The organism is Microbacterium sp. STF-2, assembly GCF_034650155.1.
Classification (GTDB): Bacteria; Actinomycetota; Actinomycetes; order Actinomycetales; family Microbacteriaceae; genus Microbacterium; species Microbacterium maritypicum_A.
In genome coordinates this window covers 1,985,682-2,096,955 of sequence record NZ_JARKMW010000001.1, presented here as the reverse complement: position 1 = coordinate 2,096,955, position 111,274 = coordinate 1,985,682, and the positions used below count along the sequence as shown (strand labels likewise).

The following is a 111,274-nucleotide window of genomic DNA, read 5'->3' as shown; positions in this document are numbered from 1 at the left end:
CGATCGCGTTGCGGTTCGCTGAGGTGCCGGGCCAGCAGCAGCCGTTGCTTCTCGCCGCCGGAGAGGGTGTCGAGCGAGCGTCCGACCGGGATGTAGCTCAGGCCGGTGCGCTGCACCCAGTCCAGCGCGTCGACCACGTCCGGGTGGTCGGAGAAGAGCGCGCTGACGTCGGCCGGCGTCGACGCCAGCACGTCGGCGATCGAGGAGCCGTCGACCTGCACGCCGAGCGCGGTCTCATTGAAACGCAGCCCTCCGCAGGCATCGCACGGGAGGGAGACGTCGTCGAGGAATGCGAGCTCGGTCGTGATGTGTCCACGGCCGCGGCAGGTGGGGCACGCCCCACGGGAGTTGAAGCTGAACCAGGAGGCATCGAGCCCTGAAGCGTGCGCGAACACCTCGCGCACGGTATCGGCGATACGCAGCATGCTCAGCGTCGTCGACCGCGCTCCGCCCCGCAGCGGGTCCTGCCCGACGACCGTGAACTCCGGGTGCTGGCGCGGCAGCTCGGCGGTCGCAAAGGAGCTCTTGCCCGACCCCGCGACCCCCGTGACGGCGGTGAGCACGCCGAGCGGGATGTCGACGTCGAACCCGCGGAGGTTGTGCGCGCGCGCATTCCGCACGGTGACGCGGCCCGAGGGAGTCCGCGTCGTCGCACGGATCGTCAGCGGCTCGGCGAGCACACGCCCCGTGAGGGTGTCGGCGGCGCGGAGCGCTGCGGGGGTGCCCTCGAACTGCACGATGCCGCCGGCGGAGCCCGCCCCCGGCCCGAGGTCGACGACGTGATCGGCGACCGCGATCACCTGCGGATGATGCTCGACGACGAGGATGGTGTTGCCGGCGTCGCGCAGCCGCTGCAGCAGGGCGACCAGCCGCTGGATGTCGGCGGGGTGCAATCCGGTGCTGGGCTCGTCGAACACGTAGGTGACGTCGGTGAGGGCGCTGCCGAGGTGGCGCACGATCTTGACGCGCTGAGCCTCGCCGCCGGACAGCGTGGCCGATTCGCGGTCGAGTGTGAGATAGCCGAGGCCGACCGAGAGCAGGGCATCGAGCACGTGGCGGACACCGTCGACGGCCGGGGCGACGCGGGGATCGTCGAACTCGTCGAGCAGAGCATGCAGGTCGGACACCGGCATCTTCATCCAGTCCACGATCGAGCGTCCGTCGATCAGGCTCTCCCGCGCTGCCGCGTTCACCCGCGCACCGTGGCAGTCCGGGCATGTGTGATGTGTCACGAGCCGGTCGAGCTCCTCGCGCACCGAGGCCGACATCTTCACCGGGCGCTGCTTCAGGAACACATCGCGCATGCGCGTGATCACCCCGTCGAACCGGGCGCTCTGCGGGAACCGCGGATCGGGGTCGTCGAGCTTGAGCTTGTCGGCGTAGAGGAACTGGTCCATCTCCTCGGCCGTGTAGTCCTTGAGCGGCTTCTGGCGGTCGAACAGTCCGCAGTACGCGAAGCGCTTCCACCGGTACACCCCGGGGCGGAACAGGCTGAACCGGACCGGTCCCTCGTCGATGTTCTTCTCGGGGTCGATCAGCGCGTCGATGTCGATGTCGTACACCGTGCCGAGGCCTTCGCAGGTCGGGCACATGCCGGACGGGTCGTTGAACGAGTAGGCGGGGGAGTAGCCGGCGGAGGGCTCGCCGACGCGTGAGAAGACCAGGCGCACCAGCGATGCCAGGTCGGTCGCGGTCGCCACGGTCGAGCGCGCGTTGCCCGTGAACCGGCGCTGGTCGATCAGGACCGTGAAGGTCAGCCCGTCCATGGCCTGCACGTCGGGTGCGGGCATCTGCGGCAGCCGGGCACGGATGAAGGTCGAATAGGAGTCGTTGACGAGTCGCTGCGCCTCGGCGGCGATCGTGTCGAGCACGAGGGACGACTTGCCCGAACCCGAGACGCCGGTGAAGACGGTCAGCAGCTTCTTGGGAACGTCGACGGAGACGTCGCGGAGATTGTTCGTCCGCGCGCCGGTGATGCGGAGGAGGTCCATCCGCACACGCTAACGGGGCCCCCGGACAATCCGGAGGCCCCGTCGGTGCAGAGGTGTCGAGAGCGCGGAGGTCAGGCGCTGAGGATGACCGTCTCGGCGATCGGGCGACGTACGCGCGGAGCGACCTCGCGCTCCTGCAGCACCTCGGGCAGAGCCTCGATGTCGCCGAACTCGCCGACGGCGAAGACCGTGAAGGGCACGAAGCGCTCCTCGAGGTCGGCGAACTCGCGGACGACCTCGGGATCGAAGCCGCTCATCTGGTGCACGACCAGGCCGTCGTGGTGGGCCTGCACCGAGAAGTGCGCGACCGCCTGGCCGAGGTCGTAGAGGGCATGCGTGATCGGGGTGCCGTCGGCCGTGGCCGTCTCGGCGATCGCGACGACGAGCACGGCCGCGTTGCCCGCCCAGGCCTGGTTGAAGCCCATCAGGGCGTCGACGACCTGCGCGTGCAGCGCGGTGCCGCGACGGGCGACGATGAAGCGCCAGGGCTGCGTGTTGTTGGCGGACGGCGTCCAGCGGGCGGCCTCGAGAGCGGTGGCGAGCTTGGCCTCGTCGATCGAGCTCTGCGCGTCGAAGGCGCGGGGGCTCCAGCGGCCGGCGAGGACGTCGAGGACGGGGTGCTCGGTCGGTGCGGTGCGGTCGATGACGGGAGTGCTCACAGAAGTGCCTTTCGGAAGGAGGGGATCGGACTCCTTCGTCCGGGTACACGGGTGCCAACAGATGCATGTGCATGCATATTCCCGGGGATTCCTCCGTGTCGGCGCCGGACGGCGTCCGGTCGGACAGGGAGGTCGTGCATTCAGACCGGGAGATTGTGCGACGCCGCGTCGGCCAGCGCACTGCGCACCGCGCGGATCGAGGGGGCATCGGCCGACACCCGCCGTGCCGAGGAGAAGATCTCGCGCCGCGGTTCGTGGGGGAGGGGTGCCAGATCGACGGTCGGGGTGTCGCCCGCCCAGACGAGCTCCGGCAGCAATCCGACCGCGAGCCCGGCATGGATCAGCCGCACGTGCGCGGTGAGGTCGGCGATCTCGAAGCGCACGTCGGGCTCGAACCCCGCGGTGCGGCAGAGCTGCTCGGCCCAGGCGCGGGAGGCGGTGCCGGCGGGTTCGAGCACCCAGGGCTCCTCGCGCGTCGACCAGAGCTCGGCGAGCGCATCCGCATGCCGTGGTGCTCCGGGCCGTCGGGCGAGCGCGATCGCATCGTGCGCGAGCATCACCCGGTCGAGGTCGGCGTGGATCGGTCGGGTGTGCCCCGGGTACTGCTCGGCGAGGATCAGGTCGAAGTCGCGGCTGGACACCCCGACCAGCCCGGTCTCCGGATCGCACTCGGTGACCTCGACGCGCAGGGCCGGATGTCGGTCCTTGAGAGCCTCGAGAGCCCGCGGGAGCAGGGAGTGCGCCGTCGACTGGAACACCGCGATGCCCACGGTCCCGGTCACCTCGGTGAGCGATTCGGCCACGGCGACCTCGGCGTGCTCGAGCTGATCGAGGATGCCGATGGCCTCGGCGACGAGCACGTTCCCCTGGGGCGTGAACTGCACTCCACGCCCCACGCGTCGCAGCAGCGGCACACCCACATCCCGCTCCAGGGCGCTCAGCTGCTGCGACACCGAGGCCTTGCTGTACGAGAGGGCGTCGGCCACTGCCGACAGCGTTCCGCGGCGCGAGAGCTCCACGAGCATCCGCAGTCTGTTGACGTCCAGCACAGTGGTCCCTTGCTCTGCGGATATTGTTCAGCTTGAGTGAACAGAATCCACGCAAATCGGTTGATAGACGGAGCCTACCGAGCGGCAGGACAATGAACCAGCCCGCACACGAAATCCCGGTGTGCGCTCTCTTGGAAGGTCCCACCGATGCCTGTCGCCGCCGACACCACCACCCCCCGCACCGAAGACGTCGCCGCCCTGGTGAAGCGCTGGCTCGTCGAGAGCGAGACCCACCCCGTCGAGCCCGCCGCCCAGCGCCTGTCCGAAGTGCTCAAGGACCCGAACGGACTGGCGTTCACGGTCGGCTTCGTCGACGGCGTGATGCGTCCGGAAGACCTGCGCGTCGCCGGCCGCAAGCTCGCCGAGCTGAGCGACATCACCCCGTCGCTGCTGCCCGGCTACCTGCGTGCCGCGATCAAGACGGGCGGCTTCTGGGCGCCGAAGCTCCCCGGCGTGGTCGTGCCGATCTCGCGTCGCGTGCTGCGCGCCATGGTCGGGCACCTCGTGCTCGACGCCACGCCCGCCAAGCTCGGCCCCGCGATCGCGAAGCTGCGCAAGAGCGGCAACCGGCTCAACCTCAACCTGCTCGGCGAGGCCGTGCTCGGCGAGCGCGAAGCGGGACACCGCTTGCAGGGCACCCGCGACTTCCTCGCCCGCGACGACGTCGACTACGTGTCGATCAAGGTCTCCAGCGTCGTGAGCCAGCTGTCGATGTGGTCGTTCGACGAGGCCGTGGCCGATGTCGTCGAGAAGCTGACCCCGCTCTACGAGCTCGCCGCGAAGGCCGAGGCGAAGGGCAAGGCCAAGTTCATCAACCTCGACATGGAGGAGTACCGCGACCTCGACCTGACGATCGCGGCCTTCACGAGCATCCTCGACCAGCCGGGGCTCGAGAACCTCGAAGCCGGCATCGTGCTGCAGGCTTACCTGCCCGACGCCCTCGGTGCCATGCAGCACCTGCAGGAGTGGGCCGCCGCCCGCCGTGCCAAGGGCGGAGCGCCGATCAAGGTGCGCGTCGTCAAGGGCGCGAACCTGGCGATGGAAGAGGTCGACGCGGCGATCCACGGCTGGCCGCTCGCCACCTACGGAACCAAGCAGGACTCCGACACCAACTACAAGCGGGTGCTCGACTGGGCCATGACCCCGGAGCGACTGGACGCCGTGCGCATCGGCATCGCCGGCCACAACCTGTTCGACATCGCCTACACCTGGCTGCTCGCCCAGGCGCGTGGGGTCGCCGACCCGTCCGGCGCCGATCCGCTCGTCGAGTACGAGATGCTGCTGGGCATGGCGACCGGCCAGGCCGAGGCCGTCCGCAAGGACGTCGGCCGCCTGCTGCTGTACACGCCGGTCGTGAACCCGGCCGAGTTCGACGTCGCGATCGCGTACCTGGTGCGCCGCCTCGAAGAGAACGCCAGCCCCGAGAACTTCATGTCGGCCGTGTTCGAGCTGGCCTCGAACCCGACGCTGCTCACCCGCGAGCGGGAGCGCTTCGAGCGCTCGCTGGCCGCGCTCGCGACCGATGAGGCGGGATTCGTCCCCGGTCCCCACCGCGTGCAGGACCGTACGGTTCTGGGTTCCGACGCCGAGGCGCCCTCCGGAATCACCACCGGCTTCGAGAACCAGGCCGACACCGATCCGGCCATCGCCGCGAACCGCGCATGGGGCCGCGAGATCCTGAGCCGCTCGGTGGGCTCGACGCTCGGCCTCGACACCATCGCGATCGCCAAGGTCGAGACGGATGCCGAGCTCGACGGCATCTTCTCCGCAGCGACCGCCGCCGCCGAGAAGTGGGCAGCGCTCCCTGCCGCCGATCGCGCCGCCGTGCTGCATCGCGCCGGAGACGAGCTCGCCGCGCGCCGTGGTCAGCTCATCGAGATCATGGCCCACGAGGCGGGCAAGACCATCGCCGAGGCCGACCCCGAGATCAGCGAGGCCATCGACTTCGCGCACTACTACGCCGAGCGCGCGAAGGACCTCGAGACCGTCTCTGGCGCCGACTTCGTGCCGTCGAAGGTCACCGTGGTCACCCCTCCGTGGAACTTCCCCGTCGCCATCCCCGCGGGTGGTGTGCTGGCGGGTCTGGCCTCGGGTTCGGCCGTCATCATCAAACCCGCGAAGCTCACGCAGCGCTGCGGCGCGGTGATGGTCGAGGCGCTGTGGGCCGCCGGTGTGCCGCGCGACCTGCTCGCGCTCGTCGACCTCGCTTCGCGCGACCTCGGTACGCGCCTCGTGGCCGGTCCTGCGGTGGATCGCGTGATCCTCACGGGGGCGTACGAGACCGCGCAGCTGTTCCGCTCGTTCCGCGCCGACCTGCCGCTGCTCGCCGAGACCAGCGGCAAGAACGCGATCATCGTGACGCCCTCGGCAGACCTCGACCTGGCGGCCGCCGACGTGGCTCGCAGCGCGTTCGGCCACGCGGGGCAGAAGTGCTCCGCAGCGTCGCTGGCGATCCTCGTCGGATCCGTCGCCGACTCGAAGCGATTCGAGCGTCAGCTGGTGGATGCCGTGACCTCGATGCGCGTCGGCCTGCCCGATGACCCCGCCACCCAGATGGGCCCGATCATCGAGCCGGCGAACGGCAAGCTGCTCACCGCGCTCACGAAGCTCGAGAAGGGCGAGCGCTGGCTGGTCGAGCCGCGCAAGCTCGACGACGAGGGAAAGCAGTGGACGCCCGGTGTGAAGACCGGCGTGCGCGAGGGCTCGTACTTCCACCTCACCGAGTTCTTCGGGCCGGTGCTCGGCATCATGCACGCGAAGGACCTGGACGAGGCGCTGCGCCTGCAGAACGCTGTCGACTACGGCCTGACCGCCGGCATCCACTCGCTCGACTCCGACGAGGTCGCCACCTGGCTCGACCGTGTCGAGGCGGGCAACCTGTACGTGAACCGCGGCATCACCGGCGCGATCGTGCAGCGTCAGCCGTTCGGTGGCTGGAAGCGCTCGGCCGTCGGAGCGGGCGCCAAGGCCGGAGGCCCGAACTACCTCTTCGGTCTCGGCGAGTGGACCCCGGCCGAGCTTCCGGCCGCCGCCCCGAGCGCGGCCGTCGTGCCCGCGGTCGGCGCACTGCTGGACGCGACGGCCTCCGAGGTCGACACGGCCGAGGCCGAGTGGCTGCACCGCGCCGCCGCATCCGACGAGCGCGCCTGGGTCGACGAGTTCGGCGCGGTGAGCGACAAGTCCGGGCTCGGGGTCGAGCGCAACCTCTTCCGCTACCGTCCGGTCGCGGTCGACGTGCGCATCGGCGAGAGCGCGCCGCTGGTCGACGGTGTCCGCGTGCTCGCGGCCGCCCTGCGCAGCGGCAGCCCGTTCACGGTGTCGGCACCGGCCCTGCCCGCACGCATCGAGAAGGCGCTGCGCGCGCACGGTGTGACCGTGAAGCACGAGTCGGACGCGGCGTGGACCAAGCGCTACGCCAAGGCGGCGAACTCGTGGCACCGCGTACGGCTGGTCGGCGGCGACGCCGCGGCCCTGCATGAGGCGCTCGACGGAAGCCCCGATGTGGCGGTCTGGTCGCACGCCGTGACCGGTGCCGGCCGAGTGGAGATGCTGCCGTTCCTGCACGAGCAGGCCGTATCGATCACGAACCACCGCTTCGGCAACCCGACCACCCTCGCCGACGGCGTGATCTGACCCGGGCTCGCTCCCGGAAGCGAAAACGGAGACGATCGATGCGGCCGTCCGCGTGTCATGTGCCGACACGCGGACGACGAGCATGATCGTCTCCGTTTTCGCACCCTTGCACGGGCGGGCGGGCGGCGGGCGGGTGGCTGGGTACGCAGCCTCAGCCGCGCAGCGCCTCGGAGAGCTTGACCCGGGAGCCCATGCGCAGCAGCGAGTTCTCGTAGATCTTGGCGCCGATGACGATGGCCGCGACGCAGCTGAGGAGCAGGATCACCAGGCTCAGCAGCGGCTCCCACCACTGGGCCTCGCCGACGAACAGGCGCATCGGCATGCCGACAGGCGCCGAGAACGGCACGTACGACATGATCGTCAGCACCAGCGGGTTGTCGTTGAAGACGATGACCAGGATGTACGGGGCCATGATCAGCATCGTGATCGGGGTGGTCGTCGAACCGATGTCCTCCTGGCGGGAGACCATCGAGGCCGCAGCCGCGAACATCGCCGCCAGCAGGATGAAGCCGAACAGGAAGAACACCGCGAACCAGATGATCGGCGCCCCGAGGGTCGTGAGCACCTCGCGCTGACCTGTGACGATCAACCCGATCGTGGCCACGGCCGCCAGGGCGAGGATCTGCCCCATCGCCAGCACCGTGTTGCCGATCACCTTGCCCGCGAGCAGTGTGCGCGCCGGGATGGCCGACAGCAGCACCTCGACCACGCGGGTCTGCTTCTCCTCGACGACGCTCTGTGCGATCGTGCCGCCGAACGTCGCTGCTGCCATCATGAACACCAGACCGAAGGCGATCGCGATGAAGTACCGCAGCAGCGGGTTGGTGGTCGCCGGTTCCAGGATCAGTTCCTCGGGAGTGATCGACAGGGCCGAGACGAGCGAGCCCGGCGCCTCCTGCAGCGCGACGATCGTGTAGCCCGAGGGGCCATCGCCCGGCAGCACCGCAGCGTCGACCTTGTCGTCGCGCACGAGCTGTTCGGCTGCAGCCTGGTCGGCGACCGTGGTGACCTCGACGTTCGGGATGGCGGAGACGGCGGAGGCGGTCTCCGCGGTCGCTGCGACCGGCATCGCATCGGTGTTCTTGCTCGCGAAACCACCGAGGATGATACCGGCGAGCGCGAGCACCAGCAGGATGCCGGTCGAGATCAGGAACGCCTTGCTGCGCAGCTTCGAGCCGATCTCGCGCTCGGCGACGAGCCAGATGCCGTTCGAGGCGCGGACAGGGGTGGGGGCGCTCACTGGATGACCTCCTTGAAGATCTGGGCGAGGGACGGATGCTTGGGGGCGAAGCTGGCGACGTCGCCACGCTGCACGGCCGACTGCAGCACGCGCTGCGCCGTTTCGGGGCCGTCCGCGTCGAACAGCGCGTACCCGCCCTCGAAGTCGACGACCGTGACACCGGGCTCGGTGCGCAGCCATCCGGCGTCGCCGGCCGAGACGAGCTCGTACCGGTCGCGGGCGTGCTCGGCGCGCAGCGTGTCTCGGGAACCGGCCGCGCGGATCGTGCCGCCGGCGAGGATGACGAGGTCGTCGCACAGGCGCTCGACCACGTCGAGCTGGTGGGAGGAGAACAAGATGGATGCGCCCTTGGCGGCACTGGCCTGCAGGACTCCCGCGACCACGTCGACCGCGAGCGGGTCGAGGCCCGAGAACGGCTCGTCGAGGATGAGAACCTCGGGGTCGTGCACGAGCGACGCGGCGATCTGCGCGCGCTGCTGGTTGCCGAGCGAGAGCGACTCGATGGTGTCGTTCAGCCGCTCGCCGAGCCCGAGCTCCGTGAGCAGGGCGGTCGCGCGCTCCGTGGCCTCCTGCTTGCCGAAGCCGTGCAGGCGGGCGAGGTAGACGATCTGCTCGAGCACCTTCATCTTCGGGTAGAGGCCGCGCTCCTCGGGCATGTAGCCGAAGCGGCGGCGGTCGGCGGTCGTCAGCGGAGCGCCATCCAGGTCGACACGGCCGCCGTCCGACGACAGCAGCCCCAGCACGATCCGCATGGTGGTGGTCTTGCCGGCGCCGTTGCCGCCGACGAAGCCCGTCAGCCGCCCGGGGGCGACCGTGAAGGACACGTCATCGAGCACGCGCCGAGAGCCGTAGCTCTTGGTGATGCCGGAGAGTTCGAGCATTCCTGTGGTCATGCCTTCACGTTACGGAGCGCGCCCGACTGCGGCATCCCCCGCACGGCGGACTCTGCGGGATCACCCGTGCAGGGGAGAGTGCACGGGATCTCGCCGAGTGCACGGGATCTCGCCGAGTGCACGGGATGGAGACGCGGACAAGTCGTGCACTCGACGAGAAGCGGTGCACTCGCGGTGAGGGGGGGGGGAGTATCAGGGGCGGGGGGTGTGGAGCACCGTGCGGACGAGGAGTCCGGCGAGGAGGGCCCAGAACGCGGCGCTGACCCCGAGCACGGCGATCCCGGATGCGGCCACCAAAAAGGTCACCACGGCGGGGATCCGTTCGCCCGGTTCGTCGATCGCCTGCTGCACCGACGAGCCGAACGCGGCGAACAGCGCCAGACCGGCGACGGCCGGGATCACGGCCGTCGGCGCGAGCACCACCAGAGCGGCGAAGGCGGCCGAGAAGACCGCGAGGACGAGGTATGAGGCCCCGGTCGAGACCCCGGCGACCCACCGCCTCTTCGGGTCGGGGTCGGCGTCCGGCGAGGCGGCGAGTGCGGCGCTGATGGCGGCGAGGTTGATGGCGTGCCCGCCCGCCGTCGCTCCCAGTGCCGTGCCGACCCCGGTGACCAGCATGGCGGGACGCCACGGCACCTCGTATCCGAAGCTGCGCATGATCGCGACGCCCGGCACGTTCTGCGACGCCATCGTCACGATGAACAGCGGCAGTGCGAGGCCGACCAGCGCGCCGACCGTGAACGTGGGTGCAGTGAACTCGAGGCGCGGGAGCAGCAGCGCGGGGTCGAAGGTCGCATGCTCCATCGTCAGCGAGACCGCGACCACGACGGCGGCGGCGACGAAGGCCAGTGGCACCGCCCAGCGCGGTGCGAGGCGTGCGAACAGCAGCCACGTGAGCACGACCGGCACCACGCCCCAGGGGTTCGCGACGATCCCGGTGATCGGGGCCAGGCACAGGGGCAGCAGCACGCCGGCGAGCATCGCCTGCGCGATCGACGGAGGGATGCGGGCGATCAGCGCGCCGAGGGCCGGCCACAGCGCGGTGAGCAGGATGAGTGCGGCGGTCACCAGGAAAGCGCCGACCGCTGCCGGCCATCCACCCTCGACGGTGCCCGTGGCGACGAGCAGGGCGGCTCCCGGAGTCGACCAGGCGACCGTGATCGGCATCCGATACCGCCATGCGAGCACCACGCAGGCCAGACCCATCGTGAGGCTGGCCGCGAGAAGCCCGCTCGCCGCCTGCGCCGCGTTCGCCCCGACCGCGTCGAGCCCGGTCAGCACCACCGCGAACGAGCTGGTGAATCCGACGAGTGCCGTCACCACCCCCGCCAGTATCGGGCGGGACAGGGGTGCGGCTTCGGGCATGGCTCCGAGGGTATCGCGGAGACGGAGGGGCGCCGCGGATCAGGGGGTGCCGCGCTAGGCGAGACCCATGCGGTGCGCGAGCACGACCGCCTGCACGCGATCGCGGGCGCCCAGCTTCTGGAGGATGCGCGAGACGTGTGTCTTCACAGTGGCCTCGCCGATGAACAGCGCCTGCGCGATCTCGGCGTTGCTCCGGGCATCGGCGAGCAGCGTCAGCACTTCGGCCTCGCGCTCGGTGAGGGGCTCGGCGAGCGTGACGTTCGACACGCCGCTGTTCGTGGTCGCGGCCGCCGCCGGAGCAGGCGTCGCGGCGAAACGTGCCAGCACGCGGCGGGTCACCTCGGGGGCGAGCATGCCGTCACCGGCGGCGAGCGCCCGGACGGCTGAGATCAGATCCTCCGCGCCGGCGTTCTTGAGCAGGAATCCACCGGCCCCGGCATCCAGAGCACGGTACAGGTAGTCGTCGCGATCGAAGGTCGTCACGATCGCGATGGCCGCGTCGACCTCCGGGTCGGCGACGATACGTCCGGTCGCCTCGATACCGTCCATGTCGGGCATCTGCACGTCCATCATGATGACGTCGGGACGGAGGGCAGATGCCTTGGCGACGGCCTCAGCACCCGATGATGCCTCGCCGACCACGGTGATGTCGGGCTGGGTGTCGAGGATCGTGCGGAAGCCGGCGCGCAGCAGGGCATGGTCGTCGACGAGCAGGACACGGATCGGATCGTTCATCGGTTCCTGCTCGATTCGCTCGCGACGGGAAAGGGCACGCGGGCGCGCACGCGCAGGCCGCCGAACGCCCGGGGGATCACCTCGAGCGTGCCTCCGGAGGCCGCGGCGCGTTCCCGCATCCCGAGCTGGCCGAGCCCGGGCCGAAGCTGGGCGACCGGGCGCCCCGTGTTCACGATCTCGATCTCGACGCCGTCGTCGTCGTAGCGCACGCGCACGTCGGCTGTCGCGTCGGGGCCGGCGTGACGGCGGGCGTTCGTGAGGGACTCCTGCGCTATGCGGTACAGGTTCACGGCGACGAGCGAAGGGACGGGCGCGGGGTCGCCGATGACCGTGTACGCGGTCGGCAGTCCCGCCTCGGTCGAGGCGTCGACGAGTTCGGCGATGTCGTCGAGGACGAGGGTGGAGGCGGCATCGGTGGTCTCCCCGCCGGGGGCCCGCAGAGTCTCGAGCAGCTGGCGCAGCTCGTGGATGGCGTCGCGTGCCGATCCCTCGATCCCGGTGAGGATGCGCGCGGACTCCGCGGGATCCCGTTCCAGCACCAGGCGGGCGGCTCCCGCCTGCACGCCCATGACCGACACGTGGTGGGCGACGACGTCGTGCAGCTCGCGCGCGATGCGCACCCGGTCGAGGGCGACGGCCTGAGCAGCGGTGACCTCCCGCTCGCGCTCCAGCTCGGCCGTGCGCTGCTCGAGAACCGCCAGTTGGCTGGCCGCAGCCCAGGAGCGCTCGCCGAAGTAGTACGCCCCACCGAAGTAGAGCACGTTCAGCAGCAGCTGGATGAGCATGAAGGCGACGTACGGCGACATGGCCCCGGCGATCACATCCGCCTTGTCGGCTTCGTTGATCGCATCGCGGTACATCGTGATCAGCAGCCACACGAACATGCTCACGATGATCCCGACGCGCACGATGATCGCGCGCCGGCGGTTGTTCATCCAGGCGCCTGCCGTGTAGATGGCGATGAACATCGCGATGTTGCCGACATAGATCTCAGGGATCCGGATCGTCACCGCGGTGAAGTAGGCGGCGACCACGATGACGGCGACCGTGCCGGGCCAGCGGCGGCGGACGGCCAGGGGAGCAGTGACGACCGCCGCGTACACGAGGGCCGTCCACAGCGGCGCCTGCTCATCGCCGTACATCTCGGCGATCGAGGAGAGTGCAGCGCTCAGCACGGCCCCGACGAACATGACGGCGGCGAGCAGGATGTCGCTGCGCCGCTCGCGCTCAGTCGGCGTGCGGAGGAACGGGGCTGCGGGCATCCCTCCACCGTAGGGCGGGGCTCGTTCGGGGCGCATCCCCCGCGTGGGGGATCGTCGCGCTACTTGCTATTGACAAGCGTGGTTGTTTTTTGCAAGCTAGTCCGAAAGGGCTCACCGACCGATGGGCTCGCATCTCCGGAGGAGTCATCATGACCAAGGTGTTCGTCAACCTGCCCACCAGCGACCTCGACCGTGCCAAGGCGTTCTACACCGCGCTCGGCTGCGAGATCAGCCCCCAGTTCACCGATGACAACGCCGCATGCATCGTGTGGAGTGAGGACATCTACTTCATGGTGCTCAAGCGCGAGTTCTTCGCCACGTTCACCGACAAGCCGATCGCCGACCCGAATGAGGTCGTGCAGGTCTCCGTGGCCTTCAGTCAGGACTCGCGTGACGAGGTCGACGCGATTCTCGAGAAGGGTCTGGCCGCCGGCGGCACCGAGCCCAAGCCCGTGCAGGACTACGGCTTCATGTACTCGCGCGACCTCGACGACCCGGACGGCAACTCGCTCGGCTTCCTGTACATGACGCCCGAGACCGTCGAGAACGGCCCGGACCACGTGGGCGACACCGCCGCGTCGGTCTGACATGGCGGCGCGCAGCTACGGCCAGTACTGCGGCGTGACGACGGCCGTCGAGCTGATCGGCGAGCGCTGGGCGCTGCTCATCGTCCGCGATCTGCTCGTGGGGCCGCGTCGGTACACCGACCTCAAGCAGGGCCTGCCGCGCATCCCCACCAACATCCTGTCCACCCGGTTGAAGGAGTTGCAGGAGGGTGGGGTCGTGCGACGGGTGCCGCTGCTGAACTGCGGCCTGGTGTACGAGCTCACCCCCTACGGCCGCTCGTTCGAGCCGATCATGCTCGCGCTCGGACGCTGGGGTTTCCAGGCGATGGGGGATCCCGCAGAGGGTGACGTCGTCACGCCCGACTCGCTCACGATGGCCTTGCGCACGGCGTTCCAGGCGGAATCCGCCGTGGATGCCGAGTACGAGCTGCATGTCGGCGACGTCGCCCTCCGTGCATCCGTGCACGACGGCGAGCTCCGCGTCGCGCAGATCACGCCGCCGGCGCCGCCGGTCGGCGGACGTCTTCCCGACGGCGCTCCGGACGCGGTGATCGTCGCCGGGCCCGGCATCCGTCGCCTCATCGGCGGCGATGTCACCCCGGCGGAGGCCCTCGCGCAGGACATCGTCGCGGTCGTCCGGGGCGACGAATCGCTGCTGGACTCGTTCGCCGACACCTTCCGCATCGCACGACTGACAATAGGGAGCACGACATGAACAGCCAATATCCCGATGAACAACAGGCATCCGGCCGCATCCTGATCGATCTCTTCACCTCTCTCGACGGCGTCGCCCAGGGCCCCGGCGGCACCGACGAGGACACCTCCGGCGGCTTCCGCTTCAGCGGCTGGCAGGCCGGGTATCCCTCCTCCGGGGTCGGTCCCGAGATCGAGAAGGGCATGCGCGGGCTCGACGCGCTGCTGCTCGGGCGCCGCACCTACGACATCTTCGCCTCGTACTGGCCACAGCACACCGAGGGGGAGTCGGGCGCCATCGGCACGCTCTTCAACCGGGTGCCGAAGTACGTGGCGACGCGGAATGCCGAACTCGCACTCGACTGGGAGGGCAGCACGCGCGTCGGTGCCGATCTGGCTGCCGAGGTGGCCTCGATGCGGGCGGCCCACCGCGAGGTGCACGTGATCGGCAGCATCGATTTCGTGCACACGCTGCTCGCCGAGGGTCTCTTCGACGAGCTGAATCTCTGGGTGTATCCGCTGCTGCTGGGCGCGGGCAAGAAGGTGTTCGACGACGACGCGATGCCGAGCGTGCTGCGGTTGCTGGATCCGCCGATCACCGACGAGGCGGGTGTGACCCTGCTCCGGTACGGGCGCACCGATCGGGTGCCGGAGGTCGGGACGTTCGAGTGATCACGAGGGGGTAACTCCCGTGTATCGACTATTCCCTTCCTATGTGCTGATCCTCTAGGTTCGAGAGGAAAGCTGCCGGCGATCGGCGGATGAATCGAGACTGTACGCGACGGTGGGATCACCGAGCGAACGGACTCCCTCGCAAGGTGAGAAGAATGACGCGACGACGCGGGATGCTGCGGGCTGTGCTGGGCGGAATGGCGGCGATCGCGATCGCCCTGGGAGGTGCGACAGCCGTCGTGGCGGCGGAAGATCCCGCGCCAACGGGTTCGATGTCCGGGACGGTGACGGCCGACGTCGGAGGAGCGGCGCTGGCGGGCATCCAGGTCTCCGCACAGCGAGATGGCGCGCTCGGCCGGTCCGACGCCGTCACCGATGCGACTGGCGGATATACGCTCACCGGCCTGGCCGACGGAACCTACCTGGTCCGCTTCTCTGCGCCGGACCGCAGCTTCGCCACGGAGTACTGGAACAACGCCAGCGACTCACTCGGCGCGCAGCGCGTCACGGTGACGAACGGGTCTGCGGCGACGGGCATCGACGCCGCGCTCGCCCCCGCGCCCTCGGCGTCTATCACCGGAACGGTCACCCGCGAGGACGACGGGACACCGGTTTCGGGCATCGCCGTCTCGGTGACCGGCCCCGGCACGGCCTGGGCATCGGGCTTCACCGATGCGTCCGGCACTTACACTCTCAACGCCCTCCCCGCCGGCTCGTACATCGTGAGGTTCCAGCCGGAGGGAACCGATCTGAAGCGCGAGTATTGGCAGAACGCCTTCGACTACTCCCAGGCGACCCCTGTCGTCCTCGCCGAGGGAGAAGCTGTCTCCGGCATCGATGCCTCCCTCGTGGCCGGGGGCGCGATCGCCGGCGTCGTCACGCGCGCCGATGACGGCGCGCCTCTCGCAAACGTCACGGTGAACGCGCTCGATGCGAACGGAGAGATCGTCGCCTTCGCGCGCACCAATCCTGCCGGCGCGTACGTTGTCGGCGGACTTCCTGCCGGTTCGTATCGCGTGCAGTTCGGCGCGCCCGCTCCCGGACTCGTCACGGAGTACTGGGAGAACGCGTACAGCTTCAACGCTGCGAAGGTCGTCGCCGTCGGTGAACTGCAGACGACCGCCGGGGTGAACGCGGCTCTTGACTCGGTCGGGTACATCAGCGGTTCGGTGACCAAGAGCGCAGACGGCTCTCGTGCACTCACCGCTATCACCGTCACCGATGTGGAGGACAGCAGTCACGCATACTTCCTCGGCGTCGCGAACGACGGCACCTATCAGGTGGCCGTCGCGCCTGGCACCTATCGCGTGCACTTCGCGCCGTATGAGCCCGGTCTGCGAGCCGAGTACTGGGCCGACGCCTACACGGCGGGGACCGCGAACCCTGTCACGGTGACGTCCGGTGCGAACGTCGTCGGAATCGACGCGGAACTCGACGCGGCTGCCCTCGTGACCGGCACGGTCTCTCTCGACAGCAGTGAGGGGAGAGAGGTCATCGTCGAGGCCTGGTCCGGAAACGAGATCGTCGGCACGACCTTCGCTGATCTTCAGACCGGCGCGTATTCGCTCGCCCTTCCTGAAGGGTCGTTCATCCTGAAGGCCTCGGCCAACTTCTACAACGACAGCACAACGACCGCGCAGCCTCAGTTCTACGACGGCGTCGCCACGGCGGCGCAGGCGACTCCCGTCGTCGTGACCGTGGGCGCTCCCGTGTCGGGGATCGACTTCACCCTCGTCGCGGTCGCGAATCCTGAGCCGCAGCCGGGGCCCGCCCTCGCGCTCGGCGCAGGATCGATCCGCGCCGGGAATGACATCACCATCTCGGGCACGGGGTTCACGCCGGGAGCGACGATCGCATTCGAGCTGCACTCCGACCCGATCGCGCTCGGGACGCTGACTGCCGACGCGGACGGTGCACTTCAGGGCACGTTGCGTATTCCTGCGAACGTACCGGCCGGTGCGCACACTTTGGTGGCGCTGTCAGGCACGACGGTGATCTCCCGCACGGCGCTGACCGTCACCGCGGCAGCGGGGACGGGTGGTCAGGCCGGAGGAGCCGCGGCGGCACCGGGCGCAGGACTGGCCACCACCGGTCTCCAGGCTCCGATCGCGATCGTGGTGATCGGCGTCGTCCTGGCCATGATGGGTGGGCTGCTCGTGCGGCGTCGCCGCGTCGAGAGCTGAGACTCAGCCGGGAACCGTCTCGATCACCGGTGATCCGAGAGCGGCACCACCGGCACTCGGACAGCGGGGAGGCGCGATGATTCGCGGGACGGGGCATTCCTTGTGAACGAGCAACGTGTGTCTGAATGGGTAGCACAAAGCGTGGCGAGGATCGACCCGGCGACACGTCTGTTCGTGGTCGACCACCTGGACGAGATCCTCGGCGAGACCCCCGATGGTGGGTTCGATATCCAAGCGAGCCTTGAGGTGTTGTCGTCGTGCGACCGGAGGCTGCCGTCGGGAATGGAAGCACGTCTCGCTCTTCCCTGGGGAGACAGCGTCACGCTGGAAACGGAGCTGCCGTCGCTGGACAGGGTTCCGGTTCTGGACCCGTACGAGCCGCCGTCCCTCTATGTCTTCTCCCGTGAATACTGGGCCATGCCGAACGACCGAGAAGAGCATCGGTGCCCGTATGACGGAAACCCGTGGGGAGATGCCTACGCGGTCGAGTATGTGTGCGGTCGTTCGCCTCGAGAGCGAGATCTCGATTGGGAGTTCACGAGAACGGTCTGGGTGCGCCCGAGAGAAACACACTGAGCCTCGAGATCGAGAAGTGATCCGTCGCCATGGATCTCGGCGGCCAGGCTCAGGCACGGACCCGAGGCGATGACCAGTCGGGCAACATCGCGTCAGTCGAGCAGCCGCTCGATCACTCGTGCCACACCGTCGTCGTCGTTCGAGGTGGTCGTCTCGTCGGCTGCGTCCTTCACCAGAGGTTCGGCGTCGGCCATCGCGAACCCGTGACCTGCCCAGCGGAGCATCTCGACGTCGTTGAGCGCATCGCCGAAGGCCACCACGTCGGCGCGGTCGATGCCGAGGTGGTCGCAGAGCCGGGCGAGGCCCGTCGCCTTGGTGACACCCTCCGCCATGACCTCGACGAAGGGGGCGCCGGAGAGTGTCGCCTCGAAGCCGGTGAGTCCGAGTGCGCGCACCGCGTCGAACAGCGCGTCGGGCGCGAGCTCGGGGTGCCGGATCACGAATTTCAGACTCGGCGCTGACAGTACCTGATCCAGCGGCACGCCGCCCATGGTCGCAGGGTCGCGTTTGTGGTCGGCGAGAGCGGCGATCGCGGCGTAGCCGTCTTGTGCCACGAACGTCTCGCCGGCGTCGCGCACGCTTGCGAACAGCAGGCCGGGGATGCTCGCGCGCAGAGCCTCGGCCAGCGTGCGGATCGTGTCAGCGGGAAGCTCTTCGGCGAACAGCATCCGCCCGTCGTCGAGGCGCACCGCGTAGGCGCCGTTGCTGCACAGCGCCCACCCGTCGAACCCGGCGTCGGCCGCGATCGCACGCAGACCGATCGGCTGGCGGGCTGTGACCGGGACGACGTGGATCCCACGGGCGCGGGCGGCGTCGAGAGCCGAGCGGGTGCGCGGGGTGACGGACGACGTCGAATCGAGAAGCGTGCCGTCGAGATCGGTGGCGATCAGACGCACACTCACGGGATCGGCATTCAGGAGAAGATCATCGGCATGTCGTCGTCGTCATCGGCGCCGCCGGTTCCGAGCCGTCGGCTGTCGAGATCGACGACCACAGGGACGTGATCGCTGGGCTGCTCGCCCTTGCGCTCGTCGCGGTGGATGGACGCGCCCTGCACGGCCTCGGCCAGCGTGCGCGAGCCGAGCACGAAGTCGATGCGCACGCCCTCGTTGCGCGGGAACTTCAGGCGCTGATAGTCCCAATAAGTGAAGCCTTCGGGGATCAGCGGGCGCACGACGTCGGTCACCCCGGCATCCTGGAACGCGAAGAACGCGTCGCGCTCCTGCGGAGAGACGTGGGTGGACCGGCCGATCACGATGTCGGGATCGCCGTTGTCGACGTCGAACGGGATGATGTTGAAGTCGCCGACCAGTGCCAGCGGCAGATCGGGGTTCGCCGACAGCTCGGCGGCCGTCGACTTCTTCAGCTGCTCCAACCAATGCAGCTTGTAGAGATAGTGCGGGTCTTCGAGGGAGCGGCCGTTGGGCACGTACAGGCTCCACACCCGAACCCCGTCGACCATCACGCCGAGCGCGCGGGCCTCGAGCGGAGCATCGGGCCCCTCATGCCCCTTGGCGAAGCCGGGCATCCCATCGAACGACGTGCGCACATCGGTGATCGGCAGGCGGCTCGCGATCGCGACACCGTTCCACTGATTCAGCCCGTGCACCTCGACGTGGTATCCGGCCTCTTCGAACGGCCCGTAGGGGAACTGCTCGGGCTTGCACTTGATCTCCTGCATCGCCAGCACGTCGATGTCTTCGCGGACGGCGAATTCGACGGTGCGGGTGACACGGGTGCGGATGGAGTTGACGTTCCAGGTGGCCAAGCGCATGCCTCCAGCCTAGTTGCGAGATCCGACACACGAGCCCGCGCTGGGTCCGTCGCCCGCGACCTGTATGGCGGTCACCTGCATGACCGCCGGACGGATGCATGAGCCGCAAGGCCGGGAGTTCATGCATCCGGTCAAGCCTCATGCCTCCGCGCAGTGCGTCCCAGGCTTCTACACTGGATGCCGTGACCGCACTCGACGCAGACCGCCAGACACTCCTCGACCTCATCAAGGACGAGGCGGTGTTCCATGGCGACTTCACCCTCTCCAGCGGCAAGAAGGCGACGTACTACGTCGACATGCGCAAGCTCACGCTGGACCACCGTGCCGCTCCCGCGATCGGCCGCATCATGCTCGACCTGATCGGCGACCTCGATGTCGTGGCCGTCGGCGGGCTCACACTCGGCGCCGACCCGATCGCCAACTCGGTGCTGCACGCCTCGGTCGCCGCCGGCACTCCGCTCGACGCGTTCGTCGTGCGCAAGGAGCCAAAGGACCACGGCCGCGGCCGCCAGATCGAAGGCGCCGATGTCAAGGGCAAGCGCGTCGTCGTGCTCGAAGACACTTCGACCACCGGGCAGTCGGCGCTCAAGGCCGTCGAAGCCCTGCGCAAGGAAGGCGCCGAGATCGTCGCCGTCGCCGTGATCGTCGACCGCAAGACCGGTGCGCAGGCGGCGATCGAAGCCGAGGGCCTCGAGTGGCGCGCGGCCTTCGACCTCGACGACCTCGGACTCGACCCGCAGTGACCCGCTACGCCCTGGCCGTCGACATCGGCGGCACCAAGATGGAGGCTGCGCTCGTCGCGGAGGACGGCGTGCTCGTCGAGGGCAGCCGGAGCCGGCAGGCGACCGGTCGCGAAGCGACACTCGCGTCGCTCGACGCCTCGGTGGTCGCGATCGTCGAACATGCTCTCGCGGCTCTGCCCTCGGACGGTGAGCTCGTCGGAGCGGGAGTCGGCAGCGCTGGCCCGATCGACCGCACCGCCGGCGCGATCATGCCCGTGAACATGCCTCTGGCGCATGGTTTCAGGCTCGAGGAGTCGGTCCGTGCGGCGGCATCCACGGTCATGGGGAGCGACGTGCGCACCGTGCTCGGTCACGACGGCGGTGCGCTCGCGCTCGCCGAGTCGTGGCTCGGGGCCACGCAGGGAGCTGGTGCCTCGCTGTCGATCGTCGTCTCGACGGGGGTCGGTGGGGGATTCGTTGCGAACGGCGCATATATTCCCGGCGCGACCGGCAATGCCGGCCACCTCGGTCAGGTGCGCCGCGAGGGCGGTCTGACGCTCGAGGAGATCGCCTCGGGGCCGGCGAGCGCAGCCTGGGCGCAGAAGCAGGGCTGGGCAGGTGCGACCGGCGAGGACCTCGCGCGGGACGCCGCCGCCGGAGACCCCATCGCGCGGGCGGCGATCGAACGTTCCGCACGCGAGGTGGGGGAGGCGCTCGCCGATGCCGCCACACTCGTCGACCTCGATGTCGTCGCCATCGGCGGCGGCTTCTCTCGGGTGTCCTCTGACTACATCGACCTCGTGCGGCAGGCTCTGACCGGCAGCGCGGCGCACGAGTACTCGCGCCGTACACGGGTCGTGCGCTCCGGGTTGGGTGACGAGGGCCCGCTCATCGGTGCCGCCGCCCTCGTGCTGCGCTAGGCAGGCCTGTCGGCACGCGCTGATCAGCCGCGCGCCGCGAGCAGGTGTCGCGGTGGTCCTTCGAGGCGGGCGACGGAGATCTTGAGGTCGGTGACGTCGGTGGCGACCGCGTCGATGCGCGCGCTGAGCTTCTCGTCGACGGCGTCGATGCGGCCGGTCAGCTTCTGTTCCACCGTGTCGAAGCGATCATCGATGCGGCGGATCATCCAGGCGCCGGCGGCGAAGAGGCTGGTGCCGAGGGTGAGCACGATGCCGATGGCGCTGAGGATGATCGTGAGGGTCTCGGTGGTCACGGTCTCAGCCTCTTCTCGTGGTGAGCAGATGTCGTGGGGGTCCTTCGAGGCGGGCGACGGAGATCTTGAGGTCGGTGACGTCGGAGGCGACCGCGTCGATGCGGGTGCTGAGCTTCTCGTCGACGGCGTCGATCCTGTCATCGATGCGGCGGATCATCCAGGCGCCGGCGGTGAAGAGGCCCGTGGTGATCGTCAACACGATGCCGATGGCGCTGAGGACGATCGCGAGGACCTCGGGGGACACGTGCGCTCTCCTCTCCTGCGGATGGGGTTGTTGCGGATGGGCGTGTCAGCGAGGTTACGCCGCGGTCAGCCCGGTGCGCGCCGGTATTCCGGCATCTGTGAAGAGGTTCCGAGAAGCGTGGGGTGTGCAGGAGGCGTCAGCTCGTCGCGGAGGCCCGTTGCCGCGACCGCCCGGCGATCAGCACCAGCACAGGCACGAGTGCGCACAGGGCGGCCGACACGAGGAACGTGGTGCTCGATGCCGGGTCCCGACCGATCAGGAGGATCAGCGCGGGCACGAAGGTGCCGCCAACGGCTCCGCACGCGACGAGGGCGCCTGTCACCGCGGCGCTGCGAGCGGGGTCGAGGTGGTCGAGCGCCAGGCCCAGGATGAGCCCGTAGCTCGGGGCGAGGAGCACGACCACCGCGCCCAGCGCGACGAGTGCCCCCACGGGAGCGGGCCCCACCAGCAGCCCCGCCGTGGCCATCAGGATCGCCGCCGTGCTCGTGGCGGTGATGAGGATCGCGATCGGCGACACGGAGAGACGGCGCAGGGCCGCCGCGCCGAAGCGACCGACGGCCATCAGCGTCCAGAACGCCGAGGTCCCCAGCGCGGCGAGGCCTGGGTCGACCCCGAGGATCCGCTCGGGGATCACGGCCGACCAGCCGGAGAGCACGGTCTCGACGCCGACGTAGAGGGGGAGGGCGACGGCGAACGGCAGGAGCACGAGCAGCCCGCGGACGTCGCGGCGCGCGGGAGCCGCGGTGCGGGCATCCGGTGACACCGACCCCGTGAGCATCGCGATCGTGAGCAGCGGAACGACCGCCAGGATGCCGAGCGTCGCACGCACACCCGAGCCGGCGGCGACGATCAGCGGGGTGACGGCGGCGCAGACGGCCACTGTGCCGAGCAGTGCGCTGAGCAGACCCGTCGCGCTGCCGACCGACAGGGACTTCGCGGCGGCCGACCCGGAGGCCTCGACCAACCCGAACCCGGACCCGGCGACGGCGGCTGCGGCGATGAACACGGCGGGTGTGCCGGCCAGGGCCACGGCGACGATCGCGGCGGCCTGGAGCGCGCTGCCGAGGATCAACGCGGTGCGCGGCGGCCGACGCATCAGGAGCGGCCCCGACATCAGCACCCCGACCAGGAGTCCGGCGAACAGAGCGGGCACGGCGGTGCTGAGGTCGCCGCCGATCGTGCGCTCTGCCGAGGGGAGGATGGCGGGAACGAAGGCGGCCGTGACCCCGAGACCCGCGAAGGCGGTGAACAGTCCCGTCCGCGCGCGTAGGATCCCGTCGGTCACGCCCCTGCCGTCCGCACGCGGTGCACGGCGGCGAACGTGTCGCGCAGCGCCTCCATCGAGCGGTCGTAGTTCGATTGGGCGACGCCGATGAAGATGCAGTCGACGACCATGAGCTGGGCGATGCGGCTGCCCAGGGCGCCGGAGCGGAAGCCGGTCTCGCGGGCGGCCGTCGTCAACACGATGTCGGCCTGATCGGCCAGCGGGGCGCCGGCATGGTTCGTGATCGCGATGGTGGTCGCCCCGGCCTGCCGGGCGAGCAGCAGGAACTCGATCGTGTCGGTGGTGGCGCCGGTGTGCGACACCGCGATCGCGACATTGCCGGGGCCGAGCGTCGCCGCCGAGGTCCATGCCGCGTGCGGGTCCGACCACTCCAGCGCCGTGCGTCCGATACGGGTGAGCTTGCGCTGCAGGTCGAGTCCGACGATGGAGCTCGCGCCCACACCGAAGATGTCGACCCTGGTCGACGAGGTGATGGCGTCGACCGAGGCCCGCAGCGAGTCGGTGTCGAGCACCTTGGCGGTGTCGGCGAGGGAGAGCGTCTCGGCGAGCGACACCTTCGCGACGATGTCGGTCAGGGTGTCGTTGCGGTCGATGTCGCCGGAGACGGCGGGGAGCGCGGCCGTGTCGAAGGTCTCGCGCTCGACGTCGCGCAGCACGTGGTTGCGCAGCTCGCGCACGTGCTCGTATCCGAGGCGTTTGCAGAAGCGCACGACCGAGGTGGTCGAGGTGTCGCAGCGCTGGGCGAGCTCGGCGACGGAGAGGCCGGCGGTGCCCGCAGGGTCGGCGAGGAACAGATCGGCGATGCGCTGTTCACTCGGACGCAGTTCGGGGCGGATCGCGCGCATGCGGACGAGGACGGGGTGTGCGCCGGCATCGTCGCGGGCGGCTTCATGAGGCATGGGGTCTCCGATCACTGTTCATAACAGTAGAGGAACTTCTGTTACATCTGTAGTGACCTTCGTGTACTTTTGGTACCAACCACGACCGACGACGTTCACGGGGCGGCAGGCAACAGCGCCTGACCCGACGCCACGGCGGCGCGTCACATTCAGGAGGATCCAGCAATGAGCACAGCACGCTGGGCGTCACTCGGCGCTCTCACGGCGACGGGCCTCGCCTTCGCCCTCGTCATCACCGGGTGTTCCGCACCCGCATCCGACCCGAAGCCCTCCGAGGGCGCGGCGGGCGGCGACCTCGTCATCGGCGTCACCAGCGACCCGGACACCCTGTTCCCCTGGAAGGCCACCCAGTTCCAGGCCGTCAATGTGCTGCAGAACCTGTACGGCACGCTGACCGAGTTCGACGAGGACCTCAACGTGGTCCCCGGCCTCGCCGAGTCGTGGGACGTCTCCGAAGACGGCCTCACCCTGACCTTCCACCTGCGCGAGGGCGTCACGTTCGCCGACGGGAGCACCTTCGGTTCGGAAGACGTCAAGTACTCGCTCGACGCGATCGCGGCCGAGGCCACGGCCGCCGTCGCGCGCAGCTCCCTCGCCTCGGTCACCGCGGTCGAGGCCACGGACGAGAAGACCGTCACCCTCACCCTCAGCGCTCCCGACGCCGCGCTCCCCGCGAACCTCGCCGTCATCAACATGGCGATGCTGTCCTCGGACGACACCGAAGAGGGGCTGAACACCACGCCGAACGGCACCGGCCCCTTCATCCTCGACGACCGCAAGGCGAGCCAGTCGATCACGCTCGCCAAGAACGAGGACTACTGGGGAGACACCGCGCTGCTCGACACGGTCGAGTTCCGCGTGATCCCCGACGAGTCGTCGATCGTCTCGGCGATGCAGTCCGGCAACGTGCAGCTGGCCGTGTTCGACGACCCGCTGGTCGCGCAGACCGCCGAGGGTGCCAATGTGGAGGTCGCCACGACCCCGCAGCTGAGCTACCACGCGCTGCAGCTGAACGCCACGCGCGGCGACCTCACCGACGTCAACGTGCGCCTCGCGATCCAGTGCGCGATCGACCGTCAGGAGGTGCTCGACACCGCTGCGCTCGGCGAGGGCGAGGTCACCGGCCCGATCACGTCGCCCGCGTACAAGTCCGACCCGGATGCCCGTCCGTGCCCCGAGCGCGACCTCGACAAGGCCGCCGAGTACCTGAAGAAGGCGGGCAAGGAAGACGGCGTCACCATCAAGACGATCGTCTCGCAGGGGGAGTACGCCACCTCGGTCAACGAGGCGCAGAACCTCAAGGCCCAGCTGGCGGACGCGAACATCACGCTCGACCTCGAGGTGCTCGAGTCCGGCGCGTTCGTCGACCGCTGGATCGCGGCCGACTTCGACGCGGCGGTCGCGCTCAACGGCGGTCGCCCCGACCCCGACGGCATGTACGGCCGGTACTTCACGAGCACCGGAAACCTGAACAAGGTCGCCGGCTACTCCTCGCCCGAGCTCGACGCACTGTTCGCCGAGGGCCGCCAGACGGCCGACCCGGACAAGCGGAAGGACATCTACGCGCAGGTCTCGGAGAACCTCGAGGACAACGCCGCGTGGATCTGGCTGTTCACGAGCTACACCTACACGGCGACCGCGTCGACCGTCGACGGCTTCGTCCCGATGGTGAACGGCTCGCTGCAGTACCTGCGGACCACCTCCATCAAGTAGCGGATCGAGGGGGCGCGGCCACCCCGCGCCCCCTCCCTCCCCGACGACAGGCACCCACACACGCGCATGTTCAGACAGCTCCTCCGCAACAGCGTGCTGCGACGCATCCTCGCAGCCCTCGGCACGCTCCTCGGCGTCGCCATCTTCGTCTTCCTGATGCTGCGCGCCATCCCCGGCGACCAGATCAGCTCCGGCCTCGGCACCGAGGCGGCCGCTCTCACGCCCTCGCAGCGCGCCGCCCTCGAGTCCTACTACGGCCTCGACCAGCCGCTCGTCGTGCAGTTCTTCTCGTGGCTGGGCAACATCTTCACCGGCAACCTCGGCTTCTCGTCCCGGGCGCAGACGAGCGTCCTCGACCTCACCGCCGCCGCCCTCCCCGTGACGTTCGAGCTGGCGATCTTCTCGATCGTGATCGCGCTGGCCATCGGCATCCCGCTCGGCATGCTCTCCGCCTCCAAGCCCGACTCGTTCCGCGACGGCGTCGGACAGGTCGTCGGCCTCGCCGGTCTCTCCATCCCCGCGTTCCTGCTCGGCACGGCACTCCTGGCGATCCTCGCCTCGTCGTTCGGCTTCAACCCGAACGGCCAGGCCTACGCCACGCTGTTCGAGGATCCGCTGCTGAACCTCCAGCAGATGCTGCTGCCCTCGATCGTGCTCGGCTTCGGCATCGCCGCACCGATCATGCGCACCACCCGCACGGCCGTGCTCGAGATCCGCTCCAACGACTTCATCCGCACCGCCAGGGCGAAGGGCGTCCCTCCGCGTCGCCTGCAGGTGCGCCACGTGCTCGGCAACGCTCTCGTGCCCATCGTCACGATGACCGGCCTACAGTTCGGCTACCTCCTCGGCGGTGCCGTCGTGGTCGAGCAGATCTTCTCGCTCCCCGGCATCGGACGCCAGGTGCTGCTCGGCATCCAGCAGAAGGAGTACGCGCTCGTGCAGAGCACCGTGCTCGTGATCGCGCTCGCCTTCGTCATCGTCAACCTGCTCACCGACCTGCTGTACCGGGTCATCGATCCTCGGGTGCGTGCCGCATGACCGACATCTCTCAGACCCCGGCCCTCGCCCCCGGCGGCGGGCGCACCATGGAGCGCGTGCGTCTCCTGCTGCGCAGCCGCAGCGGACTCACCGGCCTCATCATCGTGGTCCTGCTCGCCGTGCTCAGCCTCGTCTCGGCGTTCGGCCTGCTGCCCTTCGACCCGCTCGCGCAGGACCCGCCGTCCCGCCTGCAGCCGCCGTCGGCCGTGCACTGGTTCGGCACCGATCAGTTCGGGCGCGACGTGTTCTCCCGCGTCGCCGCCGGCGTCGCCAACTCGGCGTTGATCTCGGTCGTCGCCGTGGCCTTCGCGACCGTGGTCGGCACCGTCTGCGGACTCATCGCCGGGTTCTACCGCGGCTTCTCCGACGGGGCGATCACCGCGGTCACGAACGTGCTGTTCGCCTTCCCACCGCTGCTGCTCGCGCTCTCGCTGGCTTCGGTGTTCGAGCGCAACTGGTTCACCATCGCCGTGGCCATCGCGATCGTCTACGTGCCGATCTTCATCCGCGTCACCCGCGGGCCCGTGCTGTCGCTGCGCGAGGTCGAGTACGTCAAGGCCGCCAAGAGCACCGGCCAGAGCCGCATGGCGACCATGTTCCGCCACGTGCTGCCGAACATCACGTCGATCATCATCGTGCAGGTCACGCTCTCGCTCTCGTGGGCTGTGCTCACCGAGGCCTCGCTGAGCTTCCTCGGACTCGGCACGCCGCCGCCTGCACCCTCGCTCGGTTCGATGATCTTCGAGGCGCGCACGCTCGTCACGATCGCCCCGTGGACCATGATCGCGCCCGGCGTGATCGTGGTGCTGCTCGTCGTCGGACTGAACCTGCTCGGCGACGGGCTGCGCGACAGCCTCGATCCCCGGAACAGAGGAAAGCGATGACCATGGAGGATCTCGGCGGACTGGCCACGGAGGCCAGCGATCCCCGCTATGCGGAGCTCGACCTCATGAGCGTCGCCGAACTCGCGCAGACCATGAACGAGGCGGATGCCACGGTGCCCGCCGCGGTGCAGCGCGCCCTCCCGCAGATCGTGCCCGCGATCGAGGCGACGGCCGATCGCATGGCGCAGGGCGGACGCCTGGTCTACGTCGGCGCGGGCACCCCCGGCCGCATCGGCGTGCTCGACGCCTCGGAGTGCCCGCCCACCTTCAGCACTCCGCCCGAGCTGGTGTTCGCGATCATGGCCGGAGGGTCGGGCGCGATCGTGAACCCCGTCGAGGGAGCAGAGGACGACGCGGAAGCGGGCGCAGCGGCCATCGATGCCGCGGGCATCGGTCCGCTCGACACCGTGATCGGGATCGCCTCGAGCGGACGCACGCCCTACGTGATCGCCGCCGTCCGTCGGGCGCGCGAACGCGGTGCCCTCAGCATCGGTCTCTCCTGCAACGTCGGGACCGCCCTGAGCGCGGCGGCGGAGCACGGGATCGAGGTCGAGGTCGGCCCCGAGGTGCTCTCCGGCTCCACGCGGCTCAAGTCGGGTACGGCCCAGAAGCTCGTGCTCAACATGTTCTCGACCATCTCGATGGTGCGGAACGGCAAGGCCTACGGCAACCTGATGGTGGACGTGAAGGCCACCAACCACAAGCTCCGCGAGCGGGCGATCCGAATGGTGCAGACCATCGCGGATGTCGATCGGGGCGCGGCGAAGGCGGCACTGGAGGCGACCTCATACGACGTGAAGCTCGCGTCGATCATGATCCGCCGCGGCGAGGACCTCGCCGCGGCCACCGCACGACTGGACGCGGCCGACGGTCGGCTGCGCACCGCACTGGAGGAGAACTGATGCGCGTCCTCGGACTGATCTCCGGCACCTCGCACGACGGGATCGATGCCGCCGTCGTCGACTTCACGACCAGTGGCGGCTTCACCGCCCACGGCGTGGATCTGCACGGCACGGTGCTGGCGGCGACGAGCGTGCCCTACGCCCCCGAGCTGCGGGCGCGCCTGATCGCTGCGCTGCCACCGGCGCAGACCACGCTCGCCGAGGTGGCGGAGCTCGACACCCTCATCGGGCAGGCGTTCGCCGCGGTCGCGGCCGACATCGCGGCAGAGGTCGGCGGTGTCGATGCCGTGTGCTCGCACGGGCAGACCGTCTACCACTGGGTCGACGGCGCGCACGCGCTGGGCACCCTGCAGATCGGGCAGCCGGCCTGGATCGCCGAGAAGGTCGGTGCCCCCGTGGTCTCCGACATCCGCATCCGCGACATCACGGTCGGCGGCCACGGTGCCCCGCTGGTGTCGTTCCTCGACGAGCTGCTGCTGCGTTCGCGCGCCGGGGTCTCTGCAGCCCTCAACCTGGGCGGCATCTCGAACATGACCGTGGTGCGGCAGGACGGCCTGGTCGCGTACGACATCGGCCCCGCGAACGCACTGGTCGACGCGGTCATCGTCGAGCACGACCTCAACCCGCTCGGCTACGACGACGACGCCGCGATCGCCCGCACCGGTCAGGTCGACGAGGCGCTGCTGGCTGCTCTGCTCGACGACCCGTACTACGCTCTCACCCCGCCCAAGAGCACGGGCAAGGAGCACTTCCACCTCGGCTACGTGCACGAGCACCTCGCCGCGCAGAACCGGGAGATCCCGGTCGCCGATGTGGTGCGCACCCTGACCGAGCTCACGGTCCGCACGGTCGCGCGCGACGTGGAGGCCGCCGGCATCGGGTTCCTCGCCGTGTCGGGCGGCGGATGCCGCAACCCGCTGATCCTCGACGGACTGCGCGCCGCGCTGCCGGACACCGAGGTCGTGCTGGCCGACGAGCTGGGCGCCGCGGCCGACAGCAAGGAGGCGATCCTCCTCGCTCTCATCGGCTGGTCCACGATGCACGGCGTCCCCGCGATCGTCCCCGGCGGCACCGGAGCGCGCGAGCCGCGCATCCTCGGCACCATCACGCCCGGTGTCGGACCGCTGCAGATGCCCGAACCCGTCGCCTCCATCGACTCCCTCGTGCTCACGGAGGCCGCGGCATCGTGAGCCTCCAGGTGCGCCCCGCCACCCCGGACGACCTGTCCGGGGTGCTCGAGGTGTTCCTCGCGTGCTGGCGGGAGAGCTACCGGGGTGTTCTCCCCGACGCGGGGATCGACGCGATGACGGATGAGCGTGCCGAGGCCCTGTGGCGCCGGGTGCTCGCCGAACCGGTCGGCGTCGTGCTCGTGGCCGTGCGCGACGGCGGGATCGTCGGGATCACCCGGTACGCCGCGACCACTGCCGACGACGGGCGGATCGACGGGGCCGTGCACTCCCTGTACGTCTCGCCACGCGCCCATGGCGGTGGGATCGGCGGTGCGCTGCTGGCGCAGGCGACCGCAGACCTGCGGGACGCCGGCGCCGAGGCCGCAACGCTGTGGGTGTTCGCGGCGAACGCGCCGTCGATCGGCTTCTACGAGGCGAAGGGCTGGCACCCCGACGGCGCCACCCGCACGCAGCCGGAGTTCGGTGAGCCCGAACAGCGCATGCGCAAGGAGTGGGCATGAGCGGAGTCCTGAGATGAGCGCCGTGAAGCGCATCCGCGTGCTCCGCGTCCCCTCGCCCCTGGTGCGTCCGTTCGTCACGGCGGTGCGGCAGACGGAGCACCTCGACGTCGTGCTCGTCGAGGTGAGCGACGTCGACGGTCGTCGAGGATACGGCGAAGCCGCCGTGAGCTGGCGCGTGACGGGGGAGAGTCCGCCGAGCGTTGCCGCCGTGGTGGCAGGACCCCTCGCCGAGGTCGTGCTCGGACGGAACGTCGGTGATCCCGGGATCGCCGCCGACATCGCCCGTGCAGTGTGGGGCAATGCCGCGGCCCGCAGCGCGGTCGAGTGCGCCGTCGCCGACCTCGCCGCCCAGCAGCGCGGACTCCCGCTTGCGCAGAGCCTCACGAGCGCACCGGCGCCCGCGCGCATCCGCACCGACATGACCCTGTCCGCGGGCGAGCCGTCCGCGCTGGCAGCCGTTTCCGAGGAGCACGTCGCCGCGGGCTTCGGATGCCTCAAGATCAAGGCGTCCGCGGCGCACGACACGGTCGCCGGGCTCCGGGCCGTGCGTGCCGCGGTCGGGCCTGCCATCACGTTGCGCGTCGACGCCAACCAGGCCTGGGATGTCGAGACCGCGATCCGGGTGATCCGGGCCGCCGAAGACGAGGGGCTCGGGCTCGAACTCGTCGAGCAGCCGGTCGCGGCGCACGACCTCGACGCGCTCGCCGCGGTCACGGCCGCCGTCGGCACGCCGATCATGGCCGACGAGTCGGTGCGCACGGCGCGGGATGTCCGGGTCGTCGCCGACCGTGGTGCCGCAGACCTCGTGAACATCAAGCTCGCCAAGACCGGCGGCCTGGCCGAGGCCTTCGTTGCGGCAGAAGTCGCCCGCACAGCGGGTCTGGGCGTGGTGATCGGCTGCATGATGGAATCGCACGTCGGCGTGACGGCCGCCGCCCACCTGGCCGCCGCTGTCGCCCCCGACGTGGTGCACGACCTGGATGCCGCGTTGTGGCTGCGGAGCTCGCCCGTGGTGGGTGGCGTGGCGCTGTCCGGAGACATGCTGGAACCCGGATCGGGCACCGGACTGGGCATCACCACCCTCGCATCCGATACCCGGCCCGACACCCTCGTCGACCTCGTCGACCGCTCGGAGGTGCGCGCATGACCGCCGCCGTTGCCGTCACCGCTGTTCTGGCGACGGATGCCGCGCCGCGGGGCGCCGTCGCCGGTGTCGTGACCGATGCGGGCCGTGACGTCGCCGCGGGTGGTCTGGCTGACCTGTCCGGAACCCCGATGACCACCGCGACCGCCTTCGACATCGCCTCGGTGTCGAAGGTCGCCGCGACGACGACCGCGATCCTGCGACTGGTCAGCCGCGGTGACCTCGGCTTCGACGACCCGGTCGACCGTTTCGTGCCCGGCACCGCCTGCGCCCTGGGCGCGACCGTGCGCCATCTGCTCCAGCACCGTGCAGGACTCTGGGAGTGGCAGCCGCTCTACCTCGACCGCGAGCACGCCGGTGATGCCGCTGCGGCCGCCGACGCCCTCCCGCTGCGCTACGGCCTCGACGAAGGTCGTCATTACTCCGACCTCGGGTTCATGCTCCTCGGCCGCATCGTCGCGGCGGTCACCGGACTGCCCCTGGATGCCGCGGTGCGCGAACTGGTGACCGCGCCCCTCGGCCTCGATCACACCGGGTACGGACCCGTCGACCGCCCCGTCGCCTCGTCCGCCGTGGGCGACGCCGCCGAGCGTCGCATGGTCGCGACCGGAGAGCCGTATCCGATCCTCACCGCCGATAAGGACTTCGCCTGGCGTGAAGGCGAGATCGCCGGCGTCGCGAACGACGGCAACTGCTTCCATGCGTTCGGGGGCGTCTCCGGTCACGCCGGGCTGTTCAGCACCGTCGATGACCTGCTGACCCTGGGGGCGGCGCTCGCCGCTCCGGAGCGGCATCCGGAGCTGTGGGGGCCGGATGCGGTCGCCGAACTGTTCCGGGACGGACCGGATGCCGGGCAGGCGCTGGGCTGGCGCAGCGAGACGATCGCCGTCTCCGGGCGGCCGACCCGCATGGTCTGGCACCCGGGATTCACAGGCTGCGCCCTCGGGCTCGTTCCGGGAACGGGAGCAGCCGCCGTGCTGCTGACCAACCGCCTGTTCGCGGTCACACCCGCACCGACCGATCTGCTGTGGCGCGCCGCGCTTCCCGCACTCCTCGACGACCACGAACCTCTCCGCGAAAACGAAGGAACGAGAACACCATGAGCACCACCGAGCCCGTGCTGAGCATCAGCGGCCTCGCCGTCGCCTTCCGGACCGGTTCCGAGCTGGTCACCGCGATCAGCGACGTGAACATCGACATCGCCGCCGGTGAGACGGTCGCGATCGTGGGCGAGTCGGGGTCGGGCAAGTCGACCACCGCGGCTGCGGTCAACCGTCTGCTCCCCGAGAACGGGGTGATCACGGCCGGCAGCATCCGCTTCGACGGGCGCGAGCTGACCGACCTGCCCGAGAACGCGATGATCTCCCTGCGCGGCGCCGGGATCGGCCTCGTGCCGCAGGACCCGATGTCGAACCTCAATCCGCTCATGCGCGTGGGCGAGCAGATCGGCGAGGCGCTCGAGGTGCACGGCCACACACACGGCGATGCCACGAAAGCGCGGGTCGTCGAGCTGCTCGAGATGGTGGGGATCGCGGATGCCGCGCAGCGCGCCCACCAGTACCCGCACGAGTTCTCCGGCGGCATGCGCCAGCGCGTGCTGATCGCGATGGGTCTGGCCTGCAAGCCGCGCCTGCTGATCGCGGACGAGCCCACCTCCGCCCTCGATGTGACCGTGCAGCGACGCATCCTGGACCAGCTCGACACGCTCACCGACGAGCTCGGCACCGCGGTGTTCCTGATCACGCACGACCTGGCCCTCGCCGCCGAGCGCGCCGACCGCATCGTCGTGATGTTCCGCGGCCGCGTCGTCGAGGAGGGCACCTCGGCGCAGGTGCTCGGCGCCCCGCAGCACGAGTACACCCGGCAGCTGCTCGCCGCGGCCCCGAGCCTCGCCTCGCGCCGGGATGCGCTGCCGCAGCGCGAGGCCGCCACGGGTACGCCCTTCGTCGAGATCCGGAACCTCCGCAAGGAGTTCGCCCTCCGCGCGCCCAAGGCCGGGGAGCCGCAGACCTTCACGGCCGTCGACGGCGTCAGCTTCGAGATCCGCCGCGGCACCACGGTGTCGATCGTGGGAGAGTCGGGCTCCGGCAAGTCCACCACCGCGAACATGGTGCTCGGGCTCGAAGACGCCACGTCCGGCTCGATCCTGTTCGACGGGCTCGACCTCACCACGCTCCGCCGCAAGGAGCTGTTCGCCCTGCGTCGTCGTGTGCAACCGGTGTTCCAGAATCCCTATGCCTCGCTCGACCCGCGCTACACGATCGAGCAGTCGATCGCCGAGCCGCTGCGCGTGCACCGCATCGGCACCACGGCCTCGCGTCACGCGCGCGTGCTCGAGCTGTTGGAGCAGGTCGCGCTGCCGGCCGCCATGGCCGAGCGCCTGCCGCACGAGCTCTCGGGCGGACAGCGTCAGCGTGTGGCGATCGCCCGGGCCCTGGCGCTCGAACCCGAGCTCGTGGTGCTCGACGAGGCGGTGTCGGCGCTCGACGTGCTGGTGCAGGCGCAGATCCTCGACCTGCTCGCCGACCTGCAGAAGCGCCTGGGCCTGAGCTACCTCTTCATCAGCCATGACCTCGCTGTGGTGCGGATGATCTCCGACGAGGTGCACGTCATGCAGCGCGGTGTCGTGGTCGAGAGCGGCACGCCCGAGCGCATCTTCGACGCCCCGCAGCACCCGTACACGCGCGAGCTGCTGGCCGCGATCCCCGGGGCTTCGCTGGCGTCCTGACAGAGTTCCGATCCCGCGAGGTTCTCCGGCGGCCGCAGGCTCAGCGTCTGCGGTCGTCGTCGTCCCAGGGGCCTTCCCACCAGCCGGCGCGCCCGTCGTCCGAGCCGCCGCGTCCTCGGCGCGAGCGCACGAACTGCACGATGAACACCGTCAGCGAGCTGAGCAGGATGAGGAAGACGACGAGGAACAGCAGGTCGTTCTGATTCATGGGCGTTTCCCCTCCGCGGCATCCGCCACGATCTTCGCGATGCGGGCGGACCGGGTCTCCGGCCGCTTGGCCATCGCGATGTGCGTGAGGCCGAACTTCTTGACCGACTTCGGGAACGCGTCCCAGTTCTCGCGTGCGGCGGGGACGGCATCGAGCGCGGCGGAGAGCTCCTCGGGTTCGATCCCGGCCTCCGGTCCGTCGAGAACCGTCCAGGAGCCGTTCGCCTTCGCCACCTCGAGTACACGGATACCGGCGGGAGCCAGCAGCCCTTCGGCCTCGAGCTCCGCGATGCGCGCCTTGTTCGTGGCTGCCCAGCCGCTGCCGGGACGACGAGGAGAGAACCACTGACCGTTGGCGCGGTCGCCCGTGCCGTCGTCGAACACGCGCACCGGGCCGTCGATCCATCCGAAGCAGAGTGCCTGCCGCACGGCGTCCTCGTAGCCGACGCCGTCGGACGATCCGCGCACGCTGAGCAGCCAGACGCCCGCCGTGCGCTCATGGTTCTCCGCGAGCCAGGCACGCCAGGCCGCGGCATCCGCCGCTCTGAGCCGTTCGCCGTCGTCGAGCGCGCCCATGGCTACTTCTTGGTCTTCACCGTCGTGATCGTCTCGGTGATCCGCGGCAGCAGGTCGGCCACGGACTGCACGATCTCGTCGGGGCGGAACGGGTACTTCTCGATCTCAACCTGATCGCTGATGCCGGTGAGTACCAGCACCGTGTGCAGGCCGGCCTCGATGCCGGCGACCACGTCGGTGTCCATGCGGTCGCCGATCATGCCGGTGCGCTTCGAGTGCGCGCCGATCTTGTTCAACGCCGAACGGAACATCATCGGGTTCGGCTTGCCGACGACGTACGGCTCCTTGCCGGTGGCCTTGGTGATGAGGGCGGCGATCGCTCCGGTGGCGGGGAGCGGTCCGTCGGTGCTCGGGCCCGTGGCATCGGGGTTCGTGACGATGAAGCGCGCGCCGCCGATGATGAGGCGGATGGCCTTGGTGATCGCCTCGAACGAGTAGTTGCGCGTCTCGCCGACGACCACGAAATCGGGGTTCGTCTCGGTCATGATGAAGCCGGCATCGTGCAGGGCGGTGAGGATGCCCGCCTCGCCGATCACGAACGCCGAGCCGCCGGGGAGCTGCTGCTTCAGGAAGTCGGCGGTCGCGAGCGCCGAGGTCCAGATGCGCTCCTCCGGCACGTGCAGCCCGCTGATGCGGAGGCGTGCCGACAGGTCGCGCGCGGTGAAGATCGAGTTGTTGGTGAGCACCAGGTACGGGATGCCTGCGCTCTCCCAGCCGGCGAGCAGTTCGGAGGCTCCGGGGATGGCGTCGTTCTCATGGACGAGCACGCCGTCCATGTCGGTCAGCCAGCATTCGATGTCGTCACGTTGTGCCATGTGCACAGCCTAGAGGCCGCAGGCGACGCGCACCTGACCGTGTTGCGGCGGTGGCTAGGCGCTCAGCCAGACCACCTGGGCCGCGCCATCGGGCAACGCCGCTTCCGTGCCGTCGATCTCGGCCCCGGATGCCGTGACCGTCACGGTCGACGCGACCGCCAGTCCGAGTGCTTCGAGGGCTCGGAGCAGCTCGGGGTCGCGGTCGTCGACCCGCAGCACCTGTCCCGTGTGCCCGACCGGCGCGTCGGCGAGCAGCACGAACGGTACGCGCTCGATGCGACCGTCGGCGTCGGGGATCGCGTCGCCGTGCGGATCGAAGCGGGGGCGTCCCAGGCGCGCGTCGATGCCCTCGAGCAGTCGGTCGCTGATGGTGTGCTCGAGCACCTCGGCCTCGTCGTGCACCTCGTCCCAGCCGTAGTCGAACTCCTGCACCAGCCAGGTCTCGATCAGGCGGTGTCGGCGCACCATCGCGAGGGCGCGCGCCGTGCCCGTGTCCGTCAGCCGCACCGCGCCGTAGGGTACGTGCGAGACGAGGCCGGCGGCGGCGAGCTTCTTCACCATCTCGGTGACGGACGACGGCGCGATGCCGAGCTTCGCGGCGAGCACCGAGGGAGTGATCGGTGCGTCCTGCCACTCGGTGTGCGCGTAGACGGTCTTCAGATAATCGTCAGCTGCCGGGGATGCCACCGGTCCAGCCTACGTGGTGCTGTCGCGCGCCCACGCGGTGAGTCCGTGGATGAGTGCCCGCACCCCGATCTCGAACGTGCGGCGGGCGGGGTCCGTGCTGAGCTGCGCCCTGGCGGCCTCGGCCTCGGCGAACGTCGGGAAATCCGGCGCGAGCGCACCCGGGGCCATGTTGTCTGCGGGCGCGAGGGCATCCAGGGCGGAGCCGATGATGAACGACTCCAGCGCCACGATGGCGTCCACGATGGTGACGGTCGGCCAGCCGTCGTCCGCGAGCAGGCGTGCGATCTGCTCGTAGTCGGCGAACGAGCCCTCGTCGGCATCGATCGGTGAGGTCGCCAGCATCACCATGGCCTCGGGGGCGGCGATCGCGGCGTCGCGGTAGCTGTGGGCCCAGGTGAGCAGTGCCTCCTCGACGGACATCTCGTGCCGCACGGGGGAGATGAGCGCGCGGCTGACCTGCCCGCGCATGGCCCGGATCACGGCGTCGCGGTTCGCGAAGTGGTGGTAGAGCGCCGAGGTGCGAACGCCCAGGGATTCCGCGAGCGCGGTCATCGTGAACTGGCGCGGTGTGCGCTGCGCGCTGAGGGCGAACGCGGCCTTCAGGATGCGCTCCTCGGTGAGCACCCGGGTCGACGGTCGGCCGACGCTGCGCGGAGATTTCGTCATCGTGCTCGATTCTGCTCGGGCGTCTGGTATTTTATTGAAACTCTTTCAATACCGAAGGATCCAATACCGACGAAGGTACAGCCATGACCGGTTTCGACGCCGACACCATTGTCACCGGCGCGCACGTGGTGACGATGGACCCGCGCCGCCCGCATGCCACCGCCTTCGCGGTGCGTGACGGTCGCTTCCTCGCCGTGGGTGACGACGCCCTGGTCCGCGAGCTGCGCGGGCCCCGCACCGTCGTGCGCGACCTCGGCGGCGCGACCGTGACCCCCGGCCTCATTGACGCGCACCTGCATCCGATCCAGGGGATCGAGCTGACGGCCGGGATCGACCTGGGCGGTCTGACCACCGGCGCGGCGCTGCTGACGGCGCTGCGCGCCGAGGCCGATCGTGCGCTCGCCGAAGATGCCGACCCGTGGGTGCGCGGCTGGAACCTCGACTACGACGTGTTCCACGACCTGCCGATGACGGCGGAGGCGATCCAGGATGCGGTGCGCGGACTCCCCGCGCTGCTGATCGTGTTCGACGGTCACACCGCCCTCGCCAGTCGTGCCGGACTCGAGCGTGCGGGCATCACCCGCGCACGCGAGTTCGAGGACTCGTCCTGCGTCGTCGTCGATGCCGACGGCCGCCCGACCGGGGAACTGCGCGAGCTCGGCGCCTATGAGCCCGTGCGACTGAGCGCCCCGGCACTGACCCGCGACCAGACTCTCGCGGTGGGGCACGAGCTGCTGCGCGGACTGCGTGGTTCCGGATTGACCGGCGGCACGATCATGGACGGCGGTTTCGCCACGCTCGCACTGCTCGACGCCCTGGAGCAGGGGCCGGGGCTGCCGATCCGCATCGTCTCGGCCATCGACCACGAGCCGGGCTTCGACGAGGATCGGACCGCCGCGAACCTCGCGATGCGCGACCGCCGTGGTGACCGGTGGCGCGGGGGCGTGGTCAAGCTGTACGCCGACGGCGTGGTCGAGACCGGCACCGCCTGGCTGCACGAACCCGACAGCGCGGGCGCAGGTCTGGAGCCGTTCTGGAAGGATGCGGCCGCCTATGCCCGCACCGTGCGCAGATACGCCGAGGCCGGATTCCAGGTGGCGACGCACGCGATCGGCGACCGGGCCGTCGGGGAAGTCGTCGACGCCTATCTCGCGGCCGGGGTGCACAGCGCCGCAGGAGCTCCGCACCGCATCGAGCACCTCGAGACCACGACCGACCGCGACGTGGCCCGTATCGCCGCAGCCGGGATCACCGCCTCGATGCAGCCCCTGCACATGCAGTGGCGCAAGGCCGACGGCTCGGATGACTGGTCGAGCAGGCTCGGGCCCGAGCGTGCGGCTCGCGCCTGGCGCGCGCGCGACTACTGGGAGGCCGGGGCGCCCCTCGCCCTCGGGTCGGACTGGCCCATCGCGCAGAACGATGCCCGCATCGGCCTCGCGTGGTCGATGCTGCGCCGCCGCCCGGGCGACCCCGACGCCCCGGTCTTCGAGCCCGACCAGGTGCTCACCCCGTACCAGGCGCTGCACGGATACACCGTCGGCGCCGCCCGGGCCCAGGGAGATGCCGACCTCGGCTGCATCGCCCCCGGGTTCCGGGCCGACTACGCCGTGTGGGCGGAGAACCCGCTGCACGTCTCCCCGGACGACCTCCCCGACCTCCCCGTGCAGGGGACCGTCGTCGGTGGCACCGAGCCCTGACCCCGGGCTCGACCGCACCCTCCCGCACCTTCCCGCGCTCTCCCTTCGGATTCGTACCCCCCCCCTTCACACTGAGGTGACTCCCATGCCTGAATTCGGCGCTCTCGCGCTCCTCCCGATCGTGGTGATCCTGATCGTCGCGGTCGCCACCAGACGCACCCTCTTCGCCCTGTTCTGCGGCACCGTCGCCGGGGCACTGATCCTCGGCGGCTGGGGCGGCTTCGACGTCTGGGTCGAATACACCGGAAAAGCCCTCTCCAACGAGACGGCGCAGTGGCTGCTGCTGATCGTCGCGCTGTTCGGCATCCTGATGATGCTGTTCGAGAAGTCCGGCATCGTGACCGACTTCGCGAACTGGGCCGAGCGGTTCGTCACCTCCCGCCGCAAGTCGATGGTGCTGACGTTCCTGTTGTCGGTCGTGTTGTTCGTCGACGACTACCTGAACGTGCTCACCACGGGCACGTCGATGAAGCAGGTCACCGACCGCTACCGGGTGCCGCGCACGCAGCTCGGCGCGATCATGAAGATGACGGCCGCGCCGATCGCCGTCCTGATCCCGGTCTCGACGTGGGCGCTGTTCTTCTCCGGACTGTTCGAGGCGCAGGGGGTCACGGTCGGAGGCACCGGGTTCGGTGCCTACCTGCAGGCGATCCCCTTCATCTTCTTCGGCTGGGCGGCTCTCGCCGTCGCGCTTCTCATGAGCATCGGCTGGCTTCCGAAGCTCGGCGCGATCAAGCGTGACGCGATCCGGGCGGAGCGGGACGGCGACGTCTTCCCCGTCGGCACCACCGACGACGAGCGACGGGCCGAAGGCGCGGCGCTCCTGGCCGAGCTGAAGGCCGACGACCCCGACGGCTCGACCGCGCAGCGTGTCGCGACGGCGCTCGCGACCTCGACCGCGACCGACCGCAAGCCGCAGCCGTGGGGCTTCCTGATCGCCATGGCCGTGCTCGTCGGAGTGACGATCGCGACGAACGCCAACATCGTCGCCGGCACCGCCGCGTCTCTCGCCGTGACGATCGTGATCGTGCTCGTGCAGCGCCGACTCCGCATCCGTGGGGTGCTGGATGCCGCGCTCGAGGGCATCGAGAGCATGCTGTTCGTGATGATCCTGACGGTCCTCGCGTTCATGGTGCAGGAGATGAACATCACCCTGCAGCTGGCCGAGTTCGTGATCCAGGTCACCGAGCCCGTGCTCACCCCGGCGCTGCTGCCGGCGATCGTGTTCGCGGTGTGCGGCATCTATGCGTACGCGACCGGGTCGTTCTGGGATCTCGCCGCGGTGATCACCCCGGTCGTGCTCCCGCTGGCGCTCGCGCTCGGTGCCGATCCGATCCTCGCGGGCGCCGCGGTGTTCTCCGGGGCGGCGTTGGGCAGCACCACCTGCCTCTACGGCGACGGCATCATCCTCGCGTCGAGATCGATCGGCATCAAGCCGATCAACCTCATGCTCGCGATCCTGCCGTATGCGGGCATCGCTGCAGGGCTGTCGTTCGTGCTCTACCTCGTGACGGGTTTCGTCACGGCGTAGGCGGGACGAGTCGGTTCGCGACGGCGAGGAGTCAGTTCGCGACGGCGACGAGGATGCCGAACGCGGCCTGGCCGGCGAAGAACAGCACGAGGAATCCGAGGAGGGCGGCGGCCAGCGAGAGTCGGCCGTCGAACCCCTCGACCTCGGCCATGCCGATCTTGCGGGCCCGGAAGGCCAGTACGAGCGTGGCGACGCCCAAGGCGAGCTGCACCCACGGACTGCCGAACCCGATGACCGTCGGGAACGCGATCAGCAGGCCGCCGATGACGCCGGTCGCGAAGCCGATCCAGGTGAGGATGCGGACGTTGCGACGGGCGTTCTCGGCAGACATGCTTCGAGCCTATCCGGGCTCACGCTCCCGTCAGCACCAGCCAGAGCAGGGCGCCGTTGAGCGCGATCAGCAACACGGAGGCGATGACCCCCGCAGCCGTCGTCCATCGCCGGTTGACCCAGGCCCCCAGGGTGCGTCGTTGCGCGGTGAGCACGACCAGGGGGATCAGCGCGAACGGGATGCCGAAGGAGAGCACCACCTGGCTGAGGACCAGCGCGAGGGTGGGGTCGAAGCCGATGCCGAGGATCACGAGCGCGGGGATCAGCGTCACGAGGCGCCGGGCGAGCAGCGGGATGCGCACATGCAGCAGTCCGTGCATGATCTCCGCCCCCGCGTAAGCGCCCACCGAGGTCGATGCCAGTCCCGAGGCGAGCAGTCCCACGGCGAAGAACGTCGCCACCACCGGTCCGAGTCCGGCGGCGAGAGCGGCATGTGCGCCCTCCAGCGAGTCGGTGCCCTCGACGCCGGCGAGGTTCGCGGCGGCGAGCAGCAGGATACAGAGGTTGACGGATCCCGCGATCACCATGGCGATGGAGACATCCCATCGGGTGGCGGTGAGCAGTCGGCGGATGCGCGAGGTCTCGGTGCGCACCGCCTCGTCGCCGGCGTGAGAGGTCGAGGCGCCGAAGCGATCGCGGGCGAGTGAGGAGTGCGCGTAGATCGCATGCGGCATGATCGTCGCGCCGAGGATCGACGCGGCCAGCAGGACCGAGCCCGTGTCCTCGAAACGGGGGACCATCCCGCCGATGACCCCCGCCGGGTCCGGCGGGGCGACGAACACTCCCGCGACGAATCCGATCGTGATGATCGCCATGAGGCCGATGATCACGAACTCGAACGGACGGGCACCGCGCCGGCTCTGCACCGTGAGCAGGATCATCGAGACGGCACCCGTGATCAGGCCGCCGAGCAGCAGCGGCACGTCGAACAGGAGGTTCAGGGCGACCGCGCCGCCGATGACCTCGGCCAGGTCGGTGGCCATCGCGACGAGCTCGGCCTGCAGCCAGTATGCGCGGCGTGCCCATGGACGCTTCAGCCGCGCCCCCAGCACCTCGGGAAGGCTCTGCCCGGTGACGACGCCCAGCTTCGCTGAGAGGTACTGGATCAGCCACGCCATCACGTTGCCGGCGAGCACGACCCACACCAGCAGGTATCCGTACTGGGCTCCTGCGGTCATGTTGCTGGCGACGTTGCCGGGGTCGAGGTAGGCGACGCCCGCCACGAGGGCGGGGCCCAGCAACCACAGGCTGCGAGGGGCGCGGGCGGGGGGCGTGGCAGCAGTCGTCATCGGGACAGGGGAATTTTTAGGCACACCGAAACCGTAGCGTATTTTTCGGTGTACCTAAATATTCTTCGAATCGCGTGAATCGCTGCATACGCGCCCGGAGGGAGCCTGTTGCGCGATTCGAACGGGGATCCGAGGGCGATAGCCTGGCGGGATGGAAGACGCCGGGCCGGACAGCACGCTCCCCGATGCCCCCGCCGACGCGGTGAGGACCGGGTCGATCGCTCAACCCGGCTACGGCGTCGGGCCCTGGCCCGGCGGCGAGGAGGCCTGGCCCGAAGGTGCGGAGTACGACCGGGAGCTGTTGGCCACCGGCGACACCCGCAACGTGATCGACCGCTACCGCTACTGGCGCATGGACGCGATCGTCGCCGACCTCGACACCCAGCGACACCCGTTCCACGTCGCGATCGAGAACTGGCAGCACGACATGAACATCGGGTCGATCGTGCGCAGCGCCAACGCGTTCCTCGCCGACACCGTGCACATCATCGGCCGCCGCCGCTGGAACAAGCGCGGGGCGATGGTCACCGACCGCTACCAGCACGTCGTGCATCACGAAGACGTCGACACGTTCGCCGCATGGGCCGCGGCCGAAGGGGTTCCGATCATCGCGGTCGACAACGTCGACGGCGCAGTGCCCGTCGACAGGGCCGACCTGCCGCAGCGTTGCGTGCTGCTGTTCGGCCAGGAGGGCCCGGGGCTCTCCGCCGAAGCGCTCGCCGCCGCTTCCGCCCACATCGAGATCACGCAGTACGGCTCGACGCGCTCGATCAACGCCAGTGCCGCGGCCGCCGTGATCATGTACGAGTGGTGCCGGAGATACGCGGCCTGACCCTCGCCATCTCGACAGTGCCCGGCGTCACCCGCGGTCGATGCCGAAGAGATGACGGTAGATCGCGTTCACGTCGCGATCGAGGTGATCCATGCGCTCATGCACCGTCCGGATCTCCGTGCGCACGCCGGCGAACTCGCTGCCCGTCTCCGTGCGTACGCTCGCGAACTCGTTCCGGAACTCTGTCCGCACGCTCGCGAACTCGTTTCCCATCTCTGTCCGTACGCTCGCGAACTCGTTTCGCATCTCGGTCCGCACGCTCGCGAACTCGTTCCGCATCTCCGTGCGCACGCCGTCGAACCCGTTCTGCATCGTGCGCAGGAACATCGTCGAGATCAGTGTGATGGTGCCGAACATCCCCGCGGCGAAGACGCCGATCAGTGTCCAGACCTGTGGTTCGGTCATCCCCAGCATCCCTTCAGTGTCCCCCGATCATCGTCGAGGGCGCCAGGGGCAGGCGACGTAGTATTCCGCGGATTCCAGCGGTTGTGAAGAAGTCGCGATCGTCGATGTCCGTGCAGGAACAGCCGGACGCGGCGGCGGCGTCAGACGGTGGCCGAAAGCCAGCGACCGGACCGCACCCGCCACCCCAGGGTGCCGAGGCGTGCGAGCAGGTAGACGCCGAAGAAGGCGACCGCGAGCCAGACGAGACCGGCGGTGCCGTCGACCCCGGTGGCGGCGACGATCCAGAGCGCGGGCAGGAACGGCACCAGGTTCAGACCACCGGCGATCGCCAGGTATCGGGCGTCGTTCGCGCCCATCAGCACGCCGTCGAGCACGAAGACGACACCGGCGATCGGCTGGGCCACGGCGAGCACGAGCAGTGCCGGCTGCACGAGCGCTGCGATCTCCGCCGATCCGGTGAAGACGATGCCGAGCACGCCCGAGAGCGCGGCGATCAGCCCGCCGACGGCCACGCCGAACCAGGCGCCCCACGCGACGGTGCGGGCCAGCACACGGTGCACCTGCTGCTCGTCCCCGGCTCCGAGCTCCTTGCCGATGAGGGCCTGGGCCGCGATCGCGAGTGCATCGAGGGCGAAGGCGGCCGCGGAGAAGATCGTGAAGACGATCTGCCATCCGGCCAGCTCGTCGGTGCCGATGCCGGTGGCGACGCCGACGGTCGCGAGCAGTGCGACGCGCAGGCTCACGGTGCGCAGGAACAGCCAGCCGCCCGACGTCGCGGTGTTGCGCATGCCTGCGCCCTGTGCGCGCAGCGAGGCGCTGTGTCGGGTGGCGAGGCGGCGCACCACCAGCACGTAGGCGGCGACCATTCCCCACTGCGCGGTCACGGTGCCCGCCGCAGAACCCGCGATGCCCCAGCCGAGTCCGTAGATGAACAGCCAGTTGAGCAGGGCGTTGGCCCCGAATCCGAGCCCCGCGATCCACAGCGGCGTCATCGTGTCCTGCATGCCGCGCAGCAGACCGGTCGCGGCGAACACGATGAGCATCGCCGGCAAGCCCCACATCGAGATCACGAGGTACTCGTTCGCCTGCGCGGAAACGGCTTCGCTCGCCCCGAACAGCGAGACCAACCAGGGGGAGGACACGGCGCCGATCACCGCGAGCACGGCGCCGAGCCCGAGCGCCAGCCACATGCCGTTGACGCCGACGGAGACGGCCTCGCCGGGCTGTCCCGCCCCGAAGCGGCGAGCGACCGCCGGGGTCGTCGAGTAGGCCAGGAACACCATCAGTCCGACGATCGTCTGGAGTACAGCCCCCGCGATGCCGAGCCCGGCGAGCGGAGTGGTCCCGAGATGCCCGACGAGCGCGGCATCCACGATCAGGAAGGCGGGCTCCGCGATCAGTGCGCCGAGCGCGGGGACGGCGAGCCGCAGGATCTCTCGATTGAGGGAGGCGCGCGCGGTCATCCTCTGAGCCTATGACCTGGGGCCGACCTCACCGGCTGCGGGCCCGATCCGGGCGGTGGCGGTCGTCGTAGGGTGGAGGGGAGCTCGGATGCCACGGAGGTGCATCATGACGGATCCCAGAGAAGCGGCCGCACGATATCTCGCGAGCAGACAGCACGGCGAGAGCGTGGACGGCGACGAGGAGTCGGGCACGCCGCCCGGGATCGCCGCGGCGGTCGATCGTGCCGCATTCATCGAGACGGCCATCCAGGTGGCGATCCGCCGGGGGGAGTTCGACGACCTTCCCGGTGCGGGCAAGCCTCTCGAAGGACTCGGCACCCATCACGACCCGGACTGGTGGATCCGTCGCAAGATCGAGACCGAGAACCTCACCGGTCTCGGTCCGCCGGCGATCCTGCTGCGCACCGAGGATCGGGAGCTGGACGATCAGCTCGACCTGCTGGGGCGCGAGTCCGATGTGCGCGACGTCCTCGAGGACTTCAATCGGCGAGTGCGGGAAGCGCGCCGCCAGCTGCAGGGCGGCCCTCCCGTGGTCACCTCGCCGCGTGACGTCGACGCCGAGGTGGCCGCCTGGGCCGCGCGTCGGGCGGCGCGCCCGAAGGCCGCGCCCGCCGAGCAGCCGCGACGCCGCCGGTTCTCCCTGCGACGCCGCGGCTGATACGGATGCGACCGGGCCCCACCGAGGTCGTCGTGTGTCCGCGCTCGACAGGGTGGGGGAGGCGGGTCATAGGCTGGAGCGCATGACTGACGTTCTTCCCGTGGGCCTCGCCCTTGATGAGTTCAGCTCCGACATCCGCCCGCAGGACGACCTCTATCGTCACGTGAACGGGGCGTGGCTCGCCCGCACCGAGATCCCGGGCGACAAGGCGCGCTGGGGCTCGTTCCACCTCCTCGCCGAGCAGGCGGAGAAAGACGTGCGCGCGATCATCGAGGAGTCGCAGGACGCCGAGGAAGGGACCCTCGCAAGCAAGATCGGCGATCTGTTCGCGAGCTTCATGGACACCGAGCGCATCGATGCCGCCGGGGTGACGCCGCTGGCCGAGACCCTCGCCGAGATCGACGCGATCGACGGCATCCCCTCGTTCCTGCGCACCGTCGGCGCCTACGACCGCGACGGCCGTGCATCGGTCATCGGCCTGTACGTCGACGGCGACCCGGGCAACCCCGAGCGCTACCTTCCGGTGCTCGTGCAGGCGGGTCTGTCGCTGCCGGACGAGAGCTACTTCCGCCTCGACACGTTCGCCGCCACCCGGACCGCCTACCGTGCACACCTCGAGCGGCTGCTCGGCCTGGCCGGCGTCGCCGACGCCGCGACGAACGCCGACCGTGCGATCGCGCTCGAGACCGAGCTCGCCGGGCACCACTGGGACAACGTGCGCAGCCGTGACGCGGTGGCCACCTACAACCTCAAGACGTGGGACGAACTGCAGGCGCTCGCCGGGGTGGACCTGACCCCGTGGCGCGAGGCGGTCTCGCCGTCGAACCCGGCGGCCTTCGATGAGGTCGTGGTCTCGCAGCCCAGCTTCTTCGAGGGGCTCGGCTCGCTGCTGACGTCCGAGCGCCTCGACGACTGGAAGGCGTGGCTGCGTGCCAAGGTCGTGCACGCGGCGGCTCCGTACCTGACCGATGATCTCGTGCAGGAGAATTTCTCGTTCTACGGCACCGAGCTCACCGGCGTTCCCACCATGCGCGAGCGCTGGAAGCGCGGCGTCTCGCTCACCGAGGGCGCGCTCGGCGAGGCGATCGGCAAGGTCTACGTCGAGCGGCACTACCCGCCGACGGCGAAGGCCGCGATGGACGAGCTGGTCGCGCACCTCATCGAGGCGTATCGCCAGAGCATCACCGAGCTCGAGTGGATGACGGCCGAGACCCGCGAGCGTGCGCTCGCCAAGCTCGACTCGTTCACCCCGAAGATCGGACACCCCGAGGTGTGGCGCGACTACTCCAGCCTCGAGATCGACCGGGCCGACCTGTTCGGCAACGTGCGTCGCGCATCGATCTTCGAGCACGACCGCAACGTCGACAAGGTCGGCAAGCCCATCGACCGCACCGAGTGGCACATGCCGCCGCAGATGGTCAACGCGTACTACAACCCGTCGATGAACGAGATCGTGTTCCCCGCAGCGATCCTGCAATACCCGTTCTTCGACGCCGGTCGCGACGCCGCCGCGAACTACGGGGGCATCGGGGCGGTCATCGGTCACGAGATCGGCCACGGATTCGACGACCAGGGCAGCCGCTACGACGGCGACGGCCGGTTGCAGGACTGGTGGACGGATGCCGACCGCTCGGCTTTCGAGGAACGCACGAAGGCCCTGATCGCGCAGTACGACGCGCTCGTCCCCGAGGGGCTGGATGCCGAGCACCACGTGAACGGCGCGCTCACGATCGGCGAGAACATCGGCGACCTCGGCGGACTCGGCATCGCGTTGAAGGCCTACGAGCTGTCGTTGGACGGCGCGGAGGCCCCGGTCATCGACGGGTACACGGGCGTGCAGCGCCTGCTGCTGTCGTGGGCACAGGTGTGGCAGCAGAAGAGCCGGGATGCCGAGACGCTGCGCCTGCTGACGATCGACCCGCACTCGCCGAACGAGTTCCGCTGCAACCAGATCGTGCGCAACATCGACGCCTTCTACGAGGCGTTCGGAGTGAGCGAGACCGACGCCCTCTGGCTGCCCGCGGCATCGCGAGTGACCATCTGGTGACCAATCGTCGCACTCTGTGAAGCATCCCCCGGCGGTGGGGTTACGATAGCCCTGCCGCCGGGGAGCGTCTCCCCTCGGTATCCCGCACATCCACCCCCCTAAGGATCAGCGTGGGCGCTCTCGAGCCTGGTGAAGGCTTCCGCAACTCCTCGGCCCCCGAGTCCCTCGACGGCGCCCCGGAGGCATCCGGCGCGGGTCGCCGCTCCCAGCGCACCAGCCGTCGACTCCCGCGACGAGCCGCCGCCGGACGCCGGTCGTTCACGGCCACCCTCCGCTCGCTGGAGGGGCTGGTCGATGCCGGTGCGCAGGTCTCGGTGCACGTCGTCGACCTCGACAACCACGTGCACGTGCTTGCCGGCGACGACCACGTCACGATGCCGATCGCGGGCCTCGGCGTGGTGCCGCTCCTGATCGAGGTCGCTGCGGGCTTCCAGAGCGGTGCTCTCGATCCGTTCGAGATCGTCGAGCGCGAGAGTGTCGAGGCGGTGGAGACCTCGGGACTGTGGCGTCATCTGCATGCGCCGGCGCTGCCCCTCGAAGACCTCGCCGTGATGGCGGCTACCGCGGGAGATCCCATCGCGGTGAACGCGCTGCTGCAGCGGGTCGGACACGATCGGGTGCGCGAGCGCATCGAATCGCTCGGGCTGCGTCGCACCGCGCTGCTCGACCGCTTCCGCGACCGCCGCGGCCCCGACGACGCCCCGCAGGTCGCCGTGGGATCCGCGCGGGAGCTCGCCGGGCTCTTCTCCGCTCTGGTGAACTCGCAGGTGGTCGACGCCGCCGTCAGCGCGCAGGTGTCGGAGTGGCTGAGCCTCAACCAGGATCTGAGCCTGGTCGCAGCCTCCACGGGTCTCGACCCGTTCGCGCACGATCACGATGCGCACGGCCTCCTGTTCGTGAACAAGACCGGTCGCGATCGCGGAGTGCGCGCCGAGGCGGGTGTGCTCGCCGGTCCTCGCGCCGGGGTCGCCTATTCGCTCATCGTGTGCTTCGACGACCTCTCGATCACGCATCGCCTGCGTGCGCACGACGCCTTCCGGGTGCTCGGCGTCGAGCTCATGGAATACACGCACTGACCCAGGGGTCCCCTCGCTAGCATCGAGGGATGCCGCGATCTGACTGGACCCCGCACCGCCGTGACGACGGCGAGCTGCTCGGATGGATCCACCCCGATGGAGACGAGTGGGTGCCCGTCGACGTTCTCGGGCGACCCGTCTCCGCTCCCGCGGAGTGGCTCGATGCCGAGGCTGCTCTCGAACAGCACGGCATCGCCTGGCTCGCCGACCCGTGGATGCTGGACGGCGAGGACGAGCGCCCGCTGCGGGTGCGCATCCTCGAGGTGACTCCCGACGAGCACGGTGCTCCGGGACGGATCGTGGTGAAGATCGACGACTTCGGCGATATGACCCGTCCAGCGACCACGCAGTTCATCCTGTCGTGGCCGATCCCGGACAGGCTGCGCCCACCGCGCGAGGACGACCCGGATCCGCGCACGATCGCGCGCTGAGGTGGATCGCTGACGGGCTCAGTCGGGCAGTGACGGATGCTGCTCCGCTGCGCGCTGCCTCGGGATGAAGAGCGACAGCACCACGGCGATCGCCCCCGCGGCGATCGCGAGCCAGAAGCACACCTCGAACGCGGCCCTGGTGGGAACGGCGACACCGTCGATGTCCATGCTCATCGCGGCCAGGACGCCACCCATCACGGCTGAGGCTCCCGACGTTCCGATCGACCGGAACAGCGCGTTCAGCCCGTTCGACGCTCCGGTCTCGTTGGCCGGGACGGAACGCATGATGATCATCGGCATCGCGGCGAACGTGAAGCCGATCCCGACGCCGATCAGCAGGTTCGCGATGAGGACGTGCCACACCTCGCTCGACCACAGCAGCACGAACACGTAGGCGAGCACGATCGCGGTGGCGCCGACCGTGAACAGCGGGCGCGGACCGACCGTGCGCTCGAGCCAGCCCGAGAGCGGCGAGATCACCATCATCACCAGGCCTGCCGGCATGATCACGAGTGATGCGGCGACCATGTCGAGGCCGAAGCCGCCACCGGTGGCCGGCGCTTCGAGCATCTGCGGGAACGTCACGTTCGAGGCGAAGAGCGCGAAACCCATGCCGATCGCGGCGATGTTGGTGAACAGCACCGCTGGCCGCGCGGCGACTCGGAGATCGAGCAGAGGGTCCGTGGTGCGCAGCTGGTACCAGCCCCACACCAGGAGCACCGCGAGTCCGCCGATGATGCACGTGAGCGTCAGTGGTGAGGTCCAGCCCCACTGCGCGCCCCGTGAGACGAAGAGAAGGATGCCGGTGAGGCCGATCGCGAGGCCGATGGCGCCGATCACGTCGAGTCGGCCGGGGGAGCGCAGCACGTCCTCGGGGATCACCGCGAGCACCAGCGCGAGGCCGACGGCACCGAGGGCGGCCGCGAGCCAGAAGAGCATGTGCCAGTCGGCGTTCTGGGCGAGGAGGGCGGCCACGGGCATGCCGATCGCCCCACCGACGCCCATCGTCGCGCTCATGAGGGCCACAGCGGTGCCGAGGCGCTCGGATGGCAGCACATCGCGCATGATCGCGATGCCGAGCGGGACCACGCCCGTCACCGCACCCTGGAGTGCGCGACCGATGATCACGCCGACGATCGAACCGGAGACCGCGGCGATGACGGAACCGAGGATCAGGATCGCGAGGAGCGCGATCACGACCCGGCGCTTGCCGTACATGTCTCCGAGGCGGCCCGAGATGGGGGTGGCGACCGCGGCGACGAGCAGGGTGATCGTGACGACCCACGTCGTGTCTTCGCGCGAGGCGTTCAGCAGTTGCGGCAGCTCAGCCTGCAGCGGCACGACCAGCGTGAACATGAACGACGAGCAGAGACCCGCGAAGGCGAGCACGGCGACGATCGCCCACTTGGGAGGGGTGCGGGAGAGCCGCTTCCTGGCTCTGTCGTCACTCGCACCCACCGGCTCAGGCTATCGGCGATCGAGCGGTGCGGGGTCGATCAGCGGATGCGATCCGCGCCTCCGATTCCTCGAACGGGCCGAGGAGGGGCAGACTGGGTGCGTGCGAACCATCCGTGATCTCGACACCGTTGAACTCATCCTCGACGCGCAGGGCCTGCTCGACTCCATCCGGGGTCCGCAGCGCGTGGTGGATGCCGGAACCCTGCGTGCCCTGCAGCAGTCGGGCAACTACGTCGTCGGCTTCTTCGACGGTGAGGGCGACGACGAGCGCATGGTGGGCGCCTCCATCGCCTTCTTCGGCGAGCCCGCGCGCCGTGCGATGCACTCGCACATCACCGCCCTGCTCCCCGAATACCGCGGTCGCGGTTGGGGTCGCGAGCTCAAGGAGCACCAGCGCCAGTGGGCGTTCTCCCGCGACGTCGGCCGCATCACGTGGGTGTTCGATCCGCTCGTGGCACGCAACGCGCACTTCTTCTTCACCGTGCTCGGCGCACGCGCGACCGGCTACTCGGTCAACCGCTACGGCATCTTCGGCGGCGGCGACGCGGGCGATGAGAGCGACCGCCTCGATGTCGAGTGGGCGCTCGCCGACATCGCCAAGCCTCCGGCCGACGACACGGTCGTGGAGACCCTCGAGATCCCGGCCGACATCGAGGCGCTGCGCGTCTCCGATCCTGCGGCCGCTCACGAGTGGCGCCTGCGCCTGCGTGCGCAGATGGAGGGTCTGCTCGGCAGCGGCCTCCGGATCGCCGGGTACGACACCGCGCGCGGCTACCTCTTCACGGCCTGAGAGGATCCGCTTCACCGCGTGATCTGCGGACGCGGAGCGCTCAGCGCACCCCGCGCATGAGCTTCAGCACGGGCTTCACGCTGAGCAGCAGCCCGATGCCGACCACGATGGCGATGCCGCCGAGGATCGAGAAGAAGGGCACCTCGTTCTCCGGGTCGTAGAACTGCACGAGCCAGCCGGAGATCGCCGTGCCCAGCGCGATCGACAGGAAGAACAGCGCGACCATCTGCGTGCGGAACACGGTCGGCGCGAGCTTGGTCGCCGCCGACAGGCCGACCGGCGAGATGAGCAGCTCGGCCACGGTGAACACGAAGAGGATCCCGACGATCGCGAGCAGCGGCGTGGAGTTCGCTCCTCCGCCGGCGAACGGCAGGAAGAGCAGGAACGCCGATCCCATGATGATCGCGGCCAGCGCGAACTTGACCGGGGTCGAGGGCTGTCGCTTCCCGAGCTTGGTCCAGATCGCCGCGAAGACGCCGGACAGGATGATGATGAACACCGGATTGATGGACTGCACCCACGACACGGGCATCTCCCATCCGAAGAGATTCCGGTCCAGGCGCTGGTCGGAGTAGATCGTCAGCACGGTGAACTGCTGCTGGTACAGCGACCAGAATGCGACGCTCGTGATGAACAGCGGCAGGAACGCCCATACTCGGGAGCGTTCGGTGGCGTCGATGCGACGGCTGCCGAGGATCACCGAGAAGTAGGCGACGGCGGCGACGATCGTGACGCCGATCACGAGTGTGGCGAGGTTGTCGGGCCGGATCACGCCGGTCAGCACCAGGACGGCGACGAGTACGACCGCGCCACCGGCGATGAGCCCGACCAGGAGGTAGCGGGACTTCGGGAGCGGGTTCGGCACCTCCCGCGCCGAGGCGGGCAGCGACGTGCGGCCGAACGCGTACTGGATGAGTCCCAGTGTCATCCCGATGGCCGCGAGTCCGAAGCCGTAGTGGAAGCCGAGCGAGGACTGCAGGATGCCGGTGAGGATCGGACCCAGGAAGGCGCCGAGGTTGATGCCGAGGTAGAACAGCGAGAACCCGGCGTCCCGTCGCGGGTCGTCGGCGCTGTAGAGACTGCCCACGACCGACGTCGCATTGGCCTTGAGTCCACCGGAGCCGAGTGCGACGAGCACCAGGCCGACGCCGACACCCACCGCTCCGGGGAGCAGGGCGAGGGCGAGGTGTCCCGCCACGATCACCATCGCGCTGACGAACAGCACCCGCTCCGCGCCGAACAGGCGATCCGCGAGCCACGCGCCCAGGATCGTCGAGAGGTAGACCGATCCTCCGTACGCGCCCACGATGCCGCCCGCGATCGCCTTGGGGATGCCGAGGCCGCCTTCGGTCAGCGAGAAGTACAGGTAGATGAGCAGGATGCCCTGCATGCCGTAGAAGCTGAAGCGCTCCCACATCTCCACGCCGAAGATGTGCACCAGGGCCCACGGTTGCCCGAAGAACCGGGTGTCGTCGTCGCGGGTCCGCGGTGTTCGCGCTGCAGTGCTCATCCCCAGGACGCTACTCCGGCGCAGCCGCCGGGGCCAGGGAGCGCGCGGGAACCACGGATAGAATGAGGTGCCCGTGTTCACGGGTTTCCTCCCGCATCCGACCATTGGAGCCACCATGGCCGAACAGTCCCGCCTCGACAAGGTCATCGCCCTCGCCCGCCACCGCGGGTTCGTGTTCCAAGCGGGTGAGATCTACGGCGGTTCCCGGTCGGCCTGGGACTACGGCCCCCTCGGTACGGAGCTCAAGGAGAACATCCGCCGGCAGTGGTGGCACACGTTCGTGCGCGGTCGTGGCGACATGGTCGGCCTCGATTCCAGCATCATCCTGCCCAAGCGCGTGTGGGAGGCGTCGGGTCACGTCGCGACCTTCACCGACCCGCTGGTCGAGTGCCTGCAGTGCCACAAGCGGTTCCGCGCCGACAACCTCATCGAGGACTTCGAGGCGCGCAAGGGCCGGAAGGCCGAGAACGGTCTCGCCGACATCCCCTGCCCGAACTGCGGCACCAAGGGGCAGTACACCGAGCCCAAGGCGTTCTCCGGTCTGGTCAAGACCTACCTCGGCGTCGTCGACGACGAGTCGGGCCTCTACTACCTGCGCCCCGAGACCGCGCAGGGCATCTTCGTGAACTTCTCGAACGTGCTCACCGCGAGCCGCAAGAAGCCGCCGTTCGGCATCGGCCAGGTCGGCAAGGCGTTCCGCAACGAGATCACGCCCGGAAACTTCATCTTCCGCACTCGCGAGTTCGAGCAGATGGAGATCGAATTCTTCACGCCGCCGGCTGAAGCGCAGGAGTGGTTCGAGCACTGGGTCGAGGCCTGCTGGAACTGGTTCATCGATCTCGGCATCGACCCCGAGAACATGCGTCAGTTCGACGTGCCGGAGGACGATCGCGCGCACTACTCCGCCGGCACGATCGACGTCGAGTACAAGTTCGGCTTCGCGGGCAAGGAGTGGGGCGAGCTCATGGGCGTCGCGAACCGCACCGACTACGACCTCTCCAGCCACAGCGAGGCGTCCGGCCAGAGCCTGACGTACTTCGACCAGGCAACGGGCGAGCGTTACACCCCGTACGTGATCGAGCCGTCCTTCGGCCTCACGCGCGCGATGATGGCGTTCCTCGTCGACGCCTACCGCGAGGAGCAGGTGCCCAACGCCAAGGGCGGCACCGACGTGCGCACCGTGCTCAAGCTCGACCCGCGCCTGGCTCCGGTCAAGGCCGCCGTGCTGCCGCTGAGCCGCAACGAGAACCTGTCGCCGCTCGCGCGCGAGGTCGCCGACACGCTCCGCAGCTCGTGGGCTGTCGACTTCGACGACGCCGGTGCGATCGGTCGCCGCTACCGTCGTCAGGATGAGATCGGCACCCCGTTCTGCGTCACGGTCGACTTCGACTCCCTCGACGACCGTGCCGTCACCGTGCGCGACCGCGACACCATGGCGCAGGAACGCGTCTCGATCGACGAGCTGCACGCGTACCTGGCCGAGCGCCTGCGCGGCGCCTGAGCACGCGGCATCCGGACCCCGTCGGCCTCATGCAGGCCGGCGGGGTCTTTCATGTGCTCCCGGCCACCGCGCGTGCGTAGCGCTCGGAGAGCAGCTGCAGGCGGGGGAGCAGCTCGGGCGGGCTCTCGACCGTGAAGTCCATCATGAGCATCCCGATGTAGGCGGCGACGGTGTCGAGGCTGTCGGCGCCGGTGACGAGGATGCAGTGCTCGTCGTCGACCGGCTCGACCACCCCGACTGCGGCGTGGATCCGATCGAGCACCGCCGCGGCCGGCGCATCGATGCGCAGCCGGGCGTGCACGATCCACCCGCTCACGGCGATGGTCCGCATCGCGAACGCCGTGTAGTCGCCGCCGGGCAGCGGCTGGGGATCGAAGCGGCGATGGGTCGGCATCCGCAGCTCCATCCAGTCGACACGGTACGTCCCCCACTCGTCGGTCGCGGGGTTGCGGGCGACCAGATACCAGCGGCGCACCCAGGTGAGCAGCCGATACGGCTCGACCAGCACGGGCGCGCCCTCGTAGTCGAAGCGCAGCCATTCCTCGTTGCGGATCGCGCTCGCGATGGCCTGCAGCGACGCGGCGTCGACCTCGGGGTCCGGTGCGTCGGTGTCGTTGTTCTCCGGGGCGCGGTCGACGCTCGAGCGCAGCGCATCCACCGTGGGGCGCAGGTGCGAGGGCAGCACCTGTTCGAGCTTGGCGAGTGCCCTGGCCCCCGACTCCGCCACCCCGGCGATGCCCGCTGCGGCGCGGAGTCCGACCGTGACAGCCACGGCTTCCTCGTCGTCGAGGAGCAGCGGAGGGAGGCTGCCACCGGCCCCGAGACGGTATCCGCCGACCGATCCGCGCGTGGCGTCGACGGGGTATCCAAGGTCGCGCAGCCGCTCGATGTCGTGCCGCACGGTGCGCGAGGAGACGCCGAGCCGGGCGGCGAGCTCGGTTCCGGAGCGGTCGGGGCCGGTCTGCAGCAGGGCGAGCAGGGCCAGCAGCCGCGCGGTGGGATCGGCCATGAGAACTCCTCGAAAGTTCTTCATCCATTAGGAACGAATCCAACCTAATGCCCTCCTACCTTCAAGATATGGAAAACACGACGCTCACGTTCCGCCCCTTCACCGTCTCGGTCTCCGCCGCCGAGGTCGCCGATCTCCAGGATCGCCTCGCCCGCACCCGTCTTCCGCAGCCGTCGCCGACGGATGACTGGGATGCCGGCACCCCCAACTCCTACCTGCGCGAGGCCATCGCCGCCTGGCGCGACTTCGACTGGGCTGCTGCTCAGGAGCAGATCAACGCCGTTCCGCACTTCGCCACCGAGATCGACGGCCAGACGATCCACTTCATCCACGTGCGGTCGGCTCACGAGAGCGCGACGCCGCTGCTGCTCGCGCACACCTACCCCGGTTCGGCGGTCGACTACCTCGACGTGATCGACCGTCTCGTCGACCCGGTGGCGCACGGCGGCCGCGCGGAAGACGCGTTCGACGTCGTCATCCCGGATGCGCCGGGGTACGGCTTCTCGCAGCCGCTCGCCTCGCCGGGCTGGACGGTCGGAAAGGTCGCCGAGGCCTACGACCGTCTCATGCGCGGGCTCGGCTACGACAGCTACGGCATCCACGGCTCGGACAACGGCGCCATGGTGGCGCGCGAGCTGGGACTGCTGAACCCGGAGGGTTTCCTCGGACTGCACGTGCTGCAGCTGTTCTCGTTCCCCTCCGGTGACCCGGCGGAGTTCGAGAGGCTGGAGCCCGCGGACTACGCCGGCCTCGAGCACATGCAGTGGTTCCAGTCGGTCGGCGGGTACAACGCGATGAACTCCTCGCGCCCGCAGACCGTGTCGGTGGGGATCAGCGACTCCCCGGTCGGGCTGCTCGCGTACAGCGAGCTGTTCAACTCGTTCGGCAACGGCACCTCCCTCGTACCGCTGGAGAAGATCCTGCTCGAGGTCAGCGTGAACTGGTTCGCGAACGCGGCATCCGGCATGAGCCGCAGCTACCTGGAGAACGCCAGGGCCGACGCCGCGGCCGAAGGCGCCGAGCCGCGCATCAACGCCGCGCGCACCGGAGTCGCGGTCTTCGCCGACGACTTCCAGACGATCCGGGTCTTCGCCGAACGCGACAACTCCAACATCGTGCACTGGAGCCGCTTCGACGAGGGCGGGCACTTCGCCGCTCTGGAGCGCCCCGACCTGCTCGCCGGCGACATCCGCACCTTCTTCGCCGCTCAGGGCTGACTCCTGTCACGTCGGGCCAGACCCACGCTCCTCGCCGAGACCCATCCGCGCAGACGCTGCTGCGGATGGGTCTCGTCGCGCAGCATGGGTCTCGAACCTCGAACCCTGCGAGCATGCTCGCGACTCAGCCCGTGACGGTGAGCTGCACCTCGGGGGTGCCGCCGGCCTCGACCCAGGCGAGTGAGCGCTCCAGGATGCCACGCAGCACGTCGAGGTCGATCTGCTCCAGGTCCTTGATGTAGAGGCAGCCAACGCCGGTGGTGTGCGGGCCGAGCTTCGCGAGGGCCTCGCTGTGCGCGGCGACGCCGTCGAACAGGTAGATCGTGGTGGCGGCCTTGCGCGGGGCGAAGCCGAGCAGTCCGCTGTCGCCCTCGGTGCCGGTGGGGTAGCGGTAGTGGCAGGATCCGAACCCGATGATCGTGCCCCACGTCTGCGGTTCGCGTCCGGTGATCTCCTGCATGAGCGCGGTCAGGGTCTCGGCGTCCCGGCGGCGGACCGCGGGGGAGGAGCGGGCGATGAGCCCTGCGACGTCGTCCCCCGTGGGTTTCACTTCGAGGCCTTCGCCGCTGCCTTCATGGCCTTCTTGTGCTCGCGCACCTTCGCGAGCGAGTCCGGCGAGACGATGTCGGCGACGCTGCGGTACGACCCGTCCTCACCATAGGGAGCGGAGGCCTCACGCCACCCCTCGCCCGTGAAGCCGTACTGCTTGCCGAGGAGGGCGAGGAAGATCTTGGCCTTCTGCTCGCCGAAGCCGGGAAGGGCTTTCAGTCGCTTCAGCACCTCGGGCCCCGACGGGTCCCCTTCGGTCCACAGGGCGGCGGCGTCGCCGTCCCAGTCGTCGACGAGGGTCTGGCACAGTGTCTGCACGCGTGTCGCCATGGACCCGGGGAAACGGTGCACGGCCGGAGTCTGCTTGAACGCCTCGAGGAACTCGTCCGGTGCCATGCCGGCGATCGTCGCGGCGTCGGCTGCTCCGGTGCGCTGCTCGATCTTGAGCGGACCGGCGAACGCGGTCTCCATCGGAACCTGCTGGTCGAGCAGCATCCCCACGAGGAGGGCGAGCGGATTGTCGGTCAGCAGCTCGTCGGCGGCGGTGTCTCCGGTGATGTGAAGGGCCATGCCTCCAGTGTCCCACCCACGCGTGCGCGTGTCAGGCGGTGGCGGCGTCCTCCGACGACTCAGCCTCGGGTGTGATGCCGTACAGCGCGGCCAGTGCTGCGGTGAACTCGTCGGCACGACCCGCGGCGGCGAGCTCGTGAGCGCGCACGGTCGGAGTGTGCAGCAGCACGCCGGAGAGGTGACGCAGGGCCTGTTCGACCTTTCCGTCCTCGTCGCCGCGCGCCCGGGCACGATCGATCTCGCGTTCGAGCAGCTCGAAGATGTGCGAGCGGAAGGCCACGACCGACGGGGTCACGCTCTGACGCGCGCCCACGACATGGAACGTCTCGGCGGCTTCGCGGACGACGCTGCGCGCGGCATCCGTCGCCTGCAGTTCTTCGAGCGGTGCGTGCAGGCGGATGGTCTCGAGGTCGAGCAGTGCGACGCCCTCGAGGGAGGCGACGGCGGGGTCGACGTTGCGCGGCATGCCCAGATCGACCACGAGCTGGCTGTGCGCGCCCACGGGGCAGCCGGCTGCGGCGGGACCTGTCGGCAGCTGCAGGTGCTCGGGGCCGAGCACCGGTTCGGTGGCCGTGGTGCAGGTGATGAGCAGGCTCGAGTGTGCAGCGGTGCGGGCGTACTCGTCGGCGGTGATCGGACGGATGCCGTGCTTCGCGGCGAAGACCTCGGCGCGGCCGGAGGGCGAGTACACCGAGATGTTCACGGCGCCGCGCTCGCGGAGCGTGGCGAGAGTGACCGCGGCGTAGGCGCCGGTGCCGACCAGAAGCACGCGCTCGGCGGACCAGTCGGCGATGCGGCTGTCGGCGAGTTCGAGCGCGAGGCGCACGAGCGAGCGGCCGGCACGACCGAGGGCGGTGACGTTCTTGACCTTGCGCTGTGCCTGGCTGGCGCGCTGGAAGAGGCGCTCGAGCTCGGGCGAGGTGGTGCCGTCCTTGCGGGCGGACTTGAGGGCGCGGCGCACCTGGCCGGCGATCTCGCCCTCGCCGGAGACGACGGATTCGAGGCCGGAGGCGACGGAGAAGAGGTGCTCGGCAACGCGTCGACCCGAGTGCACGGTGTAGGCGCCGTCGAGGTCGGCGGCGGAGATGCCGGTCGCGGACTCGACCGCCTCGATCACGGCCTCGACGCCGATGGCGCCGGCGGCGGTGACCGGTTCGTCCATTTCCACGTACGCCTCGAACCGGTTGCACGTCGCCAGGACGACCGCACCCTGCACGCACGGCGTCATGCCCACGATGGTGGGAGCGACGTCGTCGGGGGTGCGGCTCAGGCGTTCGAGCAATTCGAAGGAGGCGGTCTTGTGACTCGCCGTCACACACAGCAGCACAGATCGATTGTACCGGAGCGTCTGCGGGCGAGGGTCCGACCCGTCGAACTCGGCGGCTCCATAAGGCGCGGATGGGAGGATGGACGCATGGCCCTCTCCGACGCCCCGCTCCTGCGCGCCCTCGCCGGCGACCGTCCTGCCCACCCTCCGGTGTGGTTCATGCGACAGGCCGGCCGGTCGTTGCCCGAGTACCGCGAGCTGCGCGTCGGAACCAGGATGCTCGATGCCTGCCTCACCCCTGACCTCGCCGCCGAGATCACTCTGCAGCCGGTGCGTCGCCACGGGGTCGATGCGGCCGTGTTCTTCAGCGACATCGTGATCCCGCTGCGCCTCGCCGGCGTCGATGTCGAGATCGAGCCCGGTCGCGGCCCGGTGTTCGCGAACCCGGTGCGTACGGCAGCCGACGTCGAGCGCATCACCGCGATCGACCCGGACGACCTGGACGGCACGGCCATCGCCGAAGCGGTCCGTCTCGTCACGGCGGAATTGGGCGACACCCCGCTGATCGGGTTCGCGGGCGCGCCCTTCACGCTCGCGGCCTATCTCGTCGAGGGCGGTCCCTCCAAGGAGCACCTGCGGGCCAGGGCCATGATGCACTCCGACCCGGACTCGTGGAACCGTCTGGCTGGCTGGCTGGCCAAGGTCTCGCGCCGCTTCCTCGAGACGCAGCGCGACGCCGGAGCCTCGGTCGTCCAGCTCTTCGACAGCTGGGCAGGATCCCTCAGCACCGCCGACTACCGCGCCTTCGTCGCCCCGCATTCGCACGCGGCGCTTGCGGGCATCGGTCTGCCGACGATCCACTTCGGCGTCGGCACCGGCCCGTTCCTCGCCGACATGCGCCTCGACGGTGCGGCCGACGGGGTGGGAGTCGACTGGCGCCAGCCGCTCGACGAAGCGGCCGCGATCCTCGGGCCGGATGTCACGGTGCAGGGCAACATCGACCCGGCTCTCCTCGCAGCCCCGTGGCCGGTGCTCGAGGCCCACGTACGCGACGTCGTCGAGCGCGGCCGTGCGGCGCGAGCCCACATCCTCAACCTCGGCCACGGCGTTCCTCCGGAGACCGATCCCGACCAGCTCACCCGCATCGTCGAGCTGGCGCACACGATCTGACCTCAGGCTCTCCGTGCCGCCTGCAGGCGGCGCGTGATCCGCAGGTCGTCGAGGGTGAAGCGTCCCTGCGGAAGTGCTTCGCGGATGCGCGCATCGTCGAAAGGGCGTGACGGCCGGATTCCGAGGGGCGCTTCCGGAGCGAACGGCGCGGGTTCGCTCACGCCTTCGGCGAGCATCCGCGCCTGGGCCTTCGCGACGAGCGGCACGACCATGGTCCACTCCGTCACCTGCGCCAGCGCGCGCACCATCCACGTCGGCACGGGGACGAAGGCGGGTCGGCGTCCGGCGACGCGGGCGATGCGGCGGATGGCCTCGCCGAGCGTGATTTCGTCGGCTCCCATGACGGCGATCGTCGGTTCCTCGATGCGGCCCTCGAGAGCGGCGACGAGCACATCGACCGCATCCTCGACCGGTACCGGCCGTGCCGTGCGCTCGCGATATCCGACGGTCCAGAAGAACGGCAGGGTCCGCACCGCCTTGGTCACGTGGTCGATCATGTGGTCGCCGGGGCCGTAGATCATGCCGGACTTGAGGATCGTGTGCGGGATGCCGGAGGCGCGCACGATCTCTTCCGTCTCCCACTTCGACTCGTGATAGCCGGACCCGCAGTCGGGGCGTGCCCGGAGGAAGCTGACGAGGACGATGCGCTGCACACCCGCGCGGCGAGCGGCCTCCACGACGGCTCTCGTGCCGTCGACGTGCACGCGACGGAAGGTCTGCTCTCCGATCTCGCGGTTGATCCCGGCGCAGGGCGCGACGGCGTCGCACCCCTCGAACGCGGAGGCCAGCGCGTCGACGTCGGTGATGTCGACGCCGTTTCGACGGGAGACGACGACCGCATCGTCGAGACGTTCGGCGAGGTTCCTGCCGACGAAACCGGTACCGCCCGTGATGGCAACTCGCATGATGCCTCTCCTTCGCTCATTAGCTACGCGGCTAAACACTATCTAGCAAAGGTGCTATATTGCAACCATGGCAGACAGCGCGACCGACATCTTCGCAGCGCTGGCGCACCCTACGCGGCGCCAGATCCTGCAGGACCTGAAAGACGGTGAGCTCGCGGCCGGCGAGATCGCGTCGCGCTTCTCCGCGAGCGGCCCGACCATCTCCCGTCATCTGAGCGTGCTCCGCCAGGCCGGACTCATCAGCGAGCGCCGCGACGCCAATCGCATCCTCTACTCCCTCGTCGGTGAGCGCCTGGCTCTCTCGGTCGGCGACTTCCTCTCCACGGTGTGCCCTGAGCAGATCGTGCTGCGCGAGGTGCGCAAGCGCGGGCGCGGTGCGTCGGAGCCCGTCGAGGCGTGAACCGTCCGTCGCCGGGGCCCGACCGGCCCGGTGCGAGAATTGACGCATGAGCCCTGAGCCCTCCGCTGCCGAGCCGTCCGACCTCGCCGCCCGTGCGGCGGACAAGCATGTCGTCGTGGTCGGAGGCGGCATCGGGGGCCTCGTCGCTGCGCGGGAGTGCGCCAAGGTCGGGATGCGCGTCACCGTGCTCGAGGCTGCCGACGAACTGGGTGGCGCGATCCGTCGAGTCGATCTGGATGGCGTGATCGTCGATGCCGGCGCCGAGAGCTACGCGACCAGGGGTGGCCTCGTGCGAGAGCTCGTCGAGGAGCTGGGACTGGCCGACCGCATCGTGGTCCCGCAGGCCGGCGGCGCATGGCTCGCCGGCATTCCCGGAGTGGGCGCGGCACCTCTCCCGGCCGGCGGCATCCTCGGCATCCCCGCCAACCCTTTCCAGCCCGACGTCCGCCGCATCATCGGGTGGTCCGGCGTCTGGCGCGCCTATCTGGATCGCGTGCGGCCGCCACTCACGATCGGCCACCAGCTCAGCCTCGGCAAGCTCGTCGCCTCGCGCATGGGGGCGAAGGTGCGGGATCGCCTCGTCGCTCCCGTGACGACCGGTGTCTACTCCGCCTCTCCCGACGACGTCGACATCGATGTCGCGGCGCCCGGACTCAATGCCGCCCTGACCCGGGTCGGCTCCCTCTCGGGGGCTGTGCAGACGCTCCGTGACGAGGCTGCGGCGAAAGCCTCTCACGCCGCGTCGGGGGCGAAGTCGCCAGCAGCGAAGACCCCCTCTACGACACCGGGAGCCGCCGTGGAGGGACTCTCCGGAGGTATGAGCACCCTCGTCGACGCGCTCGCCGCCGACCTGGTGCGGCTCGACGCCGACGTGCGCGCGGGCGTGCGCGTGCGCCGTGTGCGCAAGGTGGGGGCGGCCTGGACTGTCGACGTCGAGGTCGCGCCTACCCGTGAGGTTCCCTCGAGCGTCGACGACGCAGACCCGCTCGTGGTCGAGCTGCAGGCGGCCGTCGAGGATTCCGCGCCGCCCGTGATCGAGGAGCTCGCCGCCGACGCCGTCATCATCGCGACCCCCGAATCCGCAGCGCGGGAACTCCTCGCCTCGGTGGTGCCCGACCTTCTGAAGACAGAGGCCGCAGCCTCTCCCGAGATCGAGATCGTCACCCTCCTCCTCGACGCGCCGGAACTCGCCACCCCGCCCCGCGGTACCGGCGTGCTCACCGTCCCGGGCAGCCACACCGCCAAGGCGCTCACCCACTCGACGGCGAAGTGGGGCTGGGTGCGCGAGGCCGCAGGCGCTCGGCAGATCGTCCGGGTGTCGTTCGGCGCGCAGGGCGAGCCGGCGGCCACCGCGGGCCTGAGCGACGACGCGGCCGCAGACCTGGCGCGGCGAGAAGCCGCCGCCCTGCTCGGCGTCGCCATCGGCCCTGCGGCCGTCGTCGCCTCGCATCGTGGGCGCTTCGTGCAGTCGCAGCCGGCGTCGATCATCGGGTCCGGAGAAAGGCGCACAGCGGCGCGCGCAGCTGTCCAGGCGGTGCCCGGTGTGGCCGCGGTGGGGGCCTGGCTGGCGGGAACGGGGCTCGCTCAGGTGGTCCCGGATGCGCGGGACGAGGCCGACCGTCTGCGACGCGCCCTGTTGTGGGACTGATCGTCGGAGTGGGAGTGCCCTCCGTGTCAACCCTCTGACCCATAGATGCCGAAATCGGCATACGGGGTTACGCTGGGTACCTGGCCGCGGGGTGCGAAAGCCTGCGGCCGGTCCCAACCGGGCGAATCTGGCCGGACTACCGGAACAAGGTGAGGAGACCCCATGAAGGGGAAGATCGGACTCGTCGTCGGGCTCGGCGTGGGCTACGTCCTCGGCACCCGTGCCGGACGTGAGCGCTACGAGCAGATCAAGACGCAGTGGCTCAAGGTGTGGAACCTCGATCCCGTGCAGGAGCAGGTCACCAAGGTCAAGGGCTTCGTCGGCGACAAGGCCGCAGCCGTCCCCGGCGCTCTCTGGACCGGGGTCGTGAAGGTCGCGAAGTCGGTCAGCGGCAACGGCACGCCCGGTCAGCGGCTCGACTCCGCCATCGCCACCGGACGCGAGGCGGCGGAAGACCTCGCCGAGGCGACGGAAGAGGCGGTCGAAGCCGCGAAGGCCACCGCGTCGTCGAATGCCTCGTCGAGCAAGACGTCGACCAAGACCGCAGCCAAGCCCGCCGCGAAGAAGCCCGCGGCCAAGAAGCCGGCTGCGAAGTCCGCCCCCAAGAAGTCCGGCGCCTGACATGCCCCGCGGATACCGCGATCGCGCCGACGACAGCCTGCTGACTCTCCTCGGAGACCTGCCGGAACTCGTCACGAATCTGGTCAAGGCCGAGATCGACGCCGCGAAGGCGTGGATCTCGCGCACCTCGAAGGACGCCGGCATCGGTTCCGTGTGGTTCCTCGTCGCGCTGTTCTTCCTGTTCTGGGCCGTGCCGGTGATCCTCGTGTTCGCGATCGCCGGGCTGTCCTCCTGGTGGCCCGTGTGGCTCTCCGCGATCGCGGTGTTCGGCATCCTGATCCTCGCCGTGCTGCTGTTCGCGCTGCTCGGGATTCTCAAGTTCCGCAAGGTGCTCGCGCGCCAGAACCCGGCGCAGGCCGTCGCCGAGGACATCCGACTCGTGAAGGAGGCCGGCGATGACGAATTCTGAGTCGCTGCCGCGCACCGCCGTTCCTGGCGGGATCGTCGACCCCGTCGCCTCGGCCCGCGCCGAGCTGAAGGCCGCCCTCGCGGCGATCGAGGTCAAGGGGAACATCCCACGCCGGGTCGAGAAGGCATCGACGCGTGCGGCGGCGAAGGCCCGCGTGTTCGCGGACCGCAACCCGATCGGGGCGATCGCCGCCGCGGTCGGCATCGCCGCGGCGGTGGGGGGCGCGGTCTGGGCGATCGCGCGCTTCCTCTCGCGCTGAGGTGCAGCATTCCAGGATGCCGTGAGCAGCCCTCGCGGGTGATTAGCGGCTCCTGCGCAAACGAGGCAGACTGGGGAGCATGATGTCCGAAGAGCGCGATGAGAACCCGTCCGGCTTCACCCTCTGGGCTGTCTGGCGACGAAACCCCGACGTCCCCGTGACGGAGACCGACTCGACCGAGCTCGAGACGATCGTCTCCTACATCGAGGACTCCGGCGTCACCGTCCGCGGCTTCTACGACGTCTCCGGCCTCAAGGCCGATGCCGACCTCATGGTGTGGCTGCACGGCGACACTGCCGAGGAGCTGCAGAAGGCGCTCCGCCGCCTTCGTCGCACCGAACTTCTGCGTGCGCTGCTCCCGGTGTGGAACGTGATGGGCGTGCACCGCGACGCCGAGTTCAACCGCTCGCACGTTCCGGGCTTCCTCCGCGGGGTCGACCCCAAGGAATGGCTGTGCCTGTACCCGTTCGTGCGCACGCCCGAGTGGTACCTCGCGCCGGAGGAGGAGCGTCGCAAGATGCTCGCCGACCACGGCCGCAAGGGTGCCGCCTTCAAGGGTGTGCTCGCGAACACCGTCGCGTCGTTCGCGCTCGGCGACTACGAGTGGCTGCTTCCGCTCGAGGCCGATGAGCTCACCGACCTCGTCGACATGATGCGCGACCTCCGCTACACCGATGCCCGCATGTATGTGAAGGAGGAGGTGCCCTTCTACACGGGGCGCAGGCTCCGGTTCGACGAGATCGCGGACGTCCTCCAGTAAGCCCATGAGCACCCCCATCCGTCTGGGTACCCGTCGCAGTGCGCTCGCGCAGGCGCAGTCGGGCCATGTCGCCACGGCCCTCGAGAAGCTCTCGGGGCGTCGGGTCGAACTCGTCCCGATCACCAGCGAGGGCGACACGAATCGTGCATCCCTCTCCGAGATCGGCGGCCAGGGCATCTTCGCCACGCGCCTTCGCGAGGCGCTGTTCGCGGGGGAGTGCGATTTCCTCGTGCACTCGCTGAAGGATCTGCCGACGGCGATCCCCGATGGCCTCGTGATCGCCGCGACGCCGAAGCGTGAGGATCCGCGCGATGTGGTCCTCACCCGCGACGGCACCGCACTGCACGAACTGCGCTCCGGCAGCACGGTCGGCACCGGTTCGCCGCGTCGTATCGCGCAGGTGCATCGTCGGGCGCCGGGCGCCGAGGTGGTCGACATCCGCGGCAACGTCGACTCCCGTCTCGCCCGGGTCGCCTCCGGGGAGCTGGATGCGGTGATCCTCGCGGCGGCGGGCCTCTCGAGACTCGGAGCGAAGTCTCCGCTGCGACGGGAAGAGCTCGGTCTCGCCGAATGGCCGACCGCGCCCGGGCAGGGATCGCTCGCCGTCGAGACCCGTGCCGATGCACCGGAAGAGCTGCTCGCGGCTCTCGCCGGTCTCGACGATGCCGACACGCGTCTGGCCATCACCGTCGAGCGCGCGATCCTGCAGGGACTGGATGCCGGATGCCAGGCGCCGATGGCCGCGCACGCTGTGGTGGACGGCTCCTCGATCCGGGTCAGGACGGTCGTCTACGCCGCTGACGGAGGGCGCCGGATCGGCCTCGACGTCACCGAAGACCTGAACGGGGAGTATATTCGTCGGAACGGCAGTGGCAATGGAGCGGATGCTGCCGATGGTGCAGACCCGATGCACGCAGCGCGCGAGCTCGGGTTCACTGTTGCCCGTCGGCTGCTCGATCAAGGGGCGGCCGGCCTCGTATCCCGAGAGCAATCCTCATGACCACTTCCGAAATCAAGCAGGACCGACCGCTGGACGGCTGGCGAATCCTCGTGCCCCGTGGCGGGCCGTGGGGCGACAGCGTCGCCGCGAGTCTGCGCGCGCTGGGCGCCGTGCCCGTCGTCGCGCCGCTCATCAACTTCGCGCCGACGACCGATCAGGCGACGCTCGACTCCGCGCTCGCGCAACTGGCCGCGGGGGAGTTCGACTGGCTGACCGTCACCAGCGCCACCACCGTCGACGTGCTCTTCGCGCACCGGGCCGTCGTGCCGCGTGCGACCAAGATCGCCGCCGTCGGTGAGACGACCGCCGCGGCTCTGCAGGCGGTCGGCTACGAGGTGACGCTGGTTCCCGAGCAGGACAACTCCGCCGAGGGGATGGCGCAGCAGCTCATCGCCCTCGAGAAGGAGCCGCGCCGTATCCTCGCCCTGCGCAGCGAGATCGCGAAGCCGGTGCTGAGCCGGTTGCTCTCCGAGGCTGGTCACGACGTGCACGGCGTCGTCGCCTATCGCACGGTGGGAGTGCCGGTGACGGAGCGCATCCGCCGCGACGTCGAGAACGGACGGATCAACGCGATCCTGATCACCAGCGGGTCGGTCGCCGAGCAGGTGCGCGAGCAGTTCCCGGAGATCCCCGACGAGACGCTGCTCGCCGCGATCGGACCGCGGACCGCGAAGGACGCGCAGCGTGCGGGCCTGCCCGTGTCGGTCGTCGCCGACCGCCAGACCGTCGACGCGCTCATCGATGCGGTCTCGCACTTCACTCTTCCGCACGCGGCCGACGAGTTCGCGCCGTGAGCTTTCCCGACGTTCGACTGAGGCGTCTGCGGCAGTCGCGGGCGGTGCGGGATCTCGTGCGTGAGACCTCGCTGCAGCCTCGACAGCTCGTGCTTCCGCTCTTCGTGCGCGAAGGCATCTCCGAGCCCGTGCAGATCGGCTCGATGCCCGGCGTCGCTCAGCACTCCCTGGATTCACTGCGCGCGGCGGCGGTCCAGGCGGCGGAGGCCGGTGTCGGCGGAGTGATGCTGTTCGGCGTGCCCGCCGTCCGCGACGCCGTCGGGTCGGGAGCCGACGACCCGCACGGCATCCTGAACGTCGCGACCGAGGCCCTGGCCGCTGAGGTCGGCGACGCGCTCGTCGTGCAGACCGACCTGTGCCTGGACGAGTTCACCGATCACGGCCACTGCGGCGTTCTGGCCGCCGATGGCTCGGTCGACAACGACGCGACTCTCGAGCGGTACACCTCGATGGCGCTCGCACAGGCGCGCGCAGGTTCTCAGCTGCTGGGGCTTTCCGGGATGATGGACGGCCAGGTCGCGGTGATCCGCCGGGCGCTCGACGGCGAGGGGTTCACCGACACCCTCCTGCTCGCGTATGCCGCGAAGTACGCCAGCGCCTTCTACGGACCCTTCCGCGAGGCTGTCGACTCTCAGCTCACCGGCGATCGTCGCACGTACCAGCTCGACCCGGGCAACCGGCGCGAGGGTGTGCGCGAGGCCGTCGTCGATGAGGCCGAGGGAGCCGACATCGTCATGGTGAAGCCGGCGATGGCCTTCCTCGACGTGCTGCGCGAGGTGCGCGACACCGTGAGTATTCCAGTGTGGGCATATCAGGTCTCCGGCGAGTACGCCATGATCGAGGCCGCCGGTGCGAACGGGTGGATCGACCGTCGCGCGGCCATCCTCGAGTCCCTTCTCTCCATCCGCCGCGCCGGTGCGGATGCGGTGCTCACCTACTGGGCCACCGAAGCGGCCGGCTGGCTGCGCGACTGACTTCTGCGAGGAGCTCTCCTTCATGACCGACCGCAACGACGACCTGTTCTCCGCTGCCCGCACGGTGATTCCCGGTGGGGTCAACTCGCCGGTGCGCGCCTACGGATCGGTCGGCGGCACGCCGCGGTTCCTCGCCTCGGCGAAGGGCGCGAGGGTCACCGATGCCGCCGGTCGCGAGTACGTCGATCTCGTCGCCTCGTGGGGTCCTGCGCTTCTCGGGCATGCGCACCCGGAGATCGTCGCCGCGGTGCAGGAGGCGGCGTCCCGCGGGCTCTCGTTCGGTGCTCCGACCGAGGGCGAGGTCGAACTCGCCGCGCTGATCGCCGACCGTGTGCGGTTCGGCGAGACCCGACCCATCGAGCGCGTGCGCCTGGTCTCCACGGGCACCGAGGCGACCATGACGGCCATCCGCCTCGCGCGCGGTGCCACCGGTCGCGACCTGCTCGTGAAGTTCGCCGGTCACTACCACGGCCACTCCGACGGCCTTCTCGCGGAAGCCGGTTCCGGCGTCGCGACGCTCGCGCTGCCGGGCTCCGCCGGGGTGCCCGCGCCGATCGCCGCCCAGACCCTCGTGATCGGCTACAACGACCCGGAGGCCCTGGCCGCCGTGTTCGCCGAGCACGGTCAGCGCATCGCCGCCGTCATCGTCGAGGCCTCGGCTGCGAACATGGGCGTGGTCGCTCCGCTGCCCGGATTCAACCGTCTGATCGCCGAGACCGCGCATGCTCATGGCGCACTGATGATCCTCGACGAGGTGCTCACCGGATTCCGGGTGCACCCGGCCGGATTCTGGGGGCTGCAGGCCGCCGCCGGCGAGGACTACCTGCCCGACATCTTCACGTTCGGCAAGGTCGTCGGCGGGGGCATGCCGCTGGCCGCGCTCGGTGGACGTGCCGAGGTCATGGACCTGCTGGCCCCGCTCGGGCCGGTCTACCAGGCGGGCACACTGTCCGGAAACCCGCTCTCGGTCGCTGCGGGTCTCGCGACGCTGCGGCTCGCGACCCCCGAGGTCTATGCGACCGTCGACGCCGCATCCGCTCGGGTGTCCACCGCGCTCGACGCCGCGCTCACGTCGGCCGGTGTCACGCACGCGGTGGCCACCGCCGGCAACCTGTTCAACGCTTCTTTCCGGGCCTCGGCGCCGCGCAACTATGCCGAAGCGCAGGCGCAGGAGTCGTTCCGCTACGCGCCGTTCTTCCACTCGCTGCGCGAGCAGGGCGTCGCTCTTCCGCCGAGCGTGTTTGAAGCCTGGTTCCTCACCGCCGCACACGGCGAGGAGGAACTGCAGCAGATCGAGGCCGCACTTCCAGTCGCTGCGACCGCTGCGGCTGCGGCGCGGCCGTAACGCGGGCACACGCGCACACGGGTTTCACTCTTCGACGCCGACGCCAGCGGTGCTTCTCGGCGCCCGGATGCCGCGATGAATCGAGTATAGTACATATATTCGAATCTCGGGAGGAATGCGTGATGACTGGTGCTGATCGACAAGGGATCGTTGCGTTCCTGTGAGCAACTTCCAGACAACTGGCAGGGCCGCGCTGGCAGACTGGGGGACATGGTGACGTTGCTGCTGGACCAGTCGCAACTGGAGGTCGTGCTCTCGCCGATCGAACGTGCCGCCACCTTCCACCGTGACAACCTCCGTATCGCGCGCGACACCATCACCAAGGTGCAGCTGACGGAAGACGCCTGGACCTGGCTCCGCGGAGTCCCGAACCCGGGGACGCACATTCCCGGTGTTCTCGCCGCAGGCAGCTGGAAGGCCGCGGGCAGCCTCGACTTCGTGCTGATCCGCCGGCGTCGCCCGAGCGTCGTGATCGATCTCGAAGGCGACCCGCAGTACCGCCGACTGATCCTCACCACCAGCCACGGGCTCGCGCTCACTCAGGCACTCCGGCTCGATGTGTCGACCGAACCGGCGAACGTCGAGGAGATCGTGGCCACGGCACCGGTCCCGGTCTCGAAGGGACGACGACGCCCCGTCATCCGCCCCCGGCCCGCCTGACGCCGACGTCGGGAGGCGGTGCCTCGCGATGCACGGCCTCCCTTCAACGCAGAACGCCCTCCAGACCCGCAGGTCCGGAGGGCGTTCTCGTCAGCCGAGTCGCTCAGCCGTGCTGGTGATCCCCGTGCTGGTTCTCGCCGTCGTGGTTCTCGCCGTCGTGGTTCTCACCGTCGTGGTTCTCACCGTCGTGGTTCTCGCGAGTGTTCTCGTCAGAGTCATCGGGAGTCGTCTCGTCGCCTCCCGCGGAACCCTCGGCCAGGGGCACGGTGTCGATGACGCCCGTGGAGGCGACGCTCCAGTGTGCGTTCTCCGCGGGGGCCTCCGGCGTATCGACGTCCGCAACCTCGCCGTCCGCAACCTCGCCGTCCGCAGCCTCGCTGTCCGCAGCCTCGCTGTCCGACGCCTCGCCCTGGGCGGGCTCGTCCTCTGCGCCCAGCGGGTAGTCCTTGGGCTCGTCCTCGTAGTACGCGCGGGCGGCGGCCGCGAGCATGGAACTCACCGCTGCAGAGCGCGGGTCCTCCTCGTCATCGTCGGAAGAGCTGGTGTCCTCGGTGTCGGCGGATGAGGGGCCATCGCTGTGGGAGGACAGCGCGTCCGATTCCGTGGCGACCGATGCGTCGTCGAGATCCGCGAAGATCTCGACCCCGCTGTGGTCCTCGTCACCGGAGGTCAGGTCGGACGGCGTCGTGTCTGCGGTGTCCGCCGGCACGGCGGCGCCGAACAGGATCTCATCGAAGGATCGAGCCGGAGCCTGTTCGTCTGTGGACTGTTCGCCGAGGGTCGGAGCGTCGCCCACCTCGAACGGACCCGAGGCGACGTCGCCGGACTCGCCGATCGATGCTTCTTCGCCCGGTGTTTCCTCGACAGAATCTTCTTCGTCCGGAGCGTCTTCGGCGGGAGTCTCCTCCTCGGACGTCGACTCTCCGGTCGCGATCGTATCGGTGGAATCCACGTCGGCGGAGGACTCGTCCGCAGCGCTCTCCGCGCTCTCTGCCACGGAGGCCTCGGATGCGTCGGACACGTCGGATGCGTCAGCGCCGACGGAGGCTGCCAGATTCGAGGCCACGGCCTCGCCTGCGGGAGCAGACGCAGCCTCGGCCGCCCAGGCGGCTGCTGCGGCCACCGGGATGGCGACCACGGAGTCGGCGGGTGCCGGAGATGCTTCTTCGGGAGCGGCCTCTGCGGGAGTCGACTCCTCGGGCGCAATCTCCGGGGTGTTCGGCGCGACGAGCGGGGTCGCCGTTGCGGGAGCGCTCGGCGCGAACCGGCCACCCCGCATCAGGTCGATGAAGACGTCTTCGAGAGTCGGCCCGCGCTGCACCAGGGTGCTCAGGGCGATGCCTGCGTCGGCCGCGACGGCTCCCACGGTCTCGGCGTCTCCGCCGCGCACGGTCAGACCCGAGCGCAGCACTTCGATGTCGAACCCGGCCGCAGCGAGCGCGGACGTCAGCCCGGCGCGATCCGCGGCGTCCACGATCACGGAGCCGCCCTTGGGGTCGGCGAGCGTCTCGATTCCGCTGGCCAGCACGAGCGTGCCCTTCGAGAGCACGAGCACGTTGTCGGCGACCTGTTCGACCTCGCTGAGGACGTGCGACGACACGAGGACCGTGCGTCCCTCGTCGGCGAGGCGACGCATCAGGAGTCGCATCCAGCGGATCCCCTCGGGGTCGAGTCCGTTGGCCGGCTCGTCGAAGACGAGGGCCCCGGGGTCGCCGAGGAGCGCGTTCGCGACGCTGAGCCGCTGACGCATGCCGAGCGAGAAGCCGCCGATGCGCGAGTCGCCCTCGCCCTCGAGGCCGACCAGGGAGAGCACTTCGCCGACGCGTGCCAGCGGGATGCCGTTCGCCTTGGCGGCGATGGTCAGCTGGCGCTCGGCGGTGCGACGGGGACGGTAGACGGTCTCTTCGAGTACCGCGCCGATCGTGCGCAGCGGCTGGCGGAGCTCGGCATACGTCGTGCCGCCGATCGTCGCCGTGCCGGATGTGGCGCGCACCTGGCCGAGCAGGATGCGCAACGTGGTGGTCTTGCCGGCTCCGTTCGGGCCGAGGAAGGCGGTGACGGCTCCGGGCTCGACGCGCGCGGAGAAGTCCGAGACGGCGGTCACCTCATTGAAGCGCTTCGTCACGTGCGTGAACTCGAGCACCTGTCCTTCAGGCATCCGTGACCTCTCGTCGCATTTGAACAGTTCCTCCCTATCCTGCCGGAAAACCCTGTCGGATCCCGCATTTCGCGCGGAATGACGCCCTTGCCGAAAGGGGTAGCCTGGCCAGCGTGACCGATTCTCACGCTGCATCCCGCGTCCTCGTCCGCACCGAAGGGGCGCTCGGGCGGCTCACGCTCAACCGCCCCGAGGCCATCAACGCCCTCGACGTCGGCATGATCGAGAGCCTCACCGCAGCGCTGAACGCCTGGCGCGACGACACCGACGTGCAGATCGTGCTGCTCCACGGAGCGGGGGATCGCGGCATGTGCGCCGGCGGCGACGTGCGGGCTCTGCACGGGCAGATCGTGGCGGGGCAGGCTGATCAGACCGCGGAGTTCTTCCGTGCCGAGTACGCGCTGAACGCGATGATCGCCGAATACCCCAAGCCGGTCGTGTCCTTCGCCGACGGCATCACGATGGGGGGAGGCATCGGCCTGGCCGGGCACGCGGCGATCCGCATCGTCACGGAGCGCTCGAAGCTCGCGATGCCGGAGACGCGCATCGGATTCACGCCCGACGTCGGCGGCACCTGGCTTCTCGGCCGTGCCCCCGGGCGCTTCGGCGAGTACTTCGGCCTCACCGGAGCGACGATGAGCGGCGCGGATGCCGTGTACCTCGGCTTCGCCGATCACTTCGTGCCGTCGGACCGCCTCGACGCCTTGAGCGAGGCTCTCGCCTTCCGCGCCGATCCGACGGGGCCCAGCGAGATCGTCCTGCTGTTCGACGAGACGCCGGAGCCCTCGCAGCTCCCGGCGTGGCGGGAGTGGATCGACGACGCCTTCTCCGCTCCGACGGTGATCGAGATCATCGATCGCCTGCAGGCCCAGGGCACGACGGAGGCCGCCGCGATCGCGGACCTTCTCGAGGGCCTCGCGCCGACCGGCCTCGCTGTCACGCTCGATGCGGTGCGCGAGGCGCGTGAACTTTCGGGGCTTCGTGCCGCACTCGAGGGCGAGTACCGCCGCGTGCTGTGGTTCGTGAACGAGCACCCCGACCTCGTCGAGGGCATCCGCGCGCAGATCGTCGACAAGGACCGGGATCCGAAGTGGGACCCGCCCACGCTGGCCGAGCTCGCCCCGGACGCCGGCGCCCCTGCACGCGCGTACGTCCCGCAGCCCGCCCTGTTCTGAGAAGGCGGTCGGCGACTTCCTTCGCCGTTGTTCGCCCGTGTGCAGAAACCGCTGATCGGGACGGGAAGCGGTTCGCTGTGAGCGAAGGTCCCCCATGAGGGGGATACGAATGTCCGCGGATCGTGGCACTCTGTCTTGTGGCCGATTGTCGGTCGGCATCCGTCTGCCGAGAAATCCGCCGCTTCATCCTTCCTAGAAAGTCCGCCTGTGCTGGGAAAAATCCTCCTCCGCTATCTCTCCCGATACCGATGGTTGCTGCTCGCGGTGCTGGTCTTCCAGCTCGCCAGCGTCGCAGCGACCCTCTACCTCCCGCGACTGAACGCCGACATCATCGACAAGGGCGTCGCCCGCGGTGACACCGGCTACATCTGGAGCACCGGTCTGTTCATGCTCGCGGTCTCGCTGGGGCAGATCATCGCCTCGGTCACCGCGACGTACTTCGCCGCGCGCGCAGCGATGGGCGCCGGCCGCGACATCCGCGCCGACGTCTTCGGCAAGGTCAGCGGCTTCTCCGAGCGTGAGGTCTCGCAGTTCGGCGCCGGCTCGCTCATCACCCGCAACACGAACGATGTGCAGCAGGTGCAGATGCTGGCGATGATGGGCGCGACCATGCTCGTCACGGCGCCGCTCCTCGCGATCGGCGGCATCATCTTCGCCGTGCAGACGAACGTCGGCCTCAGCTGGCTCATCGCCGTGTCTGTGCCGCTGCTGCTGATCCTGGCCGCCCTCGTGATCGGGCGCATGGTCCCGCTGTTCCGCAGCTACCAGGGCAAGCTCGACAACGTCAACCGCATCATGCGCGAACAGCTCACCGGCGTGCGCGTCGTGCGGGCATTCGTGCGCGAGCGCATCGAGGAAGACCGCTTCCGCGGCGCCAACACCGACATCATGGTCGTCGGCCGCAAGGTGGGCTCGCTCTTCGTGCTGCTGTTCCCGCTGTTCATGCTCATCCTGAACGTCACGGTCGTCTCGGTCATCTGGTTCGGCGGCATCGAGGTCAACAACGGCACGGTGCAGGTGGGCACACTGTTCGCCTTCATGCAGTACATCGGCCAGATCATGGGCGGCGTCATCATGGCGAGCTTCATGGCGATGATGATCCCGCGCGCCGCGGTGTCGGCCGAGCGCATCGGCGAGGTTCTCGACTCCGAGTCCACGCTGGTCCGCCCCGAGAACGGCGTCACCGAGTTCCCGGTCCCCGGATCCGTGGCGCTCGACGACGTCGAGTTCACCTACCCCGGTGCCGATTCCCCCGTGCTCACCGGCATCAGCTTCGCCGCGCAGCCGGGTGAGACCGTCGCGATCGTCGGCTCCACCGGCTCCGGAAAGACGACCCTCGTGTCGCTCATCCCGCGCCTGTTCGACGTCTCGGGCGGCTCCGTGCACGTCGGGGGCACCGATGTGCGCGAGGCCGACGTCGAGTCGCTGTGGGACAGCATCGGCCTGGTGCCGCAGCGTCCGTTCCTCTTCACCGGCACCGTCGCGTCGAACCTGCGCTACGGCCGGGAAGAGGCCACCGACGAAGAGCTGTGGCACGCGCTCGACATCGCACAGGGTCGCGACTTCGTCGAGGAGATGCCCGATGGTCTCGACTCCCGCATCGCCCAGGGCGGCACGAACGTCTCGGGTGGTCAGCGTCAGCGACTCGCGATCGCCCGCGCGATCGTGCACCAGCCGCAGATCCTGGTCTTCGACGACTCGTTCTCGGCCCTCGACCTCACGACGGACGCGCGATTGCGGCAGGCGTTGTGGCGGGAGCTCCCGCACGTGACGAAGATCGTGGTCGCCCAGCGCATCTCCACCATCACGGACGCGGACCGCATCGTCGTCCTCGACGGCGGAACCATGGTCGGCGTCGGCACGCACGAGGAACTGCTCGAGACGAGCGACACCTACCGAGAGATCGTCGAGTCGCAGCTGGGGGTGGACGCATGAGCGCGCAGGACAACAACGAGAAGCGCACGGCCAGACGCGGCCGCGGCAAGGCGGCAGCGCCCGTCGCCGAGGTCGAGCTGAGCGCCGAGGAGAAGTACGAGGCCGAGCTCGCCGAGCAGGCACGTCAGAACTCCGGCGACTGGGACAGCGTCGCGCCGGGCAAGGCCGACAACTTCGGTCCGAGTTTCGCGCGCATGATCGGGCTGCTCAAGCCGTCGGCCATCTGGTTCGTCTTCGTGTCGATCCTGGGTGCGATCGGCGTGGTCCTGACGGTCGCGGCGCCCAAGGTGCTCGCCGAGGCCACCAACCTCGTCTACAAGGGCTTCATCTCCATCCAGCTCGGACAGCCGACCGACGGGTTCCCCGGCTTCCCGGCCGGGACCTCGCAGGACGTCGTCGTCGAGGCGCTGCGGGCCGGTGGGCAGGACGACTTCGCGAACCAGGTCGGCGCGCTGGGCGACTTCACGGTCGGCCAGGGCATCGACTTCGACGCACTGCGTCTCGTCATCGCCGCGGTGCTCGGCATCTACGTGGCCGCGGCCTTCCTCACCTGGATCCAGGGCTACGTCATCAACGTGATCATGGTCCGCACCATGTGGCGGCTGCGCGAGTCGGTCGAGGCGAAGATCAACCGCCTGCCGCTGGCGTACTTCGACAAGGTGCAGCGCGGCGAGCTGATCTCGCGCGTCACGAACGACATCGACAACATCACGCAGACGATGCAGCAGTCGCTCTCGGGAGCACTCACTTCGGTGCTCACCGTGATCGGCGTGCTCGTGATGATGTTCTCGATCTCGTGGCAGCTCGCGCTCGTCGCCCTCATCACGCTGCCGCTCATGGGCGTCATCTTCGGCATCATCGGACCGCGCTCGCAGAAGGCCTTCGGCACCCAGTGGCGCAAGGTCGGTCGCCTGAACGCCCGCGTCGAGGAGGCATTCTCCGGCCACGCGCTCGTGAAGGTCTTCGGCCGGGAGAAGGATGCGCTGGACAAGTTCCAGGTCGAGAACGAAGAGCTGTTCCAGGCGAGCTTCAAGGCACAGTTCCTCTCCGGCATCATCATGCCGGCGATGATGTTCGTCGGAAACCTCAGCTACGTGGGCATCGCGGTGCTCGGGGGTCTGATGGTCGCGAACGGCCAGCTCCGTCTCGGCGACGTGCAGGCGTTCATCCAGTACTCGCAGCAGTTCACGCAGCCCCTGTCCGAGCTGGGTGGCATGGCCGCGGTCGTGCAGTCCGGCACGGCCTCCGCCGAGCGGGTCTTCGAACTGCTCGACGCCGAGGAGCAGGAGGCGGACGACGCCGATGCCCCCGAGCTGGTGGAGGGCAAGGGCGTCATCGAGTTCGAGAACGTCGCGTTCTCGTACACACCCGAGCGTCCGCTCATCCGCGACCTGTCATTCCGGGTGGAGCCGGGGCAGACCGTCGCCATCGTCGGTCCGACCGGTGCGGGAAAGACGACCTTGGTCAACCTGATCATGCGCTTCTACGAGCTCAGCGGCGGGCGCATCATGCTCGACGGCCAGGACATCGCCGAGGTGACCCGCGACGAACTGCGGTCGCGCACCGGCATGGTGCTCCAGGACCCGTGGCTGTTCGCCGGCAGCATCCGCGAGAACATCCGCTACGGTCGCTCCACCGCGAGCGACGACGAGGTTCTCGCCGCCGCCAAGGCGACCTATGTCGATCGCTTCGTGCACGCCCTCCCCGAGGGCTACGACACGGTGCTCGACGAGGATGCCGCGAACGTGTCGGCAGGCGAGCGTCAGCTCATCACCATCGCGCGGGCATTCGTCGCTCAGCCGTCGATCCTCATCCTCGATGAGGCCACGTCGGCCGTCGACACCCGCACCGAACTGCTGCTGCAGCACGCGATGGCCGCGCTTCGTGAAGGACGCACGTCGTTCGTGATCGCGCACCGACTGTCGACCATCCGCGACGCCGACCTGATCCTGGTGATGGAGCACGGTGACATCGTGGAGAAGGGGACGCACGACGAGCTCATCGCCGCGCAGGGCGCCTACTGGCGTCTGTACCAGTCGCAGTTCGAGCAGGCGGCGACCGACATCGACGCCGAAGACGCCCTCACCGGCACGACGCCCGTCGTCGTCTCGGGCGATGCGAGCGATGCCGAAGGTGCAGGAGAGGAGGCTGCGGCCGCCGTTGCCGGAGCCTCGATCGGTGCTCAGCTGCCCGCTGCCGAGACGGCGGCAGCCCAGGCCCTGCTGGAAGACGGGGCCGACGGTTCGAGCCACCGTTCCTGAGCGTTCCCGCCCTCCGGCATCCCCACGACGACGCCCCACTCCGCTCTCGCGGGGTGGGGCGTCGTCGTACGCGGATCGCGTCGTCGCGGGCGCCGGCACGGCGCGCGTGACGAGGTGTCAGGAGCGGTCGGCCCTGATTCCGAGCAGCTCGAGCGGGTGGGTCAGACGCCACCACGGGCTCGGCCCCTCCACATCCTCGGCCAGCACCAGAGGCGTGGTGACGGTGTTGAGCGGACCGGTCGTCGTCAGCGTGCCCACGGCGTCGTCCTGTTCACGGTCTTCGCCGAGATCGAAGGCCGTCGCCGCGGTGGCGGTCGCCCCGTTCCACAGCACCACATCGGCATCGGTCTCGGTGATGACGTCGACCTCCTCCCCCCAGGGGGTCGTGACCTGACCGACCACGGTGTCCTTCGCGACGGCGGGCGGCTGCGCCTCCAGCGCCGCTTCCGCCTCCGCGAACAGGGAGCGGGTGAGAGCGAGTCGCTCATCGTTGCCGGCCTGGTTCAGCGCCGCGGCGAAGAGGTGCACGGTCGTGTCGCCGATGACGACGTCCTTCGCGGTGAGCAGGTTCCAGCCGACGAGTGTGCCGGTCTTGACGCCGACGACACCGGGATCGTCGAGCATCCCGTTCGTGTTGACGACGGTGCCGGCGCCCGGGAGGTCCACCGACTTGGTGCCGACGATCTCGGCGAACACCGGGTTCTGCATGGCACGCTCGCCGAGGGCGACCAGCGCCTCGGGGGTGGCCACATTACGCTCGTCGAAGCCGGACGGCGTCACCACGGTGATGCCGGTGAGGCCTCGTTCGCGCAGCCACACCTCGGCGGCCCGGGCGAATTCGCGATCGGACCCCCAGATCTCGCTCGCGAGCCGGTCGATGTAGTTGTTCGCCGATCCCATCAGCGTGCCCTGCAGGAGTTGGTATTCGGTCAGCACCCCGCCGATCGGCACATCGAGTGCGGACTGGTCGCTGCGCCGGTAGTCCCAGTACTTCACGCTGTCGGCCCGGGTGAACGAGAACTCGGGCCCCTGTTCGCCCACCGCCAGCGGCATACGGTCGAGCACCATCAGGCTGCTCACGACCTTGGTGATGCTCGCGATGCTCACCGCATCGGGGATCGAGGCCGCAGTGGTCATGCCGGAGATGCCGACGGCGCCCGCGCCCTCGGTGGGCCAGGTGACGGTGGCTGCGGCAGCGGGCGTCGTCGCGAACTCGACGGACTGCACTGTCGGAGGTACCTCGTGCAGCGGCCAGAGCAGCGTGGTGCCGGCATACGCGGCGACGAGGCCCACGAGCGTGGCCAGCGGAACGAGGATGCCGGGACGGGCGATGGCCGGGCGCAGGCGTGCCCCGCGGAGCAGGCCGTTCGTCCGCTCGGCTTCCGACGTCTCGTCGAGAGTCGCGGTGGCGGTGTGGTCGGCCACCGTCGCGGGGTCCACCCAGGTCAGAGCGGTGGCGGTGGTGGTCTCGTCCGCCCACTGGGGGGTGGTCGCGTCGAGCGCGGCGAGGGGATCGTCGGCGTCTCCCGCGGCAGTCTCACGCGGAACGAATGGCGGTTTCGTCAGAGCGGGCGTGGCCGGTTCCGGGGCGACCACCGATTCCGGTGCGAGCGCGCGCGTCGACGTCTGCTCGGCCGTGAGCACCGAACCGCCCGACGCGGCATCGACGGAGCCGGAGGGGGCGGTGGTCGCGGGGCCGTCGTCACGGACGACGCCCGTCGCCTCGTCGGCGGGATCTGTTGCGGTCACTCGTTCACGGTACCCAATCCCGGGCGGGTTCCGCGGCGCACAGCCTTGTCGCCACGCGGGTGTCGCCAGCGGGTAGGATCTTCAGCACAACCACGGGAGTCCGGCGAGCCGGGCTGAGAGGGAGCGAATCGCGCTTCGACCGTCGAACCTGATCTGGGTCATGCCAGCGCAGGGAGGAGTTCAGATGAGTACGCCTACGTCCACATCCGCACAGCAGGCATCCGCCGATGCGAACGGGCTGCACCGCCCATCGATCTGGCGCTGGCGCGTCGTCGACATCGTCGTCGCCGCTGTCCTCGGCGTCGCGATCGGTCTCGTGTTCTGGGGATGGAACACCATCGGATACGCGTGGTTCGGCGCGGCCGACGCCCTGACACCGGGCCTCGGTGGCATCGCCGTCGGCATCTGGCTGCTCGGCGGTGTCGTCGGCGGTCTCGTGATCCGCAAGCCGGGGGCCGCGCTCGTGGTCGAACTGGTCGCCGCGATCGTGTCGATGCTGATCGGCAACGTGTGGGGTGTCTCGACCGTGTTGTCGGGCATCGTGCAGGGCCTCGGTGCAGAGATCATCTTCGCCCTGTTCTTCTACCGTCGTTTCGGGATCGCAGTCGCTGCGCTCGCCGGCGTCGGAGCCGCCGTGGCCGCCTGGGTGTTCGAGCTGTTCTACGGCAGCTCGCCGAACATCCTGAAGTCGGTCGAGTTCAACACGATCTATCTGATCAGCGTGGTCGTCTCCGGGGCGATCCTGGCCGGCGTGGTCGGTTGGCTGCTCGTACGCGCCCTCGCCGTCACCGGCGCCCTCAACCGCTTCGCCGTCGGGCGAGAGCACGTGCGCGAGGTCTGAGCGTGACCTTCGCCTCCCCGGCCCGCGTGCAGGCTGCGGGCTGGGGCTGGCGGTACGCCGGTCGAAAGCGTCCCGCCGTCGCGGACGTCTCCTTCACGATCGAACCGGGCGAGCGGGTGCTCCTGCTCGGCGCCTCGGGTGCAGGGAAGTCGACGCTGCTCGCCGGCCTCGCCGGGGTCCTCGGCGATGACGACGAGGGGGAACGGACGGGGTCTTTGCGCATCGACGGTGCGGCCCCCGAGTCACGGCACGGTCAGGTCGGACTCGTCCTGCAGGACCCGGACGCCGGCATCGTGCTGTCGAAGGTCGGCGACGACGTCGCGTTCGGCTGCGAGAACCTGGGCGTCGCGGCGTCCGAGATCCCGGGTCGCGTCGCCGAGGCGCTCGACGCCGTCGGCCTCGATGTTCCGCTGCGACGCCCCACGAAGGCGCTCTCCGGCGGGCAGAAGCAGCGGCTGGTGCTGGCCGGTGTGCTCGCGATGCGACCGGGGCTGCTGCTGCTCGACGAGCCCACCGCGAACCTCGACCCGGAGGGGGTGCGGGAGGTGCGGGCGAGTGTCGAGCGCGCCGTCGAGACGACCGGCGCGACGCTCGTGGTCGTCGAGCACCGCACCCCGATCTGGGTCGATCTGATGACGCGCGTGATCGTGTTGGCGGCCGACGGAGGACTCCTCGCCGACGGTGCGCCCGCGCAGGTGTTCGCGGCCCACGGCGACGTGCTCGCCGATGCGGGGGTGTGGGTGCCCGACCGCGGCATCGACCTTCCGATGCTCGAACAGGTTCCTGCCTCCGATGCCCTCACGGCCTCCGCGCTCTCGATCGCGAGAGAGGCGGGCGTCGTCGTGCAGTCGGGGCTCGACCTGCGCGTGCCGCGTGCGAACGCGACCGTGATCACCGGGCCGAACGGCGCGGGCAAGTCGACGCTCGCACTCACCCTCGCCGGCCTCATCCCGGAGCAGGCCGGCGAAGTGCGTTCGGCGCCCGAGCTGGCGGGGCGCAAGGGCCCCCGCCCGATCCGCTGGTCCTCGCGTGAGCTGCTCACCCGCATCGGCATGGTCTTCCAGGAGCCGGAGCATCAGTTCCTCACGCAGACGCTGCGCGACGAGCTCGCCGTCGGCCCGCGAGCCCTCGGGTGGGACCGCGCGAAGACGGACGGCGTCGTCGAGGAACTGCTCGAGCGCCTCGGACTCGCGTCTCTCGCGCTCGCCAACCCGTTCACGCTCTCCGGCGGGCAGAAGCGTCGACTGTCCGTCGCGACCGTGCTCGCGGGAGCACCCGAGGTGATCGTGCTCGACGAGCCGACCTTCGGGCAGGACCGGCGTGGGTGGATCTCGCTCGTCGCGCTCCTGCAGGAGGAGATCGCGCGCGGTCGGTCGATCGTCGCGGTCACGCACGACGACGCCGTGATCCGGTACCTGGGCGGGCATCGCATCGAACTGGGACGCGAAGGGGAGGCGACATCGTGACGGCGGTCGAGACCGTACGGACGGTATGGCTCGACGGTGTGAACCCGGTGACGAAGCTGGTGCTCGCCGTGCTGCTGTCGGTGCCGCTGTTCGCGTCGATCGACGTCACGAGCGCGCTGGCCGCGATCGTCCTGCAGCTGCTCTGCCTGCCCTTGACCGGACTGCGGCTGTCGACGGTGCTGAAGCGCCTGCTGCCGATCGCGATCTTCGCACCGATCGCCGGCGTGAGCATGCTGCTCTACGCCGAACCCGCAGGGCGGATCTACTGGACCTTCGGATTCGCCACGATCAGCGAGGATTCCATCACGCTCGCGATCGCGGTGAGCCTGCGCGTGATCGCGCTCGGACTGCCGACGATCCTGCTCTTCGGCGGCACCGACCCCACAGAGCTCGCCGATGCGCTGGCCCAGGTCGCGAAGCTCCCCAGTCGCTTCGTGCTCGGCATCCTCGCCGGCACCCGGATGCTGGGCCTGTTCCTCGACGACTGGCGCACCATGAGCCTGGCCCGTCGTGCACGGGGCGTGGGGGATCGGGGTGTGCTGCGACGATTCTTCTCGATGGCCTTCGTGCTGCTCGTGTTCGCGGTGCGGCGCGGGTCCACGCTGGCACTCGCGATGGAGGCGCGCGGCTTCGGCTCCGGCATCCCCCGCACCTGGTCGCGACCGTCCCGGTTGCACCCGCGCGATGCGGTGGCGCTGATCGGCGGCATCGCGATCATGGCCCTCGCCCTTGCCGCCGCCGTCCTCGTCGGGACCTTCCGATTCGTGTGGAGCTAGGGTCGGCTAGCTCCAACTCGGCTGGAAGTAGTGCTCCCGGTGCAGAGCACAGCGCTCGTTGAACGGGGCGGTGCAGCGAGGGCAGCCCGTCACCGCGAAGTACTCGGTGATCGTGAGCTCGTGTCCGCATGCGCCGCAGAGGATCGCCGCGGTGTCGTGCTGCTCGGGCGCCCACTGCTGCGCCGGGTGCCCCGCGGACTCCTCGTGACAGCGATGGCACGGGTAGTGATCGCCGCAGCAGGCGAAGCGGATCGCGATGATGTCTGTCGGGCCCCGGTAGTGCACGCACCGGGTCATGTCGTCGACGACCGGGCCGAACACCGGCGGTCGACCGGCGGGCGGGGGCGCCACGCTCATGTCTCGTTCCAGAGCCGCCGGTAGTACTCGAGGCGCTCGCGGTCGGGCTCGACCCCGTAGGCCTCGATGAGCGTGTCCTCCCAGCCGGATCCGAAGTTCCACATCGTGCTCATCGATGCCACGGCGATGTCGGCCCAGCGGTCGGCGACTCCGAGAGCTGCGAGATCGACGAACGCGGCGGGACGGCCGGCGGCATCGAGAAGCGTGTTCGGCATGCAGGCATCGCCGTGGCACACCACCAGTCGGTCGATCGGCGGCGTCTGGAGCAGCTCGTCGGGCACGATCGTTCCGCGGTCGGCGGCGTTGGCGATCCGCCACTGCGTGCTCCACTCCCAGGGGCATTCGGCCACGGGCAGGGCGTCGTGCAGCGCCCGCAGGCCCGCGCCGACCGCCCGTACCGCGGTCTCGGGCTGGTCGGCCCAGCGCGGGTCGACGGCACTGCTCGCGTCGAGCGCGACGGTGACGAGCCACTCGTGTGTCTCGTCCTGCCCCTGTTCGAGCACCTCGGGCACCGCGATCCAGGTGCGCGCCCACCGCATGCGCTCGGCTTCGTCGCGCATGTTCGCCTCATCGTCGAGGGGCCCCCATTTGATGTACCGGCCGTCGTCGGTGCGGAAGGTCAGCCCGCCGATCCCGTTGAGCCAGACCGGCACGAGCGCCACACCGCGGGCGAGCTCGCGCACCCGCGTCGGCACGTCGAGGGAGGCGGAGGGGATGCTCATCCGTCCATCCTGCCCGACGGCGACGGGTGACGGCGACGGCGACGGGTGACGGCGACGGGTGCGGTTCATCGGCTCTCGTCGCGCAGGCCTTCGAGGTAGGCGTTGTAGGCGTCGAGCTCAGTCGTGCCGTGCGCATCGGCGTAGCGGTCATCGGCGGCGGCACGGGCCGTGTCGTCACGGAACCACCGATGCATCACGTACACGAGCATCAGCAGCGTCGGCGCCTCGCCGTAGGACCAGGCCAGACCGCCCGCCAGACGCTGGTCCTCGAGCGGATCCATCCCGAGGGCGAGGGTCGGGGCGACGAAGTGGTCGACGAGCATCGTCGTCGCCATCATCAGGAAGACCCCGAAGAACGCGTGCAGGGCGGCCTCGGCGAAGACGTCGAGTGCCCGCCCGCCGTGCCCGAGACGCACGGGGAGGGGATCGGAGCTCAGCACCGGGATCGCGAACAGGATGCCCACGATGAGGAACCCGACCTCCAGGGCGATGTGACCGCCGGGAGCAGCGAGGACGCGATCGGCGAGACCGGCCAGATACAGACCGTAGAACGCGATCAGGTACACCGGCAGGGCGATCCACGGGCTCAGGATCCATCGGGCGACGCGGCTGCGGAGTCCGCCGTGCGCGGCACGCAGCGCGGCGGCACCCAGCCCGTGGTGGGGCGTGGCACGCAGGAGCAGGGTGCCCGGTGATCCGAGCACCAGCAGGGGCGGGATCGCGATCATCAGCGTGAGCTGCTGGAACATGAACACCGACATCAGCGCGTAGCCGTATGCCTCGACCCCGAGACCGGTGACGGCCGCGAGCGCGAGGCAGCCCAGGAGGAACACGACCGTGCGCCAGACGGGCCACCGGCGGTGCTGCCGCCAGAGGCGGATCGCGCCGACGAGGTACGCCATGGCCAGCACGGCGGCGACCAGGGGCAGGAGGGGGAACGGGCCCGGTGCGGGCAGCACGAGGTCGGCGAAGGTCGGCGGCGCGTCCGGCATCCAGTTGTTCATCCGTTCGCGCCCTCTCGTTCGTCGTCCGGCCGGTCGCCGATTGCCGCGTTCCGTGTCTGCGCACGGTGACGGACCCCGGCCCCGATGACGAGGACGAAGCCTCCGATCGCGAGCGCGACGTCGGCGAGGTTCCCGATGAACCAGTTCCCGTACGCGAGGAAGTCGGTGACATGGCCGATGCCGAACCCGGGGGGAGCGAGCAGACGGTCCAGCACGTTCCCGATGGCGCCCCCGAGGATGAAACCCAACCCCCAGGCCCGCCACGTCGTGCGTGCGCGGACCGCGGCGACGAACAGGGCGGCGACGGCGCCCACGCCGACCACGGTCAGCACCCAGGTCGCCCCGGAGCCCAGCGACAGCACCGCCCCGGGGTTGTAGGCGAGCTGCAGGCCGAGCGCATCACCCAGAACGGGTATCCGTTCCGTCTGGCTGAGCCCGGCGATCGCGGCCGCTTTGGTGCTCTGGTCGATCAGGACGACGAGGCCGGCGATCACGAAGGCGACGGCGTACTTCGGGACGCTCTCACGCTTCATCGGACGGTCCCGTCTCCGCTGCCCGATCGCGTCTCCGCCGCGCGCGCCCCGCCAAGACCACCCCGGTCGCTCCGAGGGCGAGGAGGAAGCCGATCCCGACGAGGAAGACGGTCCCCAGGAATCCGAGGTCGTCGCGCTGCACCCTCCGCTCGCCGTTCTGCTGCTCGTGCGTCGTGCTGCTGGTCGGTGTGGGTGTGGGTGTCGGTGTGGGGGTGGGTGTGGGTGTGGGGGTCTGAGTCGTCGCGGGCGTATCCGCCTCTGAGACGCCGACGATGCTGTGGGGCACGTGTGCGGCCGCCGACTCCCCGCCGACGAGCAGGATCAGGACGCTGAGCACCGCTCCCATGACGGTCGTGCCCACCGCGCGCCGCATCGTCCAGCCGATCGGGTTCGTCTGCGGACTCGGGCGTTGGGGAGCGCGCCGATCGGCGTCGTCCACGGGGCTTTTCATGGGTCTCCTTCGAGGGGTGAGAGCAGATTGTTCGAGAGGGCGGAGCCTCGGATGGTGCCGCGCACACAACGCACGGCTTCAGGAGTCGGGGTCGCGCGGAGTGGACACCTGGAGTCGACGCACGGAGTCGACGCGAGATGTCGACGCGAGACGTCGACGCGAGACGTCGACACAGGAGGTCGACAGGGACATCGAGGGGATGCCGCGGGGGAGGCCGGGTTGCGAGCGATCGATGCGGTCGCGCGGGTGCGGCCGGCGGATCAGGTTCGGGAGAGGCCGAGCTGGAGGAGGGAGAGCGTCGTCGCGCGTGGGCGCGGGGGAGATGCAGACGATCGACGCAGAGCCTCGGATCCGGCTCGGAGTCGCGTGACCAGTGCCCGCCGGTGCGCTGCGCGTGTTCGCAGGAGCATCACGGCGAGCCCGCACAGCACGCCCAGAGCGCAGAGCGCAGCTCCGACGAGAGCGCTCGTCCCGCTGTCGGGTGCGGCGGTGAGGACCTGCTCCTGGGCAGCTGCGGCCGCATGGTCGAACGCGTCGACGACTGCGGCGGTGAGGGAGGGGGCAGCGCCGTTCTCGTCCTGCGCCCCGTGGGTGGTCACGGCGAAGGCGAAGAGCAGCAGGAGCGCCAGGCTCGCCGTGGTAATGAGCCGCATTATCACCGGCGGGGCGACGGTGCCCGCGGATCGGAGGATCCCGGGCGAGCGGCGCATTCTCCGGATCCTACCCGCACCGGTTATCGGGTTCCTTCGCGCGCGAGGCGGTGTCGTAGGCTCGCTCTCGACGCCGTACCTCGGCTCGTGGTGAAACCAAGAACCACGTAGGCTGGGACTGCGTTCCATCAATGCATGTCGCACGACGACGTTCGAAGGAGAACATCAGATGCAGATCAGCGGACAGGGTGCACTCGTCACCGGCGGAGCCTCAGGTCTCGGACTCGCCACGGCGCGCCGGCTCGTCGCCGCGGGAGCGCACGTCACCATCATCGACCTCGCCTCGTCGAAGGGGGCCGAGATCGCGGACGAACTCGGTGGGCTATTCGTCGCGGCCGACGTCACGAACGCGGATGAGGTGCAGGCGGCCGTCGCAGCCGCGCAGTCCGCCGCTCCGCTGCGGGTGGTCGTGAACTGCGCCGGCATCGCGCCGCCCGCCAAGGTGCTCGACCGCGAAGGCAACCCGGCTGTGCTCGCCGACTTCGAGCGCGTGATCCGCATCAACCTCGTCGGCACGTTCAACGTCATCTCACAGGCATCCGCCGTGATCGCGAAGAACGAGCTGCACGACGAGGAGCGCGGCGTCATCGTGAACACCGCGAGCGTCGCCGCGTTCGACGGTCAGATCGGCCAACCCGCCTACTCCGCATCCAAGGGCGGTGTGCACGCCATGACTCTCCCGGTGGCGCGCGAGCTCGCCCGCTACGGCATCAGGGTGTGCACGATCGCTCCGGGCATCATGGAGACCCCGATGCTGATGGGTCTTCCGCAGGCGGCCCAGGACTCGCTCGGCCAGCAGGTGCCTTTCCCTTCGCGCCTCGGACGCCCCGACGAGTACGCCGCTCTCGTGCAGCAGATCGTCGAGAACGGCTACCTCAACGGCGAGACCATCCGCCTCGACGGTGCCATCCGCATGGCGCCGCGCTGACCCGCGGCACCCCTCAGAACCCGCGATCGAGAACCCAGGAGAACCCATGTCCCTTGCAGGCAAGACCATCTTGATGTCGGGCGGCAGCCGCGGCATCGGCCTCGCGATCGCGCTGCGGGCGGCTGCCGACGGTGCGAACATCGCGATGCTCGCGAAGACCGACACCCCGCATCCGAAGCTCGAAGGCACGATCCACACCGCGGCCGAGCAGATCCGCGCGGCCGGCGGCCAGGCTCTGCCGATCGTCGGTGACGTGCGCGACGACGACGACATCACCGAAGCGGTCATGAAGACGCAGGGCGAGTTCGGCGGCATCGACATCGTGATCAACAACGCCAGCGTCATCGACCTCTCGCGCTCGCTCGACCTGAACGCCAAGAAGTACGACCTGATGCAGGACGTCAACGTACGCGGCACGTTCATGCTCTCGCGCGCCGCCGTGCCGATCCTGAAGGATGCCGAGAACCCGCACATCCTCTCGCTGTCGCCGCCCCTCAACCCGACCCCGAAGTGGTTGGGCGCGCACACCGGATACACGCTCGCGAAGTTCGGCATGACCATGGCGACCCTCGGCCTCGCCGCCGAGTTCGCACGCGACGGGATCGCCGCCAACACCCTGTGGCCGCGCACCACGATCGCGACGGCGGCCGTGCAGAACCTTCTCGGTGGTGACAAGGTCATGGCTGCGAGCCGCACGCCCGACATCTATGCGGACGCCGCGTATGCCGTGTTGCTCAAGCCCGCGGCGTCGTACACCGGTCAGACGCTCATCGTCGAGGACGTGCTCGAAGCCGACGGTGTGACCGACTTCTCCGGGTATGCCGCGATCCCCGGCACTCCCGACAGTGCGCTCTTCCCCGACATCTTCCTCGACTGAGGTTCCCGCGGCCCCGGAGTCAGAGGCCGGAACGGGCGGCCGAAACAGAGACCGTCCGTCCGTAGCGCCGCGTGTCGGGGCGAGCCGCGCCGCGCGGAACCCCGCTCGTCTCCGTTCTCGCAGGGCCGAAGGGGGCACCCCCGGAGTCAGAGCGGGAGCAGATAGATGGGGTCAGATCAGCAGGTAGACCGCACCGACGATCGTGAGTGCGATCACGATGCGGTCGAACACACGCTGATTCATGCGACGGGCGACCCGCAACCCGAGGAGCGCGCCGACCACCACGAGCGGCGCGAGCACGGCATCCATCAGCAGTACCGCTGGCTCGAACAGCCCGAGGCCCGCGAGGAACGGCACCTTGATCACATTGATGATGGCGAAGAACCACGCGGAGGTACCGAGGAACACCTGCACCGGGGTGCGGGTGGCCAGGAAGTACATCGACATGACGGGCCCGCCGGCGTTCGCGACCATGGTCGTGAAGCCGCCGAGCGTGCCGTAGGCGCCTGCGAGCAGGATGCCGCTGGAGGGCGGTGACGCGGTATCCGCTCTGCTCTGCCGCCACCGGCGCCACAACGTCACGGCGATCATGAGCAGCAGGATCACTCCGATCGCACGGCGCACCACACCATCGCCGGCGAGCGCGAGGAACGCGAATCCGACCAGCAATCCCGCGATGACCGCGGGGGCGAGCCGCAGCAGCGTGGGCCAGTGCGCGTGCCGGCGGTAGGCGAACAGGGCGAACAGGTCGCCGACCATCAGGAGCAGCAGGGTCGCCGCGGTCGAGGTGCGGGCGGGCAGGACGGCCGCGAACAGCGCGATCGCCAGGATGCTCCCGCCCGGCAGTGCGGTCTTCGAGATGCCGATGACCGCCGCCGCCACCGCGAGCGCCGCCCAGGCCCACGGGTCGAGGGCGATCACCGTTCGAGCTCGGCGACGATCGCGTCGTAGCCCCTGGCCTTCGCGAGGTCGACCGGGAGCACGCCGTCGCCGTCCGTGATGCCACTGTCGGCCCCGCCGTCGAGGAGGGCACGAACCACGTCGACGTAGGTCGAGGATCCGTCGCCGAGCACGATCGCCTCGTGCAGCGCCGTCCAGTTCAGGTTGTTGATGTGGTCAGGGTCGACACCGGCCTCGAGCAGGATCTCGACGGTCGAGAGGTGTCCGCGTTCGGAGGCGGGGATCAGCGCCGTGCCGCCGAAGCGGTTGGTGCTCGCGAGGTCGGCGCCGTTGTCGAGCGTCAGTCGAAGGATGTCATCGTGGCCGCGGGCGCCCGCGTAGAGGTAGGCGGAGTCCTGGATGTCGTCTTTGGCATTCACGTCCGCCCCCGCCTCGATCAGGACCCGCGCCGCGTCGACGTGGTTCGCCTTGGTCGCCGCCACCAGGGCTGTCATCCCGCCGGATCCGCGCGCCTCGATGTCCGCGCCCTCGTCGATCGCCGTCTGCACGGCGATCGCGTCTCCGTATTCAGCGGCGGCGAGCAGATCGCGAGTGGCTTCGGTCATGGCAGCCTCCTGGGTCGACGGGGAAGGATGCGGCGCTGCTGTGCAGGCCGTCACGGTCAGCAGAGCAACTGTGACGGCGCCGACGGCCAACATCCTTCGCGCACGCATGCATCCGGTATACCAAATGATGCCGGACATCGGGTGATCTCCCCCGCGCGGTGATCAGTCCCGTGTGGCGGTCAGCTCCGCGCGGCGGTGAGTGCCGTGGCGAATCGCGCGGCGCGCTGCTCGATGTCGGCCCAGTCGCCGTTCGCGATCGAGGTTCCGTTCGCCAAATCTCCGCCCGCGCCGACCGCGACCGCGCCGGCGGCGAACCAGGCGGCCAGGTTGTCGGGGTTCACGCCGCCGGTGGGCATGAGCGGGGCGTCGGGGAACGGTCCCCGCAGGGCGCCGAGGTAGGACGGGCCGCCGAGCGACGCCGGGAAGATCTTCACGACGTCGACGCCGAGCTCGAGCGCGCCCATGACCTCGGTCGGCGTCATCGCGCCGGTCATCACGACGCGGCCCGTGTCGAGCATGCTGCGCGTGAGGTGCGGCAGTGTGCCGGGGCTGACCAGGAACTCGGCTCCGGCATCCGCTGCGTGCTCGGCCTGTGCAGCGGTGGTCACAGTGCCCGCGCCGACGTAGGCGGCGTCGCCGTGGCGGGCGATGAGTTCGCGGATGACCGCCGGAGCGTCGGGGGTGGAGAAGGTCACCTCGATGCCGGTGACACCGCCGCGGATGATCGCCTCCGAGGCCTCGATGGCCAGTTCAGGGGAGGGGGCGCGGAGGACGGCGAGGATGCCGGTCGTGCGGGCGCGGTCGAGACGGTCGGACATGGGGCTCCTTCATCGGGCGGGCACGTCCATTCTCCCGGGCGCAGCCTGTAATGACAAGTTGGTCAGGACGCGTGGGTGTGCGGCCAGGCCTCGATCAGGTCCTTCGATTCCTTGAGTCCGAGTCCCGTGTGCTCGCGGAGCGCCTTGATCGCGGCGATGGCGGAACCCCCAGCGACCATCCGGTCGATCTCGGAGGCCACCGAAGCCGGCAGCGACGCACGCACGGACGAAGGGGTCGCGACCATCGGGGTGATCGACGAGCGCGTGGCCGTGGCGTTCGACACGGCGGCGAGGTGCGGCGCCGTGGTGCTGACCGACCAGTGGTCGATGCGGTCCTTCGCTTCCTTGAGGCCGACGCCCGAGTGGTCGCGGTACAGCTTGATGGCGTGGATCTTCTGCCCGGCCCCGACGAGCCGGTCGATCTCGGCGATCACGCTCGGCGTCAAACCGGAGGCGGCCGTCGACGCCGACGAAGCGGGAGCCGTGCGCGCGGTCGTCGGCGACGGGGTGAACACCTGCGGCTCTGGCAGCTTGGGGCGCATGCCGCGGACCGCGACGGCGAGGATCGCCACGACGACGATCAGGCCGACGACGATCGCGATGATCCACAGCACGGCATCCATGGGCTCAGTCTAGAGAGGTCACCGCCCGCGCCCCAGGGCCTTCCCATCCGCCACCGCGTACCCTGGAGGGTATGACCGAGACTCCCCGCACGCGCGAGACGCGCCCCGCAGCATCCGCGTCCGCCCCGCAGGGACGCCCCGCCCAGGGCAAGGTGCGCGAGACCAGGAAGCCACAGGTGCGCCCTGCCACCGAGGGATGGACCCAGCAGAAGGACGCCGAGGGGCGTCCACTGCTGCAGTTCGCGAGCCCCAAGCGCGGCAAGCCGCCGGTGCACCTGGCCGACCTCACGCCGGCCGAGCGCGTCGAGAAGGTGAAAGAGCTCGGCCTGCCCGGCTTCCGCGCCAAGCAGCTGTCGACGCACTACTTCCGTCACTACACGTCGGACCCCGAGCAGATGACTGACCTCCCGGCCGACACCCGCGAGCAGCTCGTCGCCGGGATGCTCCCGCCGCTGCTCACCGAGGTCCGCCGCCTCGAGACCGACCGCGGCGACACGATCAAGTTCCTGTGGCGCCTGCACGACGGCGCCCTGGTCGAGTCGGTTCTCATGCGCTACCCCGGCCGCATCACGCTGTGCGTGTCGAGCCAGGCCGGCTGCGGCATGAACTGCCCGTTCTGCGCGACCGGCCAGGCGGGCCTGACCCGTAACATGTCGACCGCCGAGATCATCGAACAGATCGTGCGCGCCAACCGGCTCATCGCCGAGGGCGGTCTGGGCGGCAAGAAGTCCGACGACCACAGCATGGAGCGCGTCTCGAACATCGTCTTCATGGGGATGGGCGAGCCGCTCGCCAACTACAAGCGCGTGATGGATGCGGTGCGCTCGATGGTCGCTCCGCAGCCGGACGGGCTCGGGATGAGCGCCCGCGGCATCACGGTCTCGACGGTGGGCCTGGTGCCCGCGATCAAGAAGCTCGCCGACGAGAACATCCCGGTGACCTTCGCGCTGTCGCTGCACGCCCCCGACGACCACCTGCGTGACGAGCTCATCCCGGTGAATTCGCGCTGGAAGGTCGACGAGGCCCTCGACGCCGCCTACGACTACTACGCCAAGACCGGTCGCCGCGTCTCGATCGAGTACGCGCTGATCAAGGACATGAACGATCATGCCTGGCGTGCCGATCTGCTGGCGGAGAAGCTCAACCAGCGTGGACGCGGCTGGGTGCACGTGAACCCGATCCCGCTGAATCCCACGCCGGGCTCGATCTGGACGGCGTCCGAGAAAGACGTCACGAACGAGTTCGTGCGCAGGCTCAACGACGCCGGCATCCCGACGACTCTCCGCGACACCCGCGGCAAGGAGATCGACGGCGCCTGCGGTCAGCTCGTCGCCACGACCGAGGATGAGGCCGCCTCCGCCGCGATGGCCTGAGGCCGGCCGGCACGGCGGGTGTCGACGGCGCCGAGGTGCTCGGCGCGGTCGAGCCACCGGGAGATCGTGGTCTCGCTCGCATCCTTCACGCCGAGCATGCGATGGGTGCGCACCGAGCGGATCCCGCAGAAGCGCATCGTGCCTCGGGCGACGTGGGTCTGGGCGGGCAGCCCCGTAAAGGGTGTGAAGTACCAGGGCGTGTCCGCGAGCAGCAGCAGCCTGCCCCTTCGCGCGGGCAGCAGTCCCTCGACGAGCCCGAGCTTCGTGTAGCGGTACTCCTGCTGCGGCAGCAGGGCGCGGTCGAAGAAGCCCTTGAGCAGCGCGGGCACCGACCCCCACCACAGCGGCGTCGCGATGACGATCGTGTCGGCGTCCTGCAGCGCGCGCTTCGCCTCGACGAGGTCGGGCTCGAGCGTCATGCGCTCGCGGTAGCCGAAGCGCAGGTTCGGGTCGAAGTCGAGGTCGCGGAGGGTGAGCACACGGGCGTCGCCGTGCCCTGCGGCGTAGCGCTGGGCGAGAGCGGCGGTCAGGGAGCGGGCGTCGGGGTGGCCGTCGATCACGAGAGCGGGCATTTCCGGTTCCTATCTGGACAGTGTCAAGCTGGTGGACACTGTCAAGATAGGAGAGGATGTTGCTCATGTCAAGTTCCAAGGACGGGTACCACCACGGCGATCTCGCCCGTGCTCTGGAAGACGCCGCCATGCAGCTGCTGGAGCGGATGCCCGCGGCGGAGATCAGCCTGCGCGAGGTCGCCAGGGCCGCGAACGTCAGCCACAACGCCCCGTACCATCACTTCTCCGACCGCCTGGGACTGCTCAAGGCGATCGCCGAGCGCAGCATGGCCGATCTCCTGGGCCAGGTGAGCACCGCTGCTGACAAGGCCTCGACCCCGCGGGCCGCGCTCGCCGACGGGGGCTCGGCGTACATCCGCTTCGCCGTCGAGCACCCGCACGCGTTCGACGCCGTCTACGACCCGACGGTCTGCGTGCCCGGATCCCCGACTCCCACCATGGCGCCGTTGATCGACGGGCTCGAGGCGGTGCTCGCCGAGGGGGCGGCGGCAGTCGGCCTCGATCGACCGACGGATGTCGTCGCGCTGTGGGGACTGATCCACGGGCTCGGCACGCTCGCTGCGGCAGGCCACTTCACGCTCGAGGACGGACTGTCGGCCTACGCCGCGGCCCTCGATCGGCTGCTTCCCGCGGAGTGATCCGTCATGGTTGCGTCGTCCAACCTGTGAGTCGCTCAAAGCACTCTTCCACGCGATGCACAGGCGAGGTTTCGTAGATTGTTCGAATGCCCTATTCCGCCCATCGACCGGGTCGCTACGACTCGCAGGGTCGGATCATCCTCGACAGCGAACCCGACGCCGTCACGGATGACCTCGACTTCCTGCGTGAGTTCGAGCCCACCGGCACCGACCACGCCACCCGTGAGGTGCCCGAGTCCGTGCCCGCAGAGACGACCCCGATTGCCGACGCGATCGCCGCGGACGATTCCGCCGTCGAAGAACCCGCTCCGGTGAAGCCGCCGCGGGAGCCGCGCATCCGCCGTCCCCGCGCGAAGCGCGCACCGCGCACTCCCGGTTCGCGCGCGCGAACCCTCGCGATCCTCGGCGGTGCGGAGGGCGAGATCCTCGACCGTGTTCCCGGCGAGACCCCGCGCTTCGTGCAGATGTTCTTCGTGCTCGCCGGCACCGCGCTCGTCTCGGCGATCTCGATGCTCTTCGCCCTCACCACCGGGGTGCAGGCGGCCGTCTGGTTGGCCGTGCCCCTGGCGCTCGTCTGGGCGCTCATCATCTTCAACCTCGACCGATTCCTCACATCGACCATGAGCTCGACCAGGAACGTCTGGCGCCTCATCGGCCTTGCGATCCCGCGCGTGATCATGGCCGCGATCATCGGCTTCGTCGTGGCCGAGCCACTCGTGCTGCAGATCTTCCACAACGACATCGCCCGCGAGGTCGCCTCCACCAACATCACCCAGTCGCAGTCCGACCAGGAGGCGCTCGAGAACGGCCCGGAGAAGATCGCACTCGACGCGGCATCCGCCAAGGTCGCCGAACTCGAGAACCAGGCGGCGACCGGCATCGTCGCCGGCACCGACTCCTCGTCGGCGACCGAGTCCGCGGCTCAGGCCACGGTCGACGACGTGACCGCGAAGATGACCGCCCAGCAGGCCGTGATCGACCAGGCGCGCGTGCTGTACCAGTGCGAGCTCACGGGTGAGGGTGCCGGCACCGTCCCCGGCTGCACCGGCGTCAACGGCCAGGGCGCCAGTTCGGACGCCGCCAAGGCGCAGCTCGCCGAGGCTCAGCAGACCTACGACGCCCTCGCCGCCCAGCTGCGCACCGCCAACGAGGAGCTCGCCGCGGCCGGCACTGCGGCGAAGGAGAACACCTCGTCGTCCGAGGCGCAGAACCGCGAGCAGGCGAAGTCGCAGCTGCCGACAGCTCGCGACTCCTACGATCAGGCGCTCGCCGCGTACAACGCACGCGCCGATGCGGTCGCGCAGGGCAACGCCGGAGCGGTCGGCCTGCTCAGTCAGATCAGCGGATTGAACCGGCTGAGCGAGAAGGAGCCCTCGATCCTGTGGGCGCACATCCTCATAGCCGCGCTGTTCTTCATGATCGAGCTGCTGCCGGTGCTGGTGAAGGTGCTGACGAGCTACGGTGATCCGAGCCTCTACGAGAAAGCCGCCGCGATCCGCAAGCAGGTCGCCCTCGACAAGGTGACGGCCGAGGGCTTCCGAGACCGTGCGCAGATCGTGACGGATCAGTCCCAGGGGATACAGGCGGAGGCCGGCTCCGGTGAGCCGCAGACGCGTGCGGAACGCCGAGAGGCGGCCGAGGCGCAGGAGCGGGAACGGGCGGAGAAGCGCGCGCAGGCGCAGACGCTCGAGGAGCAGGAGCAGCTCGTTCGTCCGACGATCGGCTGAACCGGGCATCGCGGTGCGGCGAGGCTGCGCGAGGCTCCGGTCAGGCGGGTTCGGGAATCCGCTCCGGTATCCGTGGCGCCTGCTGCGGGGAGAGCTCGCTGATCCGGATGCTTCCCCGCACCGGTTCGTCGCGGACGGCGGCGGCGATCGAGCGGATCAACGCCACGGTCGACGGGGTGCGTGCCCAGCGCGCCCCGGTCAGCGACGCCTCGATGCGGGCGAGCGGATGCTGAAGCGTCACCTCGTGCTGGTGGACATCATCGCTGAGCCACTCCAGGAGCTGCGCGATGGTCCAATCGGGATTGATCGGTCCAGTCTCTGAAGGAAAGCTGGCGAGGTGCGTGTTCATTGGTCCAGAATCGGTTCTCATGAGCGTGAAGCACAGGGCCAATGGTGGGCCAATGGATCAGGTATCGGCCATTCCTGCGGTACGAGCGGCATCTCTCGTCCACGCAGGTGACGTGTCCTCGGAGGCGCTCTCGGCACGCCTCGGCCGCTGGACACAGGGAGACGGCACTCTCGCCGCCCGGCTCGCGCGAGGCATCGAGGGTCTGATCGCAAGTGGAGAGCTGCGCCCGGGGGACCGGCTGCCCGCGGAGCGCGCACTGGCAGCGGCAGGATCCGTCTCGCGCGGCACGGTCGTCGCTGCGTACGGCGACCTCGCGGACCGCGGTCTCGTCGACCGGCGGCAGGGGAGCGGCACCCGCATCGCCGGGACAGCCGCAACCGCCGTGCCTGCCTCACGACCAGGACGCGGAGAGGCCCTCTTCTCGGCGCTGCCGAACGCGATCGATCTCCTGCGCACCGTGCCGCAGATCTCCGACCTCGGGGTGCAGCTCATTCGCGATCACAAGCCGCGGCTCGACCTCGCCCTGCTGCCGGAGACCGACCCTGCGGGCCTGCCTGCGCTGCGCACCCTCATCGCCGACATGTACGCCGCCGAGGGAACACCGACCACACCGGAGCAGATCCTCGTCACGCACGGCGCGCAGCAGGCCATCAGTCTCGTCGTCAACGCGCTCGTGGGCCCAGGCGACATCGTGCTCGCCGAGGAGATCACCTGGCCGGGCGTCACTGATTCGGTCGGCCTGCGCGGCGGTGCGGTGCACGGCGTCCCGATGGGCGACGACGGTCTCGACGTCGACGCGCTGGAGCAGGCCCTCGCTCGTCTGCGTCCGGTACTCGTCGCCCTCAACCCGCATCACCAGAACCCGACCGGGTCGCGCCTGCCTGCAGCTGCTCGGCATCGGGTGGCCGCGCTCGCCGCGCAGTACGGCGTTCCGGTCATCGAGGATCGCGTGCTCGCCGGTATCTCCTTCGACGGGGTGGTGCCGCCCACGCTCGCCGCCGAACGCGCCGACGCGCCCGTCATCGTGGTCGAGTCGGTGTCGAAGTGGGTGTGGGCGGGCCTGCGGATCGGCTGGTTGCGGGCGGACCCCGTGCTCGTACGACGGCTGCGTGGCGCGCGTCAGCTCGCCGACCAGTCCACCAGCGTGCCGGGTCAGATGCTCGCTCTCGACCTGATCGCGCGCGCCGACGACCTGCGCCGCGCGAACAGCCGCATCCACCAGGAGCGGCTCCGGCTGCTGCAGCGACTGATGGCAGAGCACCTGCCCGACTGGACGGTCGAGCCGCCCCGTGGCGGGCTGTCGCTATGGGTGCGGGTGCCCGTGGGGTCAGCAGCAGCGCTCGCCCGAACGGCGGCCGCACACGGTGTCTCGATCGCCGGAAGTGCGGCGTTCGCCGTTTCCGCGTCGCCGGACGATCACATCCGCATCCCCTTCACCGCCCCCGACGACGTGCTCGCCGAGGGCATCCGCCGCCTCGGAGCGGCCTGGCGCGAGTATCGGGAGACTCTCGGGATGTCCGCTTAGGCTGACCCGCATGACTCGGGTGCGGCGTCGGACCATGCGGATGCAGACGCTGTGGATCTCGATCGCCGGTGTGCTCGCCGTCACGATCTATGCGGCGCTCGCCGCGGTGCAGATCTTGGTGTGGACGCCTCTCGCGGCCGCTCCCGGGTTCACTCTCGACCAGATCCGAGCTGAGCTGAGCGGAGCGGGTGAGTCGATCGACGCGCCGACGACCATCATGATTCTCGGGGTGGGAGTCGTGCTCGCCCTCGCCCTCGGTGTGATCGCGATGACGTCGAGGGCCACTCCGATGATCGCGGCTGCCGGCTTCCTGAGTCTGCTCATGCTCGGAGCCCCGGGCTTCTTCTTCGCCTCATTCGCCCCGGGCATGGCGCTGGCCGATACCTTCATGATCTCGGCGGGCGTCTCCCTCCCCGGAGTGCGAGCGTTCTACATCATCAGCGCCTTCGCGGCAGCCCTGTTGATGCTCGGCGGGGTGGTCGCCGTGCTCCGGGCACGCGCCGCTCCTGCGTCGGCCTGAGCTCTTCCCTCGCGTCCGGCCCCGCTGACGGTGTCAGCCAGTAGCGTTGATCCATGGTCAACTATCGCTATCTCGGCAACAGCGGTCTCAAGGTCTCGGAGATCACCTACGGCAACTGGGTCACCCACGCCTCGCAGGTCGGCGACGACGCCGCCGTCAAGACCGTCCACGCCGCCCTCGACGCCGGAATCACCACCTTCGACACCGCCGACACGTACGCCAACACGGCGGCGGAGGTCGTGCTCGGCAAGGCCCTGGAGGGGCAGCGCCGCGAAGGCCTGGAGATCTTCACGAAGGTCTACTTCCCGACCGGTCCGAAGGGGCCGAACGACACCGGCCTGAGCCGCAAGCACATCTTCGAATCGATCAACGGTTCGCTCGCGCGCCTCGGCACCGACTACGTCGATCTGTACCAGGCACACCGCTTCGACTACGAGACCCCGCTGGAGGAGACGTTCCAGGCCTTCGCCGACGTCGTCCGCCAGGGCAAGGCGCTCTACATCGGCGTCTCGGAGTGGACTGCGGAGCAGCTGCGCGAAGGGCACGCCCTCGCGAAGCAGCTCGGCATCCAGCTCATCTCGAACCAGCCCCAGTACTCGATGCTGTGGCGTGTGATCGAGGGCAAGGTCGTCCCGGCGTCCGAAGAGCTCGGCATCTCGCAGATCGTCTGGTCGCCGATGGCGCAGGGCGTGCTCAGTGGCAAGTACCTGCCGGGTCAGCCGGTGCCGGAGGGCTCGCGCGCCACCGACCCGCACAGCGGCGCCGACTTCATCAAGAGCTTCCTGCAGGACGACATCCTCACCGCCGTCCAGCGCCTGAAGCCGATCGCCGAACAGGCCGGCCTGTCGATGCCGCAGCTCGCGATCGCGTGGGTGCTGCAGAACCCGAACGTGGCCGCGGCGCTGGTCGGGGCCTCTCGTCCGGAGCAGCTCGCCGAGACCGTCAAGGCCTCGGGCGTCAAGCTCGACGCCGACACGATGGCGGCGATCGACGCGGCCCTCGGCGACACGGTCAACCGCGACGCCGAGAACACCTACTCGGTGTCGCCGAAGTCGCGCCTGGTCTGAGTGCCCTGATCTGACGCCGAGACCCATCGGTAACGTCGAGACCCACCCCCGCTGACGTACGCGCGGGTGGGTCTCGACGTTGGGCGTGGGTCTCGGCGACGGTCATTCCTTGACGGCACCCGCGGTCAGGCCCTGCACGATCCAGCGACTCGCGAGGGCGAACATCGCCATGGTCGGCAGGATCGTCAGGACCGCGGCGGCACTCATGGAGCCCCAGTCGATGTTGAACGTCGAGATGAAGCCGTTCAGCGCCGACGGCACGGTGCGGTTCGCGTCGGTGTTCATGAGCACGACCGACAGGAACAGCTCGTTCCAGCAATTGACGAAGTTGAAGATGAACGCCGCGATGATGCCGGGGGTCATCACCGGGACGAGCACCCGGAACAGAGCGCCGAGGCGTGAGCATCCGTCGATCATCGCCGCCTCTTCGAGCGCGTCCGGCACGTTCTCGAAGAAGCCGCGGAGCATGACGGTCGAGAACGGGATGCAGATCGCGATGTAGACGAGGATCAGGCCGGGTTTGGTGTCGACCAGTCCCAGGTCGGTCATCATCGAATACAGCGGGCCGAGCGCGATGAACGCCGGAATCATCTGCGTGAGCAGGAACGCGATCAGGATCGTGCCCTTGCCGCGGAACTCGAACCGGGCCAGCACGTAGGCGCTCAACAGGGCGATGAGGGTGGCCACTGCACCGCCGACGACCGCGACCAGGGCGGAGTTGCCGAGGAAGACGCCGAACGAGCTCTTCTGGAAGAGGCTGATGTAGTTCTCGAGCGACGGCTCGCTCGGCCAGTACTCGATCGGGAACCGGTTGATCGTCCCCGGCGACTTGATCGACGTCAGCGCGATCCAGTACAGCGGGAACAGCGTGATCACGAGCCAGACGCCGAGGCCCACGACGCGGATGACACCGCCGACCGTGACACGCGGCTTCGGTCGCGGGGCGGATGCCGGATCGGGGACGGTGATGCGCCGGGTCTCGGTGATCGAGGAACCTGTCCGCGAGGCGTCTGTCATGGTCATCGCTGCACTCTCCGCATCGCCATCAGGTAGAACGCGCAGAACACGAACAGGACCGCCATCACGATGAGGCCGATCGCGCTCGCGAAGCCGTAGTTGCCCTGCTGGGTGTAGTTGATCATCCAGGTCGTGATGATGTGCGTCTGGTTGGCGGGTCCGCCGTTGGTCATCGCGTAGATGATGTCGGGGAAGTTGAAGATCCAGATCACCCGCAGCAGGATCGTCAGCAGCAGCGTCATCGAGATGTACGGGATGATGATCGAGAACAGCTGCCGGAACTTGCCCGCGCCGTCGAGGCTCGCCGCCTCCAGCATCTCGTCGGGCACCGACTGCAGCGCCGCGAGGATCATGATCGCGAAGAACGTCACGCCGTACCAGACGTTGGCGACGATCACCGCGAACATCGCGAGCTTCGGATCAGCCAACCAGGGGAGCGGGGCGTCGATCAGCCCCGCCTTCATGAGCAGGTCGTTGACCACGCCGAACTCCGCGTTGAACATCCAGCGGAACAGCATGCCGATTAGGAAGCCCGACACCGCCCACGGGAAGAACACGAGCGCCTGGTAGAGGCCGCGGAAGCGGAACCTCTTGCGCAGGGCCAGGGCGATCAGGAATCCGATCACGAGCTGCGGCACGAGCGAGCCGACGACCCAGAGCACAGAGTTCCACGCCACGGTCGGGAAGGCAGGATCCCGGAACACCGCGAGGAAGTTGTCGAAGCCGACAAACGGCGTCGAGGTGAGGTCCCACAGGTTCCAGTCGTGGAAGGCCATGCGCGCGCCCTGCAGCATCGGCCAGTAGGTGAACCAGCAGACGAAGACGATCGCCGGCGCGAGGAAGGCCAGCAGCGTCCACGCCTGACGGCCGCGGAACGGGCGTCGGCGGGATGCCGGGGAGGCCCCGGCGGCGGTCTGCTGCGAAGCAGTGCCGACGGAGCCTCCCTTCTGAGCGGTGCGGGCCACAGGTCAGCCCTTTTCCGCGGCGTACTTCTCGGTCCAGAACGCATCCCACGAGGCCAGCAGGTCGCTGGTCGACATGTTGCCCAGCAGCACGTTCTGCACGTCCTGGTCGGACTTCTGGATCCACTCGGTCCACCAGCTGACCCCGCGCGGCTGGCGCACGTTGACGTAGGTCTCCGGGTCTTCGGTCATGGTGACGTAGCTGGTCCACGGGCCGGACGAGTAGAACTCGTCGTCGGCGGCGGCCGTGATGATCGGCACCAGGCTGTTGGCCTGTGCGAACTCGGTGGCGGGCTCGGCGGACGACAGGAACTCGACGAGCTTGACGGCCGCCTCCTTGTTCTCGCTGTTCTCGGCGACGCCCCAGCCCGCGACGGCGAGTGGCTGCGCGGCCTTGCCCGAGGGGCCGACGAGCAGGGGAGCGGTGTCCCACTGGTCCTCGGTCAGCGAGGAGTCCTGCACGGTCGCGATGACCTCGGGGTCCTGCAGCAGGAACGCCGTGGTGCCGTTCGTGAAGCCGGCGACCATCTCGGGGTAGCCCCACGAGACCGCGGAGGGCGGGGAGGCTTCCTTGAACAGATCGAAGTAGTCGTCGACGGCGTCCTGTGCCTCGGGTGCGGCGAAGATCGTCGAGCCGTCCTCCATCAGGAACGCGTCGTCGACGTCGAGTCCGTCGATCGTGTACGCCTCGATCGCCGCGACCACGTTGCTGTTGGCGTTCTGACCGCCGCGGAAGGCGTAGCCGTAGATGTTGTTCGACGGGTCCTGGATCGTGCTCGCCTGCTCCAGAAGGTCCTTCCAGCTGTGCGGCGGACCGTCGAAGCCTGCGTCCTTCACCAGGTCGGTGCGGTAGAACAGCGACAGCCCGTAGAAGCCGTAGGGCACGAAGTAGCTCTTGCCGTCGGCGGCGACCGAAGCGGACTGGGCGTTGTCGGTCAGCGCGTCCCAGCCGTCCCACTTCTCGAGGTCGGGGCCCAGGTCGTAGAGCCAGCCGTTGTTCGCGAACGGCCCGACCGTGATGTCACGCACCTCCAGCACGTCGACGCCCTTGCCGGACTGCAGCATCTGCTGGATCTTCGCGTCGGCCTGCTCGGTGGGAGGCGAGACGAGGTTGACCGTGATCTTCGGGTTCGCCTTCTCGAAGTCGTCGAGCAGCCCGCGCAGGAGCTCGGTGCGGGCGGGGTTGGTCAGGCTCTCGACCATCTGCAGGGTGACGGTGCCGTCGGTGGACGGGCCGGAGCTTGCGGAACAGCCGGTGAGAGCGAGGACGGCGACGGTGCCGAATCCCGCTGCGGTCGTCAAGATCTTGTTCTTCACGATGTGCCTCTCGGTGGGGTGGGGGTGGGTGTTGCGGTCGGGTGGGTGTTGCGGTCAGGGGACGATGAGGGAGTCGGCGGGACGGATGCCGGCCCGGCTCAGGATCTGCGGCACGCAGCGCTCGACGAAGGTCTCGTAGTCGGCGGCCTCGTTGTAGAGGTGGGCCGAGAGCCGGAAGTAGCCGACCCCGCGGAAGCTCGTGAACGCCGTCTCGACGCCGACCTCGTCGAGCAGGTCCATCCGCAGGCCGTCGGCCTCTTCGCGGGTCGCGCCGAGCCCGAGCGGAAGACGCACCAGTCGCATCGACGGCACCGGAGAGGGGAGTGGCGTGAGCGGATCCTCGTCACCGTACGGGCGCAGGGCTTCGGCGATCAGCTCGGCGCCGGCGTCGGCGATCTCCGCCATGGCCGTGCGTGCCGAGGCCCAGCCGAACTCGCTCTCGATGAAGTCGATCGCGGTCGGGGTGGCCAGGTACGTGGTGGCGTCGATCGTTCCCTGCGTGTCGAAACGGGAGGGGTACGCCTCCCGCGCGGCCCACGAGTCGATGAGCGGCCAGAGCTCGTCACGGTCGGCGGCGGAGGTCACCAGCAGGGCGGAGCCGCGCGGGGCGCACGGCCATTTGTGCATGTTCCCGAACCACCAGTCGCCACCCGCGACGGTGGCCGCATCCGGGATGAGGCCGGGGGCGTGGGCGCCGTCGACGAGCGTGCGCACGCCGCGCTCGGCTGCCGCATCGGCGATGCGTCGGGTGGGCAGCACGCGGGCGGTCGGGGAGGTGATCTGGTCGACCACGATCAGACGTGTGCGGGGGGTGAGCTCATCGGCGAAGAGCTGAACGATCTCGTCGTCGGAGGAGAGCAGCGGCAGGGCGACGGTGCGCACGCGCGCCCCGAACCGGCGGGCGAGGCGCTCGGCTCCCATGGTGATGGCGCCGTAGCCCTGGTCGGTCACCAGGATCTCGTCGCAGGCTTCGAGCTGCAGGGCGTTGTAGACGACGGTCGCGGCGGCCGAGGCGTTGGGTACGAAGGCGCTGTCCTCGGCGCGCGCGCCCACGAACGGGGCGGTGCGCTCGCGGGCCGCCCGCACGCGCTCGGCGATGCGCGGGAACCACTCGACGGGGCTGAGGTCCGCGCGGCGGCGCAGGGCGTCCTGGTGCTCGACGACGACGGACGGGACCGCGCCGAAGGATCCGTGATTGAGGTGGATCACCGCCGGGTCGAGGGGCCAGGCGTCGCGCGCTCGCATGCCGGAGTTCAGCGTGAGCGGTGCGGGGAACAGCGGTGTGGGCATCAGTCCTCATCGATGAGTCGGGCGAGTTGTTGCACAACTTTGCCACATGCCGTCGAAAACTGCCATGAAAAGGTGAAGATGAAACATAGTTGTCATACGAGTTTCCTGCGAAGGGGAGTTCCGACAGACTTCACGAGGGGTGGGGGAGTGTCAGAGAGGATGACGATGAGCGCACTCGACACGGCGTTGCACGGGCTGCGGGCGCTGATCGCCGACGGTGCGCTGCGGCCCGGAGACCGACTGCCGAGCGAAGGCGAGCTCTGCGAACGTCTCGGCGTCTCCCGCGGGTCTCTCCGCGAAGCGATCCGGATGCTGGCCGCCCTCGGCGTGCTCGACACCCGTCACGGCTCGGGCAGCTACGTCAGCGAGCTGCGCGCGGCCGACCTGATCGGCAGTCTGTCGCTCACGGTCGGGCTGCTGCCGATGGCGGGAGTGCTCGAACTGACCGAACTCCGCCGCGTGCTCGAACCGCATGCGGCCGCGCTCGCCGCCGCCCGCATCGACGACGAGACCGTGGAGGCCCTGGACCGCGTGCTCGACGAGATCGAGGCGACCACCGACTTCGAGGCGCAGTCGCGGCTCGACCACGAGTTCCACATGGCGATCTCCGGCGTCGCGGGGAACGAAGCGCTGACCAGCCTGATCGACGTGCTGCGATCGCGGTCGCGGGCGTATCGCATCTCCGACCCCGAGGATGCGGCCGAGCTCAAGGTGCATTCCGATGCCGGGCACCGCGCGATCCTGCGCGGTCTGGCGGCGGCGGATCCGGTCGCCGCGAGTGCCGCAGCCTCCGCCCATGTCGCGTACACCGAGTACTGGGTGCGGCGGTACTCCGGTCTCTGACGCCCGTCGATGTGGACGGGGTCGAACGCGGGGATGAGTCCGACTCTGAGTCCGCGTCTCTTCCGGAAGGACTCATCCACGCACCGAATGACGATGCAGACGACGAGCAACGCTGAGCCGAAAGCTCGGAGTATTCAACCCCACCTGGCAAGTTCTCTTACAGAGATTCGGTAGGTGTCGTCCGTTGCAGAGACAGAAGTCACCTCAAACCCGAAGCGGTGGGCTTCAAGATCCAGCTCTGCCGCGGGGACCCGCGCACGGAAGGGCTTGTACTCTGCCGTGGCAGTTGGGAGGGACTCCGTGTAGTCGTAGGAGACGGTCCAGCTGTGAGCTCCGACCATCTGCCCAAGCGCGGTGGTCACTTCCTGTATCGGCTCCCTCGTCGGGTCCCCTTCCGCGCGCAAGCGACCTTTGTCCTCCGAGTTGATTAGTCGGCGTAGCGCGTGGATGTCTTCCTGGATGAGCTCGAGCTTGGCGTCTGTCGCCGAACCGTTCGGTTCGGGCTGAGCGGCAGTGATTGTCAACCCAAAGTGTCGCCACAGCGGATTTGAGCCCCCGCAACTGGCCTCACTAGCGCGAAGATGCTTCGCAAGTTTCTCGACTTGTTCCGGAACACCCCATCCACGCAGCGTCGAGTCGTAGTCGTGTGTGTTCAGGCCCGACGTGTCGAAGGGAAGTGAAGTGTGCTCATCTCGAACCAGCGCCACCGGCTTGTTCAGAGACGTGCGCACCCCGAGCTCGAAAAAGACGTTCGGATTGTGGCTGGAGAGGTCGCACATCACCATCTCCGCGGTAGCCAGGTGCTTAATGATCTCGCCATGAATCATGTGTGAGCCCTGAGTGACTGGTCGAATCGCCTCATACCCCGCCTTTTCGATCGCCGGCACGAAGATCGTCTCCATCACATGAATCCAATGCTCCGCGTCGCCCCCGAACCGCTCCGCGTCTTCGGTCCGCGTGGAGATCGGCATAGCGATAAAGCAGCGAGGTTGTCGGGTATCACGCGCGGTCATGGCTGCACTCTATCGGGAACCTCGGAGACCAACCGGGGGCATGCCTCTCGCAATCTTCCAGGAAGAAAAACATGTCAAACGTGTCGGAGTGGTGTGCTAAGCGGTGCTCGCACCTGAACTATGGCTCGAAGTGTCGCCGATCTGGCGGCGGTCTCTTCGTTCTCGGGTGGGTCCCGCCGCCGCACGCTCGCATCCCTTCGCAGAGTCGTTCTGGCCGTGCGGGCAGAATCACATCGACTGCGACGCCCCACATGACGAGTACGCGAACGCCGACCGTTTCGAGCTCGATCACTTCTACCCGGTGGTCGACGCACCCGAGCTGCAGGACGACCCGGCGAACTCCCGCCCGTCCGCGCACGGGTCTTGCAACGTCCGCTCGAACGGACCGTCTCGCGCTGCTCTCGGGGCACCTAGTCAGGCATGGAATTGAGTTCCGAAGCGAGACGTTTGGGACGTCGTCGGCTAGACCCCGACGGCGGAGGAGTACTGTCCCATCCCAGCGAAGTCGGGGAACATTGTGTCGCGTGTGAAGCCAAAATTCCTCGCGAGCATAGCTAAGAGGATGGGTTTCACCTCTGACCGAACGGTGACCGCAATAACGTCTGGAAAGACCGTCTGGCGGCGGCCACGTTCGTTGGCCAGGCCCGACGGCCCGCAGAGCTTTTCGAGACGCCGGTGGGGAGATTCGCCCCATTTTTGCGAAGGAAGCGTGAGTGGCCCGAGTTCTGACTCGGGCCAAGCGGAAGACGATTCCGGCGCGCTGTAAAACGCAAAAACACCACGCTGGGCCGCGATCCGAGCATCGATCGGAGGGGTCGCGTATAGCATCCTCGCTGGCTGATGCGATGCGTCGAACGCGGCTTCGTACGTGTCAGCGCTGTAAGGGCGATCGATCTCAGTGAACTGTCCGCGCTTCATCGCAAGCAAAACGCCATCAACGTCTCGGACACTCTTCCCATTAGCGTCGGCGGAATCGTCGTCACAAAGGAACCAAAGCGCGACGAACGGATCGGTTGAGCAGTCAATCAGTCGCGTGATGGCCCCGTGGTGACGTAGACGGGCGAGGATCTCCCAATCGCCCATGCGCTGGGCGCCGTCGATGCCAAGCCGACGCGCTTTTCGAATCATGGCTCGCTCGTTCTCGTGGATCTGTTCTGACGAGAGTCCTTCCCGGCCCGCCTTCGATACCAGCCGCCAGCTCTCATTGGCCTGTCCCCGCCAGACGACGCCTTCGGACGGCCCTCGTAGCGTGATCCCCGCGATTGCCGTCATAACATCCGAAGCTGCATCTACGTGGGTGTTCGCCCCAAGCGACGCAAAGTCCGGCTGTCGAGCCTTCTCTGATGTGTAACGCATCCAGCTGGGCCAAAGAGACATGCCCGTAAGCATGCCGTCATGGCCCCCCGTGCACAAGCTCCAAGTGAAGCGGGGGGAGGGGCGGTCAATCCTCCGAGTACCGCGGCAAGCGGAACACCTCAGCCGAGGGTGATGTCGACCTGGATCTCGGCGGCGATGCGTTCGAGGTCGGCACGCAGGGCGTCGAGGTCGACGGAAGCGGGGACCTTCGCGGTCACCGACGCTTCGAACAGACGCCCTCCGGCCATCGCGGCATCTCGAGTCTCGGTGGCGAGCTCCTCGATGCTCAGGGCGTGCGCACTCAGCACGCCGGAGACCTCGCGCACGATGCCGGGGCGGTCGTTGCCGAGCACCTGGATCTCGAGCAGCTGATCGTCGTCGGCAGCCGCATCCGGAGTGCCGGTGAGCACGGCGAGCGTGAGGAGTCCCTGACCCTGCAGGCCGCGCAGTGCGGACGACAGCTCGGCCTCCCGGTCATCCGCGACTGAGACCTCGATCACGCCGGCGAACGTGCCGGCGAGCTCGGCCAGGGAACTGTTCTCCCAGTTGCCGCCGTGCGCATCCACGACATCGGCGACGGCGGCCACGAGGCCAGGACGGTCTGCACCCGCGACGGTGAGGATCAGAGTAGTCATGCGGCCAGCGTAGCCCGTAGCGCTCAAGCCCTCAGATGGAGGTCATGTGAGCGGCACTGGCGGCTGTTGCGCGTTCCCTGAGCCTCTTTGCATTCTTTCGTGATCTGCGCAAGGACCGAATCGTTGCCGAGTCCTCTGCGTCACGGATCCAGGGAACACGTCGTCGGATGGGTGTGAGGGTCAGGAAGGTCACCTGCGCGAGGACCAGCACGATTGCTCCAACACCCACACCAAACCAAGGAGCAGTGGATTCGTGCGCCAAGAACACGATGAGGGTGAGAAGTCCCCCGCAGGTGAGTGCAATCGCAACGAGCGGTGACGCGAGCAGCAAAGTTGTGTTTGCGGCGATGGACATGTCGCGTGTCAGCCACCACATGATCGAGATCGTGGCAATTGTGATTGTCGGGAGTGTCCAGTAGAGAGGCAGCGCGAACTCGCGCCAGGCGTCGGTGCTCTCTGCCGTCAGCACCGCGACGAAGGCTATGACGACGAGCCAAAGAACAGAAGGAGCGACGAGTACGAGGATCGCGCCTCGGTAAGGATGAGCGGGGGGATCGTCAGTGCGGCGGATGCCATAACTTTGAGCGCGTCGTCTCTGGCGTCGCCAGCGCTCAGTCTCTTGATCGGCTGCTGTTTGTGGTGATGTGCGACCTATCGCGAGACGCGCCGCCAGCGAGAGTATCCAGGTCAACACAAGAACGACGACTGTCTCCGGCCATCGTGTGCTGTCACCAGCGGCGATGCGCACACTGCAGGCCGCCATGAAGAGGAGCAGCAAGAACGTGACAAAGAGCACGGTGGTGAGAATCTGGTGGAGCTTCGGGTGAAGGGTTTCCGCGTCGAGCCCAAAGCGTGTCATCACGGCAATCGACACGATGATTGTGCCGACGACACCGAGGGCGGCGAGGGACTGATCCAGGACTGGAGTGAGATATGTGCCGATGGCGGCGTACTGGTCTCCATAGTCTCCGGGGAGGTTCGGAGGCGGAGCGAGGGCGAACACGCCTGCAGCGATGAGGCCGAACATCGCGGGCTCGAACCAGAGGGAGGCCTTCCACGGTTGCTGGCCGGTCGTATTTTCCAGGGCGGAGCGGTGCATCTTGGTCATCAAGCTGAGGTTAGCGACCTCTGTCAACCGGGCATGACTGGCACGCGACTCCGCCCTGGGTTCGACTGCCCTCACTCCACCCAGACCCCGGACTCCAGAAATCCTTCGAGGCGCGCGCGGTGCGGGGCGAGGTCCCAACCTTGGGCGGCGACCCACTCGTCGGAGTAGTAGGTGCCGGCGTAGCGGACGCCGCTGTCGCAGATCAGGGTCACGACACTGCCGGTCTCGCCCGCGGCCCGCATCCGGGCGATGAGCTGGAACGCACCGTAGAGGTTGGTGCCGGTCGAGCCGCCGGCCCAGTGCAGGGTGCGCTCGCGCAGCAGGCGGATCGCGGCGATCGACCCGGCATCCGGCACCTGGATCATCTCGTCGATCACGGTCGGCACGAACGAGGCCTCGACCCGGGGGCGTCCGATGCCCTCGATGCGGCTCGGGCGCCCGGCCGGCGGATCCACGGTCCCTGCCCAGCCGTCGTAGAAGGCCGAGCCTTCGGGGTCGACGACCGCGACCTTCGTGTCATGTCGGCGATACTTCACGTACCGGCCGAACGTGGCACTCGTGCCGCCGGTTCCGGCGCCCGTGACGATCCAGGTGGGGATCGGATGCCGCTCCTGAGCGAGCTGGCTGAACACGCTCTCGGCGATGTTGTTGTTGCCGCGCCAGTCGGTCGCGCGCTCGGCGAACGTGAACTGGTCGAGGTAGTGGCCGGTGCAGTCGGAGGCCAGACGTTGGGCCTCGGGCGACATGTCCTCCGCACGGTCGACGAAGTGGCACGTGCCGCCGTAGAACTCGATGAGGTCGATCTTCTCCTGCACGGTCGAACGGGGCACGACCGTGATGAACGGCAACCCGAGCATGCGGGCGAAGTACGCCTCGGACACGGCGGTCGATCCGCTCGACGACTCGACGAGCGTGGTGTCTTCGCGGATGCGTCCGTTGACCAGGCCGTAGAGGATCAGCGAACGCGCGAGGCGGTGCTTGAGGGAGCCCGTCGGGTGCACGGACTCGTCCTTGAGGTACAGGTCGATGCCCCACTCGGGCGGCAGCGGGAAGAGGTGCAGGTGCGTGTCGGCGCTGCGGTTGGCATCGGCTTCCAGCAGGGCGATCGCGGTGCTGGTCCAGTCGCTCATGTCCTCGACACTACCGGGCGGACGTCCGGGCACCCTGGTCGATCACGCGGCGGCGGGACGCTCGGGGCCGAGGTGGGTGGAGGTCGGCTCGCCTGCCGCATCGCCCTTGAGCTCGATGAGGATGGTGTGCGTCGGCGTCGTTCCGGTGTTCTCGCCGGAATGACGCTGCGCGGGCAACCACACGGCCTGTCCCGCGGCGAGGACGGTGTCGAAGGTGCGGTCGCCCAGGCTGAGGCGGCGGGAGAAATCGCTGAGGGTGACCAGAACGCTGTTCGGATGATCGTGCGGCGTCGTCTTGTCGCCGGGCTCATCGGTGTAGTCGAGCACGCGGACGTGCTCGTTCTCCCAGAGCGTGCGGTAGTGGTCGGGGTCGGTGAGGGTGGGATCGTCGGTGATCATGCGGTGACGGTACACCCGGCGCGGTACCGCCGACAGGGTCTCCTCAGCCGACCGTTCCGGCCGGGGAGGCCCCGCCGTCGCCGTCGACGTGCAGGAGCGATGCCTGAGACTGCTCCTGCTGCAACTGGAACTCGAAACGCGAACGGTCGCCGCGGTGATACGCGATGAAGTACTCGATGGGCGTGCCGTCGGCGCTGCGGCTGACGCTGCGTAGACGCAGCAGTGCCGAACCGGCGCTCACGCCCAGGTGCTGAGCCTGCTCGTGCGTGGCCACGGTCGCCTCCGCCGAGCGCACACCGTGCGTCGCGACGATGTCGTTGTCGGCGAGCAGTCGATAGAGCGAGCCCTCTGTGAGGTCGGCGCCGAGGGTGACGGATCCGACGGCCTCCGGCATCCAGGTCGTCGAGAGCGACCACGGTTCGCCGTCGACGTGGCGCAGACGCTCGAGCACGACGACAGGGGAGCCGACCGGCACCTCGAGGGCGAGCGCGACCTCGTCATCGGCTGCCGTCTGCTCGTGCCGCAGCACGTCGCTGTGCACATGTCCGCCGCGGCGCTCGACGTCGTCGTACAGACCGACGAGCGTGTGCACCAGGCTCTCGCTGGTGCGGGGGCGGGAGACGAACGTGCCCTTGCCCTTCACCCGTTCGACGAGCCCCTCGTGCTCCAGCTGGGCGAGCGCCTGGCGCACGACGGTGCGCGAGATGCCGTAGCGCTCGCACAGGCGGTGCTCGCCGGGCAGCGGGTCGCCGGGCTGCAGACCGTCGCGGGCGATGCCGTCGATGATCAGCTGGCGCAGCTGGTCGTACATGGGCGCGGCGGAGTGCCGGTCGATCGCGTCGTCGACGATGGCCATCAGTACGCCACCCCCGCGTGCAGGATCACGTTCGCGTAGGGGGTGAACTCGCCGGACCGCACGAACGCCCGTGCGCCGTGACTGAGCTTCTTGAACTCCACATGCGGGACGAGGTCGATCTCGAACCCCATGCCGGCGAACCGCTCGCGCAGTGCGGCCAGCACCTCCGGGCTCTTCTCGGCGACCTCGGCCGAGACCGTCGCCCCCTCGACCACCAGCTCGGCGAGCACGGTGTCGAGCACGTCGAGGAAGGCCGGAGCCCCCGGGCGATACGCCAGGTCGATGCGCTCGGATCCCGGGGGGATGGGCAGGCCTGCGTCGGTGACGACGATCAGATCGGTGTGCCCGGTCTCGCTGATCACGCGGGACAGCGCGGGATTGATCGTGGTGGCCGTCTTGCGCATGTGTCTCCTCGGTTCTCCGGATGCTCGGTTCGCAGGTTCAGCTCGCGACGGGTGCGGGGGCGTGCGCTGAGCTGCGCTCCGCCAGGAACGCGTCGACGTCGGCGCGGTGCGGAAGGCTCGGCGATGCCCCCTGCTTCGTGACCGCCAGCGCGCCGGCCGCGGTGGCCAGGCGCACGGCATCCGCCAGGGTGCTGCCGCTCGCGAGCGCCGCGCCGAGATAGCCGGCGTAGGCGTCGCCCGCGGCGGTCGTGTCGACCGCATCCACGGGGAACGGCGGGATCACGGATGCGCCCTCGGCCGTCACGACGCACGAGCCCTGGCCCGCGAGGGTGATCACGGCGGCGCCGACCCCCTGGGCGAGGAACCAGCGTCCGGCCTGCTCGGCCGACGCGGCATCCGTCACCTCGATACCGCTGATTAGCGTCGCCTCGGTCTCGTTGGGGGTGACGATGTCGATGCTCCGCCAGATCTCGGCGTCGAGCTCGGCTGCCGGGGCGGGATCGAGGATCACGGTCATGCCGTGCTCGCGACCGCGCGCGGTGATGTGGGCGGTGAGCGCGGAGGGCGTCTCGAGCTGGGTGAGCAGCACCGAGGTCGTGGGGGCGAGGGCTGCGAGCGCCTCGTCGATCTGCGCGGCGCTGAGGGCGGCATTGGCGAGCGGAACCATGACGATGTCGTTCTGCGCCGACGAGTCGACGCGGATGTGCGCCACGCCTGTCGGGCCGGGGACCGTGCGCAGGTGCGCGAGGTCGACGCCGGCCGCGGTCAGCCCGTCGACGACCAGGTCGTGGAACAGGTCGTCTCCGACGCAGCCGACGAAGCTCGTGCGCGCACCGGAGCGCCCGGCGGCGACAGCCTGGTTCGCGCCCTTGCCGCCCAGCATGAGCGTGAACTCGTCCCCGAGAATCGTCTCGCCCCTGGCGGGCAGACGTCCGGAGAAGGTGGTCACATCGGCCGTGACGCTGCCGACGATGACGACGCCGGTACGGTCCTCGGGGTGTGCGG

111 protein-coding genes and 1 riboswitch (2 of these 112 only partly in view) are annotated in these 111,274 nt (G+C 69.3%); of the genes, 54 read left to right on the top strand and 57 right to left on the bottom strand.

The features are described 5' to 3' along the window. The 3 genes from MicroSTF_RS10130 to MicroSTF_RS10120 form a co-directional block, all read right to left on the bottom strand. On the bottom strand, positions 1-1,991 hold the 5' portion of the coding sequence (locus tag MicroSTF_RS10130) for an excinuclease ABC subunit UvrA (RefSeq protein ID WP_322955329.1). Its footprint begins 286 nt before the window's first position; the window shows 1,991 of its 2,277 coding nt (coding positions 1-1,991); it begins with the start codon at positions 1,989-1,991; its stop codon lies off the left edge, out of view. A 71-nt stretch (positions 1,992-2,062) separates the two neighbouring features. Next, complete coding sequence (locus MicroSTF_RS10125; RefSeq protein WP_021201734.1) at positions 2,063-2,650, bottom strand: nitroreductase family protein; 588 nt, start codon at positions 2,648-2,650, stop codon at positions 2,063-2,065. Positions 2,651-2,790: 140 nt separating this feature from the next. Then, a complete protein-coding gene (locus tag MicroSTF_RS10120) occupies positions 2,791-3,699 on the bottom strand; it encodes a LysR family transcriptional regulator (RefSeq protein ID WP_021201735.1) in 909 nt (302 codons plus the stop codon). Between the two features lie 147 nt (positions 3,700-3,846). Here MicroSTF_RS10120 and MicroSTF_RS10115 point away from each other — a divergent pair, with 147 nt between their 5' ends. Beyond that, positions 3,847-7,332 (top strand): bifunctional proline dehydrogenase/L-glutamate gamma-semialdehyde dehydrogenase, encoded by a 3,486-nt coding sequence (locus tag MicroSTF_RS10115; protein ID WP_322955326.1) that lies wholly within the window; start codon positions 3,847-3,849, stop codon positions 7,330-7,332. A gap of 151 nt (positions 7,333-7,483) precedes the next feature. On the opposite strand, the gene MicroSTF_RS10110 is transcribed toward MicroSTF_RS10115, so the two are convergent. The 5 genes from MicroSTF_RS10110 to MicroSTF_RS10090 form a co-directional block, all read right to left on the bottom strand. Then, a complete protein-coding gene (locus MicroSTF_RS10110; RefSeq protein ID WP_322955324.1) occupies positions 7,484-8,572 on the bottom strand; it encodes an ABC transporter permease in 1,089 nt (362 codons plus the stop codon). Next, entirely contained in the window at positions 8,569-9,453 is an 885-nt protein-coding gene (locus tag MicroSTF_RS10105) for an ABC transporter ATP-binding protein (protein WP_315072059.1), read from the bottom strand. Before MicroSTF_RS10105 ends, MicroSTF_RS10110 begins: the two co-directional genes overlap by 4 nt. Positions 9,454-9,657: 204 nt before the next feature. Beyond that, complete coding sequence (locus tag MicroSTF_RS10100) at positions 9,658-10,830, bottom strand: benzoate/H(+) symporter BenE family transporter (RefSeq protein WP_315072020.1); 1,173 nt, start codon at positions 10,828-10,830, stop codon at positions 9,658-9,660. A gap of 54 nt (positions 10,831-10,884) precedes the next feature. Then, positions 10,885-11,565 (bottom strand): response regulator, encoded by a 681-nt coding sequence (locus tag MicroSTF_RS10095; protein ID WP_021198207.1) that lies wholly within the window; start codon positions 11,563-11,565, stop codon positions 10,885-10,887. Beyond that, complete coding sequence (locus MicroSTF_RS10090; RefSeq protein ID WP_322955321.1) at positions 11,562-12,827, bottom strand: sensor histidine kinase; 1,266 nt, start codon at positions 12,825-12,827, stop codon at positions 11,562-11,564. Before MicroSTF_RS10090 ends, MicroSTF_RS10095 begins: the two co-directional genes overlap by 4 nt. Before the next feature lie 149 nt (positions 12,828-12,976). On the opposite strand from MicroSTF_RS10090, the gene MicroSTF_RS10085 reads away from it, so the two are divergent. The 5 genes from MicroSTF_RS10085 (at position 12,977) to MicroSTF_RS10065 (ending at position 17,517) form a co-directional block, all read left to right on the top strand. Further along, complete coding sequence (locus tag MicroSTF_RS10085; protein ID WP_322955319.1) at positions 12,977-13,414, top strand: VOC family protein; 438 nt, start codon at positions 12,977-12,979, stop codon at positions 13,412-13,414. Between the two features lies 1 nt (position 13,415). Continuing rightward, entirely contained in the window at positions 13,416-14,108 is a 693-nt protein-coding gene (locus MicroSTF_RS10080; RefSeq protein ID WP_029259310.1) for a winged helix-turn-helix transcriptional regulator, read from the top strand. Then, positions 14,105-14,758, top strand: coding sequence for a dihydrofolate reductase family protein (locus MicroSTF_RS10075; protein ID WP_322955316.1), 654 nt, complete (start codon positions 14,105-14,107; stop codon positions 14,756-14,758). The genes MicroSTF_RS10080 and MicroSTF_RS10075 overlap by 4 nt, the downstream gene beginning before the upstream one ends. 155 nt (positions 14,759-14,913) lie before the next feature. After that, positions 14,914-16,941, top strand: a complete 2,028-nt coding sequence (locus tag MicroSTF_RS10070; protein WP_322955314.1) for an MSCRAMM family protein — start codon at positions 14,914-14,916, stop codon at positions 16,939-16,941. Between the two features lie 141 nt (positions 16,942-17,082). Beyond that, positions 17,083-17,517, top strand: coding sequence for a hypothetical protein (locus tag MicroSTF_RS10065; protein WP_029264740.1), 435 nt, complete (start codon positions 17,083-17,085; stop codon positions 17,515-17,517). 92 nt (positions 17,518-17,609) lie between these two features. Here the strand turns inward: MicroSTF_RS10065 and MicroSTF_RS10060 are convergent, their stop codons facing one another. Together MicroSTF_RS10060 and MicroSTF_RS10055 are read right to left on the bottom strand one after the other, a co-directional pair. Next, on the bottom strand, positions 17,610-18,419 hold the full coding sequence (locus tag MicroSTF_RS10060; protein WP_322955312.1) for an HAD family hydrolase: 810 nt from the start codon (positions 18,417-18,419) through the stop codon (positions 17,610-17,612). Positions 18,420-18,430: 11 nt separating this feature from the next. After that, complete coding sequence (locus tag MicroSTF_RS10055) at positions 18,431-19,291, bottom strand: exodeoxyribonuclease III (protein ID WP_029259639.1); 861 nt, start codon at positions 19,289-19,291, stop codon at positions 18,431-18,433. A gap of 182 nt (positions 19,292-19,473) precedes the next feature. Here MicroSTF_RS10055 and pyrE point away from each other — a divergent pair, with 182 nt between their 5' ends. Beyond that, positions 19,474-20,034, top strand: coding sequence for an orotate phosphoribosyltransferase (gene pyrE / locus MicroSTF_RS10050; protein ID WP_021198216.1), 561 nt, complete (start codon positions 19,474-19,476; stop codon positions 20,032-20,034). Continuing rightward, a complete protein-coding gene (locus MicroSTF_RS10045; protein ID WP_322955308.1) occupies positions 20,031-20,933 on the top strand; it encodes an ROK family protein in 903 nt (300 codons plus the stop codon). The genes pyrE and MicroSTF_RS10045 overlap by 4 nt, the downstream gene beginning before the upstream one ends. Positions 20,934-20,956: 23 nt before the next feature. Here MicroSTF_RS10045 and MicroSTF_RS10040 read toward each other — a convergent pair whose 3' ends face one another. The 4 genes from MicroSTF_RS10040 to MicroSTF_RS10025 form a co-directional block, all read right to left on the bottom strand. Further along, the gene (locus MicroSTF_RS10040) at positions 20,957-21,226 is read right to left on the bottom strand and encodes a hypothetical protein (RefSeq protein WP_136024620.1); all 270 of its coding nucleotides are present in this window, start codon (positions 21,224-21,226) and stop codon (positions 20,957-20,959) included. 4 nt (positions 21,227-21,230) lie between these two features. Further along, the gene (locus MicroSTF_RS10035; protein WP_096359642.1) at positions 21,231-21,470 is read right to left on the bottom strand and encodes a hypothetical protein; all 240 of its coding nucleotides are present in this window, start codon (positions 21,468-21,470) and stop codon (positions 21,231-21,233) included. A 136-nt stretch (positions 21,471-21,606) separates the two neighbouring features. Further along, on the bottom strand, positions 21,607-22,755 hold the full coding sequence (locus MicroSTF_RS10030; protein ID WP_322955305.1) for an MFS transporter: 1,149 nt from the start codon (positions 22,753-22,755) through the stop codon (positions 21,607-21,609). Next, positions 22,752-23,654, bottom strand: a complete 903-nt coding sequence (locus MicroSTF_RS10025; RefSeq protein WP_029266345.1) for a MurR/RpiR family transcriptional regulator — start codon at positions 23,652-23,654, stop codon at positions 22,752-22,754. The genes MicroSTF_RS10030 and MicroSTF_RS10025 overlap by 4 nt, the downstream gene beginning before the upstream one ends. Before the next feature lie 165 nt (positions 23,655-23,819). Here MicroSTF_RS10025 and MicroSTF_RS10020 point away from each other — a divergent pair, with 165 nt between their 5' ends. From MicroSTF_RS10020 to MicroSTF_RS09980, 9 genes are all read left to right on the top strand, one after another. Beyond that, positions 23,820-25,367, top strand: coding sequence for an ABC transporter substrate-binding protein (locus MicroSTF_RS10020; protein WP_021198222.1), 1,548 nt, complete (start codon positions 23,820-23,822; stop codon positions 25,365-25,367). A 66-nt stretch (positions 25,368-25,433) separates the two neighbouring features. Then, entirely contained in the window at positions 25,434-26,405 is a 972-nt protein-coding gene (locus MicroSTF_RS10015; protein ID WP_021198223.1) for an ABC transporter permease, read from the top strand. Then, the gene (locus tag MicroSTF_RS10010) at positions 26,402-27,289 is read left to right on the top strand and encodes an ABC transporter permease (RefSeq protein ID WP_021198224.1); all 888 of its coding nucleotides are present in this window, start codon (positions 26,402-26,404) and stop codon (positions 27,287-27,289) included. Before MicroSTF_RS10015 ends, MicroSTF_RS10010 begins: the two co-directional genes overlap by 4 nt. Beyond that, the gene (gene murQ / locus MicroSTF_RS10005) at positions 27,286-28,191 is read left to right on the top strand and encodes an N-acetylmuramic acid 6-phosphate etherase (RefSeq protein ID WP_322955299.1); all 906 of its coding nucleotides are present in this window, start codon (positions 27,286-27,288) and stop codon (positions 28,189-28,191) included. Before MicroSTF_RS10010 ends, murQ begins: the two co-directional genes overlap by 4 nt. Next, on the top strand, positions 28,191-29,381 hold the full coding sequence (locus MicroSTF_RS10000) for an anhydro-N-acetylmuramic acid kinase (protein WP_029259438.1): 1,191 nt from the start codon (positions 28,191-28,193) through the stop codon (positions 29,379-29,381). Before murQ ends, MicroSTF_RS10000 begins: the two co-directional genes overlap by 1 nt. Next, positions 29,378-29,881 (top strand): GNAT family N-acetyltransferase, encoded by a 504-nt coding sequence (locus MicroSTF_RS09995; RefSeq protein WP_021198227.1) that lies wholly within the window; start codon positions 29,378-29,380, stop codon positions 29,879-29,881. Before MicroSTF_RS10000 ends, MicroSTF_RS09995 begins: the two co-directional genes overlap by 4 nt. 13 nt (positions 29,882-29,894) lie before the next feature. Beyond that, a complete protein-coding gene (locus MicroSTF_RS09990; protein WP_322955296.1) occupies positions 29,895-31,028 on the top strand; it encodes a dipeptide epimerase in 1,134 nt (377 codons plus the stop codon). After that, positions 31,025-32,128, top strand: a complete 1,104-nt coding sequence (locus MicroSTF_RS09985) for a serine hydrolase domain-containing protein (protein WP_322955294.1) — start codon at positions 31,025-31,027, stop codon at positions 32,126-32,128. The genes MicroSTF_RS09990 and MicroSTF_RS09985 overlap by 4 nt, the downstream gene beginning before the upstream one ends. Next, positions 32,125-33,753 carry an ABC transporter ATP-binding protein gene (locus MicroSTF_RS09980; protein WP_029259442.1) on the top strand — a complete coding sequence of 543 codons (1,629 nt, stop codon included), beginning with the start codon at positions 32,125-32,127 and terminating at the stop codon, positions 33,751-33,753. The genes MicroSTF_RS09985 and MicroSTF_RS09980 overlap by 4 nt, the downstream gene beginning before the upstream one ends. 40 nt (positions 33,754-33,793) lie before the next feature. Here MicroSTF_RS09980 and MicroSTF_RS09975 read toward each other — a convergent pair whose 3' ends face one another. Genes MicroSTF_RS09975 through MicroSTF_RS09955 form a run of 5 tightly spaced genes read right to left on the bottom strand, consistent with a single transcriptional unit; the run spans position 33,794 to position 36,704 of the window. Beyond that, complete coding sequence (locus MicroSTF_RS09975) at positions 33,794-33,961, bottom strand: hypothetical protein (RefSeq protein ID WP_021198231.1); 168 nt, start codon at positions 33,959-33,961, stop codon at positions 33,794-33,796. Then, positions 33,958-34,536 (bottom strand): YdeI/OmpD-associated family protein, encoded by a 579-nt coding sequence (locus MicroSTF_RS09970; protein WP_029266332.1) that lies wholly within the window; start codon positions 34,534-34,536, stop codon positions 33,958-33,960. Before MicroSTF_RS09970 ends, MicroSTF_RS09975 begins: the two co-directional genes overlap by 4 nt. A gap of 2 nt (positions 34,537-34,538) precedes the next feature. Then, entirely contained in the window at positions 34,539-35,351 is an 813-nt protein-coding gene (locus MicroSTF_RS09965) for an HAD-IIA family hydrolase (RefSeq protein ID WP_322955288.1), read from the bottom strand. A gap of 54 nt (positions 35,352-35,405) precedes the next feature. Further along, complete coding sequence (locus tag MicroSTF_RS09960) at positions 35,406-36,038, bottom strand: metal-dependent transcriptional regulator (RefSeq protein ID WP_029259444.1); 633 nt, start codon at positions 36,036-36,038, stop codon at positions 35,406-35,408. A 9-nt stretch (positions 36,039-36,047) separates the two neighbouring features. Next, complete coding sequence (locus MicroSTF_RS09955; protein ID WP_021198235.1) at positions 36,048-36,704, bottom strand: TetR/AcrR family transcriptional regulator; 657 nt, start codon at positions 36,702-36,704, stop codon at positions 36,048-36,050. 83 nt (positions 36,705-36,787) lie between these two features. Between MicroSTF_RS09955 and MicroSTF_RS09950 the strand changes: the two genes are divergently transcribed. Further along, positions 36,788-38,401 (top strand): amidohydrolase, encoded by a 1,614-nt coding sequence (locus MicroSTF_RS09950; protein WP_322955286.1) that lies wholly within the window; start codon positions 36,788-36,790, stop codon positions 38,399-38,401. An 85-nt stretch (positions 38,402-38,486) separates the two neighbouring features. After that, positions 38,487-39,932, top strand: a complete 1,446-nt coding sequence (locus MicroSTF_RS09945) for a Na+/H+ antiporter NhaC family protein (protein WP_322955285.1) — start codon at positions 38,487-38,489, stop codon at positions 39,930-39,932. Positions 39,933-39,963: 31 nt separating this feature from the next. Here the strand turns inward: MicroSTF_RS09945 and MicroSTF_RS09940 are convergent, their stop codons facing one another. Together MicroSTF_RS09940 and MicroSTF_RS09935 are read right to left on the bottom strand one after the other, a co-directional pair. Beyond that, positions 39,964-40,263: a hypothetical protein gene (locus tag MicroSTF_RS09940; protein ID WP_029259448.1), complete on the bottom strand. Its 300-nt coding sequence runs from the start codon at positions 40,261-40,263 to the stop codon at positions 39,964-39,966. Positions 40,264-40,282: 19 nt separating this feature from the next. Further along, positions 40,283-41,551 carry an Nramp family divalent metal transporter gene (locus tag MicroSTF_RS09935; protein ID WP_029266326.1) on the bottom strand — a complete coding sequence of 423 codons (1,269 nt, stop codon included), beginning with the start codon at positions 41,549-41,551 and terminating at the stop codon, positions 40,283-40,285. Positions 41,552-41,702: 151 nt separating this feature from the next. Here MicroSTF_RS09935 and MicroSTF_RS09930 point away from each other — a divergent pair, with 151 nt between their 5' ends. After that, complete coding sequence (locus MicroSTF_RS09930; RefSeq protein ID WP_029259450.1) at positions 41,703-42,383, top strand: TrmH family RNA methyltransferase; 681 nt, start codon at positions 41,703-41,705, stop codon at positions 42,381-42,383. 27 nt (positions 42,384-42,410) lie between these two features. On the opposite strand, the gene MicroSTF_RS09925 is transcribed toward MicroSTF_RS09930, so the two are convergent. Beyond that, the gene (locus tag MicroSTF_RS09925; protein WP_031206665.1) at positions 42,411-42,788 is read right to left on the bottom strand and encodes a hypothetical protein; all 378 of its coding nucleotides are present in this window, start codon (positions 42,786-42,788) and stop codon (positions 42,411-42,413) included. Between the two features lie 140 nt (positions 42,789-42,928). Continuing rightward, a complete protein-coding gene (locus MicroSTF_RS09920) occupies positions 42,929-44,251 on the bottom strand; it encodes an MATE family efflux transporter (RefSeq protein ID WP_021198243.1) in 1,323 nt (440 codons plus the stop codon). Positions 44,252-44,357: 106 nt separating this feature from the next. Here MicroSTF_RS09920 and MicroSTF_RS09915 point away from each other — a divergent pair, with 106 nt between their 5' ends. The 4 genes from MicroSTF_RS09915 to MicroSTF_RS09900 all read left to right on the top strand — a co-directional run bounded on the left by MicroSTF_RS09915 (position 44,358) and on the right by MicroSTF_RS09900 (position 48,463). Further along, positions 44,358-44,909: a DUF1992 domain-containing protein gene (locus MicroSTF_RS09915; protein ID WP_029258561.1), complete on the top strand. Its 552-nt coding sequence runs from the start codon at positions 44,358-44,360 to the stop codon at positions 44,907-44,909. An 82-nt stretch (positions 44,910-44,991) separates the two neighbouring features. After that, positions 44,992-46,956 carry a M13 family metallopeptidase gene (locus MicroSTF_RS09910; RefSeq protein ID WP_322955281.1) on the top strand — a complete coding sequence of 655 codons (1,965 nt, stop codon included), beginning with the start codon at positions 44,992-44,994 and terminating at the stop codon, positions 46,954-46,956. Positions 46,957-47,066: 110 nt separating this feature from the next. Next, positions 47,067-48,032, top strand: a complete 966-nt coding sequence (locus tag MicroSTF_RS09905) for a serine hydrolase (protein WP_167255330.1) — start codon at positions 47,067-47,069, stop codon at positions 48,030-48,032. A gap of 29 nt (positions 48,033-48,061) precedes the next feature. Further along, the gene (locus MicroSTF_RS09900) at positions 48,062-48,463 is read left to right on the top strand and encodes a hypothetical protein (protein ID WP_297555290.1); all 402 of its coding nucleotides are present in this window, start codon (positions 48,062-48,064) and stop codon (positions 48,461-48,463) included. 18 nt (positions 48,464-48,481) lie between these two features. Here MicroSTF_RS09900 and MicroSTF_RS09895 read toward each other — a convergent pair whose 3' ends face one another. Next, a complete protein-coding gene (locus tag MicroSTF_RS09895) occupies positions 48,482-49,921 on the bottom strand; it encodes an MFS transporter (protein ID WP_322955278.1) in 1,440 nt (479 codons plus the stop codon). A 100-nt stretch (positions 49,922-50,021) separates the two neighbouring features. On the opposite strand from MicroSTF_RS09895, the gene MicroSTF_RS09890 reads away from it, so the two are divergent. After that, positions 50,022-50,711 (top strand): GNAT family N-acetyltransferase, encoded by a 690-nt coding sequence (locus MicroSTF_RS09890; RefSeq protein WP_029258551.1) that lies wholly within the window; start codon positions 50,022-50,024, stop codon positions 50,709-50,711. A gap of 40 nt (positions 50,712-50,751) precedes the next feature. On the opposite strand, the gene MicroSTF_RS09885 is transcribed toward MicroSTF_RS09890, so the two are convergent. Next, entirely contained in the window at positions 50,752-52,221 is a 1,470-nt protein-coding gene (locus tag MicroSTF_RS09885) for a peptide MFS transporter (protein WP_029267883.1), read from the bottom strand. Positions 52,222-52,336: 115 nt separating this feature from the next. Here MicroSTF_RS09885 and MicroSTF_RS09880 point away from each other — a divergent pair, with 115 nt between their 5' ends. Further along, entirely contained in the window at positions 52,337-53,722 is a 1,386-nt protein-coding gene (locus MicroSTF_RS09880) for a glycine--tRNA ligase (RefSeq protein ID WP_322955274.1), read from the top strand. 49 nt (positions 53,723-53,771) lie between these two features. Here MicroSTF_RS09880 and MicroSTF_RS09875 read toward each other — a convergent pair whose 3' ends face one another. Next, positions 53,772-54,731 (bottom strand): helix-turn-helix transcriptional regulator, encoded by a 960-nt coding sequence (locus MicroSTF_RS09875; protein WP_322955272.1) that lies wholly within the window; start codon positions 54,729-54,731, stop codon positions 53,772-53,774. A 68-nt stretch (positions 54,732-54,799) separates the two neighbouring features. Here MicroSTF_RS09875 and MicroSTF_RS09870 point away from each other — a divergent pair, with 68 nt between their 5' ends. Further along, positions 54,800-55,948 (top strand): epoxide hydrolase, encoded by a 1,149-nt coding sequence (locus MicroSTF_RS09870; protein ID WP_322955270.1) that lies wholly within the window; start codon positions 54,800-54,802, stop codon positions 55,946-55,948. Between the two features lie 124 nt (positions 55,949-56,072). On the opposite strand, the gene MicroSTF_RS09865 is transcribed toward MicroSTF_RS09870, so the two are convergent. From MicroSTF_RS09865 to MicroSTF_RS09855, 3 genes are read right to left on the bottom strand one after another with little or no spacing between them, the layout of a single operon-like run. Continuing rightward, a complete protein-coding gene (locus tag MicroSTF_RS09865) occupies positions 56,073-56,498 on the bottom strand; it encodes a DUF1801 domain-containing protein (protein WP_021198258.1) in 426 nt (141 codons plus the stop codon). Further along, positions 56,495-57,067 (bottom strand): HhH-GPD-type base excision DNA repair protein, encoded by a 573-nt coding sequence (locus tag MicroSTF_RS09860; RefSeq protein WP_136024109.1) that lies wholly within the window; start codon positions 57,065-57,067, stop codon positions 56,495-56,497. The genes MicroSTF_RS09865 and MicroSTF_RS09860 overlap by 4 nt, the downstream gene beginning before the upstream one ends. 31 nt (positions 57,068-57,098) lie before the next feature. Then, positions 57,099-58,394: a glutamyl-tRNA reductase gene (locus tag MicroSTF_RS09855; protein ID WP_322955268.1), complete on the bottom strand. Its 1,296-nt coding sequence runs from the start codon at positions 58,392-58,394 to the stop codon at positions 57,099-57,101. A gap of 87 nt (positions 58,395-58,481) precedes the next feature. Here MicroSTF_RS09855 and hemE point away from each other — a divergent pair, with 87 nt between their 5' ends. Next, complete coding sequence (gene hemE / locus MicroSTF_RS09850) at positions 58,482-59,504, top strand: uroporphyrinogen decarboxylase (RefSeq protein WP_029267869.1); 1,023 nt, start codon at positions 58,482-58,484, stop codon at positions 59,502-59,504. 2 nt (positions 59,505-59,506) lie between these two features. Here hemE and MicroSTF_RS09845 read toward each other — a convergent pair whose 3' ends face one another. Further along, complete coding sequence (locus MicroSTF_RS09845) at positions 59,507-60,409, bottom strand: NAD(P)H-binding protein (protein ID WP_322955265.1); 903 nt, start codon at positions 60,407-60,409, stop codon at positions 59,507-59,509. 67 nt (positions 60,410-60,476) lie between these two features. Between MicroSTF_RS09845 and MicroSTF_RS09840 the strand changes: the two genes are divergently transcribed. The 11 genes from MicroSTF_RS09840 (at position 60,477) to MicroSTF_RS09790 (ending at position 69,279) form a co-directional block, all read left to right on the top strand. Beyond that, positions 60,477-60,809, top strand: a complete 333-nt coding sequence (locus tag MicroSTF_RS09840) for a metalloregulator ArsR/SmtB family transcription factor (RefSeq protein WP_021198263.1) — start codon at positions 60,477-60,479, stop codon at positions 60,807-60,809. Positions 60,810-60,855: 46 nt separating this feature from the next. Next, positions 60,856-62,457, top strand: coding sequence for a protoporphyrinogen/coproporphyrinogen oxidase (locus MicroSTF_RS09835; RefSeq protein WP_322955262.1), 1,602 nt, complete (start codon positions 60,856-60,858; stop codon positions 62,455-62,457). A 162-nt stretch (positions 62,458-62,619) separates the two neighbouring features. Further along, on the top strand, positions 62,620-63,078 hold the full coding sequence (locus MicroSTF_RS09830; protein ID WP_021198265.1) for a hypothetical protein: 459 nt from the start codon (positions 62,620-62,622) through the stop codon (positions 63,076-63,078). A gap of 1 nt (position 63,079) precedes the next feature. Then, positions 63,080-63,487: a phage holin family protein gene (locus tag MicroSTF_RS09825; protein ID WP_021198266.1), complete on the top strand. Its 408-nt coding sequence runs from the start codon at positions 63,080-63,082 to the stop codon at positions 63,485-63,487. Further along, on the top strand, positions 63,474-63,746 hold the full coding sequence (locus MicroSTF_RS09820) for a hypothetical protein (RefSeq protein ID WP_021198267.1): 273 nt from the start codon (positions 63,474-63,476) through the stop codon (positions 63,744-63,746). Before MicroSTF_RS09825 ends, MicroSTF_RS09820 begins: the two co-directional genes overlap by 14 nt. Before the next feature lie 79 nt (positions 63,747-63,825). Beyond that, on the top strand, positions 63,826-64,506 hold the full coding sequence (gene hemQ / locus MicroSTF_RS09815) for a hydrogen peroxide-dependent heme synthase (protein ID WP_021198268.1): 681 nt from the start codon (positions 63,826-63,828) through the stop codon (positions 64,504-64,506). Between the two features lie 4 nt (positions 64,507-64,510). Continuing rightward, the gene (gene hemC / locus MicroSTF_RS09810) at positions 64,511-65,506 is read left to right on the top strand and encodes a hydroxymethylbilane synthase (RefSeq protein ID WP_322955253.1); all 996 of its coding nucleotides are present in this window, start codon (positions 64,511-64,513) and stop codon (positions 65,504-65,506) included. Further along, positions 65,503-66,300, top strand: coding sequence for a uroporphyrinogen-III synthase (locus MicroSTF_RS09805; RefSeq protein WP_021198270.1), 798 nt, complete (start codon positions 65,503-65,505; stop codon positions 66,298-66,300). The genes hemC and MicroSTF_RS09805 overlap by 4 nt, the downstream gene beginning before the upstream one ends. Beyond that, positions 66,297-67,274 carry a porphobilinogen synthase gene (gene hemB / locus MicroSTF_RS09800; RefSeq protein WP_029267862.1) on the top strand — a complete coding sequence of 326 codons (978 nt, stop codon included), beginning with the start codon at positions 66,297-66,299 and terminating at the stop codon, positions 67,272-67,274. Before MicroSTF_RS09805 ends, hemB begins: the two co-directional genes overlap by 4 nt. Before the next feature lie 22 nt (positions 67,275-67,296). Beyond that, positions 67,297-68,619, top strand: a complete 1,323-nt coding sequence (gene hemL, locus MicroSTF_RS09795) for a glutamate-1-semialdehyde 2,1-aminomutase (protein WP_322955249.1) — start codon at positions 67,297-67,299, stop codon at positions 68,617-68,619. Between the two features lie 210 nt (positions 68,620-68,829). Further along, positions 68,830-69,279, top strand: coding sequence for a hypothetical protein (locus MicroSTF_RS09790; RefSeq protein WP_322955247.1), 450 nt, complete (start codon positions 68,830-68,832; stop codon positions 69,277-69,279). 103 nt (positions 69,280-69,382) lie between these two features. On the opposite strand, the gene MicroSTF_RS09785 is transcribed toward MicroSTF_RS09790, so the two are convergent. Beyond that, complete coding sequence (locus MicroSTF_RS09785) at positions 69,383-71,437, bottom strand: ATP-binding cassette domain-containing protein (RefSeq protein ID WP_322955245.1); 2,055 nt, start codon at positions 71,435-71,437, stop codon at positions 69,383-69,385. Between the two features lie 113 nt (positions 71,438-71,550). Here MicroSTF_RS09785 and MicroSTF_RS09780 point away from each other — a divergent pair, with 113 nt between their 5' ends. From MicroSTF_RS09780 to MicroSTF_RS09770, 3 genes are all read left to right on the top strand, one after another. Then, positions 71,551-72,612 (top strand): enoyl-CoA hydratase/isomerase family protein, encoded by a 1,062-nt coding sequence (locus MicroSTF_RS09780; protein ID WP_322955243.1) that lies wholly within the window; start codon positions 71,551-71,553, stop codon positions 72,610-72,612. A gap of 207 nt (positions 72,613-72,819) precedes the next feature. Beyond that, positions 72,820-74,547, top strand: a complete 1,728-nt coding sequence (locus MicroSTF_RS09775) for an ABC transporter ATP-binding protein (protein WP_029258535.1) — start codon at positions 72,820-72,822, stop codon at positions 74,545-74,547. Next, positions 74,544-76,808: an ABC transporter ATP-binding protein gene (locus tag MicroSTF_RS09770; RefSeq protein WP_322955241.1), complete on the top strand. Its 2,265-nt coding sequence runs from the start codon at positions 74,544-74,546 to the stop codon at positions 76,806-76,808. The genes MicroSTF_RS09775 and MicroSTF_RS09770 overlap by 4 nt, the downstream gene beginning before the upstream one ends. Positions 76,809-76,925: 117 nt before the next feature. On the opposite strand, the gene MicroSTF_RS09765 is transcribed toward MicroSTF_RS09770, so the two are convergent. After that, entirely contained in the window at positions 76,926-78,557 is a 1,632-nt protein-coding gene (locus tag MicroSTF_RS09765; protein WP_021198279.1) for a D-alanyl-D-alanine carboxypeptidase family protein, read from the bottom strand. Between the two features lie 82 nt (positions 78,558-78,639). Beyond that, positions 78,640-78,749, top strand: a riboswitch (TPP riboswitch). Here MicroSTF_RS09765 and MicroSTF_RS09760 point away from each other — a divergent pair. The 3 genes from MicroSTF_RS09760 to MicroSTF_RS09750 all read left to right on the top strand — a co-directional run bounded on the left by MicroSTF_RS09760 (position 78,742) and on the right by MicroSTF_RS09750 (position 81,640). Beyond that, a complete protein-coding gene (locus MicroSTF_RS09760) occupies positions 78,742-79,398 on the top strand; it encodes an ECF transporter S component (RefSeq protein WP_021198280.1) in 657 nt (218 codons plus the stop codon). It overlaps the preceding riboswitch by 8 nt. After that, entirely contained in the window at positions 79,395-80,864 is a 1,470-nt protein-coding gene (locus MicroSTF_RS09755; RefSeq protein ID WP_416338486.1) for an ABC transporter ATP-binding protein, read from the top strand. Before MicroSTF_RS09760 ends, MicroSTF_RS09755 begins: the two co-directional genes overlap by 4 nt. Beyond that, complete coding sequence (locus tag MicroSTF_RS09750; RefSeq protein WP_136024085.1) at positions 80,861-81,640, top strand: energy-coupling factor transporter transmembrane component T family protein; 780 nt, start codon at positions 80,861-80,863, stop codon at positions 81,638-81,640. The genes MicroSTF_RS09755 and MicroSTF_RS09750 overlap by 4 nt, the downstream gene beginning before the upstream one ends. Before the next feature lie 6 nt (positions 81,641-81,646). Here the strand turns inward: MicroSTF_RS09750 and MicroSTF_RS09745 are convergent, their stop codons facing one another. From MicroSTF_RS09745 to MicroSTF_RS09720, 6 genes are all read right to left on the bottom strand, one after another. Continuing rightward, a complete protein-coding gene (locus tag MicroSTF_RS09745) occupies positions 81,647-81,997 on the bottom strand; it encodes a CHY zinc finger protein (RefSeq protein ID WP_136024083.1) in 351 nt (116 codons plus the stop codon). Beyond that, positions 81,994-82,719 (bottom strand): aminoglycoside 3'-phosphotransferase, encoded by a 726-nt coding sequence (locus MicroSTF_RS09740; protein WP_322955235.1) that lies wholly within the window; start codon positions 82,717-82,719, stop codon positions 81,994-81,996. Before MicroSTF_RS09740 ends, MicroSTF_RS09745 begins: the two co-directional genes overlap by 4 nt. A 65-nt stretch (positions 82,720-82,784) precedes the next feature. Next, positions 82,785-83,723 carry a cytochrome c oxidase assembly protein gene (locus MicroSTF_RS09735; RefSeq protein WP_029258527.1) on the bottom strand — a complete coding sequence of 313 codons (939 nt, stop codon included), beginning with the start codon at positions 83,721-83,723 and terminating at the stop codon, positions 82,785-82,787. Next, positions 83,720-84,256 carry a signal peptidase II gene (locus MicroSTF_RS09730; protein ID WP_322955233.1) on the bottom strand — a complete coding sequence of 179 codons (537 nt, stop codon included), beginning with the start codon at positions 84,254-84,256 and terminating at the stop codon, positions 83,720-83,722. Before MicroSTF_RS09730 ends, MicroSTF_RS09735 begins: the two co-directional genes overlap by 4 nt. Next, the gene (locus MicroSTF_RS09725; protein WP_322955231.1) at positions 84,246-84,707 is read right to left on the bottom strand and encodes a hypothetical protein; all 462 of its coding nucleotides are present in this window, start codon (positions 84,705-84,707) and stop codon (positions 84,246-84,248) included. The genes MicroSTF_RS09730 and MicroSTF_RS09725 overlap by 11 nt, the downstream gene beginning before the upstream one ends. 260 nt (positions 84,708-84,967) lie before the next feature. Further along, a complete protein-coding gene (locus MicroSTF_RS09720) occupies positions 84,968-85,417 on the bottom strand; it encodes a hypothetical protein (protein WP_136024078.1) in 450 nt (149 codons plus the stop codon). A gap of 169 nt (positions 85,418-85,586) precedes the next feature. Here MicroSTF_RS09720 and MicroSTF_RS09715 point away from each other — a divergent pair, with 169 nt between their 5' ends. After that, complete coding sequence (locus tag MicroSTF_RS09715) at positions 85,587-86,345, top strand: SDR family NAD(P)-dependent oxidoreductase (protein ID WP_021198289.1); 759 nt, start codon at positions 85,587-85,589, stop codon at positions 86,343-86,345. Positions 86,346-86,391: 46 nt separating this feature from the next. Beyond that, positions 86,392-87,222, top strand: coding sequence for an SDR family oxidoreductase (locus tag MicroSTF_RS09710; protein ID WP_021198290.1), 831 nt, complete (start codon positions 86,392-86,394; stop codon positions 87,220-87,222). A 171-nt stretch (positions 87,223-87,393) separates the two neighbouring features. Here MicroSTF_RS09710 and MicroSTF_RS09705 read toward each other — a convergent pair whose 3' ends face one another. The 4 genes from MicroSTF_RS09705 to MicroSTF_RS19210 all read right to left on the bottom strand — a co-directional run bounded on the left by MicroSTF_RS09705 (position 87,394) and on the right by MicroSTF_RS19210 (position 90,168). Next, on the bottom strand, positions 87,394-88,143 hold the full coding sequence (locus tag MicroSTF_RS09705) for a sulfite exporter TauE/SafE family protein (protein ID WP_029267832.1): 750 nt from the start codon (positions 88,141-88,143) through the stop codon (positions 87,394-87,396). Then, positions 88,140-88,727, bottom strand: coding sequence for an ankyrin repeat domain-containing protein (locus MicroSTF_RS09700; protein ID WP_322955227.1), 588 nt, complete (start codon positions 88,725-88,727; stop codon positions 88,140-88,142). Before MicroSTF_RS09700 ends, MicroSTF_RS09705 begins: the two co-directional genes overlap by 4 nt. A gap of 179 nt (positions 88,728-88,906) precedes the next feature. After that, on the bottom strand, positions 88,907-89,545 hold the full coding sequence (locus MicroSTF_RS09695) for a bifunctional 4-hydroxy-2-oxoglutarate aldolase/2-dehydro-3-deoxy-phosphogluconate aldolase (RefSeq protein WP_029267830.1): 639 nt from the start codon (positions 89,543-89,545) through the stop codon (positions 88,907-88,909). Between the two features lie 62 nt (positions 89,546-89,607). Beyond that, on the bottom strand, positions 89,608-90,168 hold the full coding sequence (locus tag MicroSTF_RS19210) for a ribosomal protein L7/L12 (protein WP_416338470.1): 561 nt from the start codon (positions 90,166-90,168) through the stop codon (positions 89,608-89,610). 71 nt (positions 90,169-90,239) lie between these two features. Here MicroSTF_RS19210 and rlmN point away from each other — a divergent pair, with 71 nt between their 5' ends. Continuing rightward, a complete protein-coding gene (gene rlmN, locus MicroSTF_RS09685; protein ID WP_029267826.1) occupies positions 90,240-91,541 on the top strand; it encodes a 23S rRNA (adenine(2503)-C(2))-methyltransferase RlmN in 1,302 nt (433 codons plus the stop codon). On the opposite strand, the gene MicroSTF_RS09680 is transcribed toward rlmN, so the two are convergent. Next, positions 91,490-92,113: an NAD(P)H-dependent oxidoreductase gene (locus MicroSTF_RS09680; protein WP_322955225.1), complete on the bottom strand. Its 624-nt coding sequence runs from the start codon at positions 92,111-92,113 to the stop codon at positions 91,490-91,492. The genes rlmN and MicroSTF_RS09680 overlap by 52 nt on opposite strands. Positions 92,114-92,178: 65 nt before the next feature. On the opposite strand from MicroSTF_RS09680, the gene MicroSTF_RS09675 reads away from it, so the two are divergent. Next, a complete protein-coding gene (locus tag MicroSTF_RS09675; protein ID WP_322955223.1) occupies positions 92,179-92,751 on the top strand; it encodes a TetR/AcrR family transcriptional regulator in 573 nt (190 codons plus the stop codon). A gap of 86 nt (positions 92,752-92,837) precedes the next feature. Next, positions 92,838-94,478, top strand: a complete 1,641-nt coding sequence (locus tag MicroSTF_RS09670; RefSeq protein ID WP_322955221.1) for a DUF4407 domain-containing protein — start codon at positions 92,838-92,840, stop codon at positions 94,476-94,478. Between the two features lie 40 nt (positions 94,479-94,518). Here MicroSTF_RS09670 and MicroSTF_RS09665 read toward each other — a convergent pair whose 3' ends face one another. Further along, a complete protein-coding gene (locus tag MicroSTF_RS09665) occupies positions 94,519-94,827 on the bottom strand; it encodes a hypothetical protein (protein ID WP_322955219.1) in 309 nt (102 codons plus the stop codon). Positions 94,828-94,879: 52 nt separating this feature from the next. Here MicroSTF_RS09665 and MicroSTF_RS09660 point away from each other — a divergent pair, with 52 nt between their 5' ends. From MicroSTF_RS09660 to MicroSTF_RS09650, 3 genes are read left to right on the top strand one after another with little or no spacing between them, the layout of a single operon-like run. Further along, positions 94,880-96,352 (top strand): PLP-dependent aminotransferase family protein, encoded by a 1,473-nt coding sequence (locus tag MicroSTF_RS09660; RefSeq protein WP_322955218.1) that lies wholly within the window; start codon positions 94,880-94,882, stop codon positions 96,350-96,352. A 10-nt stretch (positions 96,353-96,362) separates the two neighbouring features. Beyond that, positions 96,363-96,872: a hypothetical protein gene (locus MicroSTF_RS09655; protein WP_322955216.1), complete on the top strand. Its 510-nt coding sequence runs from the start codon at positions 96,363-96,365 to the stop codon at positions 96,870-96,872. Between the two features lie 53 nt (positions 96,873-96,925). Beyond that, positions 96,926-97,939 carry an aldo/keto reductase family protein gene (locus tag MicroSTF_RS09650; protein WP_322955214.1) on the top strand — a complete coding sequence of 338 codons (1,014 nt, stop codon included), beginning with the start codon at positions 96,926-96,928 and terminating at the stop codon, positions 97,937-97,939. Positions 97,940-98,041: 102 nt separating this feature from the next. Here MicroSTF_RS09650 and MicroSTF_RS09645 read toward each other — a convergent pair whose 3' ends face one another. Genes MicroSTF_RS09645 through MicroSTF_RS09630 form a run of 4 tightly spaced genes read right to left on the bottom strand, consistent with a single transcriptional unit; the run spans position 98,042 to position 102,525 of the window. Further along, entirely contained in the window at positions 98,042-98,962 is a 921-nt protein-coding gene (locus tag MicroSTF_RS09645) for a carbohydrate ABC transporter permease (protein WP_322955212.1), read from the bottom strand. Further along, positions 98,959-99,921 carry a carbohydrate ABC transporter permease gene (locus MicroSTF_RS09640; RefSeq protein ID WP_021198304.1) on the bottom strand — a complete coding sequence of 321 codons (963 nt, stop codon included), beginning with the start codon at positions 99,919-99,921 and terminating at the stop codon, positions 98,959-98,961. The genes MicroSTF_RS09645 and MicroSTF_RS09640 overlap by 4 nt, the downstream gene beginning before the upstream one ends. A 3-nt stretch (positions 99,922-99,924) precedes the next feature. Beyond that, on the bottom strand, positions 99,925-101,235 hold the full coding sequence (locus tag MicroSTF_RS09635) for an ABC transporter substrate-binding protein (RefSeq protein WP_021198305.1): 1,311 nt from the start codon (positions 101,233-101,235) through the stop codon (positions 99,925-99,927). Positions 101,236-101,289: 54 nt separating this feature from the next. Beyond that, entirely contained in the window at positions 101,290-102,525 is a 1,236-nt protein-coding gene (locus MicroSTF_RS09630) for an aminotransferase class V-fold PLP-dependent enzyme (RefSeq protein WP_322955209.1), read from the bottom strand. Between the two features lie 165 nt (positions 102,526-102,690). Here MicroSTF_RS09630 and MicroSTF_RS09625 point away from each other — a divergent pair, with 165 nt between their 5' ends. Further along, positions 102,691-103,368 carry a FadR/GntR family transcriptional regulator gene (locus MicroSTF_RS09625; protein ID WP_322955207.1) on the top strand — a complete coding sequence of 226 codons (678 nt, stop codon included), beginning with the start codon at positions 102,691-102,693 and terminating at the stop codon, positions 103,366-103,368. Positions 103,369-103,502: 134 nt separating this feature from the next. Here MicroSTF_RS09625 and MicroSTF_RS09620 read toward each other — a convergent pair whose 3' ends face one another. From MicroSTF_RS09620 to MicroSTF_RS09580, 9 genes are all read right to left on the bottom strand, one after another. Beyond that, on the bottom strand, positions 103,503-104,381 hold the full coding sequence (locus MicroSTF_RS09620; protein ID WP_322955205.1) for a hypothetical protein: 879 nt from the start codon (positions 104,379-104,381) through the stop codon (positions 103,503-103,505). A gap of 462 nt (positions 104,382-104,843) precedes the next feature. After that, on the bottom strand, positions 104,844-105,653 hold the full coding sequence (locus MicroSTF_RS09615; RefSeq protein ID WP_322955203.1) for an FRG domain-containing protein: 810 nt from the start codon (positions 105,651-105,653) through the stop codon (positions 104,844-104,846). A gap of 203 nt (positions 105,654-105,856) precedes the next feature. After that, entirely contained in the window at positions 105,857-106,372 is a 516-nt protein-coding gene (locus MicroSTF_RS09610; RefSeq protein ID WP_167255375.1) for a glycine cleavage system protein R, read from the bottom strand. Between the two features lie 31 nt (positions 106,373-106,403). Further along, the gene (locus MicroSTF_RS09605) at positions 106,404-107,480 is read right to left on the bottom strand and encodes a hypothetical protein (RefSeq protein ID WP_322955201.1); all 1,077 of its coding nucleotides are present in this window, start codon (positions 107,478-107,480) and stop codon (positions 106,404-106,406) included. Between the two features lie 71 nt (positions 107,481-107,551). Then, positions 107,552-108,610, bottom strand: a complete 1,059-nt coding sequence (locus MicroSTF_RS09600; protein ID WP_322955199.1) for a PLP-dependent cysteine synthase family protein — start codon at positions 108,608-108,610, stop codon at positions 107,552-107,554. 42 nt (positions 108,611-108,652) lie between these two features. Further along, entirely contained in the window at positions 108,653-109,009 is a 357-nt protein-coding gene (locus MicroSTF_RS09595; RefSeq protein WP_029258506.1) for a cupin domain-containing protein, read from the bottom strand. Positions 109,010-109,052: 43 nt separating this feature from the next. After that, positions 109,053-109,865 carry a GntR family transcriptional regulator gene (locus tag MicroSTF_RS09590; protein WP_297555433.1) on the bottom strand — a complete coding sequence of 271 codons (813 nt, stop codon included), beginning with the start codon at positions 109,863-109,865 and terminating at the stop codon, positions 109,053-109,055. Further along, positions 109,865-110,269, bottom strand: a complete 405-nt coding sequence (gene rbsD / locus MicroSTF_RS09585; protein WP_021198313.1) for a D-ribose pyranase — start codon at positions 110,267-110,269, stop codon at positions 109,865-109,867. Before rbsD ends, MicroSTF_RS09590 begins: the two co-directional genes overlap by 1 nt. Before the next feature lie 37 nt (positions 110,270-110,306). After that, on the bottom strand, positions 110,307-111,274 hold the 3' portion of the coding sequence (locus MicroSTF_RS09580; RefSeq protein ID WP_021198314.1) for a ribokinase. Its footprint extends 7 nt past the window's final position; the window shows 968 of its 975 coding nt (coding positions 8-975); the start codon falls outside the window, past its right edge; the stop codon is at positions 110,307-110,309.

Bases quoted from the DNA above. Each gene is read 5' to 3' on its own strand.
- MicroSTF_RS10115 (WP_322955326.1), top strand. From the start codon at position 3,847: ATGCCTGTCGCCGCCGACACCACCACCCCCCGCACCGAAGACGTCGCC.
- MicroSTF_RS10105 (WP_315072059.1), bottom strand. From the start codon at position 9,453: ATGCTCGAACTCTCCGGCATCACCAAGAGCTACGGCTCTCGGCGCGTG.
- MicroSTF_RS10100 (WP_315072020.1), bottom strand. From the start codon at position 10,830: ATGCCCGAAGCCGCACCCCTGTCCCGCCCGATACTGGCGGGGGTGGTG.
- MicroSTF_RS10095 (WP_021198207.1), bottom strand. From the start codon at position 11,565: ATGAACGATCCGATCCGTGTCCTGCTCGTCGACGACCATGCCCTGCTG.
- MicroSTF_RS10090 (WP_322955321.1), bottom strand. From the start codon at position 12,827: ATGCCCGCAGCCCCGTTCCTCCGCACGCCGACTGAGCGCGAGCGGCGC.
- MicroSTF_RS10085 (WP_322955319.1), top strand. From the start codon at position 12,977: ATGACCAAGGTGTTCGTCAACCTGCCCACCAGCGACCTCGACCGTGCC.
- MicroSTF_RS10080 (WP_029259310.1), top strand. From the start codon at position 13,416: ATGGCGGCGCGCAGCTACGGCCAGTACTGCGGCGTGACGACGGCCGTC.
- MicroSTF_RS10075 (WP_322955316.1), top strand. From the start codon at position 14,105: ATGAACAGCCAATATCCCGATGAACAACAGGCATCCGGCCGCATCCTG.
- MicroSTF_RS10070 (WP_322955314.1), top strand. From the start codon at position 14,914: ATGACGCGACGACGCGGGATGCTGCGGGCTGTGCTGGGCGGAATGGCG.
- MicroSTF_RS10055 (WP_029259639.1), bottom strand. From the start codon at position 19,291: ATGCGCTTGGCCACCTGGAACGTCAACTCCATCCGCACCCGTGTCACC.
- MicroSTF_RS10025 (WP_029266345.1), bottom strand. From the start codon at position 23,654: ATGCCTCATGAAGCCGCCCGCGACGATGCCGGCGCACACCCCGTCCTC.
- MicroSTF_RS10020 (WP_021198222.1), top strand. From the start codon at position 23,820: ATGAGCACAGCACGCTGGGCGTCACTCGGCGCTCTCACGGCGACGGGC.
- MicroSTF_RS10015 (WP_021198223.1), top strand. From the start codon at position 25,434: ATGTTCAGACAGCTCCTCCGCAACAGCGTGCTGCGACGCATCCTCGCA.
- MicroSTF_RS10010 (WP_021198224.1), top strand. From the start codon at position 26,402: ATGACCGACATCTCTCAGACCCCGGCCCTCGCCCCCGGCGGCGGGCGC.
- murQ (WP_322955299.1), top strand. From the start codon at position 27,286: ATGACCATGGAGGATCTCGGCGGACTGGCCACGGAGGCCAGCGATCCC.
- MicroSTF_RS10000 (WP_029259438.1), top strand. From the start codon at position 28,191: ATGCGCGTCCTCGGACTGATCTCCGGCACCTCGCACGACGGGATCGAT.
- MicroSTF_RS09990 (WP_322955296.1), top strand. From the start codon at position 29,895: ATGAGCGCCGTGAAGCGCATCCGCGTGCTCCGCGTCCCCTCGCCCCTG.
- MicroSTF_RS09985 (WP_322955294.1), top strand. From the start codon at position 31,025: ATGACCGCCGCCGTTGCCGTCACCGCTGTTCTGGCGACGGATGCCGCG.
- MicroSTF_RS09980 (WP_029259442.1), top strand. From the start codon at position 32,125: ATGAGCACCACCGAGCCCGTGCTGAGCATCAGCGGCCTCGCCGTCGCC.
- MicroSTF_RS09975 (WP_021198231.1), bottom strand. From the start codon at position 33,961: ATGAATCAGAACGACCTGCTGTTCCTCGTCGTCTTCCTCATCCTGCTC.
- MicroSTF_RS09970 (WP_029266332.1), bottom strand. From the start codon at position 34,536: ATGGGCGCGCTCGACGACGGCGAACGGCTCAGAGCGGCGGATGCCGCG.
- MicroSTF_RS09965 (WP_322955288.1), bottom strand. From the start codon at position 35,351: ATGGCACAACGTGACGACATCGAATGCTGGCTGACCGACATGGACGGC.
- MicroSTF_RS09955 (WP_021198235.1), bottom strand. From the start codon at position 36,704: ATGACGAAATCTCCGCGCAGCGTCGGCCGACCGTCGACCCGGGTGCTC.
- MicroSTF_RS09950 (WP_322955286.1), top strand. From the start codon at position 36,788: ATGACCGGTTTCGACGCCGACACCATTGTCACCGGCGCGCACGTGGTG.
- MicroSTF_RS09945 (WP_322955285.1), top strand. From the start codon at position 38,487: ATGCCTGAATTCGGCGCTCTCGCGCTCCTCCCGATCGTGGTGATCCTG.
- MicroSTF_RS09940 (WP_029259448.1), bottom strand. From the start codon at position 40,263: ATGTCTGCCGAGAACGCCCGTCGCAACGTCCGCATCCTCACCTGGATC.
- MicroSTF_RS09935 (WP_029266326.1), bottom strand. From the start codon at position 41,551: ATGACGACTGCTGCCACGCCCCCCGCCCGCGCCCCTCGCAGCCTGTGG.
- MicroSTF_RS09930 (WP_029259450.1), top strand. From the start codon at position 41,703: ATGGAAGACGCCGGGCCGGACAGCACGCTCCCCGATGCCCCCGCCGAC.
- MicroSTF_RS09925 (WP_031206665.1), bottom strand. From the start codon at position 42,788: ATGACCGAACCACAGGTCTGGACACTGATCGGCGTCTTCGCCGCGGGG.
- MicroSTF_RS09920 (WP_021198243.1), bottom strand. From the start codon at position 44,251: ATGACCGCGCGCGCCTCCCTCAATCGAGAGATCCTGCGGCTCGCCGTC.
- MicroSTF_RS09915 (WP_029258561.1), top strand. From the start codon at position 44,358: ATGACGGATCCCAGAGAAGCGGCCGCACGATATCTCGCGAGCAGACAG.
- MicroSTF_RS09910 (WP_322955281.1), top strand. From the start codon at position 44,992: ATGACTGACGTTCTTCCCGTGGGCCTCGCCCTTGATGAGTTCAGCTCC.
- MicroSTF_RS09900 (WP_297555290.1), top strand. From the start codon at position 48,062: ATGCCGCGATCTGACTGGACCCCGCACCGCCGTGACGACGGCGAGCTG.
- MicroSTF_RS09885 (WP_029267883.1), bottom strand. From the start codon at position 52,221: ATGAGCACTGCAGCGCGAACACCGCGGACCCGCGACGACGACACCCGG.
- MicroSTF_RS09880 (WP_322955274.1), top strand. From the start codon at position 52,337: ATGGCCGAACAGTCCCGCCTCGACAAGGTCATCGCCCTCGCCCGCCAC.
- MicroSTF_RS09875 (WP_322955272.1), bottom strand. From the start codon at position 54,731: ATGGCCGATCCCACCGCGCGGCTGCTGGCCCTGCTCGCCCTGCTGCAG.
- MicroSTF_RS09870 (WP_322955270.1), top strand. From the start codon at position 54,800: ATGGAAAACACGACGCTCACGTTCCGCCCCTTCACCGTCTCGGTCTCC.
- MicroSTF_RS09860 (WP_136024109.1), bottom strand. From the start codon at position 57,067: ATGGCCCTTCACATCACCGGAGACACCGCCGCCGACGAGCTGCTGACC.
- hemE (WP_029267869.1), top strand. From the start codon at position 58,482: ATGGCCCTCTCCGACGCCCCGCTCCTGCGCGCCCTCGCCGGCGACCGT.
- MicroSTF_RS09845 (WP_322955265.1), bottom strand. From the start codon at position 60,409: ATGCGAGTTGCCATCACGGGCGGTACCGGTTTCGTCGGCAGGAACCTC.
- MicroSTF_RS09840 (WP_021198263.1), top strand. From the start codon at position 60,477: ATGGCAGACAGCGCGACCGACATCTTCGCAGCGCTGGCGCACCCTACG.
- MicroSTF_RS09835 (WP_322955262.1), top strand. From the start codon at position 60,856: ATGAGCCCTGAGCCCTCCGCTGCCGAGCCGTCCGACCTCGCCGCCCGT.
- MicroSTF_RS09830 (WP_021198265.1), top strand. From the start codon at position 62,620: ATGAAGGGGAAGATCGGACTCGTCGTCGGGCTCGGCGTGGGCTACGTC.
- MicroSTF_RS09825 (WP_021198266.1), top strand. From the start codon at position 63,080: ATGCCCCGCGGATACCGCGATCGCGCCGACGACAGCCTGCTGACTCTC.
- MicroSTF_RS09820 (WP_021198267.1), top strand. From the start codon at position 63,474: ATGACGAATTCTGAGTCGCTGCCGCGCACCGCCGTTCCTGGCGGGATC.
- hemQ (WP_021198268.1), top strand. From the start codon at position 63,826: ATGATGTCCGAAGAGCGCGATGAGAACCCGTCCGGCTTCACCCTCTGG.
- hemC (WP_322955253.1), top strand. From the start codon at position 64,511: ATGAGCACCCCCATCCGTCTGGGTACCCGTCGCAGTGCGCTCGCGCAG.
- MicroSTF_RS09805 (WP_021198270.1), top strand. From the start codon at position 65,503: ATGACCACTTCCGAAATCAAGCAGGACCGACCGCTGGACGGCTGGCGA.
- hemL (WP_322955249.1), top strand. From the start codon at position 67,297: ATGACCGACCGCAACGACGACCTGTTCTCCGCTGCCCGCACGGTGATT.
- MicroSTF_RS09790 (WP_322955247.1), top strand. From the start codon at position 68,830: ATGGTGACGTTGCTGCTGGACCAGTCGCAACTGGAGGTCGTGCTCTCG.
- MicroSTF_RS09785 (WP_322955245.1), bottom strand. From the start codon at position 71,437: ATGCCTGAAGGACAGGTGCTCGAGTTCACGCACGTGACGAAGCGCTTC.
- MicroSTF_RS09770 (WP_322955241.1), top strand. From the start codon at position 74,544: ATGAGCGCGCAGGACAACAACGAGAAGCGCACGGCCAGACGCGGCCGC.
- MicroSTF_RS09760 (WP_021198280.1), top strand. From the start codon at position 78,742: ATGAGTACGCCTACGTCCACATCCGCACAGCAGGCATCCGCCGATGCG.
- MicroSTF_RS09745 (WP_136024083.1), bottom strand. From the start codon at position 81,997: ATGAGCGTGGCGCCCCCGCCCGCCGGTCGACCGCCGGTGTTCGGCCCG.
- MicroSTF_RS09740 (WP_322955235.1), bottom strand. From the start codon at position 82,719: ATGAGCATCCCCTCCGCCTCCCTCGACGTGCCGACGCGGGTGCGCGAG.
- MicroSTF_RS09735 (WP_029258527.1), bottom strand. From the start codon at position 83,723: ATGAACAACTGGATGCCGGACGCGCCGCCGACCTTCGCCGACCTCGTG.
- MicroSTF_RS09730 (WP_322955233.1), bottom strand. From the start codon at position 84,256: ATGAAGCGTGAGAGCGTCCCGAAGTACGCCGTCGCCTTCGTGATCGCC.
- MicroSTF_RS09725 (WP_322955231.1), bottom strand. From the start codon at position 84,707: ATGAAAAGCCCCGTGGACGACGCCGATCGGCGCGCTCCCCAACGCCCG.
- MicroSTF_RS09720 (WP_136024078.1), bottom strand. From the start codon at position 85,417: ATGCGCCGCTCGCCCGGGATCCTCCGATCCGCGGGCACCGTCGCCCCG.
- MicroSTF_RS09715 (WP_021198289.1), top strand. From the start codon at position 85,587: ATGCAGATCAGCGGACAGGGTGCACTCGTCACCGGCGGAGCCTCAGGT.
- MicroSTF_RS09710 (WP_021198290.1), top strand. From the start codon at position 86,392: ATGTCCCTTGCAGGCAAGACCATCTTGATGTCGGGCGGCAGCCGCGGC.
- MicroSTF_RS09700 (WP_322955227.1), bottom strand. From the start codon at position 88,727: ATGACCGAAGCCACTCGCGATCTGCTCGCCGCCGCTGAATACGGAGAC.
- MicroSTF_RS09695 (WP_029267830.1), bottom strand. From the start codon at position 89,545: ATGTCCGACCGTCTCGACCGCGCCCGCACGACCGGCATCCTCGCCGTC.
- MicroSTF_RS19210 (WP_416338470.1), bottom strand. From the start codon at position 90,168: ATGGATGCCGTGCTGTGGATCATCGCGATCGTCGTCGGCCTGATCGTC.
- rlmN (WP_029267826.1), top strand. From the start codon at position 90,240: ATGACCGAGACTCCCCGCACGCGCGAGACGCGCCCCGCAGCATCCGCG.
- MicroSTF_RS09680 (WP_322955225.1), bottom strand. From the start codon at position 92,113: ATGCCCGCTCTCGTGATCGACGGCCACCCCGACGCCCGCTCCCTGACC.
- MicroSTF_RS09675 (WP_322955223.1), top strand. From the start codon at position 92,179: ATGTCAAGTTCCAAGGACGGGTACCACCACGGCGATCTCGCCCGTGCT.
- MicroSTF_RS09670 (WP_322955221.1), top strand. From the start codon at position 92,838: ATGCCCTATTCCGCCCATCGACCGGGTCGCTACGACTCGCAGGGTCGG.
- MicroSTF_RS09665 (WP_322955219.1), bottom strand. From the start codon at position 94,827: ATGAACACGCACCTCGCCAGCTTTCCTTCAGAGACTGGACCGATCAAT.
- MicroSTF_RS09660 (WP_322955218.1), top strand. From the start codon at position 94,880: ATGGATCAGGTATCGGCCATTCCTGCGGTACGAGCGGCATCTCTCGTC.
- MicroSTF_RS09655 (WP_322955216.1), top strand. From the start codon at position 96,363: ATGACTCGGGTGCGGCGTCGGACCATGCGGATGCAGACGCTGTGGATC.
- MicroSTF_RS09650 (WP_322955214.1), top strand. From the start codon at position 96,926: ATGGTCAACTATCGCTATCTCGGCAACAGCGGTCTCAAGGTCTCGGAG.
- MicroSTF_RS09645 (WP_322955212.1), bottom strand. From the start codon at position 98,962: ATGACCATGACAGACGCCTCGCGGACAGGTTCCTCGATCACCGAGACC.
- MicroSTF_RS09630 (WP_322955209.1), bottom strand. From the start codon at position 102,525: ATGCCCACACCGCTGTTCCCCGCACCGCTCACGCTGAACTCCGGCATG.
- MicroSTF_RS09625 (WP_322955207.1), top strand. From the start codon at position 102,691: ATGAGCGCACTCGACACGGCGTTGCACGGGCTGCGGGCGCTGATCGCC.
- MicroSTF_RS09620 (WP_322955205.1), bottom strand. From the start codon at position 104,381: ATGACCGCGCGTGATACCCGACAACCTCGCTGCTTTATCGCTATGCCG.
- MicroSTF_RS09615 (WP_322955203.1), bottom strand. From the start codon at position 105,653: ATGACGGCAATCGCGGGGATCACGCTACGAGGGCCGTCCGAAGGCGTC.
- MicroSTF_RS09610 (WP_167255375.1), bottom strand. From the start codon at position 106,372: ATGACTACTCTGATCCTCACCGTCGCGGGTGCAGACCGTCCTGGCCTC.
- MicroSTF_RS09605 (WP_322955201.1), bottom strand. From the start codon at position 107,480: ATGACCAAGATGCACCGCTCCGCCCTGGAAAATACGACCGGCCAGCAA.
- MicroSTF_RS09600 (WP_322955199.1), bottom strand. From the start codon at position 108,610: ATGAGCGACTGGACCAGCACCGCGATCGCCCTGCTGGAAGCCGATGCC.
- MicroSTF_RS09595 (WP_029258506.1), bottom strand. From the start codon at position 109,009: ATGATCACCGACGATCCCACCCTCACCGACCCCGACCACTACCGCACG.
- MicroSTF_RS09590 (WP_297555433.1), bottom strand. From the start codon at position 109,865: ATGGCCATCGTCGACGACGCGATCGACCGGCACTCCGCCGCGCCCATG.
- rbsD (WP_021198313.1), bottom strand. From the start codon at position 110,269: ATGCGCAAGACGGCCACCACGATCAATCCCGCGCTGTCCCGCGTGATC.